Raw genomic sequence first — 112,009 nt, forward strand, 5'->3', positions numbered from 1 at the left:
GGGCCGATCAACGCCCACTCCTCGTCCGTCACACCAATCCGTTCGCCCAAGGCTGCCTCCAAATAGCAGCCTTGAATCAAAACAGGAGTCCCCAGTCAACCTTTGTCCACGAGCGCTAGTGAAGACGTTGAAGGCGAGTGGTTCAATCCCGGACGACGCCTTCATGACTTACGGCAACACCTATGTGCGGAAGGTCTGCTGTAACTAGCTGTACTGCTCCCCGCGCTTACGTGCAGGTTCGGACGGCACCTGCCTTCACCTTTTCCTGCCACTTGTCGCCCAGCGTCTGACGTGCCGACACCGCCTGCTGGCTGCCTGCCTCGCCGTCCCGGAACATCCTGATCGCAAAGGCTTGGTCGTGGGTTCCATAGACCATGGTAGGACCGGGCGTGTAGGTGGTGGTTCCGCTGTAGAAGCCGCCACTCACCATGCCGGTGGTGTGATATTGGCCCGGCAGTTGCGTTGCCCGCACATTGTTGGCGCTCGCGGCATCCAGGATCATATAGCGGTCATAGCCTGCCTTCAGCGTCTCGATAGCGGCCTGTTGCTGGGCGACCTTGGCCGCGCCGAAGCCTCCGCAGACGGGAGCCGCTCTGGTCTGGATGATGGCTGTGTTGGCCGATGTGCGGATCGCGTTGGAACCGGCGCAGGCGGAAAGTGCGGCGCAAGTTGCCGCCAGAACAGAAACCCGAATTGATTTTGAAAGCATAAGTATCCCCTGTAGAAAAGCGTCGAGTTCACAAGATCACGGCCGAAATATTTCTGTCAATTATTTGACAGGTGGCGAGTTGTGGCTGAGATATTCGCCGCGGATGAAGCCCGCGTCCCAACGTCCGCAGGCTTCCATCGCCGCCACGGCAAGGCGGGCAGCGCTGTCCGGGTGGACCAGCAGGAAGAACACCACATGCGCGGTGGTGAACGCCCAGACGGCGCAGCCGGGGGCAGCGTGCCGAAGCTGTTCAGACCGGGAGGCCATGAACGTGGCCCGTTCGATGCGCGGGAAATGCTGGTAGATCAGCAGCGACTTACCAGCCTCGTAGAACGCCGCCACCTCATCGAAGTACAGGTATTTGGACGAGTTCTTGCGGCCTTTCGGCAGCGACACTTCGAGACCGTTGTCCGGATCGAAGAACACCAGATCGGTGGCGTCGAACTCCGCCGCGCACTGCTCCATGAAGGCAGAACGCCCGGACCACTCGTCGGGCAGCAACTCGTTGTAGTAGCGAGCGCCCCGAACCGCACCGCTGTCTTCAATGGTCTGCAGCCGGCGACGATCCGGCTTGGCGGCGGCGTGGGCCAGGATATCGAACAGTTCGGTGTCGAAATGGCGATGCCGCTCCGGCTGCTGAAGATAGGTGAGCTTGCTGCCATCTGAACTCCCGTCCGAAGGCGTCAGCATCCAGCACACACCGATGCGATTCGTGCCGCCCGCCGACAGCATCCGCAGCAGTGCATACTTCCGATAGTCGCTAATGTCCCCGACGTATTGATGCTTCACCACGCCCTCCGAATCGATTCCGGCGGGCAGCATCGCAAAATACCCTGATTTGGGGTACTCTAAATTCGGGTCTTATTGAGGCGCTGGTCCCAGCACTGGCGCTTCCATTGTCTTCACTTCGATCCAATCTGTATCAACGAATGATCGAACTGCTCGTGCAGGCTCGGAAGGACGCTGGCATTACGCAGGTCGAATTGGGGAAGCGGATCGGGCAACGGCAGACCTTCGTCTCGAAGTTCGAGCTTGGAGAACGTCGGCTCGACGTGGCCGAATTCGTGATGATAGCCAGAGCTATAGGCGCTGATCCGCACGCGATAATGCACGAATCTGAGGAGCAATTCGACTAAGCGATACTGTTCGCTGTGTTTGTAACCGGAAACGCGGGTAGCAGGAAATTGATAACATCAACGTGGCTGCCCGCGCGTATCTGTCGTTGCCCTACAATTATCACAACGTCGTTCTTCCGGTCGGGTTAACGACCGAAGATTGTCCGGAAGATAGTGTAGAATACGATGGCGACTAGCGTGACGATCACGACCAGAAATATTGTCCCCCCAGAGGTAGTGGGATCGATATAAAAAACCGCTGCAACCCCCAACAAAATCCCAACGACTGCAGGAATCCCGTAGTGCTTTATAAGGATAGACACAGCGTTATTCCTTCAAGAAACTGAGGAGTTTGGTACCCGTCTTGTCTACCCACAACTGAATCAAGCGACGTATTTTCTGTTCGTCCCAGCCGTTACGCCAAAGTTCCGGATTGCGTTCGATATCCGTCACCCAGTCCTGCATAATCTGTTCTGCCTGCTTTTCTGTCGTAACATCGCTCAGGTCCGCCACCAGAATATGAGCGTTCGGATCGCCAATTTGTTGTGGTGGTGCCCAGGCGATAAGATATGGGCCTTCGCCATTCATCTGGAAATTCTGGCGTTGTGCGACCTTGATTGATTGCTTTGCTGCAATCAGACCGTAATGCGCTACGGCCTGTTGGCATAGCTCTTCACGCTTCATCTTGTTGATCTGATCGGCCAGCTTGTCCTGCTCGACTGGCCAAACAGTTACCATCTGATCCGCGTATGGGGTAGTCAGGTTGGGTGAGTCGGCGTGCGGCAGTCCGTCAACGTAGGCGTGGCAAAGCATCAAGTATCTATCAAGACGATCACCACTGGAAGCCCTCGAGGGAAACGCCACAATTCCGTAAGCCGAAAAATTGCGCGGGGGAAATTGCGTGGGTCCAGCGAAAATCCGAGTGGCCCGTATCCCATTTTCAATGAGCAGACCGGGTCGTGTCTGGATTGCGCTTACCTTTATCACAGTAGGTGCTGACACGTCGTTTAGGACGGCAATTTGTTGGCCTGCGTCGTTTGATATCTCCACACCGGTACCAGACCATGACGCACTGTAGGTGCATCCTCCGGGTGTTCTGAAATCGTAATTGCCTGAACGCTTCTGAAATATTGTTTGAAGTGCCGCTGGAAAGAGTTGATCCGTGACTACATGGCATCCGATCAGAGCTTGACGCTCCGCATCGTCAAGACCGTGCCCCTCACTCTCTTCGACTGCACGTTGCACGGCATCCCATGCCGCGTCGGTCGGTGCAAGGATAGCGATAGGATTACCCGAGATCTGTTTTTGGGTAACATATTTCGCAACAATCCGGCCCGTTGTTGCGAAAGCTCCACCTAGATTTTGCTCTGCTAGCGTCTTCTCCAGTGGTTCGTATCGCACCGCAGCGAATGTGGCGAGCGCCTGCATCTGTTCTTTGGTAAGAGAGCCGGTGACGGGTTCCAAGCGATCTGCTTGAAACTGCTCAATAGCTTGGCGTGTGAGGAAATTGTCGGTCTCGCTTTCCGATCCGGCCTTATAGCCTTGCTGGTTCAAAATTTTTTGGATGTCTGACGCCGTCAATCGAAACGGATCGTGATCAGCGTCGCCAGAAATTACTGGCTTGGATGTTCCATGGGGTAAATCAAGCTGCTTTGTGACGCCTTCTCGTCCGGTATCGGGCAAATCTAGTTGTATCGCAGTTCCTCCGTGATCAGTATCGGACAACTGCTTCTGCACCTGCGCGATCGCTACACTCGGCAGGGCCAGTGCCGACAAAACACCGACAAATATTTGGCTTAGCCTCCACCCCATCATCGTCCCCTTCCCCTTTGGGCTAATGCTAGATGCCGATGTGAAAGCTTTCAATGGTTTCCAGTGTCAGAGCGTGGCTTCGTGAATTCCCATGCGCCGCCGCACACTCCGGCGACACCGCGACTTCACGCTACGTCGAATACGCAAAGTGGTAACCCGCGTGTAACCCTGACCTTTTGAGAGCAATCAGTCGGCTGCGATTTCAACCGCCTGGAAAACGAAAAAGCCGCGGAAAACCGCGGCCTTTCGATGCTTTGAATATTGGAGCGGGTGAAGCGATTCGAACGCTCGACCCCAACCTTGGCAAGGTTGTGCTCTACCCCTGAGCTACACCCGCTCGCGCGGCATCAAGTACCGCAAGCCGCGCCTATATGGCCGAAGAGCGAGCCGAATGCAACAGGCAAACGCAGACATTTTTGTCAGAATTTCCATTCGCGTTTGTGGTGGGAAATGGTGAGATGCAGGTCCTCCGACATCCGCGTTCTTTCACCGTGCAGCGAGAGACTGCCGTGGCGCCGTTACGCAAATCTTCGGCAGGCAAGCACTTCCCTGTTGCGGCCTCGCATGCGAAACAGGCGGCGTCACATTTGAGCGGAAAATCTCTTTTCGCCTTATCAGGAATGCCATGCCCAGGACACCAGCCGAACTTTTCGCCTTTCTCGATGCGCTGAAGATAGATGTTACGACGAAATCACATCCGCCATTGTTTACCGTTGCCGATTCGCAGTCGCTGCGTGGTGAGATTGAAGGCGGCCACACCAAGAACCTGTTCCTGAAGGACAAGAAGGGCAGTTATTTCCTGGTTACAGTCGATGAGGAGGCGGAAGTGGATCTCAAGCAGATCCATCACCTTATCGGAGCGGCCGGCCGTGTCTCCTTCGGCAAGCCGGAAGCGCTGATGGAACTGCTTGGCGTCTATCCGGGCGCGGTTACTGTGTTCGGGCTGATCAATGACAGCGCCGGAACGGTCAAGGTGGTGCTAGACAGCGCCTTGATGCAGAATGCGGTCATCAATGCGCATCCCTTGACGAACGAGGCGACGACATCGATTGCAAATGGCGATCTTTTGAAGTTCATCGCGGCGACAGGTCATGAGCCGCTGATCTTGAAAGTCTCCGCATGATTGCCACATGGTGGCTAAACCTGCGGATTGCGGCCGACCGACCTCGATCCGCGTTAGAATGATGACGGCACGTGCCAGTCAGCCGAAGGGGCGATGATGAACGAGCAAGACAATCCATTCGGTGGCGCAGGAAGCCAGTACACGGCCAATGTCAGCTATGGCGCGGCCAGGCCGGAAGCATCCGAAAACGCGAATGCTGTGAACCTTGGCGCAAAAGGTTCGGAACCCTTTGTGGTCAAGGACACGACCACGGCAAGCTTTACGGCCGATGTCATCCAGGAGTCCCGTCGCCAGCCGGTACTGGTCGATTTCTGGGCGCCCTGGTGCGGCCCCTGTAAACAGCTTGCGCCGGTCCTGGAAAAGGCGGTTCAGGCCAGCAGTGGCCGGGTGAAACTGGTCAAGATGAATATCGATGATCATCCATCGATTGCCGGCCAGCTTGGTATCCAGTCGATCCCGGCGGTAATCGCGTTCAAGGACGGCCAGCCGATAGATGGTTTCATGGGGGCGGTGCCCGAAAGTCAGATTACCGCATTTATAGACAAGGTCGCCGGCGTGGACGGCAAGGCGCAACTGGCGGACGCCTTGGCGGCGGCAGCGGAGGCGCGGGCGGCGGGTGATTTGCAGTCCGCAGCCGATATTTTCGCAAGCGTGCTCGAACAGGCACCCGACAATGTGGACGCATTGGCGGGATTGGCCGATATTATGTTCGATACCGGCGACCTTGAGGGGTCCAAGGCGCTGCTTGAGCAGGTGCCGGCTGATAGGAAGGAAAATGCGGCGATTGCTGCGGTCCATGCCAAGCTTGCCTTAGCCGAGCAATCCGCTGCGCTTGGCAATCCGGCCGAATTGGAAGCGCGTGTGGCAGCCGACCCGAAGGACCATCAGGCGCGCTTTGATTTGGCCATCGTGCAGAATGCGCTCGGGCAGCGCCGTGAAGCGGCCGACAACCTTCTGGCCATCGTCAAGGCGGATCGAAGCTGGAAGGATGATGGCGCGCGGACCCAATTGCTCCAGCTTTTCGAAGCATGGGGCATGACCGACGAGGTGACGCTCGAGACACGGCGAAAACTGTCGTCGCTGCTGTTTTCCTGAAGCATATCTCCCGGAAGTGGAAGCCGGCTTCGGGAGACATGCGAGGGAACGAGGGTTGAAGTGTGCCGCCTGATTCGTTTCGGCGTGACACGCTTTAAGCGGCGGCCTCGTACGGAGCGGCGAGGCGGTTTGCCTGCGTCGGTGGGTACGGCGCCGAATGCTGAACGGAGAAGGACATGCAGGCGGGAAACGCGCATTATCGCACCGGAAAGGACGTTCCGACCACACTTGCCGTATTTCCGCTGGCAGGCGCCCTGCTATTGCCGGGCGGCCGCTTGCCGCTGAACATTTTTGAGCCGCGCTATCTGCAGATGATTGACGATGTGATCGCCGGCGACAGGTTGGTCGGCATGATCCAACCGCGGCTCGACGGCATTCTACGCGACGACGGCGAGCCGGAGATTTGCGAAGCAGGTTGTCTCGGCCGCCTTACCTCCTTCGCGGAATCCGGCGACGGCCGTTATCTGATAGCGCTAGAGGGCGTCTGCCGTTTCCGTGTCACCCAGGAACTGGCGGTCAAAACGCCCTATCGCCAGTGTCGGATCATGCCGTTCGTCGGCGACCTCTCAGAAGATCCGACCGGCAGGGAAATCGATCGTCTCGGCCTGCTCAAGGCCTTCCGCGCCTATCTGGAAGCTAATGAGCTGGAGGCGGATTGGGACAGTGTCAGCCGTGCTGAAAACGCAATGCTGGTCAATGCCTTGTCGATGATGGCGCCCTATGGCGCCGCCGAAAAGCAGGCGCTTCTCGAGGCGCCGGATTTGAAGACCCGCGCCGACACCCTCATCGCGATAACCGAAATGGTTCTCGCCAGGAAAAATGACGAGTTCGGCTCGAACCTGCAATAGGTCTGGCGATCAGTATCTGATCTTGCGGAATTGTTCCGGCTCGATGCCGAGGCCGCGCAGATCGCGGTTGCGCGGAGCACGACCGCTCTCCACCGCAGCAGCGACTGCGATTGCGCTGCCGATCAGGTTGAAGAACCCGCCGATCCGAGAGGAATTGCGCTGGGACATTGTCGTTACCTTTCATGCTGCACTGCAACATAGTTAGGGCTGCGGTGCTGCAATTGTAAGTGGCGCTGCCGCAGGGCAGCCATGCGGTGCGCGCAACACGCCGTTAACGAGCGGTTTAAGCAGGACTTGTCAGGATCAAGCATATCCTTTATGTATGGCCTAAATTCTTGGTCGATTTGACGAAGAGTGGGTCCACCCGGTCCCGCTCTTTTTTGTTACCGGGCCTTGTGATCCGGCATGCGGCCAGCCCTGGATGAGAAATGACGGAAGACGCAAGCGCCATTCCTGGAGATGATAGGATCATCCGCGAAAGCGGCATCGACGCGCGCGTGGCGGCCATCGTCATGCCGGTGCTGCGCGGAATAGGCTACCGCCTGGTACGGGTGCGGCTCTCTGGCCAGAATGGCTTGACGCTGCAGATCATGGCCGAGCGTGACGACGGCACCATGACGGTCGAGGATTGCGAGGAAGTCAGCCGTGCGGTTTCACCCGCACTTGATGTCGACGATCCGATCGACAAGGCATATCATCTGGAAGTCTCTTCGCCCGGCATTGATCGGCCATTGGTGCGCAAGTCGGATTTCACCACATGGCAGGGACATCTGGTGAAGCTCGAAACTTCGATCCTCGTTGCCGAGCGCAAGCGGTTCCGGGGCAAGATCGCCGAGGCTGATGACGAGTCGGTCGTGATTGAGCGTGATCAGCCGGCCTATGGCGAGGAGCCAAGGGTACGCATTCCTTTCGTGGCGATTGCCGATGCGCGACTGATCCTGACCGACGATCTGATCCGGGATGCGCTGAGCAAGGACAATCAGGCGCGCAAGGAAGCCAGGAAACACCGCGGCGAAGCCGTTGAAGACGACGCCGAAGACGAAACCGAAACCGAAGAGTGAATTGAACAGCCCGTCGGGTATTGTTCAGGGAGACGACAATGGTAGTCAGTGCGAACAGACTTGAGCTGCTGCAGATCGCGGATGCGGTTGCGCGTGAAAAGTCTATCGACAAGCAGATCGTCATCGATGCGATGGCCGACGCGATCCAGAAGGCGGCGCGTTCGCGCTACGGCCAGGAAACCAACATCCGCGCCGACATCAATCCGAACACCGGCGAGATGAAGTTGCAGCGGCTGATGGAGGTCGTCGAAGCCGTCGAGGACTATGCGACGCAGATTGCGCTGTCCACGGCACGCGAGCGCAATCCCGATGCCCAGCTCGGCGACTTCATCGCCGAACAGCTGCCGCCGATGGATTTCGGCCGCATCGCTGCCCAGTCGGCAAAGCAGGTTATCGTGCAGAAGGTGCGCGAGGCCGAGCGTGACCGCCAGTACGACGAATACAAGGACCGTATCGGCGAGATCGTCAACGGCACCGTCAAGCGCGTCGAATATGGCAATGTCATTGTCGATCTGGGGCGTGGCGAGGCCATCATCCGCCGCGACGAGTTGATCCCGCGCGAAAACTACAAATATGGCGATCGCGTCCGCGCCTATGTCTATGACGTGCGCCGCGAGCAGCGCGGCCCGCAGATATTCCTGTCGCGCACGCATCCGCAATTCATGGCCAAGCTCTTCACCATGGAAGTGCCGGAAATCTATGACGGCATCATCGAGATCAAGTCGGTAGCCCGCGACCCGGGTTCGCGCGCCAAGATCGCGGTGATTTCGCGCGACAGCTCGATCGATCCGGTCGGCGCCTGCGTCGGCATGCGCGGCAGCCGCGTGCAGGCTGTTGTCGGCGAATTGCAGGGCGAGAAGATCGACATCATCCCGTGGTCGCCTTCGGCCGCGTCCTTCATCGTCAATGCGCTGCAGCCGGCGGAAGTCGCCAAGGTGGTGCTCGACGAGGATGCCGAGCGCATCGAGGTGGTGGTGCCCGACGACCAGCTTTCGCTGGCCATCGGCCGTCGCGGTCAGAATGTACGTCTTGCCTCGCAGCTTACCGGTTGGGACATCGACATCCTGACCGAGCAGGAGGAATCCGAACGCCGTCAGAAGGAGTTTGTCGAACGCTCCAACCTGTTCATGGATGCGCTCAATGTCGACGAGATGGTCGGCCAGGTGCTGGCATCCGAGGGCTTCACCAGCGTCGAGGAAGTCGCCTATGTCGATTCGGACGAAATTTCGTCGATCGATGGCTTTGACGAGGATACCGCCAGCGAGATCCAGACCCGTGCCAGGGAGTATCTCGACAAGATCGAAGCCGAGCACGACGAGAAGCGCCTGGCTCTTGGGGTTTCCGACGAGTTGCGCGAGATTCCGGGCATCACCACCGCCATGCTGGTCACCTTGGGCGAGGATGGGGTGAAGACGGTCGAGGATTTCGCCGGCTATGCCGTCGATGACCTCACCGGCTGGAAGGAGCGCAAGGACGGAGAGACGAAGTTCTACCCTGGTGTCCTTGCTGATTATGGGATTTCGCGCGCCGATGCCGAGCAGATGGTCATGGCGGCGCGGCTCAAGGCTGGATGGGTTACCGAGGATGAGCTTGCCGCCGAGCAGGAAGCCGAGGCAGAATCCGAAGCGTCCGGTGCGTGAGGTGAACACGCATCGAACAGATTACGCCCCCGGACGAGATGAACGATCGCACATGCATCGTCACGCGCAGGCAGACCGAACCGGATGAACTGATCCGCTTCGTCGTCGGGCCGGACAATGTCGTCGTTCCTGATCTGAAAAGAAACCTCCCCGGCCGTGGTTGCTGGGTGACGGCTGACCGCCTACATATGGACAAGGCGGGCAGGAGTCATTTTGCCCGCGCTTTCAGGAAAGATGTGGCCGTTCCGCCCGATTTGGGCGCAATGGTCGATGCTCTCCTTGCACGGGCAGCGCTTGGCGTGCTCGGTCTGGCGCGTAAAGCCGGTGCCGTGGCGCTCGGTGCGGCCAAGGTCGAAAGCACGGTCCGCAGCGGCAAGGCGCTTCTGGTTCTCCATGCTCAGGAAGCTTCGGAGGACGGCGTCCGCAAGATCACGCAGGCGCGACGTGCGACGGCTTATGCCGGCGGCCCCGAGATTTATGCCTACAAACTTTTTTCGGAAACCGATTTGAGTTTGGCATTAGGGGCAACAAATGTGATACATGCTGCCGTTCTCGCGCAAGACGCGGGAAACGCGGTGCTGAAGCGCATGGTTGCGCTTGACCGTTACCGGGGCGGATCCTCGGATGACCGGGCAATGTTTGCGGCAATTGCTGACGAAGATGTAGCCGCAGAGGATATGGAATGAGCGATACGAAATCGGGTGACGACAACACTCTGAGCGTCAACACGAAGAAGACTCTGACGCTGAAGCGGCCTGGCCTGGAACAGGGCACGGTTCGCCAGAACTTCTCGCATGGGCGGACCAAGCACGTGGTTGTCGAAACCAAGAAGCGCAAGTTCACCATGCCCGGAGAAAAGCCGGAGCAGGCCGCGCCCTCGGTGTTTGCGCCGAAGCCGCAGCCGGTAGCCGCCCCTGTGGTGCAGGAGGCCCCGAAGCCGGCGCCCGCGCCCGCCCCAACACCCCCGGAGCGCATGGTCTTGAACGAGTTGTCTTCGAGCGAGATGGAAGCTCGCCGGCGTGCCCTTGAGGGGTCAAAGGCGCGTGAGATCGAGGATCGCCAGCGCGCTGCCGAAGAAGCCAAGCGTCGTCAGGAGGAAGAAGAGCGCCGCCGTCGCGAGCGTGAGGAATCCGCGCGCCGCCAGGCCGAGGAGGAAGCACGGCTTAAGGCCGAGGCCGAAGCACGTCGCCGTGCCGAGGAAGAGGCCCGTCGCCGCGCGCCACAGGAACAGGTTGCCGATGACGAGCCGGAGGTCAGAAGCAAGAGCCTCGGTGTCAGCCGCGCCGTGCCGCTCAAGCGCGTCGCCGCGCCGGAAGTGGCTCGGCCTGTCAAGGCAAAGGGCGAAGAGGATCGGCGTCGCAGCGGCAAGCTGACGCTGAGTGCCGCGACTTCGGATGGGGATGGGCGTGCCCGCTCGCTGTCCTCGATGCGGCGGCGCCAGGAGAAGTTCAAGCGCGCCATGCACCAGGAGCCGCGCGAGAAGATCGTGCGCGAAGTCGTGCTGCCGGAGACGATCACCATCCAGGAGTTGGCGCAGCGCATGTCCGAGCGCGCCGTCGACGTGGTCAAATATTTCATGAAGCAGGGCCAGATCATCAAGCCCGGCGACGTGATCGACGCAGATACGGCCGAACTGATCGCGGCCGAGTTTGGCCATACGGTTCGGCGCGTTGCCGAGTCCGACATCGAAGAGGGGCTCTTCGACGTGGCGGATCGGGAAGAGGATCTTCGCCCGCGTTCGCCTGTGGTCACCATCATGGGCCATGTCGACCACGGCAAGACCTCGCTGCTTGATGCGATCCGCAACGCCAATGTGGTGTCCAGCGAGTCCGGTGGCATCACCCAGCATATCGGGGCCTATCAGATCGAAAAGGATGGTCAGAAGATCACCTTCATCGACACGCCGGGCCATGCCGCCTTTACCGCGATGCGTGCCCGCGGCGCGCAGGCGACCGACATCGCCATTCTGGTGGTTGCCGCAGATGACAGCGTGATGCCGCAGACGGTCGAGTCGATCAATCACGCCAAGGCGGCCGGCGTGCCGATCATCGTGGCGATCAACAAGATCGACAAGCCGGCTGCCGATCCGCAGAAGGTGCGCTCCGAATTGCTGCGCCATGAGGTGTTCGTGGAGTCGATGGGCGGCGAGGTGCTGGATGTCGAAGTGTCCGCCACCAAGGGCACCAATCTCGACAAGCTGCTTGAAGCCGTCCTGCTGCAGGCCGAATTGCTCGATTTGAAGGCCAATCCCAATCGCACCGCCGAAGGTGTGGTCATCGAGGCCAAGCTTGACAAGGGACGTGGCCCGGTTGCAACCGTTCTGGTGCAGACCGGTACGCTGCTGGTCGGCGACATCCTGGTGGCCGGCAGCGAATGGGGGCGCGTGCGCGCGCTGGTCAATGACCGGGGCGAGCATCTCGATTTGGCCCTTCCTGCGACGCCGGTAGAGATTCTTGGTCTCCAGGGCACGCCGCAGGCCGGCGACCGCTTCGCTGTGGTCAATAACGAAGCCAAGGCGCGCGAGATCACCGAATATCGCCAGCGCAAGGCTCGTGACAAGGCAGCCGCTCGTCACGCCGGTCAGCGTGGTTCGCTCGAACACATGATGTCGCAATTGCAGTCGAGCGGCCTGAAGGAGTTCCCGCTGGTCATCAAGGCTGACGTCCAGGGCTCGGTGGAGGCGATCGTCAACGCACTGGCCGAGCTTGGTACGGACGAGGTGCGTGCGCGCATAGTCCATGCCGGTGCGGGTGGCATCACCGAAACTGATGTGTCGCTCGCCGAGACCTCGGGCGCTGCCATGATCGGCTTCAATGTCCGGGCTAACCCGCAGGCCCGTCAGGCTGCCGAACAGGCAGGTATCGATATTCGCTACTACAACATCATCTACACGCTCGTGGATGACGTTAAGGCAGCCATGTCGGGCCTTCTGTCGCCGGAGCGTCGCGAAACCTTTATCGGCAATGCCGAGATACTCGAGGTCTTCGACATCACCAAGGTCGGCAAGGTTGCCGGTTGCCGTGTGACGGAAGGCAAGGTCGAGCGTGGTGCCGGCGTCCGCCTGATCCGCGACAATGTCGTTATCCACGAGGGCACGCTGAAGACGCTGAAGCGCTTCAAGGACGAGGTGTCCGAGGTTCCGGTCGGCCAGGAATGCGGCATGGCCTTCGCCAATTACGAGGATATCCGCCAGGGCGATATCATCGAATGCTTCCGCGTCGAGATGGTGAACAGGACGCTCTAGGCGTCGTATCCGCTTGTAGAAACTGACCGGGCTGTGCAAGGCGCCAGCTCGGTCTCAAACTATGTGCGGCCGCGGTTCGACCCCGCACCGCATGTTTCAGGATTTCCAGATGGCACGTTCCCCTGCATCAGGATCAGGCCCTTCGCAGCGCCAGCTTCGCGTTGGCGAACAGGTACGCCACGCATTGTCGGATCTGTTGCAACGCCGTGAGATCAACGACGACGTGATCGAGGCGACGGTCATTTCCATATCGGAAGTGCGCATGTCGCCCGATCTGAAGATCGCCACCGCCTTTGTCTCGCCGCTCGGTGCACGCGATGACGATGCGGTCGTGCAGGCGTTGAACCGTAACGCGAAGTTCATTCGCGGCCGTGTGTCCTCCGCACTGCGCCAGATGAAATACATGCCCGAATTCCGCTTCCGGCGGGATACCAGCTACGACAATTTCGCCAGGATCAACGAGCTTTTGCATTCGCCGGAAGTCGCGCGCGACCTGGGGCCAGACGACGACAAGGAGCGCGAATAGTGGGGCGCAGAGGCAAGAAGAAAGGCCGGCCGGTTTCCGGCTGGCTGGTGTTCGATAAACCGGTCGGCATGGGCTCCACCGAAGCGGTGGCCAAGATCAAGTGGCTGTTCCAGGCCGAAAAGGCTGGCCACGCCGGCACGCTGGATCCTCTGGCATCGGGCATGCTGCCGATCGCGCTGGGCGAGGCGACGAAGACCGTTCCCTATGTCATGGATGGCGCCAAGGTCTATCGTTTCACCGTCGCCTGGGGCGAGGAGCGCTCGACCGATGATCTTGAAGGACCGGTAACGAAAACCTCCGAAATCAGGCCCTCTGAAGAACAGATACGCGCGCTGCTGCCGAAATATACCGGTGTGATCATGCAAACGCCGCCGCAGTTTTCGGCAATCAAGATTGCCGGCGAGCGCGCCTATGATCTGGCGCGCGAGGGCGAGGTCGTCGAGATACCGGCACGCGAGATCGAAATTGGCCGGCTCGACCTGATCTCGTCTTCGGACGGTCGCTCGGTGTTCGAGGTCGAATGCGGGAAGGGCACCTATGTCCGCTCGCTGGCGCGTGACATGGGGCGTGATCTCGGCTGTTTCGGGCATATCGCAGAATTGCGCCGGACCGAGGTCGAGCCGTTTACCGCCGACGATCTCGTCACGCTGGAGATGCTGGAAGAAGCTGCCCGCCCTACCGCCGACACCGTCGAGGAAGGTGATTGGGCCGTCCGCTATGAAGCGCTGGACGCTTGTCTGCTCGATACTGGCGCTGCCCTTGAATATTTGCCGCAGGTGACCATCACCGATGACGTGGCCGCACGCATAAGGCTTGGCAATCCGGTGATCATTCGTGGCCGGGATGCACCGGTGGAGGCTGATGAGGCTTGCGCCACCGCGCGCGGCAGACTGGTTGCGATCGGCGCGATCGAAGCGGGCATGTTCAAGCCAAAACGGGTTTTTACCGTTTGAAATTCGCGTTTTTGACCGATTTTCGATTGGCTCTGGCCTTTACCGGCATTTTGCACTATATGCGCCGCAGCATCGCGCAAGAGTGCGGTGTGTACCGGCCCCTGCTGGACGACATCCCGGCCGAGGGCGTCCCGTTTCCTCAATTTTGAAAGGAAAAGCACGATGTCGATTACTGCTGAACGCAAGCAAGAACTGATGGCCGAATTTGCGACTGCAAAGGGCGATACCGGCTCGCCGGAAGTCCAGGTCGCTATTCTGTCAGAGCGCATCAAGAATCTGACGGAGCACTTCAAGGACCACAAGAAGGATAACCATTCCCGCCGTGGCCTGCTTGCTCTCGTGTCGCAGCGTCGCCGCCTCCTCGACTATCTGAAGGGGCGGGAAGAGGCTCGCTACCAGGCTCTGATCGAAAAGCTCGGTCTGCGCCGCTAAGTTCTGCCGGCGGGTCTTCGTTCAGAAGGTCCGCCGGTTTGCCATTCGAGCTCGCCAATGCGAGGCTCGCCGGCACCTGATCCCGAAGGATGGCGAAAAAGCCCGGGATATCAGGTGCCAAACAGGTCCCGGCTGCGTGAAATGGCGCCGGAGCCGCCCATGAGACAGGTCATGGGGCAGGATTGCAGGATGCCCGGGGCGTTGCCGCCGACGCCGAATTTGCCGGACCTCCCGTTGTCTTGCCCGTGGCTCGTCTGAAACAGGCCAGGAAGGAGCTTCGCGTGCTGCGTGAGCCTTTCCGTATAAAAGGACAAGATATGTTCAATCATCACAGAGTAGAAATAGAGTGGGCCGGGCGCCCGCTCATTCTCGAAACCGGCAAGATCGCCCGTCAGGCCGATGGCGCCGTGCTTGCCACCTATGGCGAGACGATCGTGCTTGCGACTGTCGTTTCGGCAAAGGAGCCGAAGCCCGGCTTCGACTTCTTCCCGCTGACCGTCAACTACCAGGAAAAGACCTATGCCGCCGGCAAGATCCCCGGCGGTTATTTCAAGCGTGAGGGCCGTCCGAGCGAAAAGGAAACCCTGGTTTCGCGCCTCATCGACCGCCCGATCCGCCCGCTCTTTGCCGATGGCTACAAGAACGACACGCAAGTTGTCGTAACCGTCGTCCAGCATGACCTCGAAAACGACCCGGACATCCTGTCGATCGTTGCCACCTCGGCGGCACTGACGCTCTCGGGTGTTCCCTTCATGGGTCCGATCGGCGGCGCGCGCGTCGGCTATATCAACGGCGAATACAAGCTCAACCCGCATATCGACGAGATGGAAGAGTCCAAGCTTGACCTCGTCGTGGCAGGAACGACTGATGCCGTCCTCATGGTCGAGTCGGAAGCCAAGGAACTGTCCGAAGACGTCATGCTTGGTGCGGTTATGTTCGGCCACAAGGGCTTCCAGCCGGTGATTGACGCCATCATCCAACTCGCCGAAGTCGCAGCTAAGGACCCGCGTGAATTCACGCCGCCGAGCTATGCCGATCTCGAGGCCGAAATGCTGAAGATCGCCGAGACCGACCTGCGCGAAGCTTACAAAATCATCGACAAGCAACAACGCTACGCCGCTGTCGATGCCGTCAAGGCCAAGGTCAAGGCAGCTTTCGCTCCCGCTGATGACGAGGCACCGAAATGGTCGGCTGAACAGGTCGCGACGGTGTTCAAGCACCTGCAGGCCAAGATCGTGCGCTGGAACATTCTCGACACCGGTTCGCGCATTGACGGACGCGATCTCAAGACCGTCCGCAACATCGTCTCGGAAGTGGGCGTGCTGCCGCGCACCCATGGTTCGGCGCTGTTCACGCGCGGCGAGACGCAGGCGATCGTGGTTGCCACGCTGGGCACCGGCGAAGACGAGCAATATGTCGACAGCCTGACGGGCATGTACAAGGAGAAGTTCCTTCTCCATTACAACTTCCCGCCTTATTCGGTGGGTGAGACCGGCCGCATGGGTTCGCCCGGCCGCCGCGAGATCGGCCATGGCAAGCTTGCCTGGCGCGCTATTCACCCGATGCTGCCGGCCGCAGAGCAGTTCCCCTATACGCTGCGTGTCGTCTCCGAGATCACCGAGTCCAACGGCTCCTCGTCGATGGCAACCGTTTGTGGCACTTCGCTTGCACTGATGGATGCCGGCGTTCCGCTGCAGAAGCCGGTTGCCGGCATCGCCATGGGCCTCATCAAGGAAGAGGAGCGCTTTGCCGTTCTCTCCGACATTCTGGGTGATGAGGACCATCTCGGCGATATGGACTTCAAGGTCGCCGGTACCGAAGGTGGCATCACCGCGTTGCAGATGGACATCAAGATCGACGGCATCACCGAAGAGATCATGAAGGTGGCGCTCGGCCAGGCCAAGGATGGTCGCCTGCATATCCTTGGCGAAATGGCCAAGGCGCTTTCCGGCGCTCGTGCAGAACTGGGCGAGTTTGCCCCGCGCATCGAGGTGATGAACATCCCGACCGACAAGATCCGTGATGTCATCGGTTCCGGCGGCAAGGTGATCCGCGAGATCGTCGAAAAGACCGGTGCCAAGATCAACATCGAGGATGACGGCACGGTCAAGATCGCCTCGTCCAACGCCAAGGAGATCGAGGCGGCGAAGAAGTGGATCCACACCATCGTCGCGGAACCTGAAGTCGGTGAGATCTATGAAGGCACGGTCGTCAAGACTGCCGATTTCGGCGCCTTCGTGAATTTCTTCGGCCCCAAGGACGGCCTCGTCCATATCTCGCAGCTTGCCAATGAGCGTGTTGCCAAGACGTCGGACGTCGTCAAGGAAGGCCAGAAGGTCTTCGTCAAGCTCATGGGCTTTGACGAGCGCGGCAAGGTGCGCCTGTCGATGAAGGTCGTCGATCAGGAAACCGGCAAGGAAATCGTCAAGGAAAAGAAGTCCGAGGACGAAGAAACCGCCGCCTGACGGTATCGAAAATGAGATTGCAAACGGGCGCGCCGAAAGGTGGCGCCCGTTTTCTTATTTGATCACACACGGGTTCGTGGACGATGCGCGATGCCTTGAAAACCCTGTTTTATCCCTTCGAATCCGGGGTGCTTTCTGCGCCGAGGAAGGGGACACGAACCCTGTTTTTCGGTGCAGAACCGGGGTTTCGCTTGCCCGGCGGCTTCGAGACGAACCTTTCCATCGTGCAGGGTTTCCGGCCCTATGTGCGAGGACTTGAAGCCAGCGGCCATGCCGTCAGCTATGTCGCGGAAGGGTATGACTACGACCTCGCACTGGTATTGTCTGGCCGCCATCGCGGAGAAAACGAGTTGCGGATCGCCGGCGCCATTGAGCGTGTAAGAGGTGGTGCAACGATCCTGGTTGCCGGCAGCAAGGATGACGGCATCGCCAGCCTGCGCAAGCGGATCGGCGAATTGGTGGAAATCCCTGGCCAGTTGCCCAAGCATCATGGCGTAGCGTTCTGGTTTTTTCGGCCGGCTGACAGCGCTGACGTCGTCCTCGCCCTGCGCAAAGGCAATGGCGAGCGGCTGGTGGAAGATCGGTTTCACACTGCGCCCGGCATGTTTTCGGCCGACCGCATCGATGCCGGTTCAAAATTACTTATCGATAACCTGCCAGAAAAAATCGACGGGGCGGTCGCGGACTTCTGCGCTGGCTGGGGCTATCTCGCCGCCGAATTGGCGTTGCGACATCCCAAAATCACAACGCTCGACCTCTATGAAGCTGATTTTGCCTCGCTGGAGGCTGCCAGGCGCAACGTTGTGGCCACGTCAGTCACGCCGCGTTTTTTCTGGCAGGATCTGTTGAGCGAGGAAGTTCGCTATCGGTACGACCTGATCGTCATGAACCCGCCCTTCCACCAGCACAGGGCAGCCGAGCCGGATATCGGTCAGGGGATGATCAAGGCAGCGGCCGTTGCCCTGAAGCCGGGCGGACGGCTTTACATGGTTGCCAACCGGCAATTGCCTTACGAACGAACGCTTGCGCAGGCCTTCTCGAGCCACACCGAAATCGCGCGCGACGGCGGTTTCAAGGTATTGAGAGCCCGCCGTTAAGGCTATTCACTCTTGTCGGACTGTTTCAGCTCTTCCAGCGTTGGCATCGAAACGATGTGATAGCCCGAATCTACATAATGGATTTCGCCGGTGACCCCTGAAGACAGGTCCGAAAGCAGGTAGAGGGCAGAGCCCCCCACCTCGTCTATCGTTACCGTCCGGCGCAACGGAGAATTGCGCTGCTGATAGGAGAACATGTAGCGCGCGTCGGATATGCCGGCGCCGGCAAGCGTGCGCACCGGGCCTGCCGAAATGCCGTTGACGCGGATGCCGCGCGGACCATAGTCATTGGCGAGGTAGCGAATGCTGGCCTCCAGCCCGGCCTTGGCAACGCCCATGACATTGTAGTTTGGCATCACGCGCGTCGATCCGGCATAGGTTAGCGTGACCATCGAGCCGCCATCCTGCATCAGCGCTGCAGCATTGCGCGCAACCTCGGTGAAGGAATAGCAGGAGATCACCATCGTGCGGATGAAGTTTTCCCGGCTGGTGTCGGCATAGAGGCCCTTCAATTCGTTTTTGTCCGAGAAGCCGATGGCATGCACGACGAAATCGAGCTTGCCCCATTGCTTGTCCAGTGTCTCAAAGACAGAACTGACCGAGGCGCTGTCTTCCACGTCGCAGGGCAGGACCAGCGAGGCTTTGACCTGCTCGGCCAGCGGCTTGACGCGTCGGCCGAAGGCCTCGCCCTGATAGGTGAAGGCCAGTTCCGCGCCGTGGGCGGCAAGCTGCTTGGCTATGCCCCAGGCAATGGAATGGTCGTTGGCGACCCCCATCACGAGGCCGCGCTTGCCTTTCATCAAAGCTTCCATGGAAAGACTACCTCAGCCGTTATAGCGCTGGAAAACGAGCGTGGCGTTGGTGCCGCCGAAACCGAACGAATTCGACAGCACAGTGTCAATCTTGGCATTGTCGATGCGCTTGCGCACGATGGGCATGCCTTCGAATTCGGGATCGAGTTCCTCGATATGGGCACTTTCACCGATGAAGCCGCCCTGCATCATCAGGATCGAGTAGATGGACTCCTGCACGCCCGCCGCGCCCAGCGAATGGCCGGTGAGCGACTTGGTCGAGGTGACATTCGGCATATTTTCCCCGAACACCTCGCGGATCGCATTCATTTCCTTGGAATCGCCGATCGGCGTGGAGGTGCCGTGCGTGTTGATATAGTCGACAGACCCCGAAACGCTCGCCAGCGCCTGTTTCATGCAGCGAACGGCACCCTCGCCCGAAGGGGCGACCATATCGTAACCATCGGAAGTCGCACCATAGCCGACGATCTCGGCATGGATTTTCGCACCGCGCGCTTTTGCATGTTCCAATTCTTCCAGAACCAGAACACCGGCACCACCGGCAATGACGAAACCGTCGCGATTGACGTCATAGGCGCGCGAGGCGACTGGGGCGCGGTCGTTGAATTTGGAAGACATGGCGCCCATCGCGTCAAACAGGTCCGACATCGTCCAGTCGAGATCCTCATGGCCGCCGGCAAAGATCATGTCCTGCTTGCCCCATTGGATCAACTCATAGGCATTGCCGATGCAATGCGCCGAGGTCGAACAGGCCGAGGAGATAGAATAGTTGACGCCGTGGATCTTGAACCAGGTGGCGAGCGTGGCCGAGGCCGTGGATGACATCGCCTTCGGGACAGCAAATGGGCCGATGCGCTTGGGGCTGTTGTTCTTGCGGGTTATGTCGGCGGCCTCGACGATCGTCTTGGTCGATGGCCCGCCGGAACCCATGATGATGCCCGTGCGTTCATTGGTGATTTCGCCTTCGGCAAGGCCGGCATCGGCAATCGCCTGTTCCATGGCGACGTGGTTCCACGCGCCCCCTTTGGACAGAAACCGCATTGCGCGGCGATCCACCAATTCCGTCGGATCGAGCGTCGGAGCCCCCCACACCTGGCAGCGGAAGCCATGCTCGGCAAAAGAGTCCGAAAAACTGATGCCGGATTTAGCGTCCCGCAGGGAAGCCTGCACCTCTTGCGCGGTATTTCCGATCGACGATACGATCCCGAGGCCTGTGACAACGACGCGTCTCATGCGATGTTCCTTCGTGTCTTCAGCACTCAGGCTGTTTCTTGTTTTGCCAGGCCGACGCGCAGGTCGGTGGCCTTGTAGATTTGCTCCCCATCGGCTTTCAGCCAGCCGTCGGCGGTGCCGAGCACTAGGCGACCGCGCATGACGCGCTTGAAGTCGACGCCATATTCGACCTTCTTGACCTTCGGCGTCACCATGCCCTTGAACTTGACCTCGCCGGTAGACAGCGCCATGCCCTTGCCAGGCTCACCCAGCCAGCCCAGGAAGAAACCAGTCATCTGCCACAATGCATCAAGGCCAAGGCAGCCGGGCATCACCGGATTGCCGATGAAATGGCAAGGGAAGAACCAAAGGTCAGGCTTGATATCCAACTCTGCGCGTACGAAGCCCTTGTCGAATTCGCCGCCGGTTTCCGAGATTTCGGTGATCCGGTCGAACATCAGCATCGGCGGAGCAGGCAGTTGCGCATTGCCGGGCCCGAACAACTCGCCGCGGGCGCAGGCAAGCAGGTCCTCGTAATCGTAGCTGGACTTCGAAACCGCCATAAAACGTCTTCCTTTCTCCGACGCCGTCGCGCCCTTGCCTCGTTTCCTAACACAGTCTGTTTGCGCGCGGAAACCGCCGTTTGCGATTAGCCTGCCGGTCAGCCTGGGTCAATGTGCGCCTATTGATCGCTTTTCGTGGACAGATTATATCTCGGGCAGGTATGGCTCGGATAGCTGATCGGTTCAGGTGCCGGGTTCGGTGGTTGTTATGGGATATGATAGGTTTGTGGATTTGACGGTCCCGAACGAAATGGCAGTGGACAAACGTGTGCGCGATGCGGGCTTGCGTCCGACGCGTCAGCGGGTTGCCTTGGCAAATCTCATTTTCGCCAAGGGAGACCGGCATCTGTCGGCCGAGGAACTGCATGAGGAGGCGGTGAGCGCTGGTGTCCCGGTCTCGCTGGCCACCGTCTATAACGCGCTCCATCAATTTACCGAAGCCGGACTGCTGCGCATCCTCGCGGTCGAAGGCTCGAGGACCTATTTCGACACCAACACCTCGGACCATCACCATTTCTTTATCGAGGGCGAAAACAAGATCTTCGATATCGAGTCCGGCCCGGTGACGGTGCTTGACTTGCCCGAGCCGCCAGAAGGCATGGAAATCGCCAATGTCGACGTGGTGGTAAGACTCAGGCGGCGGCGCGACTGAGCTCGCCGGTTCGAGATTTCATGCGTCTCCTGGACCTCGTTGTCAGGCTGGAATGGCTCGCCATATTCGCAGCCGCTGTAGCCTTTTACGCTTTCACCGGCGGATCCTGGGTTTTCTTCCTGCTATTGTTCCTGGCGCCTGATCTTTCCATGATCGGGTATCTGGCAGGGCCTCGCGCCGGCGCACTCGCCTACAACATGTTTCATACCGTTGTCGGTCCGCTATGCCTGATCGGCTTGGGCAGCGTTTTCGGCCACGCCCTTTTATTTCAGCTAGGGGCAATCTGGATGGCCCATATCGGCTTCGACCGGGTGCTCGGCTACGGCCTCAAGGCCGCGACCAGTTTCCATGAAACCCATATGGGCCGCATCGGGCGAAAACAGCTCAATCCTTGACCAGTTCACCGGGATAGGCGCCCCAGACCAGCGTCTGGCTGATCCAGCCCGTATGACCGGAAAACGTCATTTCGCACCATTTGCCGTCGCAGGATTTGATGGCGCCGACGACACCCGGTTCCAATATGGCAACCGCATGCGCCTCATTGTCCGGCTTGGACAGAAGTGTGATCGTGGCGTCCTTGCCGCGCTGCCAGGGGGCGGCAATCGCCGTGCGCCGGCCCGAAAGCAGCGACTGGTTGATCCAGCCCTCCGCCCCTTCCGAATCGCGTACGCGCCGCCAATTGTCATATTCCTGCGTGATCTCCATCGGCAGGCCCGGCTTGGTGTAGAGCCAGTTGACGGCGTAGTTCAGCCCCGGCCCGATGCGGGCATTGACCCGCCCGGATTTCAAGCTGACGAATCGCGGTATTGGAAGTCCGCTCGGGCCGAGCGTTACATTCTGGTTGGGGGCAGCCTGGACCCGTGAAACCGAAATTTCCGTCGAGGAGAATACAAGGCCAAGCAACGCGGCGCTAAGTGTGATGCGAAGCGATACGAAAGCGGCCACCGTCAGTCCTCTTGCATGATTTGCCCGATAGGCGCCGCTGGCGGACGCCCCTTTTTCTTTGTCTTCGCCGTCGCTGCTTGTTACACAGGCAGGGATGCCAAAGCCGGTTTCCAGTTTCGCCCGTCTTGGTTAAAGAGGTCTCAACAGGATCCGGATTCGAGGACATAATGGCCGGCAAAAAGAAGCCTCTTGTTGTGATCACGCGCAAGCTTCCCGACCAGGTGGAAACGCGCATGCGCGAGCTGTTCGATGCGCGGCTAAACCTGGAGGACAGGCCGCTGACCCAGCCGGAGTTGGTTGCTGCCGTCAAGGAAGCCGATGTTCTGGTGCCGACCGTTACCGACCGCATCGATGAAGCGCTGATCGAGCAGGCTGGTGAGAACCTGAAGCTGATCGCCAATTTCGGCAATGGCGTCGACAAGATCGACGTGGCGGCTGCGGCCAGAAAAGGCATTACGGTCACGAACACGCCCAACGTGCTCACTGAGGATACCGCCGACATGACGATGGCGCTCATTCTCGCCGTGCCGCGGCGGTTGGCGGAAGGTGCCAATGTGCTCGACGGGTCCGGAAAATGGGCCGGCTGGTCGCCAACCTGGATGCTAGGCCGCCGCATTTGGGGCAAGCGGCTCGGTATTGTCGGCATGGGCCGTATAGGCACGGCTGTGGCCCGTCGCGCCAAGGCGTTCGGCCTGTCGATCCACTACCACAACCGCAACCATGTGATGCGTGAGCTAGAGGATGAGCTAGAGGCGACCTACTGGGACAGCCTCGACCAGATGCTGGCGCGGATGGATATCATCTCGGTCAACTGCCCATCGACGCCGGCGACCTTCCATCTGCTCTCGGCGCGCCGTCTGGCCCTGCTGCAACCGACGGCCTATCTGGTCAACACTGCGCGCGGTGACATCATCGACGAGGAAGCGCTGATAAAGCTGTTGCAGGATGGTCGGGTCGCCGGTGCGGGCCTCGACGTTTTCGAGAATGAACCGGTGGTCAATCCCAAGCTGGTCAAGCTCGCCGCCAAGGGCAAGGTCGTCATCTTGCCGCATATGGGGTCAGCGACGATTGAAGGCCGGATCGACATGGGCGAGAAGGTCATCATCAACATCCGCACTTTCATCGACGGCCACCGGCCACCGGATCGCGTGCTGCCGCTACGCTACTGACCTCGGCCGACAGGCGCCGACCGCAGCGCCTTCAGACCGGTGATCGAGCCTTGTAGCGGACGATGTCGAAGCGGGCGGCCAGCGCATCGTAGAGCAGGATGCGTCCGACCAGTGGCTCGCCAATCCGGGTGATCAGCTTGATCACCTCCATCGCCTGCAATGTACCGATCACACCCGTCAGCGCCCCAACAATACCGGCTTCCGCGCAAGACGGCACCAACCCGGGCGGGGGCGGTTCTGGGAAAAGATCGCGATAGCTCGGATTTTGTGATCCGTCCGGGCCGGTTTCAAAGGGTTTGAGAACGGTGACTGAGCCATCGAACCGGCCGACTGCCGCATGGACCAGCGACCGCTTCTTTTCGGCGCAGGCATCGGCCACCGCAAAGCGCGTTGCGAAATTGTCGGAACCGTCGGCGACTATGTCATAGGGCGCGACAAGCTCGCCGGCATTGGCGGCGGTCAATCTTATGTTGTGTAAGTTGACGCCTACATTGGGGTTGATGCGTGCAAGGGTCGCCTTGGCGCTTTCAAGTTTCGGCTGACCGACTGCATCGGTATCATGGATCACCTGGCGCTGCAGGTTTGAAAGTGAAACCGTATCGTCATCGATGATTCCAAGCGTTCCGACACCTGCGGCGGCAAGATATTGCAGGATCGGTGCACCAAGCCCGCCCGCGCCGATGACCAGGACGCGCGCCCTTTTCAGCTTCTGCTGGCCGGCGCCGCCGATCTCCGGCAATACGATGTGGCGTGCATAGCGCTCGAGTTCATCGGGCGTGAGAGGGGCGGGATCAAAAGCGTTCATGAGGGGGATCATATCGACGGCGACGCTGCTTGTCAGGCGTCTTCGGTGGGGCGTATCGAGCCGTGGTCGACGGTGAGGAACTGCGCTTTGCCTTTCAGGCTGGAAAACAGCACAGGCTCGGTCCCGGTCATGAATGCCTGGCAGCCAAGCTCTTCCAGGATCTGGAACAAGGCCGCGCGCCGCCCGGCATCGAAATGTGCCGCAATTTCGTCCAAAAGCAGAATCGGCACCATGCCCGATATTTCACCGCACAACCGAGCGTGCGACAGCACGAGGCCGACCATCAGCGCCTTCTGTTCGCCGGTTGAGCAAAACTCCGCCGGCATGGCCTTCGGCCGGTGGCTGACCAGGAGATCGGCGCGATGTGGCCCTTCCAGGGTACGCCCGGCCGCTCGGTCACGCTCTCGCCCCTCGGCCAGCCGCCGGCGGAAATCCTCCTCGATCTCGACTGCCGCACGCTGGTCGATCTGGCTCTCCAGACCGCCGGCAAGATTGATGTCGGCTTGGGGGAAGGGGCCCGAATCGGGCATCTTGCCGATCATGGCTGTAAGCAGGCGGATCGTTTCAGCGCGTGCCGCTGCAATTGCCACACCGGTTTCTGCCATTTGCGTCTCGATTGCCTCGAACCAGCCGCGATCACGCGAGTCCTCGGTCAGGAGCCGGTTGCGGCTGCGCATGGCTTTTTCATAATCGAGGGCGCGTTGTCCGTGGCTGGAATCGATGGCAAGCACTAGGCGGTCGAGAAAGCGGCGGCGGTCAGCTGCCGGGCCTGTGAAAAGCCCGTCCATGGACGGCGTCAGCCAGACGACGCGCAGCCATTCAAGCATGTCGTCCGCGGACTTCGAATTGGCTGCGTTGATGCGTACGCGTCGGCCGGTTTCGCCGGGCCGCTCGGTTCCGGCTGTGCCGGTGCCGATTTCGACCTCGCCATTGTCGCCGTCAATCGTTGCGTGGACGGTAAAGCCGCCCGTGCTGTTTTCCCTTGCAACATCGCCATAGGGCGCTCGCCGCAAGCCGCGGCCGGGTGTCAGGAAAGATATGGCTTCGAGCAGGTTGGTCTTGCCCGCACCGTTCTCGCCAGTGAAAACGACCGCGCCGGGTTGCAAATCCAGCGCAAGCGCAACATAGTTACGGAAATTGGTAAGCCTGAGCTTACGTATATAGGTCGACACCAACCTCTACCTGTTCATCGACCTGCAATCAGCAATCTTCCCGCCTAGACGCGCATCGGCATGAGCACGTAAAGCGCGTGCTCATCGGACGTGTCATGGATCAGGGTTGGCGACCCGGCGTCGGCCAGCATGAACTTGGCCTCGCCGCCTGAAAGCTGCGCGGTCACGTCCAGCAGATATTTTGCGTTGAAGCCGATCTCGATCGGATCTGCCGAGTAGTCCGCGGCCAGTTCCTCGACGGCGCTGCCGGAATCGGGATTGTTGACGGCAAGCGTTACCTGGCCATCGGAAATGGACAGCTTGACTGCGCGCCCGCGCTCGGACGAAACCGTCGAAACGCGGTCGACCGCTCGGGCAAAGCTCTCCCGGTCGATGATAAGCTGCTTGTCATTGCCGGTCGGAATGACACGCTGATAGTCCGGAAAGGTGCCGTCGATCAGCTTCGATGTCAGCACGACGCTGCCGATGGTGAAGCGGATCTTGGTATCTGAAAGCTCGGTGGTGACTGCGACATCCGGATCATCGACCAGCTTCTGCAATTCGCTGACGGTCTTGCGCGGAATGATGACGCCAGGCATTCCCTCCGATCCGGCAGGCGCGTCCATTTCGGCACGTGCCAGTCGGTGTCCGTCGGTCGCAACCGAGCGCAGTTTCAATTTTCCGGCAGCTTCGATCGTGTGGAAATAGATACCGTTCAGATAGTAGCGCGTCTCCTCGGTGGAGATGGCAAACTGCGTCTTGTCGATCAGGCCCTTCATGGCCGCCGATTCGATGCGGAAAATATGCGAGAACGAGCCGGCCGTCAGTTCCGGGAAATCGGATTGCGGCAGGCATTGCAAACGGAAGCTCGAACGGCCGGAAATGACCGACATGGCATTGCCGTCGTCGTCGGTCTTCAGCATCACCTCTGCGCCTTCCGGCAACTTGCGCACGATTTCGTAAAGCAGATGCGCAGGAACCGTCGTCGCGCCGGCCTGTTCCACGCTTGCCGCCGTTGCCTCGGTCACTTCGAGGTCGAGGTCGGTCGCCTTCATCTCAAGGCTGGCACCTTCCGCATTCAGCAACACGTTCGACAGAATCGGGATGGTGTTGCGCCGTTCGACCACGCGGTGGACATGGTTGAGGGATTTCAGAAGATTTGAGCGTTCCAGGATAACACGCATGACGAACCAAGCTCGCTTGAATGAAGAAACAGAACCCCAGGATCGGATTTCTGCATAGAGTCCAACATTGTTGGAAGCCGGTCAAATTGACAGGAAAGAGCTGGGAAACGCAAGCCCGCGGCGGCGTTGAAGAACACTTCCGCAGGCTTTTTGGGGATAACCTATGCGGCCGGCGACCTCTCGGCGAGGTCGCCTCAGCAATCCGTCTCAGGCCTGGTCGGTGATTAGGCGGCGAAGCAGTTCAAGCTCCTGCGCCAGCGTATTGTCGCCGCCCGAAAGGTCTTCGATCTTGCGCACGGCATGCAGCACCGTGGTGTGATCGCGGCCGCCGAAGCGCCGGCCGATTTCCGGCAGCGAGCGCGGTGTCATCACCTTGGCCAGATACATGGCGATCTGGCGCGGTTTGACGATGGTGCGGGTGCGGCGATTGGACAGAAGTTCCGTCTTCGACACATTGTAGTGCCGCGCGACAATCCGCTGGATGTCTTCGATGCGTACGCGCTTCGGTTCGCCGGCGCGGTAGATGTGGCCGAGAATCTCGTCGATACGTTCGATCGTGATCTGCGGCTCGAAGGACTGCCGGAAGAGGAGCTGGTTGAACGCACCTTCCAACTCGCGGCCGCTGCCGGTCACGGTGCGCGCGATGTGGCAAAGTATATCCTCGCCGATATTCAGGCTTGGGTCTTCGATCTTGGCGCTTGCCAGCCGCAGCTTCAGCATCTCAAGGCGCATGCTGTAGTCTGGGGTCAGCATTTCCAGCGCCACACCGCCGTTCAGGCGCGAGCGCACGCGAGGCTCCAGCGACTCAAGCTCCGACGGCGGGCGATCGGCGGCAACGACGACTTGCTTGGCGCTGTCGAGCAACATGTTGATCAGATGACAGAACTCATGCTGGATCGACTTGCCCTGCAAGAATTGCATGTCGTCGATAATCAGGAGGTCAATATCGCGCAACTGCTCCTTCAGGGTCAGGGCATTGTTATCACGGATAGCGGTGGCGAAGCGCCACATGAAATATTCAGCGGTCAGATAGACGACGCGGGACTTCGGATTCTGTCGCAGCGACTCCGCGGCAATTGCCTGCAGAAGGTGAGTCTTGCCGAGGCCGACGGTGGCATGAAGAAAAAGCGGATTGAACCGCGAGGTCGATTCGGCAACCGTGCGTGCCGCAGCCAGCGCCACTCGGTTGGACGGACCTTCTATGAAGGACTGGAACGTATAGCGGGGATCAAGCGGTGAGCCGAGGACGCTTTGCCTGCGCTCGTCATGGCTGTTGCCGGAAGGCAGCGGCGTGGCCGCACGTTCCGCCTTGATGTTTCCTGCCACGGTTCCGGCCGAAAGCGCGGTGTGCGTGTGCCGCATGGCCTTGCGTGCAGGCAGGTGTTCGGCCTCTTCCGCGACGGGCGTCAGGCGCGTTGCAGTGCGCACGACGATTTCCACCTTCAGGACGTCGGGATCTTCCTGCTTCCACAGATCCGCGATCATGTCGAGATAGTGGCTGTTGATCCACGAGCGAAGGAACGCGGTGGGCACCGAAATCCGTACGAGGCCCTTCGACGTTTCCGCAATCTTCATGCGCCCGAACCAGCTTGAATAAACCTCGCTTCCGAGCCGTGCTTTCAACTGGGCCCTTACACGGTCGAATACCTTGTCCGAGCCACTTGAAGCCGTCACGCCGTTCCCCTCGATCATATCCACTGGAAATGAAAAGCCCGACTTGGCTTTTTTGTCCATGCCGCTCTGCATCGTCGCAACCCTCGCCTTCCATATTATTCGGGTCCGCCGCAAATATTCCGCATCTCGCGGCCGACCATCTTGCTCACAAAATCCCTGCCGGCACTGTGCCGGCGTCTTTTCCAAATCTCTCAGACGGCAAGTCTGATGGACGCAGCAAAAATCACCCTCCGGCCCAACGGCCAGACCCCAATTCTCCTCGCAATGTCGTCTTGCCCCACTCGCCATTCACACGTGAAAAGGACAAACCAAGCTGCCCGCGGAACCTGGTCCCGCGTTCAAAATTTTACAATTTTTTGCTAGGTGTTCAGGCCATTGGCCCGTCCCTTTCGATAGGTAGGACATTACAAAAAAGGCTGTGGGCAGGGCAAGGCCGCGTCTAACGGATTTTTAACGAATCTGGTTAGGGAAATGCTTGACTCCGTAGTGGATTGACCGTGCCAAACCCACAAAAGCGTTTCGATTCAAAACCTTTCATCGAGGATAAGAAATAGAACCGCTGAAGGGAAAATATTTTAAATAATTCGCTTGACAGCGAATTGTTCACCGGCCGCCCGAGGCATTATGAATAGCCTGTGGATAAACTTGTCTAACACGCTGATTTAAATAAATGATTTCCGCCGCCGCATTTGTTTGCAGCGATCGCGAGTATTGTCTGTTTAAATCAGGAATTGCGAATATGCCGGCAAATAAATCCGACCATGGCGCAAGCGTGCCATTGCGGCGAATTGAGGCCGCTATCAAGCTATTGTTCGGCAAACGAAAAAACCCGGCAGTGAGCCGGGTTCGGTATTCGTAATGCGGCAGCGTGTCAGGCCGACAGCGTCTTCAGGCGCTGTGCAAGACGCGAGACCTTGCGCGATGCAGTGTTCTTGTGCAGGACGCCCTTGGTAGCAGCACGCATCAATTCCGGCTGGGCAGCCTGGAACGCGGCCTCGGCTGCCGTCTTGTCGCCGGCGGCCAGTGCTTCTTCGACCTTGCGGACAAAAGTGCGGACACGCGAGCGACGATTCTTGTTGCTTGCCGTACGGCGAGCGATCTTACGCGTTGCCTTTTTGGCCGAGGATGTATTGGCCATGATGCCTCTCTACTGAGTTTCAATGATGAGCCCCGATGCTTATTCGGGGCGCAAAAAACAGTCGGGCAGCCACAAGGCCGCCTCGGTTGGTGCGGCTTATAGTGCAGCTTTTCCGGTCAGTCAACGCCCTTTGCGCATCGACATGGCGCGTCGAGGTGCTGCGCGTGTCTCTGCTCAACGGTTTTTGAAGTTTGCCTGGCGCTTTTCAGTGAATGCCGCCATGCCTTCCTTCTGGTCCTCCAGCGCAAACATCGAATGGAACAGCCGGCGCTCGAAGCGCAGGCCTTCCGAAAGCGTGGTTTCGTAGGCGCGATTGACGGCTTCCTTAGCCATCATCACGGCGGGAAGCGAAAATCCGGCTATCTTGGCCGCCGCCTTGAGTGCTTCTTCCAGCAAATCGCTGGTAGCGACAACGCGCGACACCAACCCGGTCCGTTCGGCCTCCGCTGCATCCATCATGCGGCCGGTAAGGCACATATCCATGGCCTTGGCCTTGCCTACGAAACGTGTAAGCCGCTGCGAGCCGCCCATGCCGGGCATGACGCCCAGGGTGATCTCGGGTTGCCCGAATTTGGCATTGTCGCTGGCGATGATGAAGTCGCACATCATGGCCAATTCGCAGCCGCCGCCAAGTGCATAGCCGGACACGGCCGCAATGATCGGCTTGCGAATGCGCGTGAAGTCCTCCCAGCCGGAGAAAAAGTCCTCCATATAGGCGTCGACATAGCTTTTCGACTGCATTTCCTTGATGTCGGCGCCGGCGGCGAAGGCTTTTTCTGACCCGGTGATCACAATTGCGCCAATATCGGCATCGGCCTCAAATGCCCGGCAGGAAGCCAGGAGATCTGCAAGCACCTGGCTGTTCAGCGCGTTCAGTGCCTTCGGCCGGTTCAGCGTCACGAGGCCGACCTTGCTACGGGTTTCGACGATGATCGTTTCATAAGCCATCGGACGTTCCTTTAGGATTGGCGAAGATCTCAATGTTGGCATGTGGGACAATAGAATGTCGACCGCCCGCTCTGCACGATGCGCAGGATGTGCCCGTCGCAGCCTGGTTTCGGACAGGCTTCACCTTCGCGGTTGTAGACCGAGAACGAATGTTGGAAATACCCCATGGAGCCGTCGGTGTGGACATAATCGCGTAAGGACGAGCCACCGGCCTCGATTGCTTCGGCAATCACGCCACGAATAGCGGTGGCCAGCTTTTCGCAGATTTCTGCGCTCTTCTTTCCGCGCGCCACAATCGACCCGGTCGATCGCAACGGTGAGAGGCCTGCGCGCCACAGGGCCTCCGATACATAGATGTTGCCCAGGCCTGCGATCAGCTTCTGGTCGAGCAGTGCCGCTTTGAGTGGCGCCTTTCTTCCCGCGAAGAGGTTAGCCAGAAGCTTGCCGCTGAGCGTATTGCCCGTGGGCTCGACGCCCAGCCCTGACAGCATCGGATGGTCGTTGGCGTTGCCTTCCGCAAAAAGCATGAAGCCGAAGCGCCTTGGGTCGTTGAAGATAATACGTGCAACGTCTTCTTCCGGCGAGGCGACATGGAACACGACATGGTCATGCGCCTCGGCCTTGGAGCGTTCATGATGGAAGGTGCCGGGCGTTGTGGTATCGCCATCGCGCTCGATGCGGAACGAACCCGACATGCCGAGATGGCAGATCAACACCAGACCGTCTTCGACATGGGCGGTCAGATATTTCGCGCGCCTGCCGAGCGACAGCACTCGCCGGCCAGTCAAGCGCTCAGTGAAATTATCGGGAAAAGGAAAGCGCAGATCAGGCCGTCTGGTCTCCACGCGGATGATACGCCCGCCCTCTAGTACCGGTTGCAGGCCACGCCGGACCGTCTCGACTTCGGGCAGTTCAGGCATGGTGTCTGATCGCGGTGTGAAAAGAGGTTCCGTGGCGACCCGCGGCCAGGCTGAGGTGCTCTGCCACGGTTTCTCCGATATCGGCGAAGGTCCGCCTCAGCCCGACATTTCCGCCGGGCATTCCGGGCATGATACCGAAAATTGGCACGCGCTCTCGTGTATGGTCCGTACCCGACCAGGTCGGATCGCAGCCATGATCCGCTGTAAGCAGGAGCAGGTCTCCCGGCCTGAGGCGTGCAGTCGCTTCGGGCAGGCGCCGGTCGAACGCTTCAAGGGCGGCCGCATAGCCGGCGACATCACGCCTGTGGCCGAACAGTGTGTCGAAATCGACGAAATTGGCAAATACCAGGTCGCCGTCGCGCGCTTCGTCCATTGCGGTCAGTGTGGCGTCGAACAAGGCCATGTTGCCTGCCGCCTTCCTCACTTCGCTGACCCCGCGGTGGGCAAAGATATCGCCGATCTTGCCCATGCCGATGACTTTGCTTCCGCGTGCGGTCAGGCGGTCGAGCAGGGTCGGTTCGGGCGGCGGAACGGCAAAATCGCGCCGATTGGCGGTGCGCTCAAAATCTGCAGGGTTTTCGCCGATGAAGGGACGGGCAATGACCCGCCCAATGTTCAAAGGATCCACCAGTTTGCGGATGATGCCGCACAACTCATAAAGGCGCTCCAGTCCGAAATGCCTCTCATGTGCGGCGACCTGGAAGACCGAATCTGCCGAGGTGTAGCAGATGGGCATGCCTGTCCGGATGTGCTTCTCGCCATATTGCGCGATGATCTCGGTGCCCGATGCGTGGCAATCGCCAAGAATGCCAGGAAGCTTTGCCTCGCGGATGATGGCAGCAGTCAGGTCGGCCGGAAAGGTGGGACGGGTGTCAGGGAAATATCCCCACTCGAAGGGAACCGGTACGGCGGCAATCTCCCAATGACCTGAGGGCGTGTCTTTGCCGCTGGAGATCTCGTCTGCCGTACCGTAAAAGGAGGAGGGCAGGAGTGGAACGTCTGCTTTGACCACGTAGCCTGTGGCGGCCTCGGCTGCACGGCCCAACCCGAGCGCCAGCATGTTGGGAAGCTGCAGTGGCCCGTCGCGCAATCCGGTGCGATCAGCGGAGCTGGCCGCGCATGCTTGCGCAATGTGGGAAAAGGTGTTCGCTCCTGTGTCGCCGAAGCGTGCAGCGTCGGCAGCGCCGCCGATGCCGAATGAATCGAGAACGAAGAGGAAAGCACGCGCCATCGGGAATTTCTGGCTCAATTTGCCGGGGTCAGAATCCAGACATAGGATTTGGTGCGTGCGTTGGCAATTCCAAACGCTTGGAGCGGCGTGCCCGCTACTTCACCTTGAGCACGACCGAGGAGTGTCTTGCTTCTCAAGCCGCGTTCAGCAATTGCTGCAGCTTATTTCTTTGCTCATGCGCGGTCGCATGTAATAAGTTTCACTCATGGAGATTCCGTCGAAGGCGGCAGCCAGGCCAAGTGCAGGCTTGCCGGACGCCGACCAGGTTATGACGGGTTTGTAGGCAAGGTCGCTTTCGACGCGTATCAGGAAGGTCCTTTCGATGGTACCCTGGTCGAACATGAGGTCATCGGGGATTGTGGCGGGCGAGCCAGACGTATACGGCCTCGTATATATTCCGTTTTCCATCTTCACCGACCATGCCACGGTTGCTACCGGCGATGGGCTGTAGCTGACATTGATTGCCGTAATAACGATCGTGGGCTTCGACCTCGAATAGGGCTGGAGGATCGACTGTCCGATATCCATGATCGCTTTCACGTCTTCCAGTTTCACGCTTGATTGCTGCGTGACGAGATCGGCCACCATGCTGCCGATGCGGCCAACCTTCTTGTTGGCCTCGATGCCTTGCGATACTTCCATTGTTACGAAATACATTGATAGCAGCAGCGGCGCGATGAACGCGAATTCCACCGCAGCGATGCCACGCCGATCGAGAAAGAGCCGACAAGCCCGCTTCAGCAGGCAGGATGTCGCCGATTGTGCCCCCGCACGAAAAAACATTCCCGTTGCCCCTTGGTTTATCTGCTGTCCGACAGATCGTGTCCCCTTAGTCAAAAGGCTCATTCTGCCAGGTCGTGGCAGCAAAATGCAGCGTCTTGCCACCTTCCAGATTGGACATTGCCGCTCTCATGAAGTCGGTGATCACTGGCCAGGCATAGAACACCCGCAACATATTGATTGATTGCGCGCCTCCGGGGTCCACCTTGTAGCCACCCAGGTCCGGTTGTCCGTTCTTTGTCAGCACGATCTGTTTGTCGAGGATCTTGAAACCCGTCGCCGCCGCTTCCGCGAATGAAGTGTATGCCCGAAGGTCGACTTGAAGCCCTGGGCAGCCATCAGTGACCATGACCCCGATCCGATCGCAGATCATCGTCCTCAACAATTCTTCTGTAAGTTGCGGGTCTTTCCGCAGCTGGCCGGTGCGAAATTGCCGGGCGACGTCGTCTGTTGCATTGGCAAGCACCTGCTGCCCTGCAAAGGAAATGCAGCTTTCCAATATTGCGAAGGTCAGCGCCGCGAAAGGCAGTGCAAGGACCGAAAATTCGATAGCGGTGGCGCCGCTTCTATTTCGAAAGAATCTCGATAGAAGGCCAGGTTGCTTTGAGGCTTTGCGTTCCGTCTTGGGAGCAGTGCTCATCTCCGTGTCCGCCGATCCTAGTTTGGTGTCAGCAAGACGTTAGAGCAAATCCGTTGCAGTCCGGTTTGGATGGCCAGTAAAGTTTCAGCCAACTTGTTTACTGGCTGCTAAGCAAACTGGCCGGCTGAAACTTTTAGCGACCGGCACTCATTTCGGCTTCCGAAACGCGTTCGGCCTCGCTCTTGTACGAGCTCTCGCAATAGGGTGTGCAGGACATCGTCTGGACCTCCGCGCGCCGATAGATGCGCACGGATGATGCCTCATCGCGACCAACGGTAACCTGCTCGTCCACGATTGGGCTGCCGTCCCGGTCAAGCACCACCAGGTTGGTCACGCCAAACCCCTTGCCGGTGAGCACGATGGTTGTTGCGTCCTGGACGGCAGCGTCGGCGATAGCTGGATTGCCGATGACGATTGTATCGGCGGCCCGTGACAGCCGGACGATTTTTGCCTGGTTCATCACCACATCGATGCCGGCGCCAGCCGTAGAAGGCGCTGAAAGGGCACAGGCTGCCGTGATGATGGCAAGCGTACCGGCAAGACGGAAAGTTGTTTTCAGCTTGGCCATGCGGCGCTCCGGCAAAGGAAGTGTTGTAGGGAAAATGAACGATATTGGTGAACCAAGCGTTAAGTGCAATCCATCCGGACTGTGGCCGCTCCCGCAAGAACAACCCATAAAGCATGTTCGACGCTGATCATCGGTTACAGATGTGCGCTGGGGACTCATCAATCCTTAATCGAAGTGTGGTCAGGCTCTATGCTGTTGTTTCCGTGCATGTGTGATGCCAATGCTTGAAGCGCTGATCTTCGTGGTTTTCCCCTTCTGCATGCTCTTTGCAGCGATCTCCGATACGCTGTCGATGACCATAGCCAACCGCGTGCCGGTCCTCCTGGTGCTAGTATTTGCCGTGGTCGCCCCGATGACCGGGATGGATTGGGCCCAATATGGGCTGCATTTTGCGGCGGGCGTCACGGTTCTTCTGGTTACATTCGCTTTGTTCGCGATGGGAGGCATGGGCGGAGGTGACGCCAAGCTCCTTGCCGCGAGCGCGGTTTGGATGGGCATGGGCATCCCGCTTGTCAAATATATTGTCGTTTCGGCTGTCCTGGGCGGAGTGCTGACGCTCGCGATCCTGAGCTATCGCAAATCGGCAATCGCCGTATTTACCAGCCGTAACATGTTCATGCGCAATTTCGCCGAGGGAACCAATGGCGTGCCCTATGGTATCGCGCTCGGCGCCGGCGGGCTGCTTGTCTTTCCTGAGTCGCCTCTCATGGTCTGGGCTCTGGAGCAACTGGCGACACAATAGATGCGTTTGCACTTTGCCTTACGCTCGATTGAGCAAGTCTTACTGGCTTCATTACAGCAAAGCAGACATCGGCAAGTCGTGGTAACCTAAAATTAAGCACGATCGTAAGGACAGCATTAACCTTAATTTGACGATTGCCGATGCAACCTCCGTCCTGGCTTTGAGGGTTTGCCAGGGGCGAGGTTCGGCAAGATGGTTGCATCCCGACTGATTATTCTGGGCGTGGCAGTCGCCGCGGCGGGTGGCGCCGGATATGTCGCGAAAAACATGGCGGCGCTGGCGCCGCAGGAAATCACCAACGATACCGACGCCGCCGAACCCGGGATCCAGCTTGCCGATGTGCTTGTGCTGTCAGGCGATGTGCCGATAGGCGGCTCTCTGGATGGACAGCTTAGTTGGCAGTCCTGGCCCGTGGACGGCATAAGTGCCGGTTTCATCACCCGCGCGACCGATCCGGAGGCGCTCGAAAAGCTCAAGGGTTCCCTTGCCAGGGTCGCCATGTATGGTGGCGAGCCGCTGCGGCGCTCCAAGCTGGTCGGCGAAGGCCAGAGCTTCATGTCCTCCATCCTGCCATCGGGCAAACGCGCCATTGCGACCCGCATCGCCGCCGATACTTCCGCAGGCGGTTTCATCCTGCCCAATGATTTTGTCGATGTGATCATGACGCGCCGCGCCGACCCCGAGGTGGCGGGCGGCAGCGGTTTCATTACCGAAACGATCCTGAAGAACATCAAGGTCCTGGCGATCGACCAGGCCATCCAGGAAGACGAGGAAGGTCGCCGGGTCAAGGTCGGCGAGACGGCGACACTGGAACTGACGCCGCAGCAGGCCGAAATCATCACGGTCGCGCAGCAGATGGCCGATCGCCTGACCTTGTCGCTGCGTTCCATTGCCGACACCCAGCAGCACCCGCAGGAAGAGGCCGACTATCTCGTGTCCGGCAATGGCCGGCGCGGCACGGTACGCATGATCAAGTCAGGGGAAGTTTCCGAAGTGGGGGCAAGGAAATGACGTTGAACAGGGCAATCTGCGCCGTTGCTCCAGGCGTTGTTCGGAACACCGCGAGGGTCTTTGTGCTCGCCGCAGCCGCCGGTGCCATGCTGGTGGCCGAATCCGGCTTTCCTGGCTTCGTCGAAGCGCAGGCCGGCAAGGCTGTCCTCGGTCAGTCGGCCAAGCAAGGCCAGCGCATAAAGCTCGGTTTGAACAAGTCGATCGTTATCGACCTGCCCGCCGATGCCTATGACATTCTCGTTGCCAATCCTGCGGTTGCCGACGCCGTTACCCGAACCGCGCGGCGCATCTATCTGTTCGGCAAGGCGGTGGGCGAGACGAATATCTTCGTCTTCGGTCCGAATGGCGAGCAGATCGTCAGTCTTGAACTGGCGGTTGAGCGCGATGTGGCCGGCTTGGAAGACTACATCAAGCGGTTCATTCCCAATTCCGACGTCAAGGTCGAGCTGATCAACGACAACGTCGTGCTCACCGGCACGGTTGAAACGCCGCTTGATGCCAAGCGAGCGGAACAATTGGCGACGATCTTCGTCAGTGGCGGTGAGGCGACGACCGGGCAATATTCGCAGACCGCTTCCGGCGGTTCTTCCGATGGTGGTGTGGACATCAACAACCCGGATTCCGAGCGGCGGGTAAGCAGCATCGTCAATATGCTGCAGATCATCGGCGAGGATCAGGTGACTTTGAAAGTCACTGTTGCCGAGGTCAGCCGCAACGTCATGAAGCAGCTCGGCGTCAACATGATAGCCAGCGACAGCAATGGCATCGCGTGGGGAGCCATAAGTGACAGTATTCCTGGGCTGGGTAAACCGCTGTCTGCGTCGCAGGTGTCGCTCGGAACCTCAACAATCGACGCCTATGTCAACGCCATGGAGCAAGCCGGTGTCATGAAAACACTGGCCGAGCCGACATTGACCGCCGTGTCGGGCGAGAAGGCGACCTTCAAGGTCGGTGGCGAGTTCAATTTGGTGACCAACCAGAAAGCGGATGAAGGCACCGGCGGAACCGTCTACGAAATTGAGAAGCTCGAATATGGTATTGGCTTGGAATTCCAGCCGGTAGTGCTTTCCCCTGGTCGGATCAGCCTCAAGGTACGAACATCTGTCTCCGAACCGACCAATGAGGGGTCAGTCACACTCTCAGGTGGCTTCCAACGTGGCCAACGCTTCAATCAACCGGGTATGACGGCCCTTTCCATCCGCAAGCGGCTTGCCGACACCACGGTCGAATTGCCCTCCGGCGGCTCCATGATGATTGCCGGTCTGGTGCGCGACGACATCAGGCAAGCCATCAATGGCCTGCCTGGTCTTTCAAAGATTCCTGTACTCGGTACGCTGTTTCGCAGCCGTGATTTCGTCCGCAACGAAACCGAGCTCGTCATCATCGTGACGCCCTATCTGTCGAAGCCGGTGGCACGGGCGGCGCTGGCCAAGCCAGACGACAATTTCAACGCCGCCAGCGATGGCGCGGGCATGTTTCTTGGCAGGGTTAACCGAGTTTACGGCACCATGCAGACCAGCAGACCGAACGGCCGTTATCATGGCGTCGTCGGTTACATCTACAAATGATCGGGGGACGGGCCATGTTCAAGGCAATGTTTGAGGCCGGCCCAGCCGGTGCATATGAAAGGCCGAATAGATGGGCTGGGCCCTTGCTGGCAATGATGGCCGCCGCCCTGCTCACGGGCTGTGCCAACCGCAGCGACAGCATCACCGTTGGCGCCATTCCGGACGATTATCGCACCAATCATCCGATCGTCATTGGCGAAAAGGATCAGGTGCTCGACCTGCCGGTTGCCGCCAGCGATCGCGGCATGACGCAAATGCAGCGCGTGGCGTTACAAGGCTTCCTGGCCGACTATGATCGCAGTGCCGCGCCGGTCCTGACAATCCTGGTTCCTGCAGGAACGCCCAATGCGGTGGCGGCAGGCGAGGCTGGGCGTGATTTTGCACGCCTGGCACGGGCACGGGGTGTGCCGGACGGACGGGTGTTCATTTCTTCCTATCAGCCCGCGACGCTGGCTGCTTCAGCGCCGATCCGCGTAGCTTATACCGCCATGAAGGCGCAGACCGGGCCTTGCGGCCGCTGGCCGGAAGACTTGGCCGACACTACCGAAAACAAACACTACGCTAATTTCGGCTGTTCCTATCAGAACAACCTGGCCGCCCAGATCGCTAACCCGGCTGATCTTCTCGGACCACGCCAGCAGACGACGATCGATGCGGAAAACCGCGGCAAGGTCATTGACGACTATCGTAACCGGCTGATGACGCCTGATTTCATCCGCCAATCCGAAGTGGATTTTTAGACCGCACGAAGGTCACGGAGAGAATGAATATGAGCAATCTCGCCTATGACTCGGTCTCTGAGGATAGCGAAACGCCGCAGCAGGACATTGCCGCCATGAGCGCGTTGCGGCCGGTGCCTCGCATTTCGATCCAGGCATTTTGCGAGACCGAGAGCATCGCCGGACCCATTGAGCGCGCCGGCGAGGACCGGCGCATGGCCAAGGCGCATCTGAAGGTCCATATGGGCGGTGTGGCGACGGCGATCGAATTCTATCAGAGCGCGCCCACCCCCAATCTGATCATCCTGGAATCGCGCAGCGAGCCGAAGGCGCTGTTGGGTTCCTTGCGGGAGCTTTCAGAGGTTTGCGACCCGACCTCCAAAGTGGTGATCATCGGTCATTACAACGATGTCGGCCTGTACCGGGAACTGATCCGGGCCGGCATTTCGGAATATGTCGTGGCGCCGATCTCGATGGCTGATATCGTCAGCGTCATTTCTTCCATTTTCGTCGATCCGGAGGCCGACCCTATCGGTCGTTCGATCGCGTTTATCGGTGCCAAGGGCGGTGTGGGGTCTTCGACCATCGCCCACAATGTTGCCTGGAGCATGTCCAACCTGTTCAGCTCGGAAGTGGTGGTCGCCGACCTCGATCTTGCTTTCGGAACGGCCAATATCAATTTCGATCAAGATCCCGCCCAGGGCATTGCCGAGGCGGTATTTTCGCCCGAGCGAATTGACGAGGTCTATCTCGATCGCCTGCTTGCCCAATGCGCCGAGCGGCTGTCGCTGCTTGCGGCACCATCGACGCTCGACCGCGTCTATGACTTCGATCCCGAAGCCTTTTCGCAGATCATCGATACAGCGCAGCGCAGCGCGCCTGTCCTGGTGCTCGACGTACCGCATGTCTGGAGCGGATGGTCCAAAAGCACGCTGATGCAAGCCGATGATATCGTCATCACGGCAACGCCCGAGCTGGCCAATCTGCGTAATGCCAAGAATCTGATCGACACGTTGCAGAAGCTGAGGCCCAATGATGCGCCGCCCAAGCTGGTCATCAACCAGGTCGGCATCGCCAAGCGGCCGGAGATTTCCGCGGAAGATTTTGCCGAGCCGCTGGGCATCACACCGCTGGCAGTCATTCCGTTCGAACCGCAACTCTTTGGCAATGCCGCAAATAACGGGCGCATGTTGGGTGAGATGGATGCCAAGAATCCCATCGTCCAGATCGTCAACGAGATGGCGCACGTCCTGACCGGGCGAAGTGAGATCAAGGCAAAGAAGAAAATCGGGCTCGGCGGCATTCTTGGCAAATTGAAGCCGAAGAAGAAGTGATCGTCGGACGGCGGGATTGGTAGCTGATCATGTTTGGCAAAAGAGGCAATGACGACGGACGCCGGGTAACACCGGAATTTCGCGCGCCAGCCCCCGTACTCACGCAGCCGGCCAAGGCGGAGATAACCCAACCTTCCCAACCAGTGCTTGAGCCGCGATTGGCTGCGGCTGCTCCTGCTGCGCCGCGTCGCCCTGTCGAAGCGCCACCGCTCGCACCCGAACCGCGCCGGCCTGCTCGGGAACGTGGCGAGAGTTACTACGACACCAAATCCCAGGTATTTTCGGCGCTGATCGACACCATCGACCTGTCGCAGCTTGCCAAACTCGACCCCGACGGTGCGCGTGAGGAGATCCGCGATATCGTCAACGACATCATCGCGATCAAGAACTTTGCGATGTCGATCTCGGAGCAGGAGGAACTGCTCGAAGACATCTGCAATGACGTGCTGGGCTATGGGCCGCTGGAGCCGCTGCTGGCGCGCGATGATATTGCCGACATCATGGTCAATGGCGCCAAACAGATTTTCATCGAAGTCAATGGCAAGGTCGAGGAGACCTCGATCCGGTTTCGCGACAACCAGCAACTGCTCAATGTCTGCCAGCGCATTGTCAGCCAGGTAGGCCGGCGTGTGGATGAATCCTCACCGATCTGCGATGCGCGCCTCCCCGACGGTTCGCGCGTGAACGTCATTGCACCGCCCCTTGCGATCGATGGTACGGCACTCACCATCCGCAAGTTCAAAAAGGACAAGCTGACGCTCGATCAGTTGGTGAAGTTCGGTGCCATTTCGCCCCAGGGTGCCGAGGTGCTCAAGATCATCGGCCGCGTTCGCTGCAATGTCATCATCTCGGGTGGTACCGGTTCGGGCAAGACGACGCTGCTAAACTGCCTGACTAATTATGTCGATCGCGACGAGCGTGTCATCACTTGCGAGGATTCGGCCGAACTCCAGTTGCAGCAGCCCCATGTCGTACGGCTCGAAACGCGCCCGCCCAATCTGGAAGGCGAGGGTGAGGTGACGATGCGCGATCTGGTCAAGAACTGCCTGCGCATGCGGCCCGAGCGCATCATCGTAGGCGAAGTGCGCGGACCCGAGGTTTTCGATCTGCTCCAGGCGATGAATACCGGCCATGACGGCTCGATGGGGACGATCCACTCCAACAGCCCGCGCGAGTGCCTCAACCGTGTCGAATCCATGATCGCCATGGGTGGCTTCAGCCTGCCGCAGAAAACCGTGCGCGAGATCATCGTCGGCTCGGTCGACGTCATCATCCAGGCTGCGCGTCTACGCGACGGCTCCCGCCGTATCACCCACATCACTGAGGTGATCGGCATGGAAGGCGACGTCATCATCACGCAGGACCTCGTCGTCTACAATATCAAGGGTGAAGATGCGTCCGGGCGGTTGCTCGGCGAACATGTATCGACCGGCATCGGCAGGCCGCATTTCTGGGATCGGGCCCGTTACTATGGTGAGGAGCAGCGCCTGGCGCTGGCCCTGGAGGCCATGGAAAAGCAGGCGAACTGAAGGATTGGTTCCGATGTTCGGGTTTGACAATACGGTTCTGGTATTCGTCCTGCTCGCTGGCCTCAGTGCCGGCGCAGTCGCTTATGCCTTCCTTGTCAAATCTATGGAAAGCGAGAAGAAAGTCGGCAAGCGGCTTGAGACGATCAAATATGCCGAGACCGACCGCTCTGTCGTCAAAGCTGCTCGCGACCGGGTAACCGAAGCCGCCAAGCGTCGTAAGTCGGTACAGGACTCCTTGAAGGAACTCGACGAGAAGCAGAAGGCCCGGAACAGGCATCTGAAGAAGCCGCCCTTGCGGATACAGATGCGGCAGGCGGGCCTGCAACTGGCGATAGAGCGCTTCTACATCTATTCCGCCGTCGGCGGCGTTGCGCTGACCTTTGTGGCCTTCTTGCTGGGGGCTCCGACACTTGCGCTGCCGGGTGCCTTCATTGCCGGTGCGTTTGGTATCCCGCGCTGGGTAGTGTCGTTCCTGCGGGCGCGCAGGGTGAAGAAATTCCTGAACGAGTTCCCCAATGCGTTGGACATCATCGTGCGCGCGGTCAAGTCCGGCCTGCCGCTCAATGACGGCATAAGGCTGATCGCCAATGAAGCGCCCGAACCGGTCAGGACCGAATTTCGCAGGATTGTCGAAGGGCAGCAACTCGGGCTTTCCATCCCCGATGCGGCCATGCGCATGTCGGAGACCATGCCCTGCGCCGAGGCCGGCTTCTTCGGCATAGTAATCCAGATTCAAAGCCAGGCGGGTGGCAATCTCTCCGAGGCGCTTGGAAATCTGTCTCGCGTTCTGCGCGACCGCAAGAAGATGAAGGCCAAGGTCCAGGCCTTGTCGATGGAGGCGAAGGCTTCGGCAGTTATTATCGGGGCGTTGCCGTTCATCGTGGCCTTCCTGGTCTACCTGTCGAGCCCCACCTACATCATGCCGCTTTTCACTACGAGCACCGGCAATCTTATCCTTGGCATTGCTGGAATCTGGATGTCGATCGGCATCTTCGTGATGCGCAAGATGATGAATTTCGAAGTGTAGGATGAGATGACAGACCAGATCGTCAAGTCGCTTACCGACCCGGCTTTTCTCGTAGCGCTTCTGGTTGCTATCGCAGTTTTCGCCACGGTCTTTACGGTCATGCCCGCGCTGACTGGCGACCCGCTCAAGGCGCGCATGAAAACAGTTGCCCTGGAGCGCGATGAATTGCGCGCCAGGCAGCGGGCACGGCTGGCCGCCGAGGCCGAGCGGCGGCGCAAAGGGGGGCTGCGGGAAGTCCAGTCCACCGGCATGCGCAACATCGTTGACCGCCTCGATCTGAAACGTGCGCTGGCGGATGAAAACACGCTGAACAAGCTGAAGGTTGCCGGTTTTCGCGGCCAGAACCCGCTCACGAAGTTCCTGTTCTTCCGTCTTGTGCTGCCATTTGTCGGGCTTGCCCTGGCCGGCTTCTACGTGTTCGTTCTCGATGGACTCGCCGACCGGCCCTTGCTGGTAAAGATGTTCGCCTGCATAGCGGCTGCCTATGCCGGCTTCTACGCCCCGAATATCTATGTCAGCAACCGCGCCACCAAGCGCAAGCAATCGATCCAGATGGCCTGGCCGGATGCGCTCGATCTGATGTTGATCTGCGTAGAGTCTGGCATGTCGATCGAGGCCGCCTTGCGCAAGGTCGCCGACGAGATCGGTTCACAATCAGTCGATCTTGCCGAAGAGCTTGTTCTTGCCAATGCCGAATTGTCCTATCTGCAGGAACGCAAGCAGGCCTATGACAATCTGGCCAGCCGTACCGGGCTGGAATCCGTCAAGGCCGTTGCGCAGGCTCTGGTCCAGGCCGAACGCTACGGCACGCCTGTGGCGCAGGCTTTGCGTGTTCTGGCCAATGAGAGCCGTGAAATGCGTATGAATGCCGCGGAAAAAAAGGCAGCGGCACTGCCGCCAAAGCTCACGGTGCCGATGATCCTGTTCTTCCTGCCGGTTCTTTTCGCCGTCATACTAGGCCCGGCCGGGATCCAGATCAGTGAGCGAGGCGGGTTGTTCTAGAGTCCGATAGACTTCTCCTTGTCGTCTCCTCGCGGGTCGCAAAGATAGCTCAAGACGACATCCGTCACATGCTTGCGGCGTGTTTCCAGCCAATCCGGATCGGTCAGATCGGTCTGCAAGGTCCATGACATCGTATATTTGTTGGCAAGATGCACCCAGCATAAGGCAAAAATGGTAAGCCAAAGCTGCGTCGGGTCCGGATTTCGGACAAATACCCCGACCTCCTTGCCTTTTTTCAGCATGGCCTTGACGGAGCTCGACAGTCGCGTGGTCATCGCGGGGACGAGTTCGGATTGTTTCAGGTACTGGGCTTTCAGGATATTCTCATTCATCACGATGCTGATGAGATCGGGATTCTTGGCAAAATGCCGGAAGGTGAAGTCGACCAGCCGTTCTAGGCCTAGGCAGGGATCTTCATCCTCGAAGTGAAGGTCCTGTTCGGCGGCGCGAACGGAACGGTAGACCTCTTCGATAGCGGCAATGTAAAGCTGCTCCTTGTCGGTGAAGTAGTGATAGAGCATGCGCATGTTCGCATTCGCGCTCTTCGCTATATTTTCGACCCGGGCCCCACTAAAGCCTTTAGCTGCGAATTCGCTTACGGCCGCATCGAGGATACGCCGGCGCGTTGCGGCTGGGTCCCTTGGGACATAGGAGTGCTTACGCTGGCCGCTCGCCTTCTTGCGGGTCTTGCTGGCCGCTTCCTTGGTGCTTTGCTTCCCTTCGGTTGCTTTCGCAGTTTTGGTATTCGGAACGGTTGGCTTGTCCAATTGTGCTTCTCCCGCGACGGCTAGTGATCTGCTCATACGCTCTAAAGATCATTGAGCGACGATATTACGGGCTCGCGCGCGCAACAGGTGCTTTTGGACCTTGCCGGTAGAGGTCTTGGGCAAGGGGCCGAAGACGAATGTTTTTGGAATCTTGAAACGCGCCAGGTTGCTGCGGCAAAACTCGATCAGTTCGGCTTCACCGACCGGATCGACGCCTTCCTTCATGTCTATGAAGGCACAAGGATGCTCGCCCCACTTGTTGTCGGGTCGTGCCACGACCGCAGCTTCATTGACGGCAGGATGACGAAAGAGAATCTCTTCAATCTCGACAGACGATATGTTTTCACCACCCGAAATGATTACATCCTTGGCGCGGTCCTTGATCTCGATATAGCCATCGGGATGACGCACGGCCAAGTCTCCGGTGTGGAACCAACCTCCTGCGAACGCTTCCCCGGTCGCTGTTTCGTTCTTGAGATAACCCATCATCACCGTATTGCCCCGGAGCAGTATCTCGCCGACATCCTTGCCATTGGCTCGGACTTCCAATCCCGATGCCGGATCGGCGACGATGGCCTCTTGCATGGTAACCAAGCGAACTCCCTGGCGGGCCTTGTTCGCAAGCTGGGCGTCATAGGACAGTGAATTCCACTCGGGCTGCCATTCGCATATCAGGCTGGGTCCGGTGGATTCGGTCAGTCCGTAGATGTGCATGACCAGAAAGCCAAGCTTCTCCACGGCTGACATCACTGACGTCGGGGGAACCGACCCACCGGTGAGGATTCTTACGGGGTGATCGAAACTGCTCGTCTGCCTGGCGGCGAGCTCAGCCAGCATATTGAGCACGATTGGCGCCGCACTCAGATGTGTCACGCCTTCCTGGCGGATGATGGCATAGATCGCCTGAGGATCGATCCTGCGCAAGCAGACATGGGTACCCCCCGCTGCCGTAACCGCCCACGTATGGCTCCAGCCGTTGCAGTGGAACATTGGCAGTGTCCAGAGGTAGACACTTTGGTCATTGAGCTGTGCGGCGAGCACATTTCCGAGCGTATTCAAGTAAGCGCCACGGTGATGACAGACCACCCCCTTGGGATCGCCAGTCGTCCCCGATGTATAGCCCAAGCTGACAGGCGACCACTCATCCGTGATCCGGTCTATGGATGCGATCGGGTCCGCTTTCTGCAGAAACGCCTCGTACTGCTCCTCTTCATCGCCGAATGGCCAGGCCTCATGCCCTATGACAACAAGTGGCACCGAGATTCCGGCAATGGACATTGCTTGACGGATCAGCGTCAAATATTCGCTGTCCACCAGAACGATCTTTGCATCCCCATGCCGCAGACAGAAGCCGAGTGTGGTCGGGTCCAGGCGCGTGTTGAGCGCATTGAGTACGCCCCCCGCCATCGGTACTCCATAATGCGCTTCGAGCATTGCCGTGACGTTTGGTGCGATGATTGCAACGGTGTCGTCTCGTTCAATGCCGCGATTGATCAGCGCGGATGCCAACCTGCGACAACGCTCATCGAACTGTCGGTAGCTGAAGCGCCTGTCACCATCTATTACAGCAGTTTTTTCAGGGTAGACCGCTGCGGCCCGGGATAAGAACGAGACCGGAGTGAGGGGCGCGTAATTGGCTTGGCACCGTTCCAGCTCTCTGTATGCATTGCTCGGCATTTTTTCTCCCGGCGACAATTTCGATATGCACGATACAATTGAATTGTATAATAAGTAAGAATTTTTTTCACAGGTACGATCCGCCCATACGGCGAGGCAAAATCACAATCAAATCAGTATGTTTCGGTTGTGCGGCGCCGATGCTCCGTTTCGCGTATCGCCGCAGGAACGGCTACGGGGTGATTGACACATTTTTTTGTAAGTGTTCTATTACTTAGTGACTGCAGGGAGGAGAAAACCGCATGTCCAGACTTACAAAAATGGCGCTTATGGCGTCTGTTTTGGCGTGCTCCGTTGCCGGGGCAGCAGCAGACACCATCAAAATAGGCATCAACCAGCCGCTGACAGGGTCTGTCGCGGCTTCCGGTAATTTTATCACGGATGGTGCAAAGCTCGCCGCCGAGGCCATAAACGAGAAAGGTGGCGTTCTCGGCAAGCAACTCGAACTTGTGATCGAAGACAATAAGAGCAACCCGAGTGAAGCTGCGGCCGCAGCCGAGAAGTTGATTTCCCGCGATGAAGTCTCTGCGATGATGGGTGCCTGGGGGTCGTCATTTACCCTCGCGGTGATGCCGAAATTGCAGGAATATGGCATACCCATGGTCGTGGAAACCGCCTCGTCCAGCAAGGTCACAAGCGCCGGGAATCCATGGGTTTTCCGGATCGCACCCACATCCGAGATGGAGGCGAAGGCGTTTGGGCAGCTTGTGCCCGAGTTCGCCATGAAGAAAGTGGACTTCCTTGTTGTCAACAACGACTGGGGGTTGGGCGCGGCTGGTGAATTCGGCAAGATGCTGAAAGAGCAGGGCGTCGAGGTCGGCATGACCGAAACCATGGATCCGGCGGCCCAGGATGTCTCGGCGCAATTGGCCAAGATCAAGGCATCCGATGCCGATACACTGTTCGTAACCACCGGCTATGAACAATTGAGTTTGGTCTTCAAGCAGCTCAAAGCGCTGGACGTCAACCGCCGTGTCATTACAACCGGTGGGTCACAATTCCCTGATCGCCTTGCGGAACAGTTGGGCAGCGCTGCCGACAACAGCTATCATATCCTGTTCTTTGCTCCGTGGTTTCCCGATGCGGCGGCGAACCCCGAGGTTGCGCATGGCTATATCGATCAGTGGAACCAAAAAGGCTATGACAAGTCAGGCTTGTCCGACGGGTTCCGCGGCTATGACGCGATCACTGCCATAGCTGCAGCCGTTGAAGCGGCCGGCAGCGCCGATCCCGAAGCTATTCGCGATGCCCTTTGGAAAGTGGATGTGAAGGGCGTGAACGGCAATATCAAGTTCCAGAAAGTGGGTGTCGAAGGCAGCGAGAGCGGCCAGAGTTCGCCCAACGTCTATGTCGTCGAAATCAAGGACGGCAAGCTCGCCCTTCCTTAAATCGGCTACAAGTTGACTGGATGCGCCTGCCGGCCGATCCGCCGGTCAGGCGCCTCTTCTCAACCGCCATCTAGTCAAGGGAAACTGTTACTTGGACCAGTTGTTGCAACACCTGTTGAATGCGCTGATCCTGGGCTCGACCTATGCGCTCCTGGGCATCGGACTGACATTCATATTTGGTATCATGCGTGTGGTGAACTTTGCGCATGGCGAGTTCTACACGTTCGGCGCCTACATGGTTTACCTGTTTTCGGTAACGCTCGGCGTCAATTTCCTCCTGGCGATTGTCATAGCCATTGTGCTGGGCATCCTGCTTGGTGCGGTTGTCGAATGGTTGCTGCTGAGCAAGCATCGCGGTGCCGACATCGACACGACCATGCTGATCATGATCGGTGCATGGATCATCATGCAGAACGCCGAGCAACTCCTCTGGAGTGGCGTGGCTAAATCGATCCCTATGCCGTTTCCTGAAGACCCCCTTACTGTCGGTAGCGTCTCGGTCGCGTGGGCGCGTCTCTTCGTCTTTGTGATGGCCACTCTGCTCATCATCGGCGCACAGATGCTGATCCAGCGTACCCGGTTGGGCAAAGCGATGCGTGCGACCTTCCAGGACACAGCCACCGCCTCGTTGATGGGTATCAACATCAACATGATCTATCTGGCGACGTTCGCGCTCGGATCCGGTCTGGCCGCTGCGGCAGGTGCGCTTCTCGGTCCAATCTTCATCGTCATCCCGACCATGGGCAACCTGGCGGTCATTAAGGCGTTCGCCATCGTCATTCTCGGTGGCCTGGGCAACATGAAGGGAGCTGCCTTAGGCGGTTTCGTGCTGGCGTTGGTTGAGGAATTTGGCGCCGGCTACGTGTCGTCGGGCTATCGCGACGCGATGGGCTTCCTGCTCATAATCCTGGTCCTCATGGTCAAGCCGACCGGTCTGTTTGCAAGGACGGAGAGAATTGGATGAGCAATATCTCGAAATGGGTCATCGTTCTCTTGCTGGCGACGGTGCCCCTGTGGGTGACCAACCAGTACCAGCTGCACATTCTCATCATGATGGGCATCTTCACCATCGGCGCGATGAGCCTCAACCTTTTGCTCGGCTACACCGGCCAGCTCAGTCTCGGACATGTCGCCTTCTTTGGCATTGGCGCCTATACGACCTCATTGGTCTCGCTTGGGTTCGATCTGAAGCTGACCGAGGACTACACTTTTGTCTTCGCTCCGAAGCCGGCGTGGTTCGGCGTCATTTGCGCAATCGTGGTGGCAGGGTTGTGTGGCTGGTTTGTCGGCAAGCTGTCCTTTCGCGTCCGCGGTGCCTATTTCGTCATCGTCACCATCAGCTTTGCCGAGGTCATTCGGCTTGTCGCCCTCAATTGGGTTGATCTGACCGAAGGACCGATGGCACTCAACAACATACCGTCGCTCGCCTTCACCATTCCCTGGGCAGACAGTGCCGCGTTGTCGCGTCGCATCGCAAACTACTACCTCGTGCTGGCGGTCGCCGTGATCTCGTCCATCATCATTCAGCGTCTCGTTCAGTCACGTATCGGCCGCACGATGGTTGCCCTGCGTGAGAACGAGGCCCTGGCAAAATCGGTCGGTGTGGATGTCACCCGCTCTCTGGTCTTGGCAGCAGTCGTTTCCGCGGCGATCGCCGGAGCAGCAGGAGCACTTTATGCACATTACGTGCGTATCGTGGATCCGGATGTCTTCCTCTTCATCTACACCGTGACGATGGTCATCATGGTGATTGCGGGAGGTAAGGGCACTCTTGCCGGGCCGCTGGTTGGGGGTGTGATCTTCGGCATACTGCCGGAACTGATGCGGGGCCATATGCTGCCTGAGGTCCAGTGGATCGCCTATGGCGCCATCATGATCCTCATCGTCTTCTTCCTGCCCGAAGGGATCGTGCCGGCCGTGCAGAGGTGGTGGGCCGGTTTTCAGAGAAGCAGGCAATCAAAAATGAACCCGCATTCGAGGGCCAACAAAGCTAGCCCGCGGGAGGCAGCACAATGAATGCTCATGTGACGGCTACCCAGTCTGATCCGATCCTGACGGTCAGCAATCTCGCGGTTCACTTCGGTGGCCTGGTGGCAATTTCGGATGCGAGTTTTTCCGTCGCAAAGGGCGAGGTGGTAAGCCTCATCGGCCCGAACGGAGCGGGCAAGACAACCGCATTCAACGTGATCTCCGGCTTTCTGCCGGCCACTCATGGCGAGGTCATCTACAATGGTCGCCGCATGGGCGGCCTCAAGCCGCATGAAATTGCAGACGCCGGTCTGGTGAGGACATTCCAGAAGACCAGCGTCTTTGGCAACAACACGGTGCTCGACAACCTCATGATCGGCCTGCATCGGCGCGGCAGCGGGTCGGTATGGGAGACCTTGCTGCTGTCACCGAGAATCCGCCGCCAGGAAGAGGAATTTCGTGACGAGGCGTTGCAGCTCCTCGAATTCGTCGGGTTGGCGCATCGCTCTGCCGAGCTGGCCGGCTCGCTTGCCTATGGTGAGCAGCGACTGCTGGAAGTGGCTGTCGCCCTTGCCGCAGATCCCACACTGTTGCTGCTCGATGAGCCGGCATGCGGAATGAACCCGACCGAGGCGATGGCCTTTCGCCGTCTGCTCGCCGAGATCGGCAAGCGGGACATCACCGTGCTTCTGGTGGAACATAATATGCGGATGGTGATGGGGGTTTCGGATCGTGTCGTCGTGCTGAATCACGGCAGGATCATCGCCAACGGGCCGCCGGCGGAAATCCAGCAAAACCCGCAAGTTATCCAGGCGTATCTAGGACATGGACCTAAGCATGCTTGAAGTCGACAACATCGAATGCCGCTATGGCAAGATAAATGTCCTCCACGGGGTCTCCCTCAATGTGGGGCAAGGAGAATTCGTAACGCTGATCGGGGCTAACGGCGCCGGCAAGAGCACGACGTTGAAAGCTATTTCCGGGCTTTTATCGCCGGTGGCCGGCCGCATCACGTTCGAAGGGGAGGATATCACCAAGGCCTCGCCCCGACGCATCCTGGAGATGGGAATTGCCCATTGTCCGGAGGGGCGGCGCGTCTTTCCCTATATGACCGTGCAGGAAAATCTCGAGCTGGGATGCTATCTGCGTCGTGACTGGAAGCAAATGGCAAGAGACCTGGACTCGGTCTTCGATCGGTTTCCCGTCCTGGGCGAGCGGCGCGATCAAGCGGCAGGCACACTTTCCGGCGGCGAGCAGCAGATGCTCGCCATCGGCCGCGCTTTGATGTCGAGGCCGAAGCTCGTTCTGTTTGACGAACCTTCGCTGGGGCTTGCGCCCAATAACGTCCAGAAAACATTCGAGTATATCATGGAGATCAATCGCCAGGGCACCACGGTGCTGATGGTGGAGCAGAACGCCTACGCCGCCTTGGAGATGTGCGACCGCTCGTTCCTGCTCGAATCAGGTTGCGTCACGCTCGAGGGGAAAGGCGAGGATATGATCCACAATCCGCATATCCAGAGCGCCTATCTGGGCATGGAAGCCTGAGCCACAGCAGGCTCCGGCGCTTCCAGGAATCGTTTTCAATCTTAACATTTCGGAATAGCACTTGACTCCAATCCATAAGTAAGTAAGTTATTACTTATAACGGAACGTCAAACGAGAGAGAGGCCAAAATGACCGTTTTGACTAAAGTTCCTGAAGCCGCACAGGTGACCAAGGCGGACCTGGAAGGGCTGAGCCCCAAGGAAATCCGCAGCATCGTCCGGGAGGGACGTTGGACCGGTGGAACGGAAGGTTTGGCTCGTGGATATGCTCAGGCAAACCTCATCATCTTGCCGCAGGAAGTCGCCCTTGAGTTCCTGATCTTCTGTCAGCGCAATCCCAAGCCTTGTCCGATTGTGGAGGTTACCGATCCGGGCAGTCCGATGGTGACCCAGGTTGCCAATGCCGACCTCAGGACCGATTTGCCGCGCTACAGCGTCTACAAGGACGGCAAGCTGATCGATCAGCCGAGCAATATCGTGAAATACTGGCGCGATGATCTGGTCGGGTTCCTGATCGGCTGCAGCTATTCCTTTGAGGAGGCCCTTCTGGGTGCCGGCATTCCGCTGCGCCACCAGGAGGAAGACAAGATCGTGTCGGTTTACACGACCGACGTGCCATGTGTGCCTGCCGGACGCTTTGCCGGCCCGATGGTTGTCAGCATGCGGCCGATTAAGAACCATCAATTGGTGCGGGCAATCCAGGTGACATCCCGTTTCCCTGCTACCCACGGCGCTCCGGTGCATGTTGGCGATCCGTCACTGATCGGCGTGGATCTCAACAAAACCGATTTCGATACCGGGGTTTTCGAGTTGGGTGAAGACGATGTGCCGGTGTTCTGGGGCTGTGGCGGGACGCCTCAGGCGGTGGCTCTTGCTTCCAAGATCGATTTCATGATCACCCACAAAGTTGGACACTTGTTTATTACCGACAAGCGTTCAGAAGCCATTGCCGCACTCTGACCGTAGATTTGAGTTTAGGCAGATATCTTTTTTGAGTGGAGGAATATTGTCGTGAAAGCTGCACTTTACCACGAATATGGTGGGCCGGAGGTCCTCAAATACGAGGATGTGGACCCGATTCCGCTGGGCCGCACGGACGTCCTGGTCAAGGTCCGCGCCACGTCCGTAAACTGGTTCGACATCATTGGGCGCAAGGGTGACTATCGTCCGAACCTGCGTTTCCCGCACATTCCTGGCGGCGATATCGCCGGCGAGGTCGCCGAGATCGGTGAGGAAGTCACCAACGTCAAGGTGGGCGACCCTGTCGTGGTCTATGCTACCGTCGGCTGCGGCCACTGTGAATCCTGCCGCCGTGGCGAGCCCAATGTCTGCCTCAATTACAAATATTACGGCTCCGCACTATGGGGCGGCTATGCCCAGTACGCCACCGTGCGCGCGCAAAATCTTTTACCTCTCTACAAGGGACTGGATTTCGCCGAATGCGCGGCAACCAACATCACCTTCCTGACCGCCTGGCATAAGCTGGCACGGGCCAATATCCGGGCGGGCGAAGACATTCTCATCCATGCTGTCGGTTCCGGCATTGGATTGGCAGCGCTTCAGATCGCGAAGCTCCATGGCTTGCGCGTATTCGGTACGGCAAGTTCCGATGAGAAGTGCCAGAAGGGCCTGGAACTCGGCGCCGACTACATGATCAACTACAAGAAACAGAACTTCCGCGAGGAGATCCGCAATCTCACCGGAAAGCGCGGTGTCGACGTCGTCTTCGAGCATATCGGCGCCGATGTCTGGGAAGACAGCGTGATGAGCCTGACGCGCTTTGGCCGACTGGTCACCTGCGGAGCTTCATCAGGATATCGCGTCAGCATGAATGCCGCCCATATATGGCACAAGCAGTTGTCGATCATCGGCTCCAATCACGGCACGATGAACGAACTGGCGACCATCGTCAAACTGCTGGAAGCCAAGAAGCTGCGGCCGATCATCGGTGCGAAACTGCCGCTCAAGGAGGCGGCCGAGGCGCATCGTCTTGCCGAAAGCCGCAGTATATTCGGCAAGATCGTGCTTGAGCCGGAGCATGCCGACTAAGGGGCTGTGTTAGCCGATCAAATACAGCATGATGCCCGGCTTCGAGGTCCGGCGGGAGGACAAATGGCTGACAAGCAAATATTCACGGTGAATGGCCAGTTCGAGGCAGAGCTGTTGCTCAACCCTCGCAAGGAGTCCGATGTGAATCGGGCCGTTGAGCTGGGTTGCTATACCAGGGAGCAGGCCGAGGATGCGATCTCCCGTATCTCGACCTGGCCCGACTATGCTGTAACACCGCTCCGGACTTTATCCGGGGCGGCGACTGAACTGGGCATTAGTCGTCTCTGGTGCAAAGATGAGGGTCGCCGGCTTGGTCTGGCCAGCTTCAAGGCGCTCGGCGCGGTTTATGCCAGCGTGTCGGAGGTTTCAAATCTGCTTGCCGAGCGGTTGGGCAGACAGATTTCGGATATCGATCTTCTGTCTGGCAAATTCAGCGAAGAGCTTAAGGACCATTTTCTTATTTGCTGCACTGACGGCAATCACGGCTTCTCGGTTGCGAATGCGGCGCGCCGTATGGGGTGCCGTGCGGTGATCTACATTCCCAGCGGCGTCAGCGATGGTCGCGAGGAAGCGTTGAGGCGCGAAGGTGCGGAGGTGGTTCGCATCGACGGCATTTATGACGAAGCCTATGCAGCCGTTGAGGAAGTGGCGAAGGCCGAGCCTGGCGCAATCCTGATTTCGGACTCTGCGACGCCTTACTATCAGGACATCCCGATCCGTTGCATGGCCGGTTATTCGGTCATGGCACGTGAAATCCTTGCTCAGTTGGACGGCGAACTGCCGACGCATCTGATGCTGCCTGCCGGCTGTGGCGGCATGGCCGCTGCGATGATGACGGCCTTCTATCATCTGCTTGGCAATCGCGTTCCGCACTTCATCATCGTGGAGCCGCTCACGGCCGACTGCGTTTTCGCCAGCGGGCTTGCAGGCGAGCCAAGAGTCGTCGACGGAGATTTGGAAACGATCATGGGAGGCTTGTCCTGTGCCGCGGTTTCGCATGTGGCCTGGCCAACGATCTCGGCCGGCGCCAGCGCATTCCTGCGCATGAATGACAACGCCGCGGTTGAGGCGATGCGGCTTTTTGCGAGCCCGCGCAGCGGCGACCCAAGGATTGTGGCGGGAGAAACAGGCGCTGCCGGACTTGGAGGACTTCTGGCCCTATGCGAAGATCCCGCTGCACGTGCTCTGGTTGGTCTGGACGAGAATGCGAAGGTCCTCGTAATCAACTGCGAGGGTGCAACCGACCCCGTTGCTTTCCGCCACTTCACCGGACAATCACCTGAAACTCCTGTGGCGGCATAATAGCCGTGTTCGTGGAGGAGAGACTTGACGGGCAGGCCCAAGTGAAAGGGCAGGGCATCGGCGCACGCCTGCCGCGCAAGGAAGACGATCGTTTCATGCGCGGCCGGGGTCTTTATGTCGGCGACATGAAGATGCCCGGCTTAGCTGATGTCGCATTTGTGCGCAGCCCCTTGGCGCACGCCCGCATTCTCTCCGTCAATATTCCGCCATCCCTTGAAGGGCGCGTCTTTACGGCGCGCGACCTCGAAGGCGTGAAGCCGATACGCGCCGTTTCCGGCCTGCCGGGGTTCAAGCCGTCCAGCCAACCGCCGCTTGCGGAGGGCAAGGTCCGATTTACAGGCGAACCGATTGCCATGTGCGTCGGTCCCACTCGCGCCGAGGCCGAGGATATGGCCGCGCTCGTCTCGACGGACCTTGAGCCATTGCCCGTCCTTGCCGACTTTTCAACCGCCGAGCAGTCGGAAGAGCTTCGGGTTCATGAGGAGTGGCCCGACAATATCTATCTTGAGACCAAGGTAAACAAGGGTGACCGGTTTGTCCTGGACGGGGCGGCGATCGTCGTCGAGCGCGAAATCGGCCTGAGCCGGCAATGCATGGTGCCCCTGGAGGGCAAAGGCACGATCGCCTGGTGGGATACGCGCCTGGATCAACTGGTCGTCTATACCTCGACCCAGCTTCCTCACATGATGCGGACCGGCTTGGCGGAATGTCTGGGCCTTGAGGAACGCCAGGTTCATGTCGTTGCGCCCGATGTCGGCGGCGGCTTCGGGTTCAAATGCATTTTGCAACCGGAAGAAGTTTGCGTGGCCTGGCTGGCGCTGACGAAGAAGCGCCCCTTCCGCTGGGTTGAGGATCGGCGGGAGCATCTGGTGGCTGCCGCCAATACGCGAGAGCATCACTATCGCATCAAGGCATTCGCCGATGCTGACGGTCGTCTTCTCGGGCTTGAAGCGGATGTTGCCGTCGATGTCGGCGCTTACTCTGTTTGGCCGTTTTCCGCTTGTCTGGAATCGGCCCAGATCGCCAGCATATTGCCTGGCCCTTACGAGATGCCGTTCTATGCCTGCCGTACGCGGTCGGTGGCCACCAACAAACCACCTTTCACCCCCTATCGTGGCGTCGCGCGCACCGGTGTCTGCTTTGCCCTCGAACTGATGATTGATGCCATTGCGCGGGAGGCTGGGTTGGAACCGGCCGAAGTTCGGCTGAGGAACCTCGTGCGTCCTGAGCAGATGCCGTTCACCAATATCACCGGTAAGTTGTTTGACAGCGGCGATTATCCCGAAAGCGTCCGCCAGGCTGTCGATGCAATCGATCTGCCGGCATTTCGTGAGCGGCAGAAAGACGGGGACGGCGACGGCCGCTTGCTCGGGGTCGGGTTTGCCACCTATTGCGAGCAGGCTGCGCATGGCACGACGGTTTATGCCGCATGGGGCATTCCGATGGTCCCTGGTTTCGAGCAAGCCACGGCCCGCGTGACGCCCGATGGGGGGCTTGAATTGCGCATCGGTGTGCATTCACATGGCCAGGGTATGGAAACGTCCATGGCGCAGGTGGCGCATGAGATACTTGGCGTTGAGATCGACAAGATCAATGTGGTCCATGGCGATACCGCCGTGACGCCCTATTCGACTGGCACCTGGGGCTCGCGTTCCATGGTTATGGCCGGCGGAGCTGTGTCGCGGGCCTGTGAAATCATTGCCAAGCGCGCTATCGCCATTGGCGCGCATCTGCTCCAGACCACGCCGGACCAGGTGGTTCTCGAAGAAGGCGAAGTCAGGAGCCGCACCGGCAGTATCCGGTTCCAGCAGATTGCCGAGGCCTGGTATAAGACACCCGAAGTGCTCCCTGCCGACGTGGCGCATGAAGGGCTGGAGGTGACTGCGGGCTACAAGCCGAAGGTCGATAGCGGAACATTCAGCTATGCCACGCATGCGGCAATCGTCGCGGTCGATCCGGAGTTCGGATCTGTTGAGATACTCGACTATGTCGTGGTCGAGGACGGCGGTACGCTGGTCAACCCGCTGATCGTGGATGGTCAGATCATTGGCGGCGTCGCGCAAGGCATCGGCACGGCGCTCTACGAGGAATCTCCCTATAGCGAGGATGGCCAACCCTTGGCATCCACCTTTGTGGATTACATCATCCCGGGCCCGTGCGAAGTGCCGGATATCCGGATACTGCATATGGAAACGCCGTCGCCGTTCACCGCGCATGGCATCAAGGGTATCGGCGAAGGTGGGGCGATTGCTCCGCCGGCCGCAATTGCCAATGCCATCAATGACGCTTTGCGTCCGCTTAGAGCGGAGGTCGCTACGACGCCAGTGACGCCGCATAGACTGCTTGCAGCGATCGCGGCAGCGGCTGAAAAACAGCTAGGCAAGCCATGAAGCCAAGCCAGTTCGGATATGCGCGGCCGGCAAATGTGGAAGAAGCCGTCAGGCTGCTGCAAGAGGCTGATGGAAGCGCCAAGGTCATGGCTGGCGGCCAGTCCTTGGGGCCGTTGCTCAATCTGCGTCTCGCGCAGCCGAGCTTGATCATCGACATAACGGCAATCCGTGAGCTCACCTTGGTTCGCGAGGAAAAGGATGCCATCGTCTATGGCGCCTGCGTGACCCATGCGTCCGTCGAAGATCGTCGCGTGCCTGATGCCACCAATGGCTTCCTGCCTTCAGTCGCGGCAGGCATCGCCTATCGTGCGGTGCGCAATCGCGGCACCATGGGCGGCAGCCTGGCGCATGCCGACCCGGCGGCAGACTGGATGACGACCCTGACCGCCCTTGGTGCCGAGATACTGGTGGCAGGTAGCGCGGGCGAGCGGAGGGTTGCACTTGACCAGTTCATGACGGCGCCGTTTTCGGTCGCACTCGAAGATTCCGAATTCATCATCGGTATTCGTATACGCCGCTACTCGCAGGCTGCACGCTTCGGCTATTTCAAGTTCTGCCGCAAGCGCGGCGAGTTTGCCGAAGCCATGGGCGCCGTGGTCATCGACCCTGAATTGGGCATCCGGCGTGGCATTATCGGAGCCACCGATTCCAGGCCGATCCTTGTTCCGGATATGGATGCTTGCCTGCGGCCATCGGGCGAGGGCATCCAGGCGGCAAAGGCGATGATCGCGGCCATGAAGATAGCCGACGATCCCGTCAGGGACGGCATGCATGCCAACGCCTTTGCACGCGCGCTGAAACAGGTGGCGCAATGAACGATCTCAGCCTGACCGTAAATGGCGAGAAGATTTCATCGCTCGTCGAGCCGCGCACGAGCTTGGCTGACCTGCTGCGCGAGCAGATGAATCTAACCGGCACCCATCTCGGCTGCGAGCAGGGTGTATGTGGTGCATGCACCATTCTGGTGGATGGAGTTCCGGTGCGCTCCTGCATCAGCAATGCCACAGCCTGCGGCGGGGCCGAAGTGCGCACGATCGAGGATTTCGACCGCGACCCGCTGATGATCGAACTGCGCCAGGCTTTCAATGCGCATCACGCTCTGCAATGCGGTTTCTGCACGCCCGGTATGCTGATCATGGCGCGCGATATAGTCATGAGGCTTCATGGTGCCGACGAAGCGCGCATCCGCATCGAGCTTGCCGGCAATTTGTGCCGCTGCACCGGCTATGCAGGTATCGTGAAGGCCATACGATCCGTCATTGTGAGCCGTCAGGAGGCCCTACCTCCCCGCCCCCCGGCATCCCTTCCGCTTGGACCGGCTGGCTCCGGCCATGCCTCGGCAGGCAACGCTCTTGTGCACGTGGAAAAAAATGGGCTGGCGACAGCCGATGCGCAGGACAAGCCTCTGCAGGTCAAGGCTGCTGCGGCGCCGGCTCCGCTTGCCGGTAAGCGTGCCCCGGCCGTCAAGCAATCCTTCTCCGTTGCCGCACCACAGCCGGTGGTCTGGGAGCGGTTCGGCGATGTTCCGTCAATGATCCGTTGCATTCCGGGGGCCAGTCTGGTCTCGCAGGAGGCTGACGGGACCTATCAGATCAAGATGCGTGTCAAGATGGGGCCGATCGGCGCCGAGTTCGCAGGCGTGGCCCGGCAGGAACGCAATGACGACGCCTTGACGGGTATCATACACGGATCCGGTCGTGACGCCCGCAGCGCATCCCTTGCCGAAGGGCAGCTTACCTATCGGCTGGTGGACGAGAACAACGGTGAATCAACGCGTGTCGACATCGAGGTAAGCTATCAGTTGTCCGGGGCCTTGGCGCAGTTTGCGCGTGGCGGCATCGTCACCCATTTCATCGGGGCGATCACCACGCAATTCGCGGAAAATCTCAGCCGCTCCCTTTCCTCCGCCGGCACTGAAGAAGAGGTGGTCGAGCCGGGTGAACTGCGGATTGCCGGCAGCTTTGCCGGTGCGCTCAAGGCGTGGCTTGTCGATCTGCTGCGAAGCCCCTTCCGCAAGTAACGATTGCCCATTGGACTGAAAAGGCCGCCCTCGACTGGAGGACGGCCTTCATAAATCGCTACTTGATGAAAAGTCTTTTGGGTTGAAATTCGCTTATCGGGCTTGGCCTATTTCAGGTAGATTCTGGTGGGATCCAACTCCCGCAATATCTCCAGTTCCTCGCCCGTGGGCGGCTCGCTTGTCTCCAGGTCGTCCGGAATTTCGGGGCGGAACCCCATATTGTCCAGAACCGCATCGATGGTCACGCCGGGGTGCAATGCGCGAACGCAAAGCCGGCGGGTCACCGCATCGCAATCGAAGACGCACAGATTGGTGATGACCTTCAGCACCCCACCCGAGATGAGCCCGGCATCCTTCCGCGAATTGCCGCCAGCGACATAGCCGGGACTGGTGATGAAATCGACATTCTCCACAAAACGCTTCTTTTCATGGGGCATGATGACGATGGTTTCGACCAGGCTCGAAATATCGTTGCCGCCACCGGAGCCGGGAAGCCTGGGCGCGGGCTGCCGGTAGCTGCCGATATAGGAGCTGTTGACGTTGGCATACTGGTCGATCTGTGCACCGCCGATGAAGCCGATGTCCACATAGCCGCGCTGCAGCAAAGCCAGCACGTCGGTGGGATTGAGCAGCATATTGGCTTTTTCGGCGGTCCGCATCTCGTTTGTCGAGGAAGGCAGGCGGCCTGGCTGGATGAAGGGTCCGATGATACCGCCCTCGAAGAGGATGGTGAGCTTCGGTGCGTGCAACCGTTGGGCCAGGGTCGCGCCCAGCAGCGGGACGCCGACACCGGCAAAGATGATCGCACCATCCGGCATGACGCGTGAGCACATCACGGAAAGCAATTCGGACGTGGTGTAGGTCTGGTTCATCTGATGTTTGCCCATGCTGGCGCTCCTCAATTCGGAAGCCCGACGCCGAGCTTCTTCAGGAAGCCCGTCCAGTCGCGTGGTTCGAAAATGTGTTCCTGCATATAGTCAAGAGCGCCCGGCACGCCGTTCTTGCGCGTGAAATCCGCATATTCGTCCATGTGCTTGTAGAAGGGCTCGTAAAAACCTGCGCATTCATGGGGTGCTGCTCCGTAAGGTACTTCCACGACGGCATCGACGGCCATGAACGGTATCTTCGTGTGGTCCGGCGCGTTGCGAATGTCGTCATTGGAGATGATCTTCTCCGTCGTCAGGATGACGCGGTCGGCCGCCATTGCCATGTCGGCATCCATGAAGGGGAGCCCGTCATATTGCGCATTGCCATATTTGTCGGCGCGCTGGACATGGATGAGCGCCACATTCGGATTAAGCGCCGGCAGCAGCAGGAGTTTGTCGCCCGAATAGGGGCAGGTCATCGTCTCCAGGCTGGTTACCAATGCTTCGGGCATGCCCGACCCCATCATCACCCGTGTCGGTAGGAAGGGGATGCCAAGCGCTCCGGCCCTGTACATCATGCCGAGGCTCATATGGCTCCATTCCTCGTAGGTGACCTTACCGTTCTCCACGAAGTCGCGCATGACCCGCGAAAGGCCCCAGAGAATCCCTTGGCTGAACCAGCTGGTCATGTATTTGTCGACGCAGCCGCCTGCGAGAAGGAAATCTCCTTCAGTCGAGGTGATGCTGCGCGATACCGTCAGCCGCTTCTTCTGCTGGCGCACCAGTTCCCAGATGGCGGCAAATGGCGTGCGTGAGAATGTATTGCCTCCGATGGCCACATGATCGCCATCGGCAATCGTGCCGATCGCCTCTGATAGCGACATCACCTTGTCTCTCAGCCCGCGGTCGCGCTTGGCAAGGCGCGCACGCAGGTCGACATAGTGTGGCGTGTCAGGAGCGCTTTGAAAGCCGGTTGTCATCGCTGTCCGTCCTGTCAGTTTCACGCATCAGTCGAGCGTGATGATGATGTTGTGCTTGTCGTCGAGCCGGGCGGTAGCCTCCGGCGGCACGACGCAGGTGGTGTCGTATTCTTCTATGATGCAGGGGCCGCGCCGAGGCGCTGTCAGTGCGGTTCGCGGCAGGATCGCCGTTTCCAGCCAGCCATGCTCGCGACCGAAATAGGCTTTGCGTGGCTGCTGTTCAGTATGCAGGTCGCCATCGTGGCGTTGAGGCTTGCCCGGCTTTTGCGTCTGGTTTCGGGCGGCCAGGCCAGCGACCTGGATGCTGATGAGTTGCACCGGCTCATCGAAGGAAGCGCGATGACCGTAAGTCCTTTCGTGCTCGGCGCCGAACGTATCCTCGATCTCCAGAACTCGCTCCGGCGTCAGTGCTCCATTGGGAATGGGAATACTGATCTCGAAGGTCTGGCCCTTGTAGCGCATGCTGGCAAAGCGCTGGATTTCGACTTCATCCTCCCCAAAGCCGTCTGCCCGTAGCTGTTCGCGAGCTCGATCCTCCAGTGATTGCCAGCCTGTTTGCCAGGCTTGCGGGCTCACATCGCGCAGCAGGTCACGCATGGTTTCGGTGTAATAGTGCTCGACATCGGCATAGAGCAGCCCATATGCCGAAAAAAGACCGGCCGAAGGCGGCACCATGATGGTCTTGATACCAAGCTCCTGGGCCATGCCGGCTGCGAACAGGGCGCCGTTGCCGCCGAGTGCAAACAGGGTGAAATTCCGCGGATCGCGCCCTCGTTCCGATGACACCGCCTTGATGGCGCGGATCATGTTGGAGATTGCGATCTGGCGCGCACCGTATGCGGCAGTGGTGACGTCGATCCCGAGGGGCTTTGCCAGCAATTCCTCATAAAATTGATGGCTGCGAGCGGCATTGAGCTTCAGCTCCCCACCCACGAGATAATGGGGGTTGATGTAGCCGAGCAGCACATTGGCATCCGTTACCGTAGGCCGATCGCCACCCCGGTCGTAGCAGAGGGGGCCTGGATTGGCGCCGGCGCTTTCGGGCCCGATCTGCATGGATCCAGCCGCATCGATCCATACGATCGATCCGCCTCCCGCACCGACTTCGGCCACGTCGATGGCGGGCACCGCCAACAGGTAGCCGCCGCCGGTCAGCAGGCGCGACGAGATCATGATGCCGCCGCCAACGGAGTACTGCTGGGAAAGCACGAACTTTCCCTCTTCGGCCACCGAGGCCTTGGCGGTGGTTCCGCCCATGTCGAAGCTGATGATGTTGTGGTGCCCGCATTCGACGGCACGACGAACGGCGCCGACTACCCCGGCGGCAGGACCGGATTCGACGATATTTACTGGCTTCTCACTGGCTTCCTGCGCGGTGGTGAGGCCACCATTGGACTGCATGAGCAGGATTGGCGCCTTCATGCCCTGGCTCTTGAGCGTGTCGCCCAGATTTTTGAGATAGGAGGCGACAATCGGCATGATGTAGGCGTTCACCACGGTCGTCGAGGTGCGCTCATATTCCTTCATCTGGGGCAGGATGTCCGAACTCACGCTGATGGGAAGGTCTGGCGCCATCTTGCGGATGGTCTCGGCCACCATCCTTTCATGCACCGGGTTGGCGTAGGAATTGAGCAGGCAAACGGCAATGCCCTCGACCTTTTCAGCCAGCAGTCGCTCGACTGCAGCCTCGATGTCAGCACGCGCAAGGGGGATCGTGACGTTGCCCGCGGCATCGATCCGCTCGTTGATGCCCAGGCGCAAATAGCGTTCGACCAGCGGAGCAGGCTTGTCCCAGCGCAAATCGTAAAGTTTCGGCATGCGCAGGTTGCGGATTTCGAGGACGTCGCGGAAGCCCTTCGTGGTGATCAGGCCGATACGTGCGCCCTTGAGCTCCAGGATCGTATTGGATCCCACCGTCGTTCCGTGCAGGAATTCGGTGATCTGATTGAGGGTCAACCCGGCCGGATCGAGCACTCCCGCCAGCCCTTCGATGATGGCGCGGGCATAGTTGTCTGCCGTGGACGACACTTTCTTGGTGAAGGTCTCGCCCTTGGAATTGACGACGACGAGGTCGGTGAAGGTGCCGCCGATGTCGATGCCGACGCGACATCCTCCCTGTTCGGTTCTGTCCAACATTGCTGGTTTCTTTCTTCTGTTCAGCTGTACGGGAAAGGGTTCAGTCACCCCAGGTGACGAACTCGGATACGGCGCTCCGCTGGCTACGAAGGTGAAGGCGCAGCTTTTCCGTGGCCCCCTGATCGATTGCAAACGTCTTTTCTTCGATCACGACGCCGTATTCGTCTTTCGCCGCGGTCGCACTGATGATCTCGTTGCGAACGTCACGCGAAACGGCTGCAGGTTCCCTCTCCAGCGGGTCGCCCCAGCCGCCGCCGCCCGGCAGAACGTAGCGGAACTCGTCACCCTCGTTGACGCGGATGGTGACCTTTGAGCCGATCTTCTCCTTAGTCGTCTTGGGGTTCAGGCAGACTGAGCCCGGCTTTCCGGCTTTGCCGCCATAGAGGCCGTAGGCACGGGTTGTCTGACGGTCGGCGCGGATCTGCAACGTGGCATCCGGCACCTTTATCCGATAGTCGCGGTAGAAGGGTGCGCCGCCACGGAACTTGCCGGCGCCGCAGCGATCCTGCGCGAATTCGTAGGCCAGGATCTCGACCGGATGCTCGGATTCGATCTGCTCAACCGATTGCGAAGCCATGTTAACGAAGATGTTCGAGATGCCGTCGATTCCGTCTGCCCATGGCCTGCCGCCCCAGGTGCCGCAGGAGAAATCGACATAGACGAAACGATCTCCTGACGGCGCGAAACCGGCGATCGTCACGCCCACATTGCCGCCGTCCGAAGCAGCGAACACCCGGTCGGGCACCATCTTGGCCAATGCGCCGAAGGCACAATCGACCATGCGGAAACCGGTCAGCGCGCGCGCCGCACAAGCGCCAGGCATTGCCACATTCGCAATCGTGCCTTCGGGTGCCGTGGTGCGGATGATGCGGAATATGCCGTCATTGTTGGGAATGCCGCCGGGTAGGATTGAGCGAAGTGCCGTATAGGAGGCGGCTTCGGTGACCGATAAGGTGCAGTTGATGGCACCCCGGACTTGCGGTGCGCTGCCCGTCCAGTCGAACTCGACCGCCTCGCCTTGCTTGCGCACAGTCACGAAAAGGCGGATCGGGTGGCCGATATCCATGCCGTCGTCGTCGATCCAGTCCTCGAAGGAAAACTCTCCGTCGGGAAGCTCGCCGACCGCAGCACGCGCCAGACGTTCGGTGTAGTCGATGATTTCGCGCATATGGGCCAGCGATTCCTCGGCGCCATAGCGGTCCACCAGAGCAAGGATCTTACGCTGGGCTATCTCGCAGGCAGCGAGTTGAGCACGGAGATCGCCCAGAAGCTGAACGGGCAGCCGTACGTTCGTTTTGATCACCGTCCACAAGGATTCGTCCTGGTGTCCGGCCGAGACCAGCTTCAGGGGCGGGATACGCAGGCCTTCCTGAAAAATTTCGCTGGAATTCACCGAGTTGGAGCCGGGGACATGGCCGCCGACGTCGACATGGTGGGCGGTTGTGGCGGCAAACGCGATCAGTGTTCCGCCGGCGAAGACGGGCTTCAGGATGAAGATGTCCGGCAGGTGCATGCCACCTTCGAAAGGATCGTTCAGGATGAATACGTCGCCATCCTCGATCCGCCCCGCATACTTCTTCATGACAGCCTGAAGTGCTGTGCGGATGGAGCCGAGATGGACGGGCAGGGTCAGCCCTTGGGCGATAAGCCGGCCGTCTGCATCCGCAATGCCCGTGGAAAAATCCATGTTGTCGCGCAAGACGCCAGAGTAGGTCGTCCGGCAGATAGTGACGGCCATTTCATCGGCAATTGAAAACAGCTCGTTCTTGAAAAGCTCGAAGTCGATGAAGGTGTCGCTGCGCGCCTTCGCGATGGTTGGTTCCGCCATTCGGGTTGTCCTCCTCCACGGGTATCGGTCTTAAGTAAGTATTCTTTTACAACGGACATTGTCAATGCCCGTTGACGCAATTCGACGTTGATTGGTGGAGACCCAGAGGGGACCGAAGGTTGGCAGGAACACGGGTCGCAAGCACAATGAGGCGGCACATGGCGCTTGACATAGCCTGTTAGTAAGTGATTAATTACTTATGGGCGAAATGGAACCGTCCAACCATCCGGAGGAGCCCGGTCCAACAAATAATGAGCGATTTTAGTTGCAAGCGCGGAAGCGGCGTTTGCAATGCCGCAATCACGTTGCCAACCACTGGGCCACCTTCCTCGTTTCAATCAAAGGGAGGAATTACATGAAAAAGACAGGTATCCTGGCTGGCGCGGCAGTCGCGCTGTCCATGCTGATATCGAATGCGTTCGCGGACACTATCAAGATTGGCGTCAACCAACCGCTGACCGGTCCGGTCGCAGCTTCAGGAAACTACGTAACCAACGGCGCCCGTATCGCCGCCGATCAAATCAATGAAAAGGGCGGCGTTCTCGGCAAGCAAATCGAACTGATCATCGAGGACAACAAAAGCAATCCGACCGAAGCGGCGGCCGTTGCCGAAAAGCTGATCGTACGCGATGAGGTGTCGGCAATCATGGGAGCCTGGGGATCGACCATGACGCTCGCTGTCATGCCCAAGCTGGAGGAATACGGCATCCCGATGGTGGTCGAAACCTCTTCGTCCGGCAAGATCACGACTTCGGGCAACCCGTGGATATTCAGGACAGCCCCAACGAGCGACATGCTGGCCGATTCCTTCGGTCCCTTTGTCGAAAAATTCGGCATGAAGAAAGCGGCGTTCCTGGCCGTCAACAATGATTGGGGGCACAGCAATACCGACGCCTATTCCAACATGCTGGCAAAACATGGGGTGCCGACGGTACTGAAAGAGAGCATGGACGCAAACGCTGTCGATCTTTCAGCGCAACTTGCCAAGATCAAAGCGTCGGATGCTGACGTATTGCTGGTGACAACCGAGATCGAGCAACTGACCCTGATCTTCAAGCAGGCGTTTTCTCTTAGGCTGCCACAGAAGATTATTGCGACCACAACCTCGTCGACCCCCGATCAGGCAATTGAGCATGCCGGCAGTGCCGCAGACAACGCATATTTCACCGTGTTGTTTGCGCCGTGGTTCCCTGACATGGCCCCCAATCCTGAGGTGGCAAAGTTTTTCGCTGAAGAATGGGAGCGCCGCGATTTTGAATTCGCCGGCCGCATCGAAGGGCAGCGTGGCTACGATGCAATCCTGAGCATTGCCGCTGCCGTCGAAAAGGCTGGAACGGCGGAGCCCGAAGCTATCCGCAAAGCGCTCTGGGAGGTGGAGGTCAAGGGAGTCAACAGCAATATCAAGTTCCTCAAGCAAGGGCCTGAAGGTGCTGAAAGCGGCCAGAACACCGCCAACATCTTTGTCGTTCAAGTCAAGGGCGGCAAGGTCGTTCGCCCCGACTTCGCAAGCCAATAATCGGCACCCGGCCCGGTGATTCTTTTCGCCGGGCCCATCGTTTGATCGGGTGGGCTCAAGCTGCTTGCAAGGCCGATATCCACATCGAGAGAAATCGCCGGACTCCCAAATGCAGGGCCAATCACCAAAGCCGGCATTGCCATGTCGCAACCTTCGGCCGGATATCGAGCCTCGCGTAGGCGCGCTCACCGATGACCTTCCAAAGCGGCGATGTGAGAGCCTGCGAGTTGCAATCGGCAATGAAGTGCGCAATTGGCGCCTTAAACGCGGCTGGAGGCTGGAGGAACTGGCTCGCGCAGCCGGCCTGTCGATGGGCGCGGTCTCCAGGATTGAGAATGGCACCGTATCCACGTCTCTGACGACATTGCGGGCGCTGTCTTGGGCGCTGGGCGTGCCGATTTCATCGCTGCTGCGGCGTTCTGAGCAACAATACGAGGCAGTGTTCAAGAAGGCTGGTCAGCCGATAGGGCTCCGGAACTGTCCGACGCCAGCAGAAACTCTCGGCGACATCGAAGTGCTGAGTTCCGGCATCAAGGTCGAGCCTTATCTGGTACGGCTCATCGAGCAGGAAGCCCATTTCCCAACCTTCCGGCATAGCGGGATGAAGTTCCTCTATATGTTGGAGGGAGCCATCAGATATTCGCATGGCGAGGATCATTACGATCTAGGTCCGGGAGATAGCCTGCTTTTTGAGGCTTCCGTGCTGCATGGCCCTAGGAAACTCCTGCGCGGCCCGGCGCTATATCTGTCGATCATCTCCGCTCGCCCGTAGCCCACCGAGCGCACGACTGGCCGCGCTCGAGACGAGCAGCGCCTAGAGAAAGATGACTTCTCCTTGAATCGCCATCTCACTCTAAGTCTTTGTTTTTGAATTATGATCTTGTCCGAAAAGTCTGCAACTTTTCGGGGTCATGCTCTAATTGCCCGTCGCAGCGACGGGCGCCTGCGTGCGGGCGCTGGCCGCTTCGATCCAGGACGACAGTGCCTCGGTCGCCGATGTCTGCAGGCCGTCGGCATTCAATTCAGGTGGTACCTTCCAGCCGGGATCGATACCTTCCATATTTGGCAACTCATGGGCGATGCCCTTGTGGCAGTCGATGCAGGTGGCCTGCCCGGACAAGAGATAGCGGGTGTGGATTTCGGCCGCGCGCTGTGTCTGTTTCGACAGGTCCATCGCGACGGAGGAGTGACAATTGCGGCACTCGAGGCTGTCATTGGCCTTCAAGCGGTGCCATTCATGCTGTGCAAGCTCAAGGCGCTTGTCGAGGAATTTCCGACGCGTGTTGATGGTGCCGAAAATCTTACCCCACACTTCCTTCGAGGCCTGCATCTTGCGCGCGATCTTGTCGGTCCAGTCATGCGGAACGTGGCAGTCGGGGCAGGAGGCGCGCACGCCCGAGCGGTTGGAGAAATGCACCGTGCGGGTCAGTTCCTGATAGACGTTGTTTTCCATCTCATGACAGGAGATGCAGAATTTTTCGGTATTGGTGACTTCGAGCGCCGTGTTGAACGCCCCCCAGAAGATGACGCCGCCCACAAAGCCACCCAAGGTCAGGAAGGCAAGGCTGAGCGTTGCCGCCGGTTTCGTCAGGAAGGCCCAGACCCAGGCGGCCAGCCGCTTGATCGAGCTCATCACCTATTCTTCCCCTGCATGCTTGACGCCCATCTCGCTCATGTCCTTGAAGGTATTGCCCACGAGCGGTTGCGTATCGGCCTGGGGCACATGGCAAGCGGTGCAGAAGTAGCGGCGCGGCGAGACATCGGCCAGCATCTGGCCGTCGCGCGTAAGATAGTGGGTCACGCTGACCATCGGCGCGCCGGACCCTTCGGTGAATTCGCGCTTGTGGCAGGAAAGGCAGCGATTGGTATTGACCGAGAGCTGATAGCCCTCGATCGAATGCGGGATCACCGGCGGCTGGTCCGGATAGGCGCGCATCTTGCGGATGTCGTCGACAGTCCATTTCGGAATGGGTTTTGCCGGAGCCGATTCCGGATAAGAGACGCCACCCATGGTCTCGGCACCCATCTGCGCGAGCGCCACCGACGCACTGATCGCCGTCAGCGCAAATACGGCCAGCAGCAGGCGCGGCGGCGTCAGACGGAAACGATCTTGACTGCGCATTTCTTGAAATCCGTCTGCTTGGAGATCGGGTCGGTAGCGTCGAGCGTCACCTTGTTGATCAGCTTGCTGGCGTCGAACCACGGCACGAAGATCACCCCTTTCGGCATGCGGTTGCGGCCGCGCGTCTCTACCCGCGCCTGCATTTCGCCGCGCCGTGACACAACCCGGACCTCGGCTCCCTGGTTGATGCCGCGCGTGCGCGCATCGTCGGCATTCATGAAACAGACGGCACCGGGAAACGCCCTGTAAAGCTCAGGCACGCGCATCGTCATGGAACCGGAATGCCAATGTTCCAGCACGCGGCCGGTCACCAGCCAGAGGTCATATTCGTCGTCGGGGCTTTCAGCCGGCGGCTCATAGGGCACCGCTATGATCTTGGCCTTGCCGTCCGGATTGCCGTAGAAGCGCACCCCTTCGCCCGGTTTCACATAGGGATCATAGCCTTCCCGGTAGCGCCACAAGGTTTCCTTGCCGTCGACCACCGGCCAGCGCAGGCCGCGCACTTGGTGATAGGAATCATATGGTGCCAGGTCATGGCCATGGCCGCGCCCGAACGAGGCATATTCCTCAAACAGGCCTTTCTGGATGTAGAAGCCGAAATCCTTCGCTTCCTGATTGTCATATTCGGCGTCGATGTCCGCGAGCGGAAACTTGTCCGCTTCGCCGTTCTTGAACAATATGTCGAACAGCGTCCTGCCATTGTAATCCGGGTTTTGCGCGAGGAGATCGGCGGGCCAGACGTCGTCGGCGGTGAAGCGCTTGGAGAACTCGACCAGTTGCCACAGGTCGGAGCGCGCCTCGCCCTCGGCCTGCACGAGTTGGTGCCAGACATGGGTGCGACGCTCGGCATTCCCGTAGGCTCCCTCCTTCTCCACCCACATCGCGGCGGGCAGGATGAGGTCGGCATTGACCGCGGTGATGGTCGGATAGGCGTCTGACACGACGATGAAATTGTCCGGATTGCGATAACCGGGATAGGTTTCGTTAGCGGTGTTCGGCGCCGCCTGGAGATTGTTGTTCACCTGGATCCAGTACCAGTTGAGCTTGCCGTCCTTCAGCATGCGGTCCTGGAGCACGGCATGGTAGCCTGGCTTTTCCGGCAGGAGGCCGTGCGGCACCTTCCAGATTTCCTCGGCATGCCGCCGATGCTCGGGATTGGTCACCACCATGTCGGCCGGCAGGCGATGTGCGAATGTGCCGACTTCGCGTGCCGTACCGCATGCGGAAGGCTGACCCGTCAGCGAGAACGGACTGTTGCCGGGTTCCGAGATTTTTCCGGTCAGAAGATGGATATTATAGACCATCTGGTTGGCCCAGACGCCGCGGACATGCTGGTTGAAGCCCATTGTCCAGAGCGACATCACCTTTTTGGCGGGATCGGCGTAAAGCTCGGCCAGTTCCTCCAGGAATGAGGGCTCGACGCCGGAAAGTTCGGAGACTTTGTCGAGCGTATATTCGGAAACCATCGCCTTGAAGGCCTCGAAATCGATCGGCTCCGTCTTGCCGGGGTCTACCGCATTCGTCGCCGCCTTCTCCAGTTCGTGTTCGGGCCGCAAGCCGTAGCCGATATTCGTCACGCCTTTCACGAAGACGGTGTGCTTGTCGACGAACTCCTTGTGGACGCGGTCGGTGGCGATGATGTGGTTGGCGATATAGTTGAGGATCGCAAGGTCGGTGCCCGGTTTGAACACGATGGGGATGTCGGCAAGGTCCATCGAGCGATGGGTGAAGGTCGACAGCACCGCGCAACGCACATGCGGATGCCCCAGTCGCCGGTCGGCGACCCGCGTCCACAGGATCGGGTGCATCTCGGCCATATTGGAGCCCCACAGCACGAAGGCATCGGCCGCCTCGAAATCGTCATAGCAGCCCATCGGCTCGTCCATGCCGAAGGTGCGCATGAAGGCGACCGCTGCCGAGGCCATGCAATGGCGCGCATTGGGGTCGAGATTGTTAGAACGAAAGCCGGCGCGCATCAGCTTGGTCGCGGCATAGCCCTCGAAAATGGTCCACTGGCCGGACCCGAACATGCCGACTGCCTCCGGCCCCTTTTCCTTCAGCGTGGCCTTCAGTTTTTCGGCCATCAGGTCGAAGGCTTCATCCCAGGTGACCGGTTCGAATTCTCCGTTCTTGTCGAACTTGCCGTTGGCCTTGCGCATCAGCGGCTGCGTCAGGCGGTCTGCTCCATACATGATCTTGGAGAGGAAATAGCCCTTCACGCAGTTAAGCCCGCGATTGACGTCGGCCTGCATGTCGCCATGTGTTGCTACGACCTTGCCTTCCTTGACCCCGACCATGACGCCGCAGCCGGTGCCGCAGAAGCGGCATGGCGCCTTGGACCATTTGATTTCGAGGGCGCTGACGCCGCCTGGAACGGACTGGCCGGCGGCAGGTGTCGCTATGCCGGCTGCGGCGGCTGCAACGGCGGCCGCATTAGCCTTGAGCATGTCGCGACGGGTCATCGATCTCGTCATTGCGGGTCGCCTTCGTCACTGTAGATGTGTTCGAAAACCAGATTTGCGGTGATCACGCCGTCGAGCAGGGAGATCTGTGTCAGCCTCTCACCGAGCGCGCCGACACTCGGGCCCTCGATGGTGACGACGATCTTGCTCGCCTGCGCGGCGTGTACTTCCACGCCTTCCATTGCGGCTAGCCGCTCGACGACTTCATCGGTGTGTCTGGGCAGCACGGAAATGACGGCGCTGGAGCTATGCTGCCATGCTGGGATGCCGTCTGTGAGGCTTTGGCCGGTCAGAAAGTCGCGACGGGTCATGCTGGCGCGCTCTTTCATGGCGCCGCCCTAATGCAACCCATTCGGCGGCGACCCCGGCGGGCCGAATACAATCTGCCACATCCAGACGGCGAAGCCAAAGCCGCCGACCACGCCGACGGCCACGACCGGCCAGATGCCGAAAGCCAGAACCAGGAAGGCGATGAGTTCACGCCGGCGTTGTCCCGCAGTGTCGGGCGATACGGTCTGTCCTGCTTGGTCCTGGGTCATGATTTCCTCATGGGCCTGGGATTTCGGGCGCCGAACTCAACAGTCATTATGGCCATTGCTACCTGTGGATGACAAGTGCCTTGAACCACAGCACGGAATTGCCATTGGCCGAAGTCGCCTCCACCGGCCGTTCGGCGGCAAAGCCCATCATCTCATGGAAGAGATCGGGAATGGGTGTCTGGCGAAGAGAGGACGAAACCTAGTTCGTATTGGTTTGCTTGTCTTCCTTCTTGAGCTGGTTCCAGGCGTTCTGCTGCGAAAGCATGCCGCGCAGATAGGCGATATTGGCCTGTGCCTGCTCTGGGGATAGCTCCTGGCTTGCAATGGCTTCAGCCTCCTGGAAGCGCCCCTGGAGGCCGACGACGAGCGCCAGATTCTGCCGGACCCGGCTGTCTGCCCCAGATGCCTCGGATGCCGATCGCATATAGGTTTCGGCGGTCTTGAGGTCGCCGGCCAGAACGTAGGACATGCCCAGATTCGACAGGATGGAGGGCTCGTTGGGCTTCAGGTCGAGTGCCTTGCGATAAAGCTGCCGGGCTTCGTCGGCCTGTCCAAGCTGATCGAGAATGGCGCCTTCAGCGGATAGAAGCTTCCAGTCCGGATATTCGGGTGTCTGGGCACGGCGTACCGCATCCAATGCCGGCTCCAACTGGCCGACGCCGGCAAGCGCCTTACCATAGGCGGCAAGCACATCGCGATCCTTGGGATGGGCGATGGCAAGCTTGCGCATGACCGCGAGTGCCTGGTCTGAGCGTCCATCCATCTGCAGGACAGTGGCATATTGCAGGGCAACGCTCTTGTTGTTCGTGTCGCGCGTATAGGCATTGCCGAGTGATCTGGCCGCTGAATCCAACTCCGCGGACGACATGGTTTCAAGCGGTTTGCCGGACGCGCGGCTGACCGACCCCGTCGCCATCTTGTCGGTGGCGCAACCGGAAATTCCTGCTGCCAGCGCGAGCGCAAATGCGACGGTGACCAACCTTTTTCCAGTTGCCTTTGCCGAGTGATTGGTCAACATCTGCGCCAGATCTCCATCCGTTCCCGCTGGCCAAACTGCGGCCATCTTCCCCGTCGCAGAAATATTCTGTTAACCCTAACGGATGGTTAAGAAGCGGCGCCTGCGCCGCATGGTGAACAACCGAGGACCGCCGAAATGCCGCTCGAACTGATCGAAAAGAAACAGAAAAAATCACGTCCCATCTATCTGCTGGCCAATGGCGATCTGGAAAATGCAGGTCTCGACGGGACGGCGTTGGCATGGGCCGACAATAACGGCTTTTCCGGCGATGCGGGGCGCGTGCTGATACTTCCAGGCGCGGAAGGAGCAATAGGCGGTGCGCTGTTCGGTCTGGGCAAAGCGGATGAGGCCAAGGGTGCTCTTGCTTGCGGCACCCTTGCCCGGACCCTGCCAGAGGGTGACTGGCATTTTGCGACAAAGCCCGCAGACCCGTTCCTGTCGTCGCTCGGTATCGCACTTGGGGCTTATGCTTTCACGCGCTACGGGAAAAAACCCGGGAAGGAACTGCGCCTTGCCGTTCCTGCTGGCGTAGACCATGCGCATATCAAGCGTATTGTGGAAGGGGTGTTTCTCACACGCGACCTCGTCAATACGCCAACCAATGACATGGGCCCCAATGCGCTTGAGGAGGCTGTCCGTAAATTGGCCCGGCAGCACAAGGCCAAGCTGTCGGTCACCAAAGGGGACGATCTTCTCAAGTACAACTTCCCGATGATCCATGCGGTTGGCCGGGCGTCGGCAGAGGCCCCGCGTCTCATCGACATGGTGTGGGGCGAAAAGAATGCGCCCAAGGTCACGCTGGTCGGCAAGGGCGTGTGTTTCGACACCGGTGGCCTCGACATCAAGCCGGCAAGCAGCATGCTCCTGATGAAGAAGGACATGGGCGGTGCTGCCAATGTGCTCGGCCTGGCAGCCATGATCATGGCTGCCGGTATGCGCGTCAGGCTGCGCGTGCTGATCCCTGCGGTCGAGAACTCGATCTCGGCCAACGCCTTCCGACCTGGCGATATTCTCACCAGCCGCAAAGGGCTGACGGTCGAGATCGGCAACACCGACGCCGAGGGCAGGCTGGTTCTGGCCGATGCCCTGGCGCTGGCGGACGAGGAGACACCGGACCTGCTGGTCGACATGGCGACGCTGACAGGTGCGGCGCGAGTGGCGCTGGGGCCGGACCTGCCGCCCTTCTATACCGACGACGAGGCGCTGGCGGACGAGCTTGGAAAGGCCGCCGCGGCCGTCGAGGACCCGCTTTGGCGCATGCCTCTGTGGGCACCCTATGATGCCAAGCTCGCCTCGAAAGTTGCCGACATGAACAACGCCACCAGCGATGGTTTCGCCGGCTCGATAACTGCGGCACTTTTCCTCAAGCGGTTTGTCGAGAGGGCATCAAGCTGGGCGCATTTCGACATTTTTGCCTGGAACCCCGCCGAACGGCCATACGGGCCAGCAGGAGGCGAGGCGCAAGCCATACGCGCTTTGGAACGGGTATTATCAAAACGCTATGGCGGCTAAAGCATTTTGCAGCCAAGTGAAATCACTCGGCGTCGCCGTCATTTTGTGGCGTGAAACGGAAGCGAAACGATTCCACGCCATGCTGGCTCCATGGCGATCCGGTTACGTCCAGCTCAGGCTCTCCGGCTTTGGCAACAGGTCGTGTTGTCCGAGGTGCGTGCCGACGCCCCGGATTTGACTATGCGTCAGGCGGCGATATTGCTGACGATCTATCTCGAACCGCCGCCTCATACCGTACGCGCCCTTGCCGAAAGGCTGGGCGTCAGCAAGCCGGTGATCACCCGCGCACTTGATACGATGGGCGCCTTGAAACTGGTATCGCGCCATCGCGACGAAGCCGATCGTCGCAACGTGCTGATCCGGCGCACGGTGGAAGGTGCGCTCTATGTCGAGCGTTTCGGCGATGTTATCATTGCCAGAGCTTTGGAGTTACCGCTTTGACTGCCCATGACGCGCGCCTTCATGCCTTCCGGTCCGATCTTGCCGATGCCCGCCTGAAAGACGAAATCGCGGCGGAACGATACGTGGCCGGGCGGCCGGGACGCATCGAAGCTTCTGTTGTCGATGTTAGAATAGCACCGGGGCTGGAAGCTGGGATAAGCACACAGTTGTTGCGCGGAGATGATGTCAGTATCTTCGAAGAGGCCAAGGGCTGGTGCTGGGTGCAGGCGGAGCGCGACGGCTATGTCGGCTATGTCGGCGAGGCCGCGATTGCGGCACGTGACCACGATCTTACACATCAAGTCATTGCGCCCCGCAGTTTTATCTATCCGGGTCCTGACCTGAGATTTCCACGCAGCGGCCAGATTTCACTGGGCTCAAAGCTGACGGTTGTGAACTTCACCGAAACGCGTGGCACGCGCTATGCGCTCCTGCCGTCGGGCGAAGCGGTGATTGCGGGTCACTTACGGTCACTCGGAGAGTTCGACACCGACTACGTCGCCGTCGCAGAGACCCTGCTCCACACACCCTATCTGTGGGGTGGCGTGTCCGGCTTCGGCATCGACTGTTCCGGCCTCGTGCAACTTGCCATGCGCATGACGGGCAGGGATGTGCTGCGTGACTCGGACATGCAGGCCTCGACCATAGGCGAAGCGATCGATCCTGCGGACGATTTTTCCAATCTGCGGCGCGGAGATTTGGTTTTCTGGAAGGGGCATGTTGCCATACTGACCGATGGCGAGAACATCATCCATGCCAGCGGTCATACCATGATGGTATCGCGCGAAAACCTGAAGCAGGCGATCGAGCGCATCGGCTATCTTTATGGCGGGCCTACTGCCTGCCGGCGTCCCTGATTCCTGTTTTTGCGCAAATTCCGGAAGGACAACCGGTTCCCGCTTTTCCTGGGATTTCTCTAATATTGCATCTGCCGGTCGACGACATTCCGCAGCGGTTCGCCGCGTTCGAACGCATCCATCTGCGCTAGCATGGGCGCAACCAGATGGGCGGGATCGGAGGTGGCCGCCGCATGCGGCGTCACGAACACCTTGGGATGCGTCCATAGCGGGCTGGTCTTGGGCAGGGGCTCGAGTTCGAACACGTCCAGGCTCGCCTCCTTGAGAAGGCCGTCCTCGAGTGCGCGCGCGATGTCTGCGTCCTTTTGCAGCAAACCGCGGCCGGCATTGATCAGCACCGCCCCGCCGATGCCGTTACGCCGCCGCAGTTCGCGCAGCAGCTTGTAGTCGATGATGCCACGTGTTGCAGGCGTAAGCGGCAGGAGCACCACGAGAATATCGGTAGCGTTGAGGAAAGGCACCAGTCCCGCCTCGCCGCCAAAGGTCTGCACCCCCTCCATGGTACGGCCGGTGCGCCCCCAGCCATTGACGCGGAAGCCGATCGCAAGCAATGCGTTCGCCGCTACACGACCCAACTGGCCGAGCCCCATGATGCCGACCGAAACATCGGCCGCCGACCGCTGCGGCGGCTCGTGCCAGATCTTCTTCTGCTGCTGGTTCCGGTAGAGCGTGCCTTGCCGATGATGATCCAGCACACGCCATACGACATATTCGGTCATGTGTTGGGAGAGGTTTTCGGCCACAACGCGCACGATCGGCGCATCCGGCAGGCCGGGGTCGTTGAACAGATGATCGACGCCGGCGCCGATGGAAAAGACCGCGCGCAGATTGGGCAATCTGGCCAAGATGTTGGCCGGCTGCTTCCAGACCACCGCATAGGTGATGGAAGGGTCTTCCGGCCCGTCCGGCGCCAGCACCACGTCACGTTCCGCCGACAGCAGTTCGTGCCACCGCTGCGGGTTGAAACCCGTGACCGAAAGCAGGATGCGGCCCTTGTTCATGTCATTCCTCTTGCTTCATTCGCTGACCACGCCAGCCGGCGCGGTCTCTATCCTGAAGGCAGCCGAGATCAGTGCCCGAGTATAGTCCGAGCGCGGCTCCTCGAAAATCTGGCGCGACGGGCCGGCTTCCACGATCTTGCCGTTACGCATGACGATGACGTCATTGGCAAGTGCCCGTACCACCTTCAGATCGTGGCTGATGAAGAGATAGGCCAGGTCGTGCTTGCTCTGCAGGCTACGCAGCAGGTCCACCACCTGCGCCTGCACGCTCATGTCGAGCGCCGATGTCGGCTCGTCCAGCATCACAAAGCGGGGCTTCAACACCATGGCGCGGGCAATCGCGATGCGCTGGCGCTGGCCCCCGGAAAATTCATGCGGATAGCGGAAGCGGGTTTCGGAATCGATGCCGACTTCCTGCAGCACGTCGACCACGCGCCTGTCACGCTCGTCGGCGGAGAGCTTGGGCTCGTGGATCTTCAGTCCCTCTTCGATGATTTCGGAGATCGACATGCGTGGGCTGAGCGAACCATAGGGGTCCTGGAACACGATCTGTAATTCGCTCCGCAGCGGCCGCATGTCGTTGAAGGACAATGCATTGATGTCGCGCCCGTCAAAGTTGATCCTGCCTTGCGAGGAGATCATGCGGGCGAGTGCCAGGCCGAGGGTTGTCTTTCCCGATCCGGATTCACCGACGACGCCCAGCGTCTGGCCGGCGCGCACCGTCACGTCGATTCCGTCCACGGCCTTCACATGGTCGACGACCTTGCGAAAAAAACCCTGCTTGATCGGAAACCACACCTTGATGTCGTCCCCCGCCATTACCGTTTTGGCATCGGGATTGGCTTGTGGAGGCTTGCCCTTGGGTTCGGCCGCAAGCAGATGTCTCGTATATTCATGTTGCGGATTGGTGAAGATTTCCTGCGTCGGTCCCGCCTCGACGATCTTGCCCTTGGTCATGACGCAGACGCGGTCGGCGATCTTGCGCACGATGCCGAGATCATGGGTGATGAACAGCATCGACATGCCCTTACGGGCCTTCAGTTCGGCCAGGAGTTCCAGAATCTGTGCCTGCACGGTGACGTCGAGCGCCGTCGTCGGCTCATCGGCGATCAGCAGTTCCGGTTCGTTGGCGAGCGCCATGGCGATCATGACCCGCTGGCGCTGGCCGCCGGACAATTGGTGCGGGTAGGCGCCGAGGCGCTTTTCCGGGTCGCGGATGCCGACTTCCTTGAGCAGATCCAGCGTGCGGGCTCGAGCCTTCTTGTCGCCCATGCCTTGATGCAGCTTAAGGATTTCGATGATCTGCTGCTCGATCGTGTGCAGCGGATTGAGCGAGGTCATCGGTTCCTGGAAGATCATGGTGATCTTGTTGCCGCGTACGCGACGAAGCTCGTTCTCGTTCTTCGCCAGAAGATCGTCGCTCTGGAACAGGATCTTGCCGGATGGGTGGCTCGCTGCCGGATAGGGCAGGAGGCGCAGCACCGAAAGCGCCGAAACCGACTTGCCAGAGCCGGATTCGCCTACCAGCGCCACCGTCTCGCCCTTGGCAATGTCGAAGGAGATGCGATCGACGGCCGTTTGGGTCCGGCCGCCTTGCATGAAGGCGACGGAAAGGTCCTGCACCGATAAAAGAGGCTTACCGGTCATTTGAACGTCTTTCTCGGATCGAAGGCGTCGCGCGTCGCCTCGCCGATGAAGATCAGCAGCGACAGCATCAGCGAAATCACCACGAAGCCGGAAATGCCGAGCCAAGGTGCATTGAGGTTGCGCTGGCCCTGCTTGAGCAATTCCCCAAGCGAGGCGGAACCCGGCGGCAGGCCGAAGCCGAGGAAATCGAGCGCCGTCAAAGTGGTGATCGAGCCATTGAGGATGAAGGGCAGGAAGGTCAGCGTCGCCACCATCGCATTGGGCAGCAGATGCCGAAACATGATGGTGCGGTTGGGCACGCCGAGCGCGCGCGCCGCATTGACATATTCGAAGTTGCGGGCGCGTAGGAATTCGGCGCGCACGATGCCGACGAAACTCACCCAGGAAAACAAAAGCATGATGCCGAGCAATATGAAAAAGCCCGGCGGCAGGATCGCGGCGATGATCAGCAGCAGATAGAGCACGGGAATTGCCGACCAGATTTCGATGAAGCGCTGGAAGATCAGGTCGGTCAGGCCGCCGAAATAGCCCTGCACCGCACCCGCTGAAACCCCGATGACTGCCGAACCGGCTGTCAGGATCAGACCGAACAGAACCGAGACGCGAAAACCGTAGATGACCCGCGCCAGCACGTCGCGCGCCTGGTCGTCGGTGCCGAGCCAGTTCCAGTTGCCGATGGTGCAGTTCTCATCGTCGACGCCCTGCGGGTAGCGCTGGCAGCGTTCCTCCTTCGAATACATCCAGGACGGCTTTGCCGGCGCCGCCTCGGGAATCTCGTTGTTGACGCTGCGATAATGGTAGCGGATCGGCGGCCAGATCAGCCAGCCATTGGCCTCGATCTCGTCCTGGATCACCGGGTCGCGATAATCTGTAATGGCGAGGAAGCCGCCGAATTTCTCTTCCGGATAGTCGATCAGTGCGGGAACCAGCAATTCGCCCTTGTAGGAGGCCAGGATCGGCCGGTCATTGGCGATGAATTCGGAGCATAGCGTCAGGCCGAACAGCGCGAGGAAAATCCAGAGCGACCAGTAGCCGCGCCGGTTCGCCTTGAAATTCTGCCAGCGCCGCTGGTTGAGTTGAGACAGAAGCGGGCGCTTCTCGGGCCGTGCAACGGTATCGGCGGCAGACATCAGACGTCCCTCCGCTCGAAATCGATGCGCGGATCGATCCATGTATAGGTGAGGTCGGAAATCAGGCTGATGAACAGGCCGATGAGTGAGAAAATGTAGAGATTTGCGAACACCACCGGATAGTCGCGGTCGAGGATGGAGCGGAAGCCGAGCAGGCCGAGCCCGTCGAGCGAGAAGATGTTTTCGATCAGCAGCGAGCCGGTGAAGAAGGCGGAAATGAACGCGCCCGGAAAGCCGGCAATCACGATCAGCATGGCATTGCGGAACACATGGCCATAGAGCACCTGCCGTTCCGATAGGCCCTTGGCCCTTGCGGTCACGACATATTGCTTGCGGATCTCGTCGAGGAACGAGTTCTTGGTCAGCAGCGTCGTGGTGGCGAAGGCCGACATCACCATGGCGGTCAGCGGCAATGTGAGATGCCAGAAATAGTCGAGGATTTTGCCGCCCAGCGACAGCTCGTGAAAATTGTCCGAGGTGAGCCCACGCAGCGGGAACCAATCATAAAAGGACCCGCCCGCAAACAGCACCATCAGCAGGATGGCGAAGAGAAAGCCCGGTATGGCATAGCCGATGATGACGATGCCGCTTGTCCACATGTCGAAGGATGACCCGTCCTTGACCGCTTTGCGGATGCCGAGCGGAATAGAGATCAGATAGGACAGAAGGGTGATCCATAGGCCGAGCGACACGGAAACCGGCATCTTCTCCACGATAAGGTCGAGAACGCCGATGTCGCGGAAATAGCTTTCGCCGAAATCGAAGCGGGCATAGTTCCACAGCATCATGCCGAACCGCTCCAGCGGCGGCTTGTCGAAGCCGAACTGCTTTTCAAGCTTGGCGATGAATTCGGGGTCGAGTCCCTGCGCTCCGCGATATTTCGATGAGGTGACGCCGCCGGCATCGAAGCTCGCTGCTCCGGCATCGCCACCGCCACTTCCCAGCCGGTCGCCGGCGTCCCCGCCCTGGCCGGTGATCTGCGCAATGACCCGCTCCACCGGCCCGCCGGGCGCGAACTGGATGATGGCGAAGGAAATGGCCATAATCCCGAAGAGCGTCGGGATCATCAGCAGGATGCGCCGCAGGATATAGGCGCCCATCAGCTCTTACCCTCACCACGGAGTGAGGGTGAAGCACGTCGCACCGATGCTTCGGCCCCACTCTTTCGCTCCGGGCGTTCGTCGTTCGAAAAGCTAAATCCTCGGCTTTTCGCCTGCTTCGCAGACCACTGCTCACCCTTTGCCAATTGCCGCCGCCTTTTCCTTGTCAAACCACCACAGTGCTTCGACCGGAAAGCCGAAATCGGGTTTTGGCTCCTTGAAGCCGAACATGTCCCAGAAGGCTGCCCGGTGATTCGCGGAATACCAATTTGGAATCCAGTCTTGCCGCGCGCGCAAGACCCGGTCCAGGGCGCGCATGGCAATTGTAAGGCTCTGACGATCCTGAGCCGCGCCGACCGCATCGACCAGCGAATCTACCGCGGAGTCGGCTGTGCCGCACAGATTGCGCGACCCGGGAAGTGTGGCCGATCGCGAATGGAACAGGCCTTCGATCTCATCGCGCGTCGGTGTCGCGGTAAATGACAGCGCCATGGTGATCAGGTCGAAGTCGAAATCATTCTGGCGCGCGGCAAATTGGGCGGAATCGACCACCCGGATCGAGGCATCGATGCCGATTGCCCGCATATTGCCGATCCACGACCCATGAATCTGTTCCCAAATCGAGTCCTCTACCAAGATTTCGACGGTGAGCTTTTCGCCTTTGGCATTGGCAAGCAGTGACTTGGAGCGCTGCCAGCCGGCTTCGGCAAACAGGCGGGTTGCTGCGCCGAGCAGCTTGCGGTCGCGGCCGGACCCGTCTGAAACCGGCTGGATCACCGCCTCGCCAAACGCCTCGTCGGGGATTTTACCGCGCAACGGTTCCAGCAGCGCCAGTTCCTCGGGCGAGGGCAGGCCTTCTGCTCTGTAGTCGGATCGCTCGAAACAGGATTGCGAGCGCTCATAGGAGCCGTAGAAGAGATTGCGCCTTGCCCATTCGAAATCGAAGCACATGCCGATGGCCTTGCGCACGCGCGGGTCGTGGAAGCGCTCGCGGCGCTGGTTCAGCGCGGTGGCCTGCATGGAGGGGCGCTTTTCGGACGGGAATTCGCGGCGCACCACCTTGCCTTGTTTTAGCGCCGGAAAATCATAGCCGGTTGCCCAGATGCGCGAGGTGAATTCCTGCCGGTAGAGAATATCCCCTTTTTTGAAGGCCTCGAAGGCGGCCTGCCGGTCGCGATAGAACTCGATGCGGATGCGGTCGAAATTGTAAAGGCCACGATTGACCGGAAGGTCGCGCGCCCAATAATCCTCCACGCGGTCATATTCGATTGTCTGGCCCGCTGCGACGCGGCCAACCTTGTAGGGGCCCGAACCGAGAGGCGCCTTCATGCTTGCGCCGTCGAAGGGATTTTCGGTGAAATATGCCTTCGAGATGATGGGAAAGCCCGCGACATTGAGGATGGTGCGCGCCGATTGCTTGCCCGTAAATGTCAGGCGCAATGTGTGATCGTCCACCGCCGCAGCTTCCGTCATCTGCGTCAGCGGCAGAAGCAGGCTGGGATGGCCATCCTTCTTGTAGAGGTCGAACGAGAAGGCGACGTCATGTGCGGTAAGCGGTGTACCGTCATGGAAGCGCGCTTCAGGCCGCAGGATGAATTCGAAGACATTGCGGTCGTCGGAGATCGACACGCTTTCGGCAAGCAGGCCGTAAAGCGCATCCGGCTCGTCAAGGGCGCTTGCCATCAGCGAATCGAAGCACATTTCCATGCGCGGCGGTGCATCGCCCTTGGCGACGAAGGAATTGAGCGTATTGAAGGTGAGGGTGCTTTGGTTGAAGACCCAGTTGGGCGGCGCGAAATTGAACAGCCCGCCCTTGGGCGCGTCGGGGTTCACATAGTCGAAATGCTTGAAGTCCGGCTTGTATTTCAGGTCGCCGAATGCCGACAGCCCGTGCAACCTGGTTCCGGAAGGAGCTTCCGCAAAGGAGAGGCGAGGCAGCAGCGGAGCGGCGGCCACCGCACCTGCCGCCGCCAGAAATTCCCGGCGTCCAATCATGGGAGCCATCGGTCGGCACCCCTCATCAGTCGGCGCTCTTATATTTGGTGGCCAGCGCCTTTTCCTTCTCCGGATCGATCCACCATGAATCGATGTCGGCGCCGATATAGGAAGGCTGCTTTTCAGGGATGCCGAATTTGTTCCAGAAGGCGAGCCAGATCACCGGCCGGTGCCATTGCGGCACGACATAATAATTCCACAGCAAAACCCGGTCGAGCGCGCGCGTGGCCGCGACCAGATCGTCGCGGTCGGTTGCGAAGATCACCCGTTCGACCAGCGCATCGACCACCGGGTCCTTGATACCCGGCAGATTGCGCGAACCGGGCTTGTCGGCAGCCTGCGAACTCCAGAAGTCGCGCTGTTCGTTGCCGGGCGAGGACGATTGCGGGAACTGCCCGGTGACGATGTCGAAATCGAAATTGCGGTAGCGGTTCACATATTGGTTGGGGTCAACTATGCGCAGCGAGGCGGCGATGCCGATCTTGCGCAGGCTGTCGATATAGGAGCCCGATATGATCTCGTCGGTCGGGCTGTTGCCGAGGATTTCGACCCGGTACTGCTCACCGGTCGTCTCATTGGTCATCTTGCCGTTGACGATCTTCCAGCCCGCCTGCGCGAAAAGCGCGATCGCCTCGCGCAGATAGGTGCGTTCCGACTGCGGCGTATCGTAGACCGGGAGCCTGAATTCCTGAGTGAAGACCTCCGGTGGCAGCTTGTCCTTGTAGGGCTCAAGCAGTTCCAGTTCCTTGCCAGTGGGAAGTCCGCTCGAAGCCAGGTCCTGTCCTTCGAAATAGCTGTCGGTGCGAGTGTTGAGCCCGTAGAACAGCTTGCGGTTCATGCTTTCGAAGTCGAGCGCCAGCGTCAGGGCATGCCGCACGCGGCGGTCCTGGAATTGCGGGCGGCGCAGATTGAGCACGAAGCCCTGCATTGGCTCGCCAGAAGTGTTCTCGAACTCGCGCTTGATGACGTCGCCTTCCTTGAAGGCAGGGAAGTTATATTCCGTCGCCCAGCGGCGGGAGCTGTTTTCGGGCCGGATGTCCTCGAAGCCGCCCTTGGTGAAGGCCTGCCATTCGGCGTTTTCATCCTGGATATAGATATAGCGGCGTCGGTCGAAATTGTTTCGCCCGACATTTACCCCGACCTCGGCCGCCCAATAATCGGGAACCCTGCTCCAGATGATTTCGGATCCGGGCTTGAAGCTCTCGATCTTGTAGGCGCTCGACCCTAGCGGTGGCTCCAGTGTCGGCTGGGTGATGTCACGCTTCTTGCCCTTGGCGTCGGTGCCCTCCCACCAATGTTTCGGCAGGACAACGAGATCGCCGAGAATAAGCGGTAGTTCGCGGTTGCCATTCTGGTCGAAGCGGAATTCGATTTCCCGCTCCGAAACGGCGACTGCTTCGGTCACATTGCCAAAATAGCGGATGAAATTGGGGCTTTCCGCCTTGAGGAAATTGAACGACCAGATAACGTCCTCTGCCGTGATCGGCTTGCCGTCATGCCATTTGGCGCGGGGATCGAGGCGGTAGGTGGCTGAGGAGAAGTCGTCCGGATATTTGAACGCTTCGGCAATCAGCGGATGGTTGGTGCTACCCTCGTCGGTCGCCTTGGCCATCAGCGTGTCATAGAGCAGGCCACCCTGGTAATTGAGGCCGGCCGCCGCCGTGCCGCGCACGATGAAGGGATTGAAACTGTCGAAACTGCCACTAGTGACGGAATTAATCGTACCGCCCTTCGGCGCATCGGGGTTCACATAGTCGTATTGCTTGAAATCCGAGCCATATTTGGATTCCCCGACCAGCGAGGCAGTCGTGCGCCACTCATCGGCCGTCGATGAAGCGAGACTCGCTGCGAGAAAGACCGAAGAAAGGCCGAGAGTTGCGATTGTCCGTGGCATCCACGCCTTCATTCATGCACCTCCTGCACGTCTCGATTCTCAATGTAGCCCATTGTGCCGCGCTGGAAACCGTACAGAGCCGGATTGGCGGATATATGCGTGCTTTCTAACAAAAAAGCCGGGCTGAACCCGGCTTTTTCATGATCCGACAATGACGATTTCGTTATTGCGCCGGTGCAGGAGCCGGTTCGGCCGGTGCTGCCCCTTCCGTCTGTGCAGGCTGCTCGCCCTCTGGGGCAGGCGCGGCTCCTTCAGCTGGCGCCTCGGCCGGTGCTGCGCCGGCTTCCGGCAACGGAGCCGGATTGTCCGACAGCGAGTGGAGATAGGCCAGCAGATTGGCGCGCTCGTCGTCCTTCTTGACGCCGGCGAAGCCCATCGCGGTGCCCTTGATGTAGCCCTTGGGCGAGGCGAGGAAGTGGTTGAGGTGATCGAAATCCCACACCACGGAACCGCCTTGCGAGAATTCCTTCATGGCCGCCGAATAGGAGAAGCCCTCATGGGTGCCGATCGGACGGTTCACAATGTCCCAAAGGTCGGGACCGACCTTGTTCGGGCCGCCCTTTTCACCGGAATGGCAGGCTGTGCACTTCTTGAACACGGCAGCGCCGGCATTGGCATCGGCCTTGGCAAGCAATTCTGCAACCGGAACGGCAGCCGGTTCCTCACCGCCGGGTGTAGCGGCCTCGGCTTCCGCAGCCTCGATGACATAGCCGGGCTTTTCAGGAGCAGGCGAAGCAAAAATAGCGTCCGACGCGATGGAAATGGAAAATATGATGAACACTGCGGCCAGCAGGCCGCCGATCACCTTGTTGAATTCGAATGAGTCCATTCGCCCCTGGCTCCCTTGGCCGGCTCGAGTCTGAAACTCCCGAATGCCGACAGCACTATCTTATTGCCGGACAGGGCCGGCAGAATGCGGCGGAAACTAGGTCTTTTGCTCTGGCGTTGCAACACCTATAAGGGCGGTTCCAGTGAGACCTTTTGCCACTTTCCATCGCTGTCTTTTCGGATTTTTTTGCTGCAGCCATGACACCGCTCATTCTGATTCCGGCGCGAATGCGTGCCACGCGCCTGCCCGGCAAGCCATTGGCTGACATTTGTGGGCGCCCGATGATCGTTCACGTGGCCGAACGCGCGCGTGAAAGCGGGCTTGGACGCGTCGTCGTGGCGACTGACACGCCCGAGGTGGCTTCGGCTGTCGAGGCTGGAGGCTTTGAGGCGGTCATGACCCGGGCCGACCACGAATCGGGCTCGGATCGTATCTTCGAGGCTTTGACTAAGCTCGATCCGGATGGGGGTTTCGACATCGTGATAAATGTCCAGGGCGACCTGCCGACGATCGATCCGGATACGATCCGCTCGGCACTGCAGCCCTTCGACGATCCGCAGGTGGATATCGCAACGCTTGGCGTCGAAATCACGCGTGACGACGAAAAGACCAATCCCAATGTGGTCAAGATCGTCGGCTCGCCCCGCTCGGAAACGCGTTTGCGGGCACTCTATTTTACCCGGGCCACGGCTCCCTGGGGCGAAGGGCCCCTCTATCATCATATCGGGCTATACGCCTATCGCCGCGCTGCGCTCACCCGCTTTGTGGAGCTGAAACCGTCGCCGCTGGAAAAGCGCGAACGCCTCGAACAATTACGCGCGCTCGAAGCAGGAATGCGCATAGACGTCGAAATCGTCCGCTCCTTGCCCCTCGGCGTCGATACGCCTGAAGATCTCGAGCGCGCCCGCGCCATCATTTCCAATCAAAGCAAGGCCTGATCATGCCCGAAAAAACCAACCGCATCGCCTTCCAGGGCGAGCCGGGTGCCAATTCCGACACCGCCTGCCGCAATGTCTATCCCTCGATGGAGCCGCTGCCTTGCCCGACTTTCGAGGATGCCTTCAATGCGGTCGAAACTGGCAAGGCCGATCTGGCGATGATCCCGATCGAGAACACCATTGCCGGCCGGGTTGCCGATATCCACTATCTGCTGCCGATCTCGAAACTGCATATTGTCGGTGAATATTTCCTGCCGATCCATTTCCAGTTGATGGTGCTGCCCGGCGTCAAGCGGGAAGAGATCAAGTCTGTCCACAGCCACATCCATGCGCTCGGCCAGTGCCGCAAATACATCCGCAAGAATGGCTGGAAGCCGATGGTCGCCGGCGATACGGCCGGTGCCGCCAAGCTGGTTGCCGAACAGCAGGACAGGACGATGGCAGCCCTTGCCCCGCGGCTGGCATCGAGCCTCTACGGATTGGACATATTGGAAGAGAATGTCCAGGACACCGAAAACAACGTGACCCGCTTCGTGGTCCTTTCCAGGGCCAAAGACTGGGCCGAGCGGCAGGACGGCGTGCCGATGATCACGACCTTCGTCTTCCGGGTTCGTAACGTGCCGGCCGCGCTTTACAAGGCCATGGGCGGCTTTGCCACCAATGGTGTCAATATGACCAAGCTGGAGAGCTACCAGCTCGGCGCCTTCGCGGCCACGCAGTTCTACGCTGATGTCGAGGGTCATCCCGGCGACCGCAACCTGTCGCTCGCGCTGGAGGAACTGCGCTTCTTCTCACGCGAGGTGCGCACGCTTGGCGTCTATCCCGCGCATGAATATCGCGCCACACAGGATGCCGACGCCTAGAGCATGATCCCGAAAAGTTGCAGACTTTTCGGGATCATGCTCCAAAAACAAAGACTTAGAGTGAGGTGGTGATTCAAGGAGAAGTCATCTTGCTTTAAGGGATTCAGACGCTTTCCGCCGCCCAGGTCCTGATGAGATGATGGGCGATTGCGCCATAGGGCGGGATGAAGATGCCGTCACCATGCGTACCTTCGATTGCGGTCAATAGCTCGTCGCGGGAAAACCAACGGCAGTCTTCCAGCTCGGCCGTATCGGTGGCGATATCTTCGTTCAGGGCTTCGCCGAAACAGCCGATCATCAGGGAATAGGGGAACGGCCAGGGCTGGCTGGCCTGATAGACGACCCGGCCGAGCCGGATGCCAGCCTCCTCGAAGGTTTCTCGGCGCACTGCCGCCTCGATCGTCTCACCCGGTTCGATGAAGCCGGCAAGTGCCGAATACATGCCCGGCTTGAAATGCGGGCTACGACCGAGCAGGCATTTGTGCGGGGTCACCGCAAGCATGATCACCACCGGGTCGGTACGCGGAAAATGTTGGGCGCCGCAGGAGGTGCACAGGCGCTTGCAGCCGCCAGCCCGCATCTCGCTCCTGTGGCCGCATTTGCCGCAGAATTGATGATTGGAATGCCAGGAAAGCAATGCCGCGCCCTGCGCCAGCGCACCCAAGGCAGATGGATCGATCAGGCCTTGACTATAGATGGATCTGAAGTCTATCGCCTTGATGTCGTCTGCAAGTCGTTCCGGTACAATGCAAGCGGGAACCGCGAGGATCGGGCCATGGGCTTCTGAACCAAGCAGGACCGCATGCTTCGTATCGGCCTCGAACGCGCCGATTTCGGCGAGCGTGAAATACGGATTGGCGCCCTCAGCGGAAAACTTTACGAAAAGCCTGCCCTCCCGGATCAGCATCAACCGCGCACGTGGGTCAGCCAGGGCGTGTCCGGCGGAATCATCGCTGCGCTTTTCCGACAGCCGGTCGATTCGGTTGCCGGCGAAGGCAACGCTCTGGCTCGCCTCGCATTCGAGCGCCTCGAAAAGCCGGAAGGTCATCGCCTAAAGCGCCTTCCTGATCTTTTCGCAAAAGCCATGCAGGTCCGAGCGCTTGTAGGGTTCACGCATGCCGTAGCCCCAGACCGGGCCCGGCCATCCGGCATCGCCTTCGAAACGCGCGATGACATGGACATGAAGCTGGCGCACGACGTTCCCGAGCGCGCCGGAATTGATCTTGGTGCAGCCGGTCGTCTTCTTCAAAGCCTGGGCAACCATATTGGCCTCGAAGGTCAGCATGGCCTGATCGAGTGGCGTCAGATCGTGGATTTCCGTCACGCCGGGCCGCTGCGGGACCAATAGGAGCCAGGGCCAGCGCCGGTCGTTCATGATGCGCAATTCGCACAGCCCCAACCACATGAGCGGTTCGCTGTCAGCCTCCAGCCGCGCATCAAGCTCAAATCCGGGCTTCGAGCTAGGCACCATCGGCATTCCCTCGTTTACACAGAAGGCTAAAGTGACTGTCTGTCGCCTGCAAGCAAATCGTGTCGTGTCGGCCACTTATCCATCGCTCTTGCATTTGGCCGAACAATTGCCGATATGAGGGCTGGGAGGTTGGTGGTGGACGATCCACTCGCCAACCGGGTCAGGTCCGGAAGGAAGCAGCCCTAACGAGCCCGGAACGGGTCATTGTTCCAGCCTCCCGCCTTCTTCGCCAGTCGCCAGCTTGATGTGCCCATGATTGACGGCGCTTGGCTGTGCGGGGACACTCTGATTTTGGAATCGGTCGCGCCTCTCGTGGCCAGTGGAGCGAAACGGGCGGATGAGCGAAGCCGGAAACGACCAGTCAGCAAAGGCCGCCGGCGGCTATCGCGTTCTCGCGCGTAAATATCGTCCAAGCGATTTTTCGAGCCTGATCGGCCAGGAGCCGATGGTGCGCACGCTGACCAACGCTTTCGCCTCCGGCCGCATAGCGCAGGCCTGGATGCTGACCGGTGTGCGCGGGGTGGGCAAGACCACCACGGCCCGCATTCTGGCGCGCGCGCTGAACTATAAGACCGACACGATCGATCAGCCCTCGGTTGAGCTGCAGGTGCTTGGCGAACACTGCCAGGCGATTATGGAAGGCCGTCATGTCGATGTGATCGAGATGGACGCCGCCTCCCATACCGGCATCGATGATATACGCGATATCATCGAGCAGGTGCGCTATGCACCGGTTTCGGCGCGCTACAAAGTCTATATCATCGACGAAGTGCACATGCTGTCGACGCAGGCCTTCAACGGGCTGCTCAAAACCCTGGAAGAGCCGCCACCGCATGTGAAGTTCATCTTCGCCACAACCGAAATCCGCAAGGTGCCGATCACTATCCTGTCGCGCTGCCAGCGCTTCGATCTACGCCGCGTCGATGCCGGTACGCTGACCGCCAATTTGCGCATGATTGCGGACAAGGAGAATATCGAGGTCGATGATGCCGCGCTGGCGATGATCGCGCGCGCTGCCGAAGGTTCTGTCCGCGATGGGCAGTCGATCCTTGATCAGGCGATTGCGCATGGTGCGGGTGCTGTCACCGCCGAAGCCGTGCGGGCGATGCTTGGCCTGGCCGATCGGGCGCGCATAGTCGACCTCTTCGAACATGTCATGAAGGGTGATGCCGCCGCCGCCCTTGGTGAGTTGCGGGCGCAGTATGAGACCGGCGCCGATCCGGCCGCGGTGCTGACCGACCTTGCCGAATTCAACCATCTGGTGACGCGGTTGCGTTTTGTGCCGAGCGCTGCCGATGACGCGTCGCTTTCCGAAGCCGAGCGTTTGCGCGGCCTGGAGTTTGCGCAGGCGCTTTCGGTACGTGTCCTTTCACGCAGCTGGCAGATGCTGCTGAAGGGAATCCCCGAGGTACAGGCATCTTATCGGCCGATCAGCGCTGCCGAGATGGTGCTGATAAGGCTTGCTCATGCGGCCGACTTGCCGACGCTCGATGAGGCGCTGAAATCGCTTGGTGACGGCGGTGTGGGGGCAGGAGCCGGGCTGCGCCCCGCCGCTCAGCCTCAGCCATCGCCCGGTGGTGGAAACGCAAATGCCATGGCGCAGGCGCGTATGCCCTCAGGCAATGGTGGTGGCCAGACCATGCGTCTTGTCGCGCAGGAAGCCGCACCGACCCCGGTGCAGTTTGCCCCGCCGCCGGCGGTCGAGGAAGCCCCGGAGGTACCGGTGCGCTCGCTGGCCGACATTGCCGGGTTAGCCGACGAACACCGCGACATGACGCTGAAGGTGCTGGTTAAGCGCTGCGTGAGGCTGGTCAAGGTCGAGCCTGGCCGACTCGATGTCAATATGACCGATGAAGCACCCAAGACCCTGCTGAACGATCTGGCGGTGAAGCTCAAGGCCTGGACCGGTCGACACTGGATGGTGTCGCTGTCGCGGGAACAGGGTGGCCAGACGCTGGCCGAGATGGAATCGAGCAAGCGCGAAAACGCGATTCTTGACGCCAGGAGCGATCCCACCGTCGCGGCCATTCTGGCGCGGTTTCCGGGAGCCAAGATCATCGATGTACGTATTCCCGATGCATCTGGGGCGGATTCGGTCGAGGCCGGCATGCCGGACGAGCCGCCACTCGAAGATGATGACGAGAACTGAGCGATAAAAAGGACCCAGGATCATGAAGGATCTTCTCGGCCTGATGGGCAAGGCAAAGGAAATGCAGGCCAAATTCCAGGCCATGCAGGAGGAAATCGCCGGGCTGGAAGCAACAGGCCAGGCTGGCGGCGGTCTCGTCCATGTGACGATTTCCGGCAAGTTCGAGATGAAGTCGCTGAAAATCGATCCGTCGCTGTTCAAGGAAGAGGACGTCGAGATTCTCGAAGACCTCATCCTTGCAGCGCATAATGATGCCAAGGTCAAAGTCGAGCAGGTGATGCAGGAAAAAACCAAGGCGCTGACCGCCGGTCTGCCGATGCCGCCGGGAATGAAGCTGCCGTTCTAGTGAATGGTGAATAGTGGATGCGGCGCTAGCCGGTGGGCCATTCACCATTTTACTATTCACCATTCACCCCTTTCGCTAAACCACGCCTATGTCGAAGCGAATCGCTGGTCCTGAAATCGAACGGCTGATCCAGCTCCTGGCTAAGGTGCCGGGGCTTGGTCCGCGTTCTGCCAGGCGTGCAGCACTTCACCTCATCAAGAAGAAGGAACAGCTTTTGGCGCCGCTTGCCGACGCTATGGGCGAGGCGGTGGAGAAAGTGCGCGTCTGCACCACCTGCGGCAATGTCGATACCGCCGATCCCTGCATGATCTGCACCGATCCGCGTCGTGATCCGGCCACCATCATCGTCGTCGAGGATGTTGCCGATCTGTGGGCGCTGGAGCGCGCCGGCGCGATGAATGCGCTCTACCATGTGCTCGGCGGCACACTGTCGCCGCTCGACGGTATCGGCCCCGACCAGCTTACCATCAAGCAATTGGTCAGCCGGATCGCACAGGGCGCGATTCGGGAGGTGATCATCGCCGTTAACGCCACTGTCGAGGGACAGACGACCGCGCATTACCTAACTGACCAGCTTGCCGGCTTCGAGGTGAAGGTGACGCGGCTTGCCCATGGCGTACCGGTGGGCGGCGAACTCGACTATCTGGACGAGGGGACGCTTGCGGCAGCGTTGAAATCGCGGACGGCTTTTTGACGTCTCCAAAGGGAAAAGGGGGAAGATGATTTTTGTAAAGGCGCTACTCTTGTCCACCCCCCTCTGCCCTGCCGGTACCCGACCTCTCAAGCGAATGCTCCTCGCCCTATGCGCTGCGCTCGTCCTCTTCGTACTGTTGCCGATTGGATCAAGCCAAGCCGCAAAGATAGACGATCAGTTCCAGGCTTGGCTTCGCAACGATCTGTGGCCCGAGGCGCAAGCGCAGGGCATTTCCCAAGCCACGTTCCATGCCGCTTTTGCCAGCGTTTTGCCCAATCTCAAGCTGCCCGATCTGGTCCTGCCCGGCACGAAGCCGAAGACGCCGAAGAAGCAGCATCAGGCCGAATTTGGCTCGCCGGGCAGTTACTTCGCACCCATTAGTGGCGTGACGGCAGGCGGGCGTTCGCGCGCCGGCCAGCATGTCGCCACCCTTGCCGCAGTGGAAAAGCGCTTCGGCGTGCCCGGCGGCGTGGTCCTGGCGATTTGGGGGCGCGAATCCGGTTTCGGCGCGGCGAAAATTCCCTATAACGCTTTCGAGGTGCTCGGCACCAAGGCCTTTCTGGCCACCCGCAAGGACATGTTCCGTAAGGAGGTGCTGGCGGCGCTGGAAATGGTGGAGCGCGGGCTGGCCTCGCCGAAGGACATGAAATCCTCCTGGGCCGGCGCGCTAGGCCAGCCGCAATTCCTGCCGACCTCCTTCCTCAAGCACGCAGTCGATTTCGACGGCGACGGCCGCGCCGATATATGGGGGTCGGTGCCCGATACTCTGGCCTCCATCGCCAACTATCTGGCGCATTACGGCTGGACTAAGGGCCGCGACTGGGGCTTCGAGGTGGCCGTGCCCGCCAGAGTTTCCTGTGCGCTGGAAGGGCCGGACCAGGGCCGCCGGATTTCGGATTGGGCGGCGATGGGCATTGCCCGTATCGGCGGCAAGCCGTTTCCCCAGCATGAGGCGCGCGCCGAAGGCTATCTGCTGATGCCGGCGGGGCGCAGCGGCCCAGCCTTCATCGTCACGCCGAATTTCTATGTGCTCAAGCAATATAATGAGAGCGACCTCTATGCGCTCTTCATCGGCCACGGCGCCGACCGCATCGCCTATGGCGACAAGTCCTTTGCGGCGCAATGGGGCAAGGTCGGCGGGCTCTATCGCTCCGATGTTGCCGCCATGCAGAGGGGGCTTGAGAAGGCCGGCTATGATGTCGGCGGTGCCGACGGCCTGCCGGGCTTCAAGACCCGCCGCTCCATAGGTGCATGGCAGGCAAAGAACGGTCGCGCGCCAACCTGCTTTCCCGACAAGGAGCTGGTTGGGGCGCTGCGATAGGTCAACCGGCCAATTCCCGGTGGACCTCGGCGAGGATTTCGAAGGAGCGCACACGCGCCTTATGATCGAAAATCTGCGCGGTCACCATCAACTCGTCGGCACCGGTGCGCGCGATGAAGGCTTCCAGGCCGGACTTCACCATTTCTGGCGAGCCGACGATTGCGCAGGACAGGGCCGAGGCGAGCGTGGCCTTTACCATCGGGTCGAGTTCGGCATCGTAATTTTCGACCGGCGGCGGCAATTGGCCCGGCCTGCCGCTGCGCAGATTGACGAAGGCCTGTTGCAGCGAACTGAAATGGAACTTCGCCTCCGCATCCGTCCCGGCGGCGAAGACGTTGAGGCCGAGCATGACATAGGGTTTCTGCAACCGCTCCGAAGGTTGAAAGCGCGCCCGATAAATCTCAAGCGCATGCTCCATTTCGGCCGGCGCGAAATGAGATGCGAACGCGTAAGGCAGACCGAGCATTGCCGCCAATTGCGCGCCATAGAGGCTGGAGCCGAGTATCCAGACCGGAACGTCCTGGCCTTCGCCGGGAACGGCGCGAACTCGCTGGTTGGGTTCTGCGGGCGCAAAATAATTGATGAGCTCCACCACATCCTGCGGAAAGCTGTCGACGCCGGCCTCCATGTTGCGCCGTAATGCGCGTGCCGTGTTCATGTCGGTGCCCGGTGCGCGGCCAAGCCCGAGGTCGATGCGCCCGGGATGGAGTGCAGCAAGCGTGCCGAACTGCTCGGCAATCACCAAGGGTGCATGGTTGGGCAGCATGATGCCGCCGGCGCCCACGCGAATCGTTTTGGTACCGGCCGCCACATGACCGATCACAACCGAGGTGGCGGCGCTGGCGATGCCCGGCATGTTGTGATGTTCGGCCAGCCAGTAGCGCAGATAGCCGAGGCGCTCGGCATGGCGCGCGAGATCGAGCGTATTGGCAAGTGACCGCGAGGCTGTGTTGCCCTCGGCAATGGGAGCAAGGTCGAGAACGGAAAGAGGGATCATCAGGCAGGCTCCGGAGGGGCAGGAATTCTGGATATAGGCACTCCCTTCGGCGGCGCCAACCATTGGTCAGGCCGCCATTGCTCCTCGCCAATTCGCGCCGTCGATCAGCCGGCGGTTAGCTCAGGCACCTTTGTACCGAGTTCCTTGCGCACCATCGGCGCGACCCTGGTGCCGAACAATTCGATTGCCTTCATGATCTTGGCGTGCGGCATAGTGCCGATCGCCATTTGCAGCAGGAACCGATCGTTCTTGAACAAGGCATGGTTGGCGATGATCTTTTCGGCGACCTGCTCGGGATCGCCGACGAAGAGCGCGCCTCGCGGACCCCGCGCCTGGTCGAAATGCGCGCGATTGGTCGGGCCCCAGCCCCGCTCGCGGCCGATACGGTTCATCACCTCCGCCTGGGGCTGGTAGAAGTCGTCGGCTGCCTGTTCCGAGGTTTCGCCGACGAAGCCATGCACATTGATGCTGGTGGCAAGTTTCGTTGCATCGTGCCCGCTTCGCGAGGCCGCCTGGCGATAGAGATCAAACAGCGGCGCGAAGCGGGCGGGTTCGCCGCCGATAATGGCAAGCGCCAGCGGCAGGCCGAGCATGCCTGCACGTGCCACCGATGCCGGCGTTCCGCCAACAGCGATCCATATTGGGAGTTTTTCCTGAAGAGGGCGCGGATAGACGCCGCGATCATGGATCGGCGCGCGCAATTCTCCTGACCAGGTAACGCGTTCGCTGTCGCGCAGCTTCAGGAGCAGATCGAGTTTTTCGGCGAAGAGCTGGTCGTAATCTTCCAAATTATAGCCGAAGAGCGGGAAGGATTCGATAAAGGAGCCGCGCCCGGCCATTATCTCGGCACGTCCGCCCGAAAGCAGGTCGAGCGTGGCGAACTGCTGGAAGACGCGCACCGGATCGTCGGAGGACAGAACGGTGACCGCGCTGGTGAGCCTGATACGGCTGGTGCGCTCGGCTGCGGCGGCAAGTGCCACGATGGGTGCGGAGGCTGCATAGTCCGGGCGGTGGTGTTCGCCGAGCCCGAAGACGTCGAGCCCGACCTGATCGGCCAGTTCGATCTCCTCGATCAGGTTGCGCAACCTCTGATGCGCACTGACAGCGCCTGGGCCGCTATCGAGGCTGACATCGGCAAAGGTGTAGAGACCGATTTCCATTGAGTTGCCCTCTTCCTACGGATCGGATGCAGATAGCGATGTGGAGACTTGTCTGCCAGAGGTGCGGTTGTGAACGGTCCTTTCAGTTTTCCGATCGGCGGACCGTTCCTTAACGGCAACATTCGCCGAATACATGGCAGTCATGCCGTTTTGGCGCTTGAACTCTGGGCTTTCGCGCGTATGTAAGCCACGCGAAGAGATTTTGTATCTTCGCGAACCGACGTATAGGAATGAAGGCGAACATTGGCACTCTATAGGGAACAAGACATATTCGAGCGGCGCAACGCCGCAAATGCAGCAAAACAGGCTCTGCTGGAGCGTTTCAAGGCAAGACCCGCTGAAGACGACCCGCAGGTGATGGCGCGCAAGGCCGAGCGTCAGGCCATCCTGGAGGCGCGCGAAAAGCGCAATGCCGAAAAGGAAAGGCTGAGACAGGAAAAGCTGGCACGCGAGGCTAAAGAAAGAGCCGAGCGCGAAGCCATTGCAGAAGCCGCACGCATTGCCGCTGAAGAAGCCGCAGCAGCCGAAGCAAAAGCCAAGGAAGCGGAAGAGATGGATCGCATCTCGCGCTTGCTCGCCGACGAGGCCGAGCGCAAGGCCAAGCGCGACGCCCGCTATGCCGCCCGAAAGGCGCGCAACGGCCGGATGCCGCCGCCTCGTCCGGCATAAATCTCGGCTTCAGGCCTGACGCGAAGCGCCGACATGCCCTTTGTATTTTTCTCGGGCATCAGATGACGGCGCAGTCGCATTTGTGATGCACAGCCTTTCTCTGGTGCGCCCTATTGGTGCAGCGGCAGAGTAGGGCTGTGCGTATTTCTTATTATTTGTTTTTGTCCTTAAGCCTTGTCGCCTGAACCGCCGGGGCCTTGAGTGCGGGCTCAGCGGCCGGCTTCTTTGCATCCTTTTTCGGTTTTCGCGGTTCCTTGTTGCTGCGCAATTGTCCCTTGGCCATGGCTTCCTCCGTGAGTGGCGACGCTTCGAGTGAACCAACAGTTCGTGGCAAGAGCAAGGGGCGATGAACGCCGGCAAGGTGCGGTTTGCATATTGTGTGGGCGGCGTCTGCTAAACCGGCAAGGATGACTCAGCGGTCGCTTTCTTCAAGCACGCGCAGCCGCAACTGGCCGGTCTTGGATTCGGCACTCCGCTCGACTGCACGACTGGCTCCACGAGCTTCGTCCGCTTCGCCGACGCCGAATTCCAGCGACTCGATCTTGGCCCCGCGTTTGGTGACCTTGCTGGACGAGACGAGGATATCGTCGATGTCCTTCGACGCCTGGCCGAAATGCGTCTGCAATTTGCGCACCCGATCGTCGAGGCGCGAGACATCCTCCATCAGCCGGATGACCTCGCCCTGGATCAGATGTGCCTGTTCGCGCATCCGCGCGTCCTTCAGGATCGCCTGAATGACCTGTATCGACAGCATCAGGAGGGAGGGCGAGACGATTACGACGCGCGCGCGGTGGGCGCGATGGACAAGCGTCTCGAAATTCTCGTGGATCTCGCTGAATACGGATTCCGAAGGCACGAACATGAAAGCCGTGTCCTGGGTTTCTCCGCTGATCAGATATTTGTCCGAAATATCCCTGATGTGGATTTCGACATCTCGGCGGAAGGCCTGTGCGGCAAGCTTTTGTGCCTCCGGTCCTTCAGCGGCGCGGATGGCGTTCCACGCTTCCAGCGGAAACTTGGCGTCGATGACCAGGGACGGCGAGCCATTGGGCATTTTTACCAGACAGTCCGGCCGGTTGTTGTTGGAGAGCGTCGCCTGGAATTCGTAAGCGCCGTGAGGGAGCCCATCGGCAACGATTGCCTCCATGCGTGATTGCCCGAACGCACCGCGCGTCTGCTTGTTGGACAGGATTGCCTGCAGTTGCACGACCTGGCCGGCAAGCGACTGGATATTGCCCTGTGCGGTGTCGATGACTGCAAGCCGCTCCTGCAGCTTGGCAAGGCTCTCATGCGTTGACCTTGTCTGTTCCGACATGGTCTGGCCTAGCCGCCCGGTCATGGCGTCGAGCCGCTGGCCGATCGATTGCGTGAGTTCGGCCTGGCGAGACCCAAACACCTCCGCCAATGCGCCCATGCGCCCCTGCATCTCAGCTTGGGATTGCAGAATATCCGCCATGCGTGCTTCAGTGTCGCGGGCACGCTCTGCCGCTTCTGTCGCGGCAACTGCTCGAGCCTTGGATGAGCGCCAGAGCGCCACGACCAGCACCAGCAGCAGGAACAGCAGCACTATCGAGCCAACGGCCAGGATTTGGCCGAGCGAAACGACGCTGGCGCCCAGGTGCAATACGGGTTCGGAAAGCAGATCGATCATACGGACAGGATACGTGATTCGCGCTGCGATAACAGATCAAAACAGGAACATCGTGAAGGCAAGGCAGTTGACGCCTTTTCTCGCAAGCCTTAGGTGAGGCGCATGACGATCAAGCCGCTCGTAATCCTTCCCGATCCCGTACTGCGCCAGCTTTCCAAGCCGGTGGAGCGCATTGACGATTCGCTGCGCAAGCTGGCCGACGACATGCTGGAAACCATGTATGACGCGCCGGGAATAGGCTTGGCTGCCATTCAGATCGGTGAACCGTTGCGCATGCTGGTGATCGACCTGGCCAAGGAGGACGAAAAGCGTTCGCCGCAGGTCTTCATCAACCCCGAAATCCTCAGCCGGTCGGATGAGGGCTCGGTCTATGAGGAAGGCTGCCTGTCGATTCCCGATTACTATGCCGAGGTGGAGCGTCCGGCTTCGGTGCGGGTGAAATTCCTCGATCGTGACGGCAAAGAGCAGGAAGTTGACGCCGATGGGCTTCTGGCAACCTGCCTGCAGCATGAGATCGACCATCTCAATGGCGTGCTCTTCATCGACCATATCTCCAAGCTGAAGCGCGACATGGTCATTAAGAAATTCAAGAAGCTGGCCAAGGACCGGCAACCGAGCCGCATGGTCGGGTAGGGTCAGGACCCTCGCATGCCCCTTCGCATCATCTTCATGGGCACGCCGGAATTTTCCGTCGCCACCCTTCGTGCAATCGCCGGGGCGGGCCACGAAATAGTCTGCATCTATACCCAGCCGCCGCGCCCGGCAGGGCGGCGCGGGCTGGAACTGACGCCTTCGCCGGTACAGCACGAGGCCGAACGGCTGGGCGTGGAGGTGCGTGCACCCTTGTCACTCAGGGGATCAGCCGAGCAGGAGGCGTTTCGTGCCTTGGGTGCCGATGTCGCGGTTGTCGTCGCCTATGGGTTGTTGTTGCCGCCCGCCATTCTCGAAGGTACGCGGTTCGGTTGTTATAACGGCCATGCCTCGCTGCTGCCACGCTGGCGCGGGGCCGCACCGATCCAGCGGGCGATCATGGCTGGCGACCGGGAAACCGGTATGATGATCATGAAGATGGATCGGGGGCTGGACACCGGACCGGTCGCGCTGACGCACCGCATCGGCATCGAGCCCGACATGACTGCCGGCGAATTGCACGACCGGCTGATGGACGTCGGCGCCGATCTTATGGTGGAGGCGTTGGCGCGGCTTGAACAGGGCGATTTGTCCTTGACGCCACAGGCGCCGGACGGCGTCACCTATGCAAGCAAGATCGACAAGACTGAAACGAGAATCGTCTGGTCGCGGCCGGCAGGTGAGGTGCACGACCATATTCGCGGCCTGTCGCCCTTTCCGGGCGCATGGTGCGAGATGGTCGTCGCCGGAAAGGCCGAGCGACTGAAAGTCCTACGCACAACATTGGCGGATGGCAATGGCGTGCCCGGCGTGGTCCTGGATGATCGACTGGCGGTAGCTTGCGGTGAGGGGGCTGTAAGGCTCCTGCAGGTTCAGCGGGCCGGCGGCAAGGCGGTTGCCGCCGAGGAGTTCCTCCGCGGCGCGAAACTCGGCAAAGATACGAGGCTGGCATGAACGGCGTGACAATCAGGCCGGCGCAAGCAGGCGACCGGAAGGCGATCAACGAAGTCGAGGCAAGGGCGTTCGGCCAGATGGCGGAAGCCCGGTTGGTCGAGCAATTGGTAGCCGATGGCGAGGTGGTGCTGGAACTGGTGGCCGAGAAGGCAGGGCGGATCATCGGCCATGTCCTGTTTTCGCGGCTGCTTGTCGTTGACGGAGACAGGCAATTCGGCGCCGTCGCGCTGGCGCCGCTCGCCGTCGATCCGGACTTCCAGCATCAGGGCATCGGCAGCGCTCTGGTCACGGAAGCGCATCGGCAATTGCAGGGGGCCGGGGGACCCTTGTCCGTGGTGCTGGGCGACCCCGCCTATTATGGACGTTTCGGCTACCAGCATGAACGAGCGGTGGGCTTCGACAGCGATTATCAATGCGATGCCCTGCAGGCGCTTGCCTGGGGCGACGCACCGAAAACCGGCAGGCTGGTCTATGCCGCCGCCTTCGGCAGGTTGTGAGCCGCTGGAATGCCGCGCTACCGCCTCGATATCGAATATGACGGCACTGCCTATGCCGGCTGGCAGCGGCAGGACGGGCCCGCGACGATCCAGGGCGCGATCGAGCAGGCCATAAAGGGTTTTTGCGGTGAGACAATCACCTTGCGCGGGGCAGGGCGGACGGATGCAGGCGTGCATGCGACCGGCCAGGTCGCCCATCTCGATCTTCAGAAGGCATGGCGCGACGATACGGTGCGCGATGCCATCAATGCCCATCTGGAAATGGCCGGCGAGGCGGTGACGATCCTTGCCGCACGTGCCGTGCCGGATGATTTCGATGCTCGGTTTTCGGCTATTGGCCGGCAATATCTCTACCGCATCCTCAACCGCCGCGCGCCTGCGGCCCTGGAGAAAAATCGCGTCTGGGTGGTGCAAAGAAAGCTTGATGCGCAGGCCATGCATGCGGCAGCCCAGGTGCTGGTCGGGCGGCATGATTTCACCACCTTCCGCTCGCAGCAGTGTCAGGCAGCCAGCCCGGTGCGCACGCTCGATCGTTTGGATGTCGTGCGCCGCGGCGACGAGATCGAGATCCGCACCGCCGCTCGCTCTTTCCTGCACAACCAGGTCCGTTCGATGGTCGGCACGATCAAGCGCGTCGGCGAGGGTGCTTGGACGATGGACGATGTCAGGGCTGCCCTTGAGGCCACGGATCGCGCCGCTTGCGGTTCGGTGGCCCCGCCTTATGGGCTCTATCTCACTGGCGTGGACTACCCGGAGATATAGACGCCGAATATCGCCTGCAACACCACCAGAACCACGATCGAGGCGATGAACATTCCGGCGAAAACAGCGCTGCCTACCGCCGCCCCTTTGGCGATCACGGCATTGGTCAGCCGCCATGTCAGCACCATCGACAGGAGGAAGAGGCCGAGCGACAGGGCAAGCGCGGGATCGGCATCGGATGGTGTGACCAGGCGCAGCAGGGCCGCCGGCAACATCAGCCAGGCAAGGATGGCCGAACTCCAGTTGCTGGCGACGACATAGTGCACGAAGCGGTCGCGTATGCCGGCACTGGAGGCGACAAAGGCCAACCCGACCAGCGGCAGGATCCATGCGCCGAGATCGATCATTGCCAGCCGAAGCATATAGGATAATCGGCTCAGCGGCGCTGCGGGATCGGCCCCTAGCTCATTGGCGGTGCCCACCCAGCCGACGATGAGAGCCGGCAGCGCGATTGCGATGGCGAAGAAGGAATTCCAGAAACCATCGGCGGAGACGTCGAGCAGCGCCACACCGTCGCGCTTGCCCATCATCAATTGCCAGGCGCCGGTCAGATATCGCTGGATGTCGTCGGAGGGCGGCATCGGGTCAACCCTGTGCGAACCAGTCTTCGATGAAGCGTCTGTAAATATCGGTCAGCATTTCAAGGTCGGCCAGTGCTGCGCGCTCGTTCACCATATGCATGGTTTTGCCGACGAGGCCGAATTCCACGACCGGGCAATAATCCTTGATGAAACGCGCATCCGAGGTGCCGCCGGAGGTCGACAGCGCCGGTCTGCGCCCGGTAACGGCTTCCACCGACCCGCTCAGCGTGCCGATCAGTTTTTCGTCGTGGGTGAGGAAAACATGGCTTGGCCGGTCGCGCCAGAGAATATCGAACTCGATCGGTTCTTTGCGGCCCTTCCGATATCTTTCACTCGCGCTTGCGACATCGAGCCGATTGTGGATTTCAGCCTGGATGCTCTCGGCATCCCATGTGTCGTTGAAGCGGATATTGAATGATGCGGTTGCCCTGGCCGCAATGACATTGGTCGCCGGGTTGCCGACATCGATCGACGTGATTTCAAGATTGGTCGGCTGGAAATCCTTGGTGCCCGCATCGAAATCAGGATTGATGAGCGCATCCACCAATGTCATCAGGCCACGCACGGGGTTGTCCGCCAGATGCGGATAGGCGACATGGCCCTGCCTGCCATGTACAGTTACCACGCCCGAGAGCGAGCCGCGCCGGCCAATCTTGATCATGTCGCCGAGCGCATCGGGATTGGTCGGTTCGCCGACGATCGCCGCGTCCCATTTCTCGCCTCTGGAGGCAGCCCAATCCAGCAGCTTGACGGTGCCGTTGATCGACGGTCCCTCTTCGTCGCCGGTGATCAGCAGTGACACCGACCCCTTCGGATTGCCGTGAGCTTCGACATGGCGGGCCAGCGCTGCGATGAAGCAGGCGATGCCGCCTTTCATATCGACAGCACCGCGCCCATAAATTTCGCCATTGTGGATGGCGCCGGCAAACGGAGGATGGGTCCATGCCGCCTCGTCGCCGACGGGAACGACGTCGGTATGGCCGGCAAACATCAGATGCGGCCCGTTGCCGGAAAGCCGTGCATAGAGGTTCTCGACATCCGGCGTGCCTTCCTCCGAGAAGATCGGGCGCTCGATTCCGAAACCGAGCGGCTTGAGCATGGCTTCCAATGCCGATAGTGCGCCGCCTTCAGCGGGCGTCACCGATGCGCAGCGGATCAGTGTGGCAAGGTTCTCGACTGGATTTTTTGGCATGCTCATGATGAAGGCAGATAATGCAAACGATGCGCCATGTCACTGGAGATGGGACGGCCGCTGATTGGTCCATCGGGAGTTGGATCACGCCACTAACCGCAATACACTGTCGAAATCGTTTATCCGGTGAACAATAATGCCGTCCAGTAGCCTGTCCTTGACCACCATCGGCTTCGATGCCGACGACACGCTGTGGCAGAATGAGCAATTCTTTCGGCAGACCGAAAAGCAGTTTATCGCGCTTTTGGCGGAGCATGCCGATGGCACGGATATCGAGGCGCGGCTGCTGGAGGCCGAGAAGCGCAATTTGGCACTTTATGGCTTTGGCATAAAAGGCTTTACGCTGTCGATGATCGAAACGGCGCTCGAGATCGGTGGCGGACGAGTGCCTTCTGCAGTCATCGGTGAGATTCTGGCAGCTGGCCGTGACATGCTCAGTCATCCGATCGAAATTTTACCGCAGGTCCGCGAAACGCTGGAGCAACTGGCCGGGGCCTATCGGCTGGTATTGATTACCAAGGGCGATCTGTTCGATCAGGAGCGCAAGCTGGCGCAGTCGGGCCTGGCTGATCTGTTCGAGGCCGTCGAGATCGTCAGCGACAAGAACGCGGCGACCTATGCACGGATATTCGCCCGCCATGGGGAGGGACCTGAGCGCAGCATGATGGTAGGCAATTCCCTGAAATCCGACATCGTGCCAGCGATCGAGGCGGGCAGTTGGGGGGTCTATGTGCCGCACGACCTGACATGGGTGCTGGAGCACGTCGAGGAGCCGACGCAGGCGCCGCGGTTTCGCCGGCTGGAGCGGCTAGGCCAATTGACGGATTTGATCGAACGGCTCTGAAGCTTCCTGCCCTGCGGAGTGTCACTGCGCGGAATTGGCGTACCGGCCGTATTGATTCGGACCGGGATTGCCTGGAAACAGGCACAAAATCAGAAAAACAATGATCGAAACCACGGGAATGAACAGCGATACCGCCAGAATTCCCGGCTTGCCCATGTCATGCAGCCGCTTCACGCTTGTGGCGATATGGACCCACAGAAACGTGACGAAAATCACTCCGAACAGCACCGACCAGGTTTGTCCGGCCAGGCTTTCGGCCGGTACACGCATGAACTGGTAGAGCGGAAACGAAACCACGACCACCATCAGGAGGAATGTGAGCAGGAAGGCTACCCGGCTAAGGCGACCGGAAAATCGAAAGAATAGCCAGAGATACTGATTGTTAGGCAAGTGGATCGGGTCCGTATCGATTGGCACCCTGGGTTCCTTCGAGAATACCGATCTCGACGATGAACCAGACGATGCCGATGAAGGGTACAAGGGCGATGAGCGTCCACCAGCCTGATTTGTCACGGTCATGCCAGCGCTTGGCATAAACCGCCAGTGCGAAGTAACAGGAAGCGCACCAGACCAGCGTGAACAGGACACCCACCGGCGCCCCGTCAAAAGTGATGCCGAGCAGATTGTCGAGCATGAGAGCGACAATGGAGGCGGCCAAAAGAGCGCCTGTGCCCACCCAGAATTTCGCCCGGCTTATGCGGCCCTGAAAGCTGGTGAAAAGATGTCTCCAGTCCACGGCTCCCCCCATTTCGCCCGCGCCGTAAAATTGTACGCGGACGGAAGGTGCGTCCGAATGCAGGTAAGATCAATCGCGCAGAAGCTCATTGATCGAGGTCTTCGACCGGGTCTGTGCATCAACGCGCTTGACGATGACGGCGCAATAAAGGCTTGGGCCGGGCTCGCCATTGGGGAACGGCTTGCCAGGCAGCGAGCCGGCGACGACGACAGAATTCGCCGGAACCTCGCCATAGGTGATCTCGCCGGTGGCGCGGTCGACGATCTTGGTCGATTTGCCGATGAAGACGCCCATGCCCAGCACCGAGCCTTCGCGCACGATGCAGCCCTCCACCACCTCGGAACGGGCGCCGATGAAGCAATTGTCCTCGATGATGGTCGGTCCTGCTTGCATCGGCTCCAGCACACCGCCGATGCCTACGCCGCCGGACAGGTGCACATTCTTGCCGATCTGCGCGCAGGAGCCGACGGAGGCCCATGTATCGACCATTGTGCCTGAATCGACATAAGCGCCGAGATTGACGAAGGACGGCATCAGCACAGCACCCGGCGCGATATAGGCCGAACGGCGCACAACGCAGGAAGGAACGGCACGAAAGCCGGCATTTTCGAAGTCGATCGCCCCCCAACCGGCAAATTTCGACGGCACCTTGTCCCACCAGGCCGAATCGCCGGGACCTCCCTTGGTGATCTCCATCGGGTTGAGGCGGAACGACAGGAGCACCGCCTTCTTAAGCCATTGATTGACTTTCCAAGCACCGTCATCCTGGCGCTCCGCAACGCGAACAGCGCCACGGTCGAGCAGATCCAGTGCCGTCTCGACAGCCTCTCTTATTTCGCCACTCGTGCTGGTCGATACGGTCTCGCGTTCCTCGAACGCCTTTTCAATCGTCGCCTCGATGCTCGAAAGATCGGTTTTCGACATGAGCATACTCCATTACACAGGCTGTTAAGGCGAAAGGCCTAGTATGGCCAAACGGTTTCTCGGCTGTTTTTGAGATCGCGCGGACCCTATGTCAGGGTGTGGAAGGGGTCAATCGGGCGAGGGGCAAAGACAAGGCTCGTCGCTGAAAAAATTGGGCCCGCCGGTGAAAAATTGGACAAGCATATTATGAATCCTATGGAAAAGACCGGATGGACGCCGCTGCCTCATTCCGATGAGGATTTGGAGCGGGCAAAAAGCGTTCCGGATACGCCCCAGACGCGCGCCTCTACCTATCGGCTGGCGTGGAACGACGAAGAATTCATGACGCGGCGCGAGTTGCGGGCGGTGCGCCTGCAGTTGGAGCTTCTCAAGCCCGAAATGATTCTGGCCGAACGCGGCATCCGCTCCACAGTGATTTTGTTTGGCGGCGCACGTCTTCCCGAGCCGGGCGGCGAGGCCTGGGCAGCCAAGAATGAGATCCAGAAGAAGAACCTCGAAAAAAACAGCAAATATTACGAGGAGGCGCGCAAATTTGCACAAATTTGCTCACGCCACTCCGCCTCTTCCTATTACCGCGAATATGTCGTGGTGACTGGCGGCGGGCCGGGCGTGATGGAGGCCGGCAACCGCGGGGCGGCCGATGTCGGCGCGCCGTCGATCGGCCTTAACATCGTGCTGCCGCACGAGCAGGCGCCGAATGAATATGTGACGCCGGAACTCTGCTTCAACTTCCATTACTTCGCGATCCGCAAGATGCATTTCGTCATGCGCGCCAAGGCGGTGGCGGTGTTCCCGGGCGGCTTCGGCACGATGGACGAATTCTTCGAGACGCTGACGCTGATCCAGACCGGGCGTATGGAGCGCGTGCCGGTAATCCTGTTTGGCAAGGCTTTTTGGGAGCGTGCTATCGACCTGGACTTCCTGGCCGAGCAGGGCACGATCACGCCGGGAGACCAGGATATCATCGATTTCGTCGATACCGCCGAGGAAGCTTGGCGGATCATCAGCCGTTTCTACAAGCTCAAGACGCGCTGACACTTCCGTCCGTTGGCAACGCCCGTGCGTCCATGCCGCATGATGCAATGCTGGTGGCTGGCAAACCCTTCGGCTAAACCAATATCGATGAGACGGTCGCAACGAGCCTCGGGTTGGTTTGCCGTGCTTCGGCGCGACCGCCTGTTGTTTGCCGTCGCCGCCACACTGGTGTTGCTCACCCATCTGTTCCAGCCGCTCGCCGAAGCCAGGGCTGCAGAGGCAGAAAATGCCTGGGTGATTTGCACTATGTTCGGCATGCAGACTGCCTCTCCGGAGAGCAAATCAGTGCCGCCTGTCGGCGCGCCGGATGGCTGTTCGACCTGCATTGGCGGACCTTGCGCCGGTTTTGCGGTCCCGCTCCGGCTAGCAACTGCGTTCGAACAGGCTTTCCCCGCACCGGTGGCCAATCGGGAAGCGATGCCGGGTCTCGTCGAGACCACGATCCCACCTGACCGGCTCAACGAACCGCCGCCGGCCATTCGCGCCCCGCCATTTGTCCTTGCCTGAAACGAACCGCTTTCGCCCTGCGCGGAAGCAAATCTGTTCCAGATGCGGAAGGACACGAACATGCATCGACTTATTCTGCCATTTGCCGCGGCCTGTGCGCTGACGGCCATTTCCATCGTCACCGCCCATGCCCATGCCTCGCTGGAAAAAAGCCAGGCGGCTCCCGGTTCCTACAAGGCCGTGCTGAAAGTGCCGCATGGCTGCGACGGCCAGGCCACACACACTGTGCGCATCGACCTGCCGGAAGGCTTCATTGGCGCCAAGCCGATGCCGAAGGCCGGATGGACCCTGTCGGTTGAAAAGGGCGACTATGCCAAACCCTACAAGCTCCACGGGGACGAGGTCACATCGGGTATAAGATCGGTGACCTGGACTGACGGCAACCTGCCGGACGAGTTCTACGATGAATTTGTCGTCAGCGGCACGCTGGCCGATGTCGCCGAAGGCCAGACTCTGTATTTCAAGGCAAGGCAGGTCTGTGACAAGGGTGAGGTCGCCTGGGATCAAGAACCTGCGGAGGGACAAGACCCGCATTCGCTTGATCATCCGGCGCCTTCCTTGACCATCCTCGCGGCCCACGGTGATACTCATGCCCACCATGCTGGCGCGTCGGATACGGTTAAAGCCGGCGAGCTGGAGATCAAGGGAGCATGGGCGCGCGCGATGTTGCCTGGCCAGCCGACCGGCGGCGCTTATCTGACCATCACCAATAGTGGGGCCGCCGCTGACCGACTGCTTGGCGCGACTTCGCCGAACGCCGGCAAGGTGGAAATCCACTCAATGTCGATGAAGGACAATGTGATGGTCATGCGCCCGATCGAGGGTGGACTGGAAATTCCGGCAGGTGCAAGCGTCGAGTTGAAGTCAGGCGGCGAACATCTGATGTTCATGAATGTCACGCAGCCGTTCAAGGAAGGGGCCAGCGTGCCGGTCACGCTCGAATTCGAGAAGGCCGGAAAGGTAGATCTAAGTCTGCCGGTGCAAGCGAAAGCTGGCGGCGAGGATCACTCCAGCCATTAAAGCGATATAGATCAAGTTCGCGTACATAGGCGGCGCAGTTCCATGGCTGCGCTGCCTATGTAACTCACCTTGAGAGCCTTGGCGGCGCAATGGTCCGAAGAAAGCCAGCGAGGTCGTCGGTAACGAAATCAACGGCATCGTCATAGGCCGGATCGCTCTCCCATATTTCGGAGAAGGTCGGCTCGAAATTCCTCGGTACGACAAGCACTGTGCGCATGCCGAGTGACTTGGGCACGATGAGGTTGCGCGCCAGATCCTCAAACATCACTGCCGTCGGGCCGGCGATATGATGAAGCGCGATGAATCTGTCATAGGTTTCCGGGGCAGGCTTCGGCGTTAAACCGGCTGCTACGATATCGAATATGTCATCGAAATGGTCGAGGATGCCAAGTCGCCCTGCCGCGCGTTCGGCGTGGGTGCGGTCGCCATTGGTGAAAATGAACTTGCGTCCCGGCAGAGCGGTGATCGCTTCTCCCAGCGCGGGGTCTGGTGAGAGCCATGTATAGTCGATGTCATGGACTTTGCTCAGAAAATCGTCGGGATCGATATTATGGCGCGCCATGAGGCCGGCCAGCGTCGTGCCATACTCCTTATAGAGTTGCTTTTGCACGGCGCGCGCCTCTTCGCGCGGCAATCGCAGCAATTCCGACACATAGGCCGTCATCTTCACGTCGATTTGCGAGAAAAGATTGGTGGCGTGCGGATAAAGCGTGTTGTCGAGATCGAACACCCAGTCGGTGACATGGGCAAAATGGTGAGGCTCAGCTGTCTGTGTCATGCGATGCTTATGGCACGGTTCTTCGTCTTGTGCTCGCTGGAATAGAGGTATCCACGGATCAAACAGTCGATCGTTCAAATTTTATCTAAATGGGAAAGGACACTTTCAGCCCTCGCTGTCATTCAGCCCCGCAACGGAGGGCTGGCGATGAAAAGCGTGATTCTAAGGGCGACGATTGTCGCCATCCTCGCCGTTCTTGGCTCGCTTCTTGCCGTTGTCACGGTCGTGCCCATGCTCGGAGGCGTCGTTGATGGCAACGCCTGGCTCATGTGTATTGTTTGCCCGCTGGTGACTGCCTGGCCGGCCAGCTTCTACATGTTCCGGCAGGGCGACCGGCTGAAGCAGGCGTATCGCGACCTGGCAAGAGCACATGCACAACTAGCGGCCGCGCATCGACGTCTGGAGGAGAAAGCCAGCCGCGACCATCTGACCGGCATGCTCAACCGCGAAGCCTTCTTTGCATTGCTGGACGGCTCGCGCCGCAAGGCCGATCGCGGTGCCTTGCTGATCATCGATGCCGACCATTTCAAGAAAATCAACGACAGTTACGGCCATCTGACTGGGGACAAGGCGTTACTGGAAATTGTCGGGGCAATTTCACGCGGCGTTCGCGCCGGCGATGTGCTGGGCCGCATCGGCGGCGAGGAATTCGGCGCGTTGCTTATCGGAGCTACCGACGAGGAGGCGCTGGTCGTCGCCGAGCGGGTTCGCCGCGAAGTTGAGCAGATCAGCTTCAGCCCGCTGGGGGACGGTACGATTCCGCTCACCGTCAGCATCGGGGGAACAACCTGCAAAGCCGGTGCAACCGTCTCCGAATTGATGCGCTCTGCCGATATGCGTCTCTATGAAGCTAAGAGCCGTGGGCGCAACCGGGCAATCACAGATGGCAATATGTCTGCCGCCACCCGAAAATTTGCTTCCTTCACAGGTTGTGTCGCTGCTGAAGTATGAAGGCCTGATGTTCGGAGCAGCAGAACTCAGGTTACGATTGACGTAATCGACGCAGCAATCAGCAATCCGGCCACGACCAGCAGCGCGCCATAGATACTCGGCTTGCCGAACAATACTGCGAAGGACGACCCCCAAACGATTATGGCTCCGGCAAGCGCATAGAGAAATGCCGCCTTGTCATTCCATGCGATGCCGACGGCCATCAAGCCGCCGACGATAAGCGCGCCGAAGATAAGCATAATTGACAGCGCGAACTTCTCCACCGAATCCATCTATCGTCCTCTGATCGTCAGTCCGGGCCTTGCGCGTTCATGCGCAAAGGCGATGCATCGCTTTGAACCTACGCATAATCCGTCGCAAAATCGATCCGCAATTTTTGGAAATTATGCGTCGGGGACTGTGCTTATGGAATTGTCCTCATGGCGATGATGGTGGCCCAATTCGCAACTTTCCGATGCCGGTGTATGGTCAGTGCCTCGTTATGCCTGCCTCGAATGCGGTGATTCCCAATGCGCATGGCATGGACCATTTTTGCGCTATTGTGCTGGACGCTCCCAGCGCAGGCGCAACATCTGCCCGCCGAGTCGACAGCATTCGAGCGTACTGTCTCCATGGCACGCCTCTATTTGGCAAGACAATCAGTGCTTGTCGACTATGTGGCCGCCATGAGACGTTACGAGGCCGCAGTCGCCAGAAAAAAACACCCGGAAAATCTGTTCCAGGAAGCGGGTCAAGCTGGCGAGAGCGAGCCCTGGACCTGGACGGCCGCCAACGGCGACACGGTTCGCCGCAGGGAGGAGGGCGTGTTCATTGTTCAGAGTGGGAACTACCTCGGCAACTGGTTCACTAATACTGAGTGCATAATTCTCGAATGGCCGGCGTTTCTTTGTGCGGATGGCCAGACATGGAAGATGTCTGCACCTGATCCCGATACCGTGATTTTTGGCGACGTCGAGTATACTAGGTGATTTCAATGCGGATATGAATATTCGCGAACCAATCTCCAGATGGTGGTGTTGGTGTTCTTGATATCGTTGATGCAGTTCGTGATTTTCCTTACCTCGGCGTCGTCCAGTTCCTCGATCTTGCCGTACCGTATGTCGTCCTTCGCGTCGAATATCCGCATGAGCTGGGTGCTTCCCGAGGTTCCGGTCTCGTCAAACGAATAGATGCAGTGGCTGTACTTGTTTCGAAGTTTTGCCTGGCGCGTCAGCTGCTCGGTTACCGAAAGAATCTCGCGCCTCCGGTCGGTCGGGTTTTTGGCTAGCTTCGAAAGGCGTTCGACGAGTTCGATGCGTGCGCGTGTGGTGTTCAATGTCAGAAAGATCACGATCGCCGTTTCCTTGTCGACTCGTGCAAGGCCGGCGATGAGATAGATGAGCAGGCTTTCCGTGTTGGTCCAGGTGTAGTTCAACTGGCCGATCAACAGCAGTATTTCCTGGAAACGCGGCCCCAGCTTTGCTGGCCCTTCATGCAGTATCTCGGTGGAGGGTGGCGGGGTTCCCTGCGAGCCGTTCTTGTTCATCTCAGGCATTTCAGCGAGTTTCCTTTCCGGAGCTCTGCATCCTGTGGCCGGCACCCATCATATATGATTGCCGAGGCTTTCGGCATCCTCAATCACAATCGGTTGCCATCCATCGCATCGCACAACGGCGCCATCGGCGCCGCATTTTGCCGGTCGGCGGCGTTGGGACAGGCTGATCCATATGCCGAATGAAGATGAAAACAGACATCCGAGGTAGCCGGGATAACCGCTTACGCCAAAAGCGTAAGGTCATCATGGCGTGAATTTTAACAGACGATTCAATGGCTTGTTGAGCCATTTAAAATCCATTGAGCGAGCAAAACGCATCGAAAGACGTAGAAACGGGTAACTCGAATTGGCAGCTAGCGTTTCCGGCTGCGGAGTCACAAGGTTTTATTCCTGGGCGCGGGCTGAGCCGGACGTGACAGCGGTTCTGGCGAACCACGCGTGCTGGCTCGGGGCGGAGACGTTCGGCGCCGTATGTTGTCGTGTGGAGTGGGTCCGCACGTCTCCGCTCGCGCCAGGGCTTTTGGGTATCCGGTGGCTGTGGCACCCGGCTGTCCACAATGACGTACCTGCATGATGTAGTCAGAACTCAATCGTCCGCGTGCAGCTCAAAGCCCCGTAAGAGATGAATGGTGGTTATGCTGTCCGTGGCCTCAATTCGAGGACATTGAAATGGCCAACAAAAACAACGGTACACAGCAATTTGGCGTCCAATTGTTCGGGGACGATCAATATAATGTTGCTTTCGACGACATTATTTATGATCCGGGCGATCAGAGCCAAAATCAGGACCAGGGACAAGGTCAGGGCCAGGGACAAGGTCAGGGACAAGGTCAGGGCCAGGATCAGGGACAAGGCCAGGATCAGGGTCAGGGTCAGGAGCAAGGCCAGTATCAGGAGAGCGCCTCGTATAACGAGAACGCGAACGGCAATGGCAACCTCAACGGCAACGGTAATCTGAACGGCAACGGCAACCTGAACCTCAATGGCAATGGCAACCTGAATTTGAACGGCAACGCCAATGCCAATGAAAACGTCAATACAAACACGAACACTTCGACCACGACCGTCGATGTGAACGTCGATCTCAGCCTGGAGGGCTGGGAACCCACGGACAATGATTTCGCAGACATCGACCTGACGGATTCGTCGGTCGGTAATCTGTTCGTCAATCGCGACGGCGAGATTCACTACAATCCCGGCGATGATATCACCTTCGACGATATTTTGAACGGCTCCCTGAACGGTGCGGGCAACGATATGGCGTTCCTGCAGAACCAGGTCGCCGATCTTGAGGACAATGACACGCTCGAAAACGCTTATGTCCAGAACAACGGCACGTTCGAGCAGAACGGCAATGCCAATGGCGGCGAAGCCTATGCTGACGAAGGCATCGATGCTGGCGGCGGCGGCGGCTCCAGCGGTGACGCTTGGGGCGGCAATGGCGGCAATGGCGCCGGTGGCGGAAATGCCAATGGCGGCGCGGCTGCCGGTGGCTTTGGTACTGGCGGCGGCGCATCGAGCGGCGCGACCGGTGGAACCGGCGTCGGTGGAGCGGCTGTAGGTGGCATCGCCACTGGCGGCGGCGCGGCCGGTGGTGCCGGCGCAGCCGGCGGTAGCGGTTCCGGCTTCGGCATCGGCCTTGGCGCGCTTGGTGTTGGTGCAGGCCAGGGTGGTGCCGGTGGTGCCGGCGGCGCTGGCGGCAATGGCGGCAACGGCAATGGCGGCGATGGCGGCAATGCGAACGCCAATGGCGGCGATGGCACTGGCGGCTCATCCCTCCCGCTGACTGGTGATGGTGGTGCCGGTGGCGCTGGTGGTGCCGGTGGCGCTGGTGGTGATGCCGGTGCGATTGCGCTTGCGGCGAACGTGCCGATCCTGTCGGCAATTGGCGCTGCGGGTGCTGCTGCGGCAGCCGGTGCCGGTGGTGGCGCCGGTGGTGCCGGTGGTGCCGGCGGTTCAGGTGGATCGAGCGGTAGTGCGGATAATGCCGATGCGTCCGGAACCGGTGGCGCAGGCGGTGCCGCGGCTGGTGGAGCCGGTGGTGCTGGTTCAGGTGGTGCAGGTGCTGCCGGCGGAACGGCTGACGGTGGCTTTGGTGCCGGCCTTGGGCTCGGCGTCGGAACGGGTGTCGGCATTGGTGCCGGTCTCGGCGGTGACGGCGGCGCAGGTGGCGCAGCGACTGGTGGCGCAGCCGCAGTCGGTGATTCCAACGGCGGTGCAGGCACCGGCGGACATGGCCTCAGCGGTGCATGGGCCGGTGACGGCACAGGCGGCGATGCCCTTGGCGGCTTCGCCTGGGGTGGTGACGGCGGCAATGGCGGCAATGGCGGCGACGCGTGGAGCGGTAACGGTGGTGCTGGCGGTGCCGGTGGACAATGGG

At 59.7% G+C, this 112,009-nt stretch carries 112 protein-coding genes, 1 tRNA gene and 1 other RNA gene (1 of these 114 cut by a window edge); 59 read left to right on the forward strand and 55 right to left on the reverse strand.

Going from position 1 to position 112,009, the window contains the following annotated elements:
* Window positions 1–226: 226 nt before the first annotated feature.
* Complete coding sequence (locus EET67_RS00010) at window positions 227–709, reverse strand: hypothetical protein (RefSeq protein ID WP_170313198.1); 483 nt, start codon at window positions 707–709, stop codon at window positions 227–229.
* A 60-nt stretch (window positions 710–769) separates the two neighbouring features.
* A complete protein-coding gene (locus EET67_RS00015) occupies window positions 770–1,531 on the reverse strand; it encodes an SDR family oxidoreductase (protein ID WP_128624160.1) in 762 nt (253 codons plus the stop codon).
* 107 nt (window positions 1,532–1,638) lie between these two features.
* Between EET67_RS00015 and EET67_RS00020 the strand changes: the two genes are divergently transcribed.
* Complete coding sequence (locus tag EET67_RS00020) at window positions 1,639–1,845, forward strand: helix-turn-helix domain-containing protein (protein ID WP_128624161.1); 207 nt, start codon at window positions 1,639–1,641, stop codon at window positions 1,843–1,845.
* 306 nt (window positions 1,846–2,151) lie between these two features.
* Here the strand turns inward: EET67_RS00020 and EET67_RS00025 are convergent, their stop codons facing one another.
* Both EET67_RS00025 and EET67_RS00030 read right to left on the reverse strand, forming a co-directional pair.
* Window positions 2,152–3,639, reverse strand: coding sequence for a peptidoglycan-binding domain-containing protein (locus EET67_RS00025; protein WP_128624162.1), 1,488 nt, complete (start codon window positions 3,637–3,639; stop codon window positions 2,152–2,154).
* A gap of 259 nt (window positions 3,640–3,898) precedes the next feature.
* Window positions 3,899–3,973 (reverse strand) — tRNA-Gly (locus EET67_RS00030).
* A 288-nt stretch (window positions 3,974–4,261) separates the two neighbouring features.
* On the opposite strand from EET67_RS00030, the gene EET67_RS00035 reads away from it, so the two are divergent.
* The 3 genes from EET67_RS00035 to EET67_RS00045 all read left to right on the forward strand — a co-directional run bounded on the left by EET67_RS00035 (window position 4,262) and on the right by EET67_RS00045 (window position 6,702).
* On the forward strand, window positions 4,262–4,759 hold the full coding sequence (locus EET67_RS00035) for a prolyl-tRNA synthetase associated domain-containing protein (protein WP_128624163.1): 498 nt from the start codon (window positions 4,262–4,264) through the stop codon (window positions 4,757–4,759).
* A gap of 96 nt (window positions 4,760–4,855) precedes the next feature.
* Window positions 4,856–5,854 carry a thioredoxin gene (gene trxA / locus EET67_RS00040; protein ID WP_128624646.1) on the forward strand — a complete coding sequence of 333 codons (999 nt, stop codon included), beginning with the start codon at window positions 4,856–4,858 and terminating at the stop codon, window positions 5,852–5,854.
* A 176-nt stretch (window positions 5,855–6,030) separates the two neighbouring features.
* A complete protein-coding gene (locus EET67_RS00045) occupies window positions 6,031–6,702 on the forward strand; it encodes an LON peptidase substrate-binding domain-containing protein (protein WP_128624164.1) in 672 nt (223 codons plus the stop codon).
* 9 nt (window positions 6,703–6,711) lie between these two features.
* Here the strand turns inward: EET67_RS00045 and EET67_RS25485 are convergent, their stop codons facing one another.
* Entirely contained in the window at window positions 6,712–6,870 is a 159-nt protein-coding gene (locus tag EET67_RS25485) for a hypothetical protein (protein ID WP_165899740.1), read from the reverse strand.
* A gap of 260 nt (window positions 6,871–7,130) precedes the next feature.
* On the opposite strand from EET67_RS25485, the gene rimP reads away from it, so the two are divergent.
* The 8 genes from rimP to pnp all read left to right on the forward strand — a co-directional run bounded on the left by rimP (window position 7,131) and on the right by pnp (window position 17,023).
* Window positions 7,131–7,763 carry a ribosome maturation factor RimP gene (gene rimP / locus EET67_RS00050; protein ID WP_128624165.1) on the forward strand — a complete coding sequence of 211 codons (633 nt, stop codon included), beginning with the start codon at window positions 7,131–7,133 and terminating at the stop codon, window positions 7,761–7,763.
* 38 nt (window positions 7,764–7,801) lie between these two features.
* Window positions 7,802–9,403 (forward strand): transcription termination factor NusA, encoded by a 1,602-nt coding sequence (gene nusA, locus EET67_RS00055; RefSeq protein ID WP_128624166.1) that lies wholly within the window; start codon window positions 7,802–7,804, stop codon window positions 9,401–9,403.
* A gap of 38 nt (window positions 9,404–9,441) precedes the next feature.
* On the forward strand, window positions 9,442–10,089 hold the full coding sequence (locus tag EET67_RS00060) for an RNA-binding protein (protein WP_128624167.1): 648 nt from the start codon (window positions 9,442–9,444) through the stop codon (window positions 10,087–10,089).
* On the forward strand, window positions 10,086–12,647 hold the full coding sequence (infB, locus tag EET67_RS00065; protein WP_128624168.1) for a translation initiation factor IF-2: 2,562 nt from the start codon (window positions 10,086–10,088) through the stop codon (window positions 12,645–12,647). Before EET67_RS00060 ends, infB begins: the two co-directional genes overlap by 4 nt.
* A 109-nt stretch (window positions 12,648–12,756) precedes the next feature.
* Window positions 12,757–13,173, forward strand: a complete 417-nt coding sequence (gene rbfA / locus EET67_RS00070) for a 30S ribosome-binding factor RbfA (RefSeq protein ID WP_128624169.1) — start codon at window positions 12,757–12,759, stop codon at window positions 13,171–13,173.
* Window positions 13,173–14,126, forward strand: a complete 954-nt coding sequence (gene truB, locus EET67_RS00075; protein WP_128624170.1) for a tRNA pseudouridine(55) synthase TruB — start codon at window positions 13,173–13,175, stop codon at window positions 14,124–14,126. The genes rbfA and truB overlap by 1 nt, the downstream gene beginning before the upstream one ends.
* 162 nt (window positions 14,127–14,288) lie before the next feature.
* Complete coding sequence (gene rpsO / locus EET67_RS00080; protein WP_128624171.1) at window positions 14,289–14,558, forward strand: 30S ribosomal protein S15; 270 nt, start codon at window positions 14,289–14,291, stop codon at window positions 14,556–14,558.
* Between the two features lie 317 nt (window positions 14,559–14,875).
* Window positions 14,876–17,023, forward strand: a complete 2,148-nt coding sequence (pnp, locus tag EET67_RS00085) for a polyribonucleotide nucleotidyltransferase (RefSeq protein ID WP_128624172.1) — start codon at window positions 14,876–14,878, stop codon at window positions 17,021–17,023.
* Between the two features lie 62 nt (window positions 17,024–17,085).
* On the opposite strand, the gene EET67_RS26460 is transcribed toward pnp, so the two are convergent.
* Window positions 17,086–17,613: a hypothetical protein gene (locus EET67_RS26460; RefSeq protein WP_342634640.1), complete on the reverse strand. Its 528-nt coding sequence runs from the start codon at window positions 17,611–17,613 to the stop codon at window positions 17,086–17,088.
* A gap of 12 nt (window positions 17,614–17,625) precedes the next feature.
* Between EET67_RS26460 and EET67_RS26465 the strand changes: the two genes are divergently transcribed.
* Window positions 17,626–18,120, forward strand: a complete 495-nt coding sequence (locus EET67_RS26465; protein ID WP_342634641.1) for a class I SAM-dependent methyltransferase — start codon at window positions 17,626–17,628, stop codon at window positions 18,118–18,120.
* 2 nt (window positions 18,121–18,122) lie between these two features.
* Here the strand turns inward: EET67_RS26465 and fabI are convergent, their stop codons facing one another.
* The 3 genes from fabI to fabA are packed head-to-tail and all read right to left on the reverse strand — an operon-like array spanning window position 18,123 to window position 20,707.
* Window positions 18,123–18,932: an enoyl-ACP reductase FabI gene (gene fabI, locus EET67_RS00095; protein ID WP_128624174.1), complete on the reverse strand. Its 810-nt coding sequence runs from the start codon at window positions 18,930–18,932 to the stop codon at window positions 18,123–18,125.
* A gap of 12 nt (window positions 18,933–18,944) precedes the next feature.
* A complete protein-coding gene (fabB, locus tag EET67_RS00100; protein WP_128624175.1) occupies window positions 18,945–20,165 on the reverse strand; it encodes a beta-ketoacyl-ACP synthase I in 1,221 nt (406 codons plus the stop codon).
* A 26-nt stretch (window positions 20,166–20,191) separates the two neighbouring features.
* Window positions 20,192–20,707, reverse strand: a complete 516-nt coding sequence (gene fabA, locus EET67_RS00105; protein WP_128624176.1) for a 3-hydroxyacyl-[acyl-carrier-protein] dehydratase FabA — start codon at window positions 20,705–20,707, stop codon at window positions 20,192–20,194.
* 250 nt (window positions 20,708–20,957) lie between these two features.
* On the opposite strand from fabA, the gene irrA reads away from it, so the two are divergent.
* Together irrA and EET67_RS00115 are read left to right on the forward strand one after the other, a co-directional pair.
* Window positions 20,958–21,359: an iron response transcriptional regulator IrrA gene (gene irrA / locus EET67_RS00110; protein WP_165899767.1), complete on the forward strand. Its 402-nt coding sequence runs from the start codon at window positions 20,958–20,960 to the stop codon at window positions 21,357–21,359.
* Between the two features lie 20 nt (window positions 21,360–21,379).
* Complete coding sequence (locus tag EET67_RS00115; RefSeq protein ID WP_128624177.1) at window positions 21,380–21,754, forward strand: DUF4260 domain-containing protein; 375 nt, start codon at window positions 21,380–21,382, stop codon at window positions 21,752–21,754.
* Here the strand turns inward: EET67_RS00115 and EET67_RS00120 are convergent.
* Entirely contained in the window at window positions 21,744–22,304 is a 561-nt protein-coding gene (locus EET67_RS00120) for an SH3 domain-containing protein (RefSeq protein ID WP_128624178.1), read from the reverse strand. The two genes, EET67_RS00115 and EET67_RS00120, sit on opposite strands and share 11 nt — an antisense overlap.
* Window positions 22,305–22,471: 167 nt before the next feature.
* Between EET67_RS00120 and EET67_RS00125 the strand changes: the two genes are divergently transcribed.
* Window positions 22,472–23,473, forward strand: a complete 1,002-nt coding sequence (locus EET67_RS00125) for a 2-hydroxyacid dehydrogenase (protein ID WP_128624179.1) — start codon at window positions 22,472–22,474, stop codon at window positions 23,471–23,473.
* Between the two features lie 31 nt (window positions 23,474–23,504).
* On the opposite strand, the gene EET67_RS00130 is transcribed toward EET67_RS00125, so the two are convergent.
* The 11 genes from EET67_RS00130 to EET67_RS00180 form a co-directional block, all read right to left on the reverse strand.
* Window positions 23,505–24,278 (reverse strand): molybdopterin-synthase adenylyltransferase MoeB, encoded by a 774-nt coding sequence (locus EET67_RS00130; protein WP_128624180.1) that lies wholly within the window; start codon window positions 24,276–24,278, stop codon window positions 23,505–23,507.
* A 32-nt stretch (window positions 24,279–24,310) separates the two neighbouring features.
* Window positions 24,311–25,453 (reverse strand): DNA replication/repair protein RecF, encoded by a 1,143-nt coding sequence (recF, locus tag EET67_RS00135; protein ID WP_128624181.1) that lies wholly within the window; start codon window positions 25,451–25,453, stop codon window positions 24,311–24,313.
* Between the two features lie 41 nt (window positions 25,454–25,494).
* Window positions 25,495–26,613 carry a DNA polymerase III subunit beta gene (gene dnaN, locus EET67_RS00140; RefSeq protein WP_128624182.1) on the reverse strand — a complete coding sequence of 373 codons (1,119 nt, stop codon included), beginning with the start codon at window positions 26,611–26,613 and terminating at the stop codon, window positions 25,495–25,497.
* Between the two features lie 207 nt (window positions 26,614–26,820).
* Entirely contained in the window at window positions 26,821–28,359 is a 1,539-nt protein-coding gene (gene dnaA, locus EET67_RS00145; protein ID WP_128624183.1) for a chromosomal replication initiator protein DnaA, read from the reverse strand.
* Between the two features lie 799 nt (window positions 28,360–29,158).
* Entirely contained in the window at window positions 29,159–29,425 is a 267-nt protein-coding gene (rpsT, locus tag EET67_RS00150; RefSeq protein ID WP_128624184.1) for a 30S ribosomal protein S20, read from the reverse strand.
* Window positions 29,426–29,599: 174 nt separating this feature from the next.
* Window positions 29,600–30,373, reverse strand: a complete 774-nt coding sequence (locus EET67_RS00155; RefSeq protein ID WP_128624185.1) for an enoyl-CoA hydratase — start codon at window positions 30,371–30,373, stop codon at window positions 29,600–29,602.
* Between the two features lie 29 nt (window positions 30,374–30,402).
* Entirely contained in the window at window positions 30,403–31,293 is an 891-nt protein-coding gene (mutM, locus tag EET67_RS00160) for a bifunctional DNA-formamidopyrimidine glycosylase/DNA-(apurinic or apyrimidinic site) lyase (protein ID WP_128624186.1), read from the reverse strand.
* Window positions 31,286–32,524: a phosphopentomutase gene (locus EET67_RS00165; RefSeq protein WP_128624187.1), complete on the reverse strand. Its 1,239-nt coding sequence runs from the start codon at window positions 32,522–32,524 to the stop codon at window positions 31,286–31,288. The genes mutM and EET67_RS00165 overlap by 8 nt, the downstream gene beginning before the upstream one ends.
* Before the next feature lie 144 nt (window positions 32,525–32,668).
* On the reverse strand, window positions 32,669–33,307 hold the full coding sequence (locus EET67_RS00170) for a TadE/TadG family type IV pilus assembly protein (protein ID WP_128624188.1): 639 nt from the start codon (window positions 33,305–33,307) through the stop codon (window positions 32,669–32,671).
* 46 nt (window positions 33,308–33,353) lie between these two features.
* On the reverse strand, window positions 33,354–33,944 hold the full coding sequence (locus EET67_RS00175; protein WP_128624189.1) for a TadE/TadG family type IV pilus assembly protein: 591 nt from the start codon (window positions 33,942–33,944) through the stop codon (window positions 33,354–33,356).
* Window positions 33,945–34,077: 133 nt separating this feature from the next.
* Window positions 34,078–34,512 carry a pilus assembly protein N-terminal domain-containing protein gene (locus EET67_RS00180; protein WP_128624190.1) on the reverse strand — a complete coding sequence of 145 codons (435 nt, stop codon included), beginning with the start codon at window positions 34,510–34,512 and terminating at the stop codon, window positions 34,078–34,080.
* A 220-nt stretch (window positions 34,513–34,732) separates the two neighbouring features.
* Between EET67_RS00180 and EET67_RS00185 the strand changes: the two genes are divergently transcribed.
* The 8 genes from EET67_RS00185 (at window position 34,733) to EET67_RS00220 (ending at window position 43,444) form a co-directional block, all read left to right on the forward strand.
* Complete coding sequence (locus tag EET67_RS00185) at window positions 34,733–35,254, forward strand: A24 family peptidase (protein ID WP_128624648.1); 522 nt, start codon at window positions 34,733–34,735, stop codon at window positions 35,252–35,254.
* 192 nt (window positions 35,255–35,446) lie between these two features.
* Entirely contained in the window at window positions 35,447–36,265 is an 819-nt protein-coding gene (gene cpaB / locus EET67_RS00190) for a Flp pilus assembly protein CpaB (RefSeq protein ID WP_128624191.1), read from the forward strand.
* A complete protein-coding gene (locus EET67_RS00195) occupies window positions 36,262–37,833 on the forward strand; it encodes a type II and III secretion system protein family protein (RefSeq protein WP_425359486.1) in 1,572 nt (523 codons plus the stop codon). The genes cpaB and EET67_RS00195 overlap by 4 nt, the downstream gene beginning before the upstream one ends.
* A gap of 26 nt (window positions 37,834–37,859) precedes the next feature.
* Window positions 37,860–38,573: a CpaD family pilus assembly protein gene (locus EET67_RS00200; RefSeq protein WP_245450668.1), complete on the forward strand. Its 714-nt coding sequence runs from the start codon at window positions 37,860–37,862 to the stop codon at window positions 38,571–38,573.
* Window positions 38,574–38,602: 29 nt separating this feature from the next.
* Window positions 38,603–39,886: a CpaE/TadZ family protein gene (locus tag EET67_RS00205; RefSeq protein WP_170313199.1), complete on the forward strand. Its 1,284-nt coding sequence runs from the start codon at window positions 38,603–38,605 to the stop codon at window positions 39,884–39,886.
* 29 nt (window positions 39,887–39,915) lie between these two features.
* On the forward strand, window positions 39,916–41,415 hold the full coding sequence (locus tag EET67_RS00210; RefSeq protein ID WP_128624194.1) for a TadA family conjugal transfer-associated ATPase: 1,500 nt from the start codon (window positions 39,916–39,918) through the stop codon (window positions 41,413–41,415).
* 13 nt (window positions 41,416–41,428) lie between these two features.
* Window positions 41,429–42,442 (forward strand): type II secretion system F family protein, encoded by a 1,014-nt coding sequence (locus tag EET67_RS00215; protein WP_128624195.1) that lies wholly within the window; start codon window positions 41,429–41,431, stop codon window positions 42,440–42,442.
* 6 nt (window positions 42,443–42,448) lie between these two features.
* Window positions 42,449–43,444, forward strand: coding sequence for a type II secretion system F family protein (locus EET67_RS00220; protein WP_128624196.1), 996 nt, complete (start codon window positions 42,449–42,451; stop codon window positions 43,442–43,444).
* Here the strand turns inward: EET67_RS00220 and EET67_RS00225 are convergent.
* Together EET67_RS00225 and EET67_RS00230 are read right to left on the reverse strand one after the other, a co-directional pair.
* The gene (locus EET67_RS00225; protein WP_165899741.1) at window positions 43,441–44,211 is read right to left on the reverse strand and encodes a TetR/AcrR family transcriptional regulator; all 771 of its coding nucleotides are present in this window, start codon (window positions 44,209–44,211) and stop codon (window positions 43,441–43,443) included. The two genes, EET67_RS00220 and EET67_RS00225, sit on opposite strands and share 4 nt — an antisense overlap.
* A 48-nt stretch (window positions 44,212–44,259) precedes the next feature.
* The gene (locus tag EET67_RS00230; protein ID WP_128624198.1) at window positions 44,260–45,888 is read right to left on the reverse strand and encodes an AMP-binding protein; all 1,629 of its coding nucleotides are present in this window, start codon (window positions 45,886–45,888) and stop codon (window positions 44,260–44,262) included.
* A gap of 242 nt (window positions 45,889–46,130) precedes the next feature.
* Between EET67_RS00230 and EET67_RS00235 the strand changes: the two genes are divergently transcribed.
* The 11 genes from EET67_RS00235 to EET67_RS00285 all read left to right on the forward strand — a co-directional run bounded on the left by EET67_RS00235 (window position 46,131) and on the right by EET67_RS00285 (window position 58,552).
* Window positions 46,131–47,276: an ABC transporter substrate-binding protein gene (locus tag EET67_RS00235; RefSeq protein ID WP_128624199.1), complete on the forward strand. Its 1,146-nt coding sequence runs from the start codon at window positions 46,131–46,133 to the stop codon at window positions 47,274–47,276.
* Window positions 47,277–47,367: 91 nt separating this feature from the next.
* Window positions 47,368–48,240, forward strand: coding sequence for a branched-chain amino acid ABC transporter permease (locus EET67_RS00240; RefSeq protein ID WP_128624200.1), 873 nt, complete (start codon window positions 47,368–47,370; stop codon window positions 48,238–48,240).
* Window positions 48,237–49,292, forward strand: a complete 1,056-nt coding sequence (locus tag EET67_RS00245; protein WP_128624201.1) for a branched-chain amino acid ABC transporter permease — start codon at window positions 48,237–48,239, stop codon at window positions 49,290–49,292. Before EET67_RS00240 ends, EET67_RS00245 begins: the two co-directional genes overlap by 4 nt.
* Entirely contained in the window at window positions 49,289–50,089 is an 801-nt protein-coding gene (locus tag EET67_RS00250; protein ID WP_128624202.1) for an ABC transporter ATP-binding protein, read from the forward strand. The genes EET67_RS00245 and EET67_RS00250 overlap by 4 nt, the downstream gene beginning before the upstream one ends.
* Entirely contained in the window at window positions 50,082–50,792 is a 711-nt protein-coding gene (locus tag EET67_RS00255; protein ID WP_128624203.1) for an ABC transporter ATP-binding protein, read from the forward strand. Before EET67_RS00250 ends, EET67_RS00255 begins: the two co-directional genes overlap by 8 nt.
* A 128-nt stretch (window positions 50,793–50,920) precedes the next feature.
* Window positions 50,921–51,751, forward strand: coding sequence for a putative hydro-lyase (locus EET67_RS00260; protein WP_128624204.1), 831 nt, complete (start codon window positions 50,921–50,923; stop codon window positions 51,749–51,751).
* A gap of 51 nt (window positions 51,752–51,802) precedes the next feature.
* Window positions 51,803–52,840 (forward strand): zinc-binding dehydrogenase, encoded by a 1,038-nt coding sequence (locus EET67_RS00265; RefSeq protein ID WP_128624205.1) that lies wholly within the window; start codon window positions 51,803–51,805, stop codon window positions 52,838–52,840.
* 63 nt (window positions 52,841–52,903) lie between these two features.
* Window positions 52,904–54,142 (forward strand): diaminopropionate ammonia-lyase, encoded by a 1,239-nt coding sequence (locus tag EET67_RS00270; protein ID WP_128624206.1) that lies wholly within the window; start codon window positions 52,904–52,906, stop codon window positions 54,140–54,142.
* A 95-nt stretch (window positions 54,143–54,237) separates the two neighbouring features.
* Window positions 54,238–56,532 (forward strand): xanthine dehydrogenase family protein molybdopterin-binding subunit, encoded by a 2,295-nt coding sequence (locus tag EET67_RS00275; RefSeq protein WP_128624650.1) that lies wholly within the window; start codon window positions 54,238–54,240, stop codon window positions 56,530–56,532.
* Window positions 56,529–57,347 (forward strand): FAD binding domain-containing protein, encoded by an 819-nt coding sequence (locus EET67_RS00280; RefSeq protein WP_128624207.1) that lies wholly within the window; start codon window positions 56,529–56,531, stop codon window positions 57,345–57,347. The genes EET67_RS00275 and EET67_RS00280 overlap by 4 nt, the downstream gene beginning before the upstream one ends.
* Window positions 57,344–58,552 carry a xanthine dehydrogenase family Fe-S subunit gene (locus tag EET67_RS00285; protein WP_128624208.1) on the forward strand — a complete coding sequence of 403 codons (1,209 nt, stop codon included), beginning with the start codon at window positions 57,344–57,346 and terminating at the stop codon, window positions 58,550–58,552. Before EET67_RS00280 ends, EET67_RS00285 begins: the two co-directional genes overlap by 4 nt.
* A gap of 107 nt (window positions 58,553–58,659) precedes the next feature.
* Here EET67_RS00285 and EET67_RS00290 read toward each other — a convergent pair whose 3' ends face one another.
* From EET67_RS00290 to EET67_RS00305, 4 genes are read right to left on the reverse strand one after another with little or no spacing between them, the layout of a single operon-like run.
* Window positions 58,660–59,439 (reverse strand): CoA-transferase subunit beta, encoded by a 780-nt coding sequence (locus tag EET67_RS00290; RefSeq protein ID WP_425359487.1) that lies wholly within the window; start codon window positions 59,437–59,439, stop codon window positions 58,660–58,662.
* An 11-nt stretch (window positions 59,440–59,450) separates the two neighbouring features.
* Window positions 59,451–60,398 carry a CoA transferase subunit A gene (locus tag EET67_RS00295; RefSeq protein WP_128624209.1) on the reverse strand — a complete coding sequence of 316 codons (948 nt, stop codon included), beginning with the start codon at window positions 60,396–60,398 and terminating at the stop codon, window positions 59,451–59,453.
* A 27-nt stretch (window positions 60,399–60,425) separates the two neighbouring features.
* Window positions 60,426–62,534 (reverse strand): hydantoinase/oxoprolinase family protein, encoded by a 2,109-nt coding sequence (locus tag EET67_RS00300; protein WP_128624210.1) that lies wholly within the window; start codon window positions 62,532–62,534, stop codon window positions 60,426–60,428.
* A gap of 40 nt (window positions 62,535–62,574) precedes the next feature.
* Complete coding sequence (locus EET67_RS00305; protein WP_128624211.1) at window positions 62,575–64,362, reverse strand: hydantoinase B/oxoprolinase family protein; 1,788 nt, start codon at window positions 64,360–64,362, stop codon at window positions 62,575–62,577.
* A gap of 355 nt (window positions 64,363–64,717) precedes the next feature.
* On the opposite strand from EET67_RS00305, the gene EET67_RS00310 reads away from it, so the two are divergent.
* Window positions 64,718–65,878, forward strand: a complete 1,161-nt coding sequence (locus EET67_RS00310; RefSeq protein ID WP_128624652.1) for an ABC transporter substrate-binding protein — start codon at window positions 64,718–64,720, stop codon at window positions 65,876–65,878.
* 244 nt (window positions 65,879–66,122) lie between these two features.
* A complete protein-coding gene (locus tag EET67_RS00315; RefSeq protein ID WP_165899742.1) occupies window positions 66,123–66,650 on the forward strand; it encodes a helix-turn-helix domain-containing protein in 528 nt (175 codons plus the stop codon).
* 144 nt (window positions 66,651–66,794) lie between these two features.
* On the opposite strand, the gene EET67_RS00320 is transcribed toward EET67_RS00315, so the two are convergent.
* From EET67_RS00320 to EET67_RS00345, 6 genes are all read right to left on the reverse strand, one after another.
* Entirely contained in the window at window positions 66,795–67,511 is a 717-nt protein-coding gene (locus EET67_RS00320; protein ID WP_245450639.1) for a NapC/NirT family cytochrome c, read from the reverse strand.
* A 3-nt stretch (window positions 67,512–67,514) separates the two neighbouring features.
* The gene (locus tag EET67_RS00325) at window positions 67,515–68,000 is read right to left on the reverse strand and encodes a nitrate reductase cytochrome c-type subunit (protein WP_128624213.1); all 486 of its coding nucleotides are present in this window, start codon (window positions 67,998–68,000) and stop codon (window positions 67,515–67,517) included.
* Window positions 67,973–70,474 (reverse strand): periplasmic nitrate reductase subunit alpha, encoded by a 2,502-nt coding sequence (gene napA, locus EET67_RS00330; RefSeq protein ID WP_128624214.1) that lies wholly within the window; start codon window positions 70,472–70,474, stop codon window positions 67,973–67,975. The genes EET67_RS00325 and napA overlap by 28 nt, the downstream gene beginning before the upstream one ends.
* A complete protein-coding gene (locus EET67_RS00335; protein WP_128624215.1) occupies window positions 70,471–70,791 on the reverse strand; it encodes a chaperone NapD in 321 nt (106 codons plus the stop codon). The genes napA and EET67_RS00335 overlap by 4 nt, the downstream gene beginning before the upstream one ends.
* A 9-nt stretch (window positions 70,792–70,800) precedes the next feature.
* A complete protein-coding gene (napE, locus tag EET67_RS00340) occupies window positions 70,801–71,001 on the reverse strand; it encodes a periplasmic nitrate reductase, NapE protein (RefSeq protein WP_128624216.1) in 201 nt (66 codons plus the stop codon).
* Window positions 71,002–71,200: 199 nt separating this feature from the next.
* A complete protein-coding gene (locus EET67_RS00345) occupies window positions 71,201–72,019 on the reverse strand; it encodes a tetratricopeptide repeat protein (protein ID WP_245450640.1) in 819 nt (272 codons plus the stop codon).
* Window positions 72,020–72,154: 135 nt separating this feature from the next.
* Here EET67_RS00345 and EET67_RS00350 point away from each other — a divergent pair, with 135 nt between their 5' ends.
* The 3 genes from EET67_RS00350 (at window position 72,155) to EET67_RS00360 (ending at window position 74,829) form a co-directional block, all read left to right on the forward strand.
* Complete coding sequence (locus tag EET67_RS00350) at window positions 72,155–73,531, forward strand: leucyl aminopeptidase family protein (RefSeq protein WP_128624218.1); 1,377 nt, start codon at window positions 72,155–72,157, stop codon at window positions 73,529–73,531.
* 90 nt (window positions 73,532–73,621) lie between these two features.
* Complete coding sequence (locus tag EET67_RS00355; RefSeq protein ID WP_128624219.1) at window positions 73,622–73,972, forward strand: MarR family transcriptional regulator; 351 nt, start codon at window positions 73,622–73,624, stop codon at window positions 73,970–73,972.
* Window positions 73,969–74,829: a C40 family peptidase gene (locus EET67_RS00360; RefSeq protein WP_128624220.1), complete on the forward strand. Its 861-nt coding sequence runs from the start codon at window positions 73,969–73,971 to the stop codon at window positions 74,827–74,829. The genes EET67_RS00355 and EET67_RS00360 overlap by 4 nt, the downstream gene beginning before the upstream one ends.
* 59 nt (window positions 74,830–74,888) lie before the next feature.
* Here the strand turns inward: EET67_RS00360 and EET67_RS00365 are convergent, their stop codons facing one another.
* The 8 genes from EET67_RS00365 to EET67_RS00395 all read right to left on the reverse strand — a co-directional run bounded on the left by EET67_RS00365 (window position 74,889) and on the right by EET67_RS00395 (window position 84,425).
* Window positions 74,889–75,830 carry a 2-hydroxyacid dehydrogenase gene (locus EET67_RS00365; protein WP_128624221.1) on the reverse strand — a complete coding sequence of 314 codons (942 nt, stop codon included), beginning with the start codon at window positions 75,828–75,830 and terminating at the stop codon, window positions 74,889–74,891.
* 15 nt (window positions 75,831–75,845) lie between these two features.
* The gene (locus EET67_RS00370; protein ID WP_128624222.1) at window positions 75,846–77,477 is read right to left on the reverse strand and encodes an ABC transporter ATP-binding protein; all 1,632 of its coding nucleotides are present in this window, start codon (window positions 77,475–77,477) and stop codon (window positions 75,846–75,848) included.
* Entirely contained in the window at window positions 77,474–78,607 is a 1,134-nt protein-coding gene (locus tag EET67_RS00375; RefSeq protein WP_128624223.1) for an ABC transporter permease, read from the reverse strand. Before EET67_RS00375 ends, EET67_RS00370 begins: the two co-directional genes overlap by 4 nt.
* A complete protein-coding gene (locus EET67_RS00380; protein ID WP_128624224.1) occupies window positions 78,607–79,707 on the reverse strand; it encodes a microcin C ABC transporter permease YejB in 1,101 nt (366 codons plus the stop codon). Before EET67_RS00380 ends, EET67_RS00375 begins: the two co-directional genes overlap by 1 nt.
* 132 nt (window positions 79,708–79,839) lie before the next feature.
* The gene (locus EET67_RS00385; RefSeq protein ID WP_128624225.1) at window positions 79,840–81,711 is read right to left on the reverse strand and encodes an extracellular solute-binding protein; all 1,872 of its coding nucleotides are present in this window, start codon (window positions 81,709–81,711) and stop codon (window positions 79,840–79,842) included.
* Window positions 81,712–81,727: 16 nt separating this feature from the next.
* On the reverse strand, window positions 81,728–83,608 hold the full coding sequence (locus tag EET67_RS00390) for an extracellular solute-binding protein (RefSeq protein ID WP_128624226.1): 1,881 nt from the start codon (window positions 83,606–83,608) through the stop codon (window positions 81,728–81,730).
* Entirely contained in the window at window positions 83,605–83,748 is a 144-nt protein-coding gene (locus EET67_RS25860) for a hypothetical protein (RefSeq protein ID WP_210211078.1), read from the reverse strand. Before EET67_RS25860 ends, EET67_RS00390 begins: the two co-directional genes overlap by 4 nt.
* A gap of 11 nt (window positions 83,749–83,759) precedes the next feature.
* Window positions 83,760–84,425, reverse strand: coding sequence for a c-type cytochrome (locus EET67_RS00395; RefSeq protein ID WP_128624227.1), 666 nt, complete (start codon window positions 84,423–84,425; stop codon window positions 83,760–83,762).
* Window positions 84,426–84,622: 197 nt separating this feature from the next.
* On the opposite strand from EET67_RS00395, the gene EET67_RS00400 reads away from it, so the two are divergent.
* Both EET67_RS00400 and EET67_RS00405 read left to right on the forward strand, forming a co-directional pair.
* The gene (locus tag EET67_RS00400; RefSeq protein WP_128624228.1) at window positions 84,623–85,363 is read left to right on the forward strand and encodes a 3-deoxy-manno-octulosonate cytidylyltransferase; all 741 of its coding nucleotides are present in this window, start codon (window positions 84,623–84,625) and stop codon (window positions 85,361–85,363) included.
* A 2-nt stretch (window positions 85,364–85,365) separates the two neighbouring features.
* Window positions 85,366–86,226 carry a prephenate dehydratase gene (locus EET67_RS00405; RefSeq protein WP_128624229.1) on the forward strand — a complete coding sequence of 287 codons (861 nt, stop codon included), beginning with the start codon at window positions 85,366–85,368 and terminating at the stop codon, window positions 86,224–86,226.
* A gap of 103 nt (window positions 86,227–86,329) precedes the next feature.
* Here the strand turns inward: EET67_RS00405 and nudC are convergent, their stop codons facing one another.
* Window positions 86,330–87,274 carry an NAD(+) diphosphatase gene (nudC, locus tag EET67_RS00410; RefSeq protein WP_128624230.1) on the reverse strand — a complete coding sequence of 315 codons (945 nt, stop codon included), beginning with the start codon at window positions 87,272–87,274 and terminating at the stop codon, window positions 86,330–86,332.
* Window positions 87,275–87,277: 3 nt separating this feature from the next.
* Window positions 87,278–87,697, reverse strand: coding sequence for an HIT domain-containing protein (locus tag EET67_RS00415; RefSeq protein WP_128624231.1), 420 nt, complete (start codon window positions 87,695–87,697; stop codon window positions 87,278–87,280).
* 124 nt (window positions 87,698–87,821) lie between these two features.
* Here EET67_RS00415 and ffs point away from each other — a divergent pair.
* The 5 genes from ffs to EET67_RS00440 all read left to right on the forward strand — a co-directional run bounded on the left by ffs (window position 87,822) and on the right by EET67_RS00440 (window position 92,207).
* Window positions 87,822–87,918, forward strand: an RNA gene (gene ffs / locus EET67_RS00420) — signal recognition particle sRNA small type.
* Window positions 87,919–88,034: 116 nt separating this feature from the next.
* The gene (locus tag EET67_RS00425; protein ID WP_128624232.1) at window positions 88,035–89,846 is read left to right on the forward strand and encodes a DNA polymerase III subunit gamma/tau; all 1,812 of its coding nucleotides are present in this window, start codon (window positions 88,035–88,037) and stop codon (window positions 89,844–89,846) included.
* 22 nt (window positions 89,847–89,868) lie between these two features.
* Complete coding sequence (locus tag EET67_RS00430; RefSeq protein ID WP_128624233.1) at window positions 89,869–90,192, forward strand: YbaB/EbfC family nucleoid-associated protein; 324 nt, start codon at window positions 89,869–89,871, stop codon at window positions 90,190–90,192.
* Between the two features lie 88 nt (window positions 90,193–90,280).
* Window positions 90,281–90,886, forward strand: a complete 606-nt coding sequence (recR, locus tag EET67_RS00435; RefSeq protein ID WP_128624234.1) for a recombination mediator RecR — start codon at window positions 90,281–90,283, stop codon at window positions 90,884–90,886.
* A 94-nt stretch (window positions 90,887–90,980) separates the two neighbouring features.
* Window positions 90,981–92,207, forward strand: a complete 1,227-nt coding sequence (locus tag EET67_RS00440; protein WP_245450641.1) for a lytic murein transglycosylase — start codon at window positions 90,981–90,983, stop codon at window positions 92,205–92,207.
* A 1-nt stretch (window position 92,208) separates the two neighbouring features.
* On the opposite strand, the gene EET67_RS00445 is transcribed toward EET67_RS00440, so the two are convergent.
* Together EET67_RS00445 and EET67_RS00450 are read right to left on the reverse strand one after the other, a co-directional pair.
* Window positions 92,209–93,204: an LLM class flavin-dependent oxidoreductase gene (locus EET67_RS00445; protein WP_128624236.1), complete on the reverse strand. Its 996-nt coding sequence runs from the start codon at window positions 93,202–93,204 to the stop codon at window positions 92,209–92,211.
* 104 nt (window positions 93,205–93,308) lie between these two features.
* Window positions 93,309–94,364 (reverse strand): LLM class flavin-dependent oxidoreductase, encoded by a 1,056-nt coding sequence (locus EET67_RS00450; RefSeq protein ID WP_128624237.1) that lies wholly within the window; start codon window positions 94,362–94,364, stop codon window positions 93,309–93,311.
* A 243-nt stretch (window positions 94,365–94,607) separates the two neighbouring features.
* Between EET67_RS00450 and EET67_RS00455 the strand changes: the two genes are divergently transcribed.
* Window positions 94,608–95,033 carry a DUF6481 family protein gene (locus EET67_RS00455; RefSeq protein WP_128624238.1) on the forward strand — a complete coding sequence of 142 codons (426 nt, stop codon included), beginning with the start codon at window positions 94,608–94,610 and terminating at the stop codon, window positions 95,031–95,033.
* 151 nt (window positions 95,034–95,184) lie between these two features.
* Here EET67_RS00455 and EET67_RS26375 read toward each other — a convergent pair whose 3' ends face one another.
* Both EET67_RS26375 and EET67_RS00460 read right to left on the reverse strand, forming a co-directional pair.
* The gene (locus EET67_RS26375) at window positions 95,185–95,316 is read right to left on the reverse strand and encodes a hypothetical protein (RefSeq protein ID WP_281010967.1); all 132 of its coding nucleotides are present in this window, start codon (window positions 95,314–95,316) and stop codon (window positions 95,185–95,187) included.
* A 129-nt stretch (window positions 95,317–95,445) separates the two neighbouring features.
* Window positions 95,446–96,684 (reverse strand): DNA recombination protein RmuC, encoded by a 1,239-nt coding sequence (locus EET67_RS00460; protein ID WP_128624239.1) that lies wholly within the window; start codon window positions 96,682–96,684, stop codon window positions 95,446–95,448.
* Window positions 96,685–96,786: 102 nt separating this feature from the next.
* On the opposite strand from EET67_RS00460, the gene def reads away from it, so the two are divergent.
* Genes def through truA form a run of 4 tightly spaced genes read left to right on the forward strand, consistent with a single transcriptional unit; the run spans window position 96,787 to window position 99,527 of the window.
* Window positions 96,787–97,317, forward strand: a complete 531-nt coding sequence (gene def / locus EET67_RS00465) for a peptide deformylase (RefSeq protein ID WP_128624240.1) — start codon at window positions 96,787–96,789, stop codon at window positions 97,315–97,317.
* Between the two features lie 15 nt (window positions 97,318–97,332).
* Window positions 97,333–98,268, forward strand: coding sequence for a methionyl-tRNA formyltransferase (gene fmt, locus EET67_RS00470; protein WP_128624241.1), 936 nt, complete (start codon window positions 97,333–97,335; stop codon window positions 98,266–98,268).
* Window positions 98,265–98,765: a GNAT family N-acetyltransferase gene (locus EET67_RS00475; protein ID WP_128624242.1), complete on the forward strand. Its 501-nt coding sequence runs from the start codon at window positions 98,265–98,267 to the stop codon at window positions 98,763–98,765. Before fmt ends, EET67_RS00475 begins: the two co-directional genes overlap by 4 nt.
* A 9-nt stretch (window positions 98,766–98,774) precedes the next feature.
* On the forward strand, window positions 98,775–99,527 hold the full coding sequence (gene truA, locus EET67_RS00480) for a tRNA pseudouridine(38-40) synthase TruA (protein ID WP_128624243.1): 753 nt from the start codon (window positions 98,775–98,777) through the stop codon (window positions 99,525–99,527).
* Here truA and EET67_RS00485 read toward each other — a convergent pair.
* Both EET67_RS00485 and dapE read right to left on the reverse strand, forming a co-directional pair.
* The gene (locus tag EET67_RS00485; RefSeq protein WP_128624244.1) at window positions 99,512–100,108 is read right to left on the reverse strand and encodes a transporter; all 597 of its coding nucleotides are present in this window, start codon (window positions 100,106–100,108) and stop codon (window positions 99,512–99,514) included. The genes truA and EET67_RS00485 overlap by 16 nt on opposite strands.
* A 4-nt stretch (window positions 100,109–100,112) precedes the next feature.
* Window positions 100,113–101,306 carry a succinyl-diaminopimelate desuccinylase gene (dapE, locus tag EET67_RS00490; protein WP_128624245.1) on the reverse strand — a complete coding sequence of 398 codons (1,194 nt, stop codon included), beginning with the start codon at window positions 101,304–101,306 and terminating at the stop codon, window positions 100,113–100,115.
* 130 nt (window positions 101,307–101,436) lie between these two features.
* Here dapE and EET67_RS00495 point away from each other — a divergent pair, with 130 nt between their 5' ends.
* Window positions 101,437–102,144 carry an HAD family hydrolase gene (locus tag EET67_RS00495; RefSeq protein WP_128624246.1) on the forward strand — a complete coding sequence of 236 codons (708 nt, stop codon included), beginning with the start codon at window positions 101,437–101,439 and terminating at the stop codon, window positions 102,142–102,144.
* A 21-nt stretch (window positions 102,145–102,165) separates the two neighbouring features.
* Here the strand turns inward: EET67_RS00495 and EET67_RS00500 are convergent, their stop codons facing one another.
* The 3 genes from EET67_RS00500 to dapD all read right to left on the reverse strand — a co-directional run bounded on the left by EET67_RS00500 (window position 102,166) and on the right by dapD (window position 103,804).
* On the reverse strand, window positions 102,166–102,561 hold the full coding sequence (locus EET67_RS00500) for a DUF805 domain-containing protein (RefSeq protein ID WP_245450642.1): 396 nt from the start codon (window positions 102,559–102,561) through the stop codon (window positions 102,166–102,168).
* Complete coding sequence (locus EET67_RS00505; RefSeq protein WP_128624247.1) at window positions 102,527–102,880, reverse strand: DUF805 domain-containing protein; 354 nt, start codon at window positions 102,878–102,880, stop codon at window positions 102,527–102,529. Before EET67_RS00505 ends, EET67_RS00500 begins: the two co-directional genes overlap by 35 nt.
* A gap of 69 nt (window positions 102,881–102,949) precedes the next feature.
* On the reverse strand, window positions 102,950–103,804 hold the full coding sequence (gene dapD, locus EET67_RS00510) for a 2,3,4,5-tetrahydropyridine-2,6-dicarboxylate N-succinyltransferase (protein WP_128624248.1): 855 nt from the start codon (window positions 103,802–103,804) through the stop codon (window positions 102,950–102,952).
* 186 nt (window positions 103,805–103,990) lie between these two features.
* Between dapD and EET67_RS00515 the strand changes: the two genes are divergently transcribed.
* From EET67_RS00515 to EET67_RS00525, 3 genes are all read left to right on the forward strand, one after another.
* Entirely contained in the window at window positions 103,991–104,839 is an 849-nt protein-coding gene (locus EET67_RS00515) for an LOG family protein (protein WP_128624249.1), read from the forward strand.
* A gap of 123 nt (window positions 104,840–104,962) precedes the next feature.
* Window positions 104,963–105,346 (forward strand): hypothetical protein, encoded by a 384-nt coding sequence (locus EET67_RS00520; RefSeq protein WP_245450643.1) that lies wholly within the window; start codon window positions 104,963–104,965, stop codon window positions 105,344–105,346.
* 60 nt (window positions 105,347–105,406) lie between these two features.
* On the forward strand, window positions 105,407–106,366 hold the full coding sequence (locus EET67_RS00525; RefSeq protein WP_165899743.1) for a DUF1775 domain-containing protein: 960 nt from the start codon (window positions 105,407–105,409) through the stop codon (window positions 106,364–106,366).
* Window positions 106,367–106,430: 64 nt separating this feature from the next.
* On the opposite strand, the gene EET67_RS00530 is transcribed toward EET67_RS00525, so the two are convergent.
* Complete coding sequence (locus EET67_RS00530) at window positions 106,431–107,144, reverse strand: pyrimidine 5'-nucleotidase (protein WP_128624252.1); 714 nt, start codon at window positions 107,142–107,144, stop codon at window positions 106,431–106,433.
* Between the two features lie 147 nt (window positions 107,145–107,291).
* Here EET67_RS00530 and EET67_RS00535 point away from each other — a divergent pair, with 147 nt between their 5' ends.
* The gene (locus EET67_RS00535) at window positions 107,292–108,095 is read left to right on the forward strand and encodes a GGDEF domain-containing protein (RefSeq protein WP_128624253.1); all 804 of its coding nucleotides are present in this window, start codon (window positions 107,292–107,294) and stop codon (window positions 108,093–108,095) included.
* Between the two features lie 26 nt (window positions 108,096–108,121).
* Here the strand turns inward: EET67_RS00535 and EET67_RS00540 are convergent, their stop codons facing one another.
* Entirely contained in the window at window positions 108,122–108,367 is a 246-nt protein-coding gene (locus tag EET67_RS00540) for a hypothetical protein (RefSeq protein ID WP_128624254.1), read from the reverse strand.
* 237 nt (window positions 108,368–108,604) lie between these two features.
* Here EET67_RS00540 and EET67_RS00545 point away from each other — a divergent pair, with 237 nt between their 5' ends.
* On the forward strand, window positions 108,605–109,063 hold the full coding sequence (locus EET67_RS00545) for a hypothetical protein (protein WP_128624255.1): 459 nt from the start codon (window positions 108,605–108,607) through the stop codon (window positions 109,061–109,063).
* A gap of 2 nt (window positions 109,064–109,065) precedes the next feature.
* On the opposite strand, the gene EET67_RS00550 is transcribed toward EET67_RS00545, so the two are convergent.
* Window positions 109,066–109,629, reverse strand: coding sequence for a hypothetical protein (locus EET67_RS00550; protein WP_245450644.1), 564 nt, complete (start codon window positions 109,627–109,629; stop codon window positions 109,066–109,068).
* A 669-nt stretch (window positions 109,630–110,298) separates the two neighbouring features.
* Here EET67_RS00550 and EET67_RS00555 point away from each other — a divergent pair.
* Window positions 110,299–112,009: the 5' portion of a hypothetical protein gene (locus EET67_RS00555; RefSeq protein WP_245450645.1), read on the forward strand. It continues 182 nt past the right edge of the window; 1,711 of the gene's 1,893 nt are visible here — the first part of the coding sequence; its start codon is at window positions 110,299–110,301; its stop codon lies off the right edge, out of view.

The sequence above is a fragment of the Borborobacter arsenicus genome (assembly GCF_003934165.1).
Classification (GTDB): Bacteria; Pseudomonadota; Alphaproteobacteria; order Rhizobiales; family Rhizobiaceae; genus Pseudaminobacter; species Pseudaminobacter arsenicus.

Excerpts from the sequence above, each read along its gene's own strand:
- EET67_RS00015 (WP_128624160.1), bottom strand. The coding sequence starts at position 1,531 with ATGCTGCCCGCCGGAATCGATTCGGAGGGCGTGGTGAAGCATCAATAC.
- EET67_RS00335 (WP_128624215.1), bottom strand. The coding sequence starts at position 70,791 with ATGAAAGAGCGCGCCAGCATGACCCGTCGCGACTTTCTGACCGGCCAA.
- EET67_RS00310 (WP_128624652.1), top strand. The coding sequence starts at position 64,718 with ATGAAAAAGACAGGTATCCTGGCTGGCGCGGCAGTCGCGCTGTCCATG.
- dapD (WP_128624248.1), bottom strand. The coding sequence starts at position 103,804 with ATGTCGAAAACCGATCTTTCGAGCATCGAGGCGACGATTGAAAAGGCG.
- EET67_RS00400 (WP_128624228.1), top strand. The coding sequence starts at position 84,623 with ATGACACCGCTCATTCTGATTCCGGCGCGAATGCGTGCCACGCGCCTG.
- dapE (WP_128624245.1), bottom strand. The coding sequence starts at position 101,306 with ATGAGCATGCCAAAAAATCCAGTCGAGAACCTTGCCACACTGATCCGC.
- EET67_RS00405 (WP_128624229.1), top strand. The coding sequence starts at position 85,366 with ATGCCCGAAAAAACCAACCGCATCGCCTTCCAGGGCGAGCCGGGTGCC.
- EET67_RS00415 (WP_128624231.1), bottom strand. The coding sequence starts at position 87,697 with ATGGTGCCTAGCTCGAAGCCCGGATTTGAGCTTGATGCGCGGCTGGAG.
- EET67_RS00425 (WP_128624232.1), top strand. The coding sequence starts at position 88,035 with ATGAGCGAAGCCGGAAACGACCAGTCAGCAAAGGCCGCCGGCGGCTAT.
- EET67_RS00155 (WP_128624185.1), bottom strand. The coding sequence starts at position 30,373 with ATGGCTTATGAAACGATCATCGTCGAAACCCGTAGCAAGGTCGGCCTC.
- EET67_RS00180 (WP_128624190.1), bottom strand. The coding sequence starts at position 34,512 with ATGGCCAAGCTGAAAACAACTTTCCGTCTTGCCGGTACGCTTGCCATC.
- fabA (WP_128624176.1), bottom strand. The coding sequence starts at position 20,707 with ATGGCGGTTTCGAAGTCCAGCTACGATTACGAGGACCTGCTTGCCTGC.
- EET67_RS00185 (WP_128624648.1), top strand. The coding sequence starts at position 34,733 with ATGCTTGAAGCGCTGATCTTCGTGGTTTTCCCCTTCTGCATGCTCTTT.
- EET67_RS00205 (WP_170313199.1), top strand. The coding sequence starts at position 38,603 with ATGAGCAATCTCGCCTATGACTCGGTCTCTGAGGATAGCGAAACGCCG.
- EET67_RS00445 (WP_128624236.1), bottom strand. The coding sequence starts at position 93,204 with ATGATCCCTCTTTCCGTTCTCGACCTTGCTCCCATTGCCGAGGGCAAC.
- EET67_RS00385 (WP_128624225.1), bottom strand. The coding sequence starts at position 81,711 with ATGGCTCCCATGATTGGACGCCGGGAATTTCTGGCGGCGGCAGGTGCG.
- EET67_RS00540 (WP_128624254.1), bottom strand. The coding sequence starts at position 108,367 with ATGGATTCGGTGGAGAAGTTCGCGCTGTCAATTATGCTTATCTTCGGC.
- EET67_RS00530 (WP_128624252.1), bottom strand. The coding sequence starts at position 107,144 with ATGACACAGACAGCTGAGCCTCACCATTTTGCCCATGTCACCGACTGG.
- EET67_RS00230 (WP_128624198.1), bottom strand. The coding sequence starts at position 45,888 with ATGCCGAGCAATGCATACAGAGAGCTGGAACGGTGCCAAGCCAATTAC.
- EET67_RS00380 (WP_128624224.1), bottom strand. The coding sequence starts at position 79,707 with ATGGGCGCCTATATCCTGCGGCGCATCCTGCTGATGATCCCGACGCTC.
- EET67_RS00035 (WP_128624163.1), top strand. The coding sequence starts at position 4,262 with ATGCCCAGGACACCAGCCGAACTTTTCGCCTTTCTCGATGCGCTGAAG.
- EET67_RS00370 (WP_128624222.1), bottom strand. The coding sequence starts at position 77,477 with ATGACCGGTAAGCCTCTTTTATCGGTGCAGGACCTTTCCGTCGCCTTC.
- EET67_RS00245 (WP_128624201.1), top strand. The coding sequence starts at position 48,237 with ATGAGCAATATCTCGAAATGGGTCATCGTTCTCTTGCTGGCGACGGTG.
- EET67_RS00495 (WP_128624246.1), top strand. The coding sequence starts at position 101,437 with ATGCCGTCCAGTAGCCTGTCCTTGACCACCATCGGCTTCGATGCCGAC.
- EET67_RS00255 (WP_128624203.1), top strand. The coding sequence starts at position 50,082 with ATGCTTGAAGTCGACAACATCGAATGCCGCTATGGCAAGATAAATGTC.
- recR (WP_128624234.1), top strand. The coding sequence starts at position 90,281 with ATGTCGAAGCGAATCGCTGGTCCTGAAATCGAACGGCTGATCCAGCTC.
- dnaN (WP_128624182.1), bottom strand. The coding sequence starts at position 26,613 with ATGCGTGTTATCCTGGAACGCTCAAATCTTCTGAAATCCCTCAACCAT.
- EET67_RS00515 (WP_128624249.1), top strand. The coding sequence starts at position 103,991 with ATGAATCCTATGGAAAAGACCGGATGGACGCCGCTGCCTCATTCCGAT.
- EET67_RS00260 (WP_128624204.1), top strand. The coding sequence starts at position 50,921 with ATGACCGTTTTGACTAAAGTTCCTGAAGCCGCACAGGTGACCAAGGCG.
- rbfA (WP_128624169.1), top strand. The coding sequence starts at position 12,757 with ATGGCACGTTCCCCTGCATCAGGATCAGGCCCTTCGCAGCGCCAGCTT.
- EET67_RS00025 (WP_128624162.1), bottom strand. The coding sequence starts at position 3,639 with ATGATGGGGTGGAGGCTAAGCCAAATATTTGTCGGTGTTTTGTCGGCA.
- EET67_RS00430 (WP_128624233.1), top strand. The coding sequence starts at position 89,869 with ATGAAGGATCTTCTCGGCCTGATGGGCAAGGCAAAGGAAATGCAGGCC.
- dnaA (WP_128624183.1), bottom strand. The coding sequence starts at position 28,359 with ATGCAGAGCGGCATGGACAAAAAAGCCAAGTCGGGCTTTTCATTTCCA.
- fabI (WP_128624174.1), bottom strand. The coding sequence starts at position 18,932 with ATGGAAGCTTTGATGAAAGGCAAGCGCGGCCTCGTGATGGGGGTCGCC.
- truA (WP_128624243.1), top strand. The coding sequence starts at position 98,775 with ATGCCGCGCTACCGCCTCGATATCGAATATGACGGCACTGCCTATGCC.
- rpsO (WP_128624171.1), top strand. The coding sequence starts at position 14,289 with ATGTCGATTACTGCTGAACGCAAGCAAGAACTGATGGCCGAATTTGCG.
- trxA (WP_128624646.1), top strand. The coding sequence starts at position 4,856 with ATGAACGAGCAAGACAATCCATTCGGTGGCGCAGGAAGCCAGTACACG.
- EET67_RS00440 (WP_245450641.1), top strand. The coding sequence starts at position 90,981 with ATGCTCCTCGCCCTATGCGCTGCGCTCGTCCTCTTCGTACTGTTGCCG.
- EET67_RS00395 (WP_128624227.1), bottom strand. The coding sequence starts at position 84,425 with ATGGACTCATTCGAATTCAACAAGGTGATCGGCGGCCTGCTGGCCGCA.
- EET67_RS00130 (WP_128624180.1), bottom strand. The coding sequence starts at position 24,278 with ATGAACGCTTTTGATCCCGCCCCTCTCACGCCCGATGAACTCGAGCGC.
- EET67_RS00200 (WP_245450668.1), top strand. The coding sequence starts at position 37,860 with ATGTTTGAGGCCGGCCCAGCCGGTGCATATGAAAGGCCGAATAGATGG.
- EET67_RS00210 (WP_128624194.1), top strand. The coding sequence starts at position 39,916 with ATGTTTGGCAAAAGAGGCAATGACGACGGACGCCGGGTAACACCGGAA.
- EET67_RS00320 (WP_245450639.1), bottom strand. The coding sequence starts at position 67,511 with ATGAGCTCGATCAAGCGGCTGGCCGCCTGGGTCTGGGCCTTCCTGACG.
- EET67_RS00045 (WP_128624164.1), top strand. The coding sequence starts at position 6,031 with ATGCAGGCGGGAAACGCGCATTATCGCACCGGAAAGGACGTTCCGACC.
- EET67_RS25485 (WP_165899740.1), bottom strand. The coding sequence starts at position 6,870 with ATGTCCCAGCGCAATTCCTCTCGGATCGGCGGGTTCTTCAACCTGATC.
- EET67_RS00535 (WP_128624253.1), top strand. The coding sequence starts at position 107,292 with ATGAAAAGCGTGATTCTAAGGGCGACGATTGTCGCCATCCTCGCCGTT.
- EET67_RS00125 (WP_128624179.1), top strand. The coding sequence starts at position 22,472 with ATGGCCGGCAAAAAGAAGCCTCTTGTTGTGATCACGCGCAAGCTTCCC.
- EET67_RS00390 (WP_128624226.1), bottom strand. The coding sequence starts at position 83,608 with ATGAAGGCGTGGATGCCACGGACAATCGCAACTCTCGGCCTTTCTTCG.
- EET67_RS00485 (WP_128624244.1), bottom strand. The coding sequence starts at position 100,108 with ATGCCGCCCTCCGACGACATCCAGCGATATCTGACCGGCGCCTGGCAA.
- EET67_RS00375 (WP_128624223.1), bottom strand. The coding sequence starts at position 78,607 with ATGTCTGCCGCCGATACCGTTGCACGGCCCGAGAAGCGCCCGCTTCTG.
- EET67_RS00060 (WP_128624167.1), top strand. The coding sequence starts at position 9,442 with ATGAACGATCGCACATGCATCGTCACGCGCAGGCAGACCGAACCGGAT.
- EET67_RS00220 (WP_128624196.1), top strand. The coding sequence starts at position 42,449 with ATGACAGACCAGATCGTCAAGTCGCTTACCGACCCGGCTTTTCTCGTA.
- fabB (WP_128624175.1), bottom strand. The coding sequence starts at position 20,165 with ATGAGACGCGTCGTTGTCACAGGCCTCGGGATCGTATCGTCGATCGGA.
- napE (WP_128624216.1), bottom strand. The coding sequence starts at position 71,001 with ATGACCCAGGACCAAGCAGGACAGACCGTATCGCCCGACACTGCGGGA.
- EET67_RS00235 (WP_128624199.1), top strand. The coding sequence starts at position 46,131 with ATGTCCAGACTTACAAAAATGGCGCTTATGGCGTCTGTTTTGGCGTGC.
- EET67_RS26375 (WP_281010967.1), bottom strand. The coding sequence starts at position 95,316 with ATGGCCAAGGGACAATTGCGCAGCAACAAGGAACCGCGAAAACCGAAA.
- EET67_RS26465 (WP_342634641.1), top strand. The coding sequence starts at position 17,626 with ATGTTTTCGGCCGACCGCATCGATGCCGGTTCAAAATTACTTATCGAT.
- mutM (WP_128624186.1), bottom strand. The coding sequence starts at position 31,293 with ATGCCTGAACTGCCCGAAGTCGAGACGGTCCGGCGTGGCCTGCAACCG.
- EET67_RS00450 (WP_128624237.1), bottom strand. The coding sequence starts at position 94,364 with ATGGAAATCGGTCTCTACACCTTTGCCGATGTCAGCCTCGATAGCGGC.
- nusA (WP_128624166.1), top strand. The coding sequence starts at position 7,802 with ATGGTAGTCAGTGCGAACAGACTTGAGCTGCTGCAGATCGCGGATGCG.
- fmt (WP_128624241.1), top strand. The coding sequence starts at position 97,333 with ATGCCCCTTCGCATCATCTTCATGGGCACGCCGGAATTTTCCGTCGCC.
- EET67_RS00215 (WP_128624195.1), top strand. The coding sequence starts at position 41,429 with ATGTTCGGGTTTGACAATACGGTTCTGGTATTCGTCCTGCTCGCTGGC.
- EET67_RS00280 (WP_128624207.1), top strand. The coding sequence starts at position 56,529 with ATGAAGCCAAGCCAGTTCGGATATGCGCGGCCGGCAAATGTGGAAGAA.
- cpaB (WP_128624191.1), top strand. The coding sequence starts at position 35,447 with ATGGTTGCATCCCGACTGATTATTCTGGGCGTGGCAGTCGCCGCGGCG.
- rimP (WP_128624165.1), top strand. The coding sequence starts at position 7,131 with ATGACGGAAGACGCAAGCGCCATTCCTGGAGATGATAGGATCATCCGC.
- EET67_RS00115 (WP_128624177.1), top strand. The coding sequence starts at position 21,380 with ATGCGTCTCCTGGACCTCGTTGTCAGGCTGGAATGGCTCGCCATATTC.
- EET67_RS00365 (WP_128624221.1), bottom strand. The coding sequence starts at position 75,830 with ATGAACAAGGGCCGCATCCTGCTTTCGGTCACGGGTTTCAACCCGCAG.
- EET67_RS00475 (WP_128624242.1), top strand. The coding sequence starts at position 98,265 with ATGAACGGCGTGACAATCAGGCCGGCGCAAGCAGGCGACCGGAAGGCG.
- EET67_RS00170 (WP_128624188.1), bottom strand. The coding sequence starts at position 33,307 with ATGTTTTTTCGTGCGGGGGCACAATCGGCGACATCCTGCCTGCTGAAG.
- EET67_RS00295 (WP_128624209.1), bottom strand. The coding sequence starts at position 60,398 with ATGACAACCGGCTTTCAAAGCGCTCCTGACACGCCACACTATGTCGAC.
- EET67_RS00020 (WP_128624161.1), top strand. The coding sequence starts at position 1,639 with ATGATCGAACTGCTCGTGCAGGCTCGGAAGGACGCTGGCATTACGCAG.
- EET67_RS00275 (WP_128624650.1), top strand. The coding sequence starts at position 54,238 with ATGCGCGGCCGGGGTCTTTATGTCGGCGACATGAAGATGCCCGGCTTA.
- EET67_RS00350 (WP_128624218.1), top strand. The coding sequence starts at position 72,155 with ATGCCGCTCGAACTGATCGAAAAGAAACAGAAAAAATCACGTCCCATC.
- EET67_RS00010 (WP_170313198.1), bottom strand. The coding sequence starts at position 709 with ATGCTTTCAAAATCAATTCGGGTTTCTGTTCTGGCGGCAACTTGCGCC.
- EET67_RS00250 (WP_128624202.1), top strand. The coding sequence starts at position 49,289 with ATGAATGCTCATGTGACGGCTACCCAGTCTGATCCGATCCTGACGGTC.
- napA (WP_128624214.1), bottom strand. The coding sequence starts at position 70,474 with ATGACGAGATCGATGACCCGTCGCGACATGCTCAAGGCTAATGCGGCC.
- EET67_RS00345 (WP_245450640.1), bottom strand. The coding sequence starts at position 72,019 with ATGTTGACCAATCACTCGGCAAAGGCAACTGGAAAAAGGTTGGTCACC.
- EET67_RS00300 (WP_128624210.1), bottom strand. The coding sequence starts at position 62,534 with ATGTTGGACAGAACCGAACAGGGAGGATGTCGCGTCGGCATCGACATC.
- EET67_RS00270 (WP_128624206.1), top strand. The coding sequence starts at position 52,904 with ATGGCTGACAAGCAAATATTCACGGTGAATGGCCAGTTCGAGGCAGAG.
- EET67_RS00285 (WP_128624208.1), top strand. The coding sequence starts at position 57,344 with ATGAACGATCTCAGCCTGACCGTAAATGGCGAGAAGATTTCATCGCTC.
- EET67_RS00290 (WP_425359487.1), bottom strand. The coding sequence starts at position 59,439 with ATGGGCAAACATCAGATGAACCAGACCTACACCACGTCCGAATTGCTT.
- nudC (WP_128624230.1), bottom strand. The coding sequence starts at position 87,274 with ATGACCTTCCGGCTTTTCGAGGCGCTCGAATGCGAGGCGAGCCAGAGC.
- EET67_RS00355 (WP_128624219.1), top strand. The coding sequence starts at position 73,622 with ATGGCGATCCGGTTACGTCCAGCTCAGGCTCTCCGGCTTTGGCAACAG.
- def (WP_128624240.1), top strand. The coding sequence starts at position 96,787 with ATGACGATCAAGCCGCTCGTAATCCTTCCCGATCCCGTACTGCGCCAG.
- EET67_RS00195 (WP_425359486.1), top strand. The coding sequence starts at position 36,262 with ATGACGTTGAACAGGGCAATCTGCGCCGTTGCTCCAGGCGTTGTTCGG.
- EET67_RS00325 (WP_128624213.1), bottom strand. The coding sequence starts at position 68,000 with ATGCGCAGTCAAGATCGTTTCCGTCTGACGCCGCCGCGCCTGCTGCTG.
- EET67_RS00460 (WP_128624239.1), bottom strand. The coding sequence starts at position 96,684 with ATGATCGATCTGCTTTCCGAACCCGTATTGCACCTGGGCGCCAGCGTC.
- EET67_RS00165 (WP_128624187.1), bottom strand. The coding sequence starts at position 32,524 with ATGGCGCGTGCTTTCCTCTTCGTTCTCGATTCATTCGGCATCGGCGGC.
- EET67_RS00550 (WP_245450644.1), bottom strand. The coding sequence starts at position 109,629 with ATGCCTGAGATGAACAAGAACGGCTCGCAGGGAACCCCGCCACCCTCC.
- rpsT (WP_128624184.1), bottom strand. The coding sequence starts at position 29,425 with ATGGCCAATACATCCTCGGCCAAAAAGGCAACGCGTAAGATCGCTCGC.
- EET67_RS00305 (WP_128624211.1), bottom strand. The coding sequence starts at position 64,362 with ATGGCGGAACCAACCATCGCGAAGGCGCGCAGCGACACCTTCATCGAC.
- EET67_RS00525 (WP_165899743.1), top strand. The coding sequence starts at position 105,407 with ATGCATCGACTTATTCTGCCATTTGCCGCGGCCTGTGCGCTGACGGCC.
- EET67_RS00545 (WP_128624255.1), top strand. The coding sequence starts at position 108,605 with ATGCGCATGGCATGGACCATTTTTGCGCTATTGTGCTGGACGCTCCCA.
- EET67_RS00175 (WP_128624189.1), bottom strand. The coding sequence starts at position 33,944 with ATGAGCACTGCTCCCAAGACGGAACGCAAAGCCTCAAAGCAACCTGGC.
- irrA (WP_165899767.1), top strand. The coding sequence starts at position 20,958 with ATGGCAGTGGACAAACGTGTGCGCGATGCGGGCTTGCGTCCGACGCGT.
- pnp (WP_128624172.1), top strand. The coding sequence starts at position 14,876 with ATGTTCAATCATCACAGAGTAGAAATAGAGTGGGCCGGGCGCCCGCTC.
- infB (WP_128624168.1), top strand. The coding sequence starts at position 10,086 with ATGAGCGATACGAAATCGGGTGACGACAACACTCTGAGCGTCAACACG.